Raw genomic sequence first — 115343 nt, 5'->3', positions numbered from 1 at the left:
AGGACGGCCAGGACGTCAAGGGTCCCGGCGGCGACCCGGACGCCGGGAGCGGCGGAGCCGGCCGGCCGCGCCGCCGTCAGGCCCGCGGGGAGGCCCGCATCGCCCAGCTGCTCGAAGCCGCCGCGGGCGTCTTCTGCGCCAGCGGGTACAACGGCGCCAGCACCAACGCCATCGCCCGCGAGGCGGGCGTCTCGCCGGGCACGCTCTACCAGTTCTTCCCCAACAAGGAAGCCATCGCCATCGAGCTCGGCGAGCAGCTCATGCACCGCTGGCGGGAGACGTACGGCGCCGCGTTCGTCGTCAGCCACATCGAACTGCCGCTGGACCGGATGCTGGACACGGTCCTCGACCCGCTCATCGCCTTCAACTGCGAGAACCCGGCCTTCGCCGTCCTCACCCACGGCTCAGAGATCCCGGGCGTGATCACCCGGGAGCACGACATCCTGCACGCCTCCATGCTCAGCAGGACCGAGCAGCTCCTCGGCGCCTACCTGCCGGACCTGCCCGCGGACCAGGTCGCCCGCACCGCCGCGATGTCGTTCGTCCTCTTCAAGGCCGGCCTCGACCTGGTCATGGAGCACGAGGGTGCCGAACGGGAGGCGTACGTAAGGGAGTTGAAGAGCGTCATGTACCGCTACCTGGAGCCCCTGGTGTGCGACACGCCCGATGGAGTGACACCCAGACGGATTGATACCCCCTAGGGGTATAGTTGAGCGGGCGGGCAGGCGCACCGGGTTCCCCGGCGCCCTCCCGTGCCCCGAATGTCACACCATCAGTGCCTGCGAAGAGGAGAACGCCATGACCGCCGAGACCGACACGCCCCAGGCCGCCGGCTCCTGCTGCTCGTCCACCGGTTCCTGCCACGACGGGGCCGCCGACGTGCAGGTGGGCGGCGTCACCGCGGTGTACGAGGTGAAGGGCATGACCTGCGGCCACTGCGAAGGAGCGGTGTCCGAGGAGATCTCCGGGATCGAGGGGGTCACCTCGGTGAAGGCGGAGGCCGCCACCGGCCGCGTCACCGTCGCCTCCGCGAAGCCGCTGACCGACGACGCCGTACGGGCGGCCGTCGACGAGGCGGGCTACGAGCTCGTCGGCCGCGCCTGAGACCCGCCCGCGCCACGGCACCGCACCACCCGCACCACGGCAGCGCGCGCCCCGCACCACAGGCCGGCGCACCACCTGCACCACCGGCCGCCGCACCACGGCAACGCACGCCCCCTCCACCGGCGCCGCCCGGCACCCGGGCTGCGCGCCGCAAGCACCTTCCGTCGGGCCGGTTCCGTCACCAGGGAGCAGATACTGGTGGGGAACGGCCCGACTGCTCGACCCAGGAGTCCGCACACATGGCCAGCACCACGGCAGCCGGGGCTCCGGCGGCGGCGACCGCCGATGCCGAGCTCACGATCGGCGGGATGACCTGCGCCTCGTGCGCCGCCCGTGTCGAGAAGAAGCTCAACCGGATGGACGGGGTCACCGCCACCGTCAACTACGCGACCGAGAAGGCCCGCGTCTCCTACGGCGCCGGGACCACGCTCGACGACCTCGTCGCCACCGTCGTCAAGACCGGTTACACGGCCCGGCCCGCCAGCCGCCCCGAACCTGCGACCAGCCCAGGCGCACCCGAGAACGAACCCCGCACCGCCCCGGCCGCCCAGGACCCCGAGAACGGCACGGGCAGCCGCGTCGGCCAGGACGACGACACCAGCGGCCGGTACGGCACGGAGAGCGCGAAGAACCGCGCGGACGCGGCGCACGAGGACGCGGCCGAGCGCACCGCAGACGAGGCCCTCGCCGCGCTCCGGCAGCGGCTCCAGGTCTCGGCCGTGCTCGCCGTGCCGGTCGTCCTGATGGCCATGATTCCCGCCCTCCAGTTCGACAACTGGCAGTGGCTCTCCCTCGCCCTCGCCGCCCCCGTCGTCATCTGGGGCGGACTGCCCTTCCACCGCGCCGCAGGGGCGAACCTGCGGCACGGCGCGGCGACGATGGACACCCTGGTGTCCCTCGGCACGCTCGCGGCCTTCGGCTGGTCGCTGTGGGCCCTGTTCCTCGGCACCGCGGGGATGCCCGGGATGCGGCACGGGTTCGATGTCACCGGCTCCGGGTCCGACCCCTCGTCCACCATCTATCTGGAGGTGGCGGCCGGAGTCGTGACCTTCATCCTGCTCGGCCGCTACCTGGAGGCGCGGTCCAAGCGGAAGGCGGGTGCCGCCCTGCGCGCGCTGCTCCACCTGGGCGCGAAGGACGTCACGGTCCTCCGAGGGACCACGGAGGTGCGCCTCCCCGTCGGGCGGCTGCTCGTGGGTGACCGGTTCGTCGTGCGGCCCGGCGAGAAGATCGCCACCGACGGCACCGTCGTCGAGGGTTTCTCGGCCGTCGACGCCTCCATGCTCACCGGGGAGTCCCTTCCGGTGGACGCCGCCCCGGGTGACTCCGTCACCGGTGCCACCCTCAACGTGTCCGGACGGCTGGTCGTCGAGGCCACCCGCGTCGGCGCCGGCACCCAGCTGGCCCGGATCACCGCGCTCGTCGAGGACGCGCAGAGCGGCAAGGCGGCCGCGCAGCGCCTCGCGGACCGGATCTCCGCGGTCTTCGTCCCCGTGGTCCTGCTGATCGCCCTGGGGACGCTGGTCGGCCGGCTGCTCGCCACCGATGACGTCACGGCCTCGTTCACCGCCGCCGTCGCCGTACTCATCATCGCCTGCCCCTGCGCCCTGGGGCTCGCCACTCCCACCGCCCTCCTGGCCGGCACCGGGCGCGGCGCGCAGCTCGGCATCCTGATCAAGGGCCCCGAGGTCCTGGAGACGGCCCGGAGGGTCGACACGGTCGTCCTCGACAAGACGGGCACGGTCACCACCGGCCGCATGGTGCTCGGACGCGTCCACACCGCGCCCGGGACGGCCGAGGCCGATGTGCTCCGGCTCGCGGGGGCCGTCGAACACGCCTCGGCGCATCCGGTGGCCCGCGCCGTCGCCACGGGGGCGGCGGCCCGTACGGGTTCGGCGCTGCCCGTGCCGGTGGACTTCACCGACGTACCCGGCCTCGGGGTACGCGGCACGGTCGAGGGGCACCACGTGCTGGCCGGCCGCGCGCGGTTCCTCGCCGATGCCGGGGTCGCCCTGCCGCCGCCCCTGGCCGACGCCCTGACCCGTGCGGCGGCTCAGGGCCGTACGACGGTCGCGGTGGCCTGGGACGGGCTGGCGAAGGGCGTGCTGGAGGTGTCGGACTCGGTGAAGGAGAGCAGTGCGGAGGCCGTCGCGGAGCTTCGCGCACTGGGCCTCGACCCGGTCCTGCTGACCGGTGACAACCGGGCCGCGGCGGATGCCGTGGCCCGCGAGGTCGGGATCGACACGGTGTTCGCGGAGGTCCTTCCGGAGGAGAAGGCCCAGGTCGTACGGCGTCTCCAGGCCGAGGGCAGGTCCGTGGCGATGGTCGGCGACGGGGTCAACGACGCGGCGGCGCTCGCCGTGGCCGATCTCGGCCTGTCGATGGGCACCGGGACGGACGCCGCGATCGAGGCCGGCGACCTCACGCTGGTTCGTGGAGATCTCAAGGTGGCCCCTGCCGCCATCCGCCTGTCGAGGCGTACTCTGTCCACCATCAGAAGCAACCTCTTCTGGGCGTTCGGCTACAACGTGGCCGCACTGCCTCTCGCCGCGTTCGGGCTGCTCAGCCCCATGATCGCGGGGGCGGCAATGGCGTTCTCGTCGGTCTTCGTCGTGACGAACAGCCTGAGGTTGCGCTCCTTCACATAATTTCTACAAAGAGACTTAGATCACACCGATTTGAGGGTAACCATCTGATGGGTTGGTGAGTCTAAGAGTGCGATGCCAAGGATGTCTTGGGGGACGTCCGATGGAGTGTCTTGGGGGACGCTCCTGGCAAGCAATGGCCGGGGCACGTGCACCGGGGAGCTTTGAGCGGCCCTCCCGTGCGTACGTACCCCGGCAGTCGCACCGCAGGACCAACTGAATACGCACCACCGAGGAACAAGGGAGTTCAGGCTCCCGCGCAGACGCCCGGCCGGATCCCGTGGGGGGAATCCGCTCCGGGATATGGGAAGCGCCCTGTCCGTCGACCCGTGGGGGGATCGACAGGCGGGGCGCTTCTCGCGTTGCCCCTGAGCGCCGAATCGCCCCGCACACCGCGACGCACTGAACGCCGAATCGCCCCGTACACCGCGCTCGATCGAGCGAGCACGGTACGCGGGGCGAAGGCAGTGGGCCGCGAAGGCCCGTCATGCGTGCGGCTCCGTGGAGCGGAACCGGCGGGTGGTCGAGCCTCAGCGGCCTTCGACCGGGACGAAGTCGCGCAGGACCTCGCCGGTGTAGATCTGGCGCGGGCGGCCGATGCGGGATCCCGGCTCCTTGATCATCTCGTGCCACTGGGCGATCCAGCCGGGGAGCCGGCCGAGCGCGAACAGCACGGTGAACATCTCGGTCGGGAAGCCCATGGCGCGGTAGATCAGGCCCGTGTAGAAGTCCACGTTGGGGTAGAGGTTGCGCGAGACGAAGTACTCGTCGGAGAGCGCGTGCTCCTCCAGCTTGAGCGCGATGTCCAGCAGCTCGTCGGACTTGCCGAGCGAGGAGAGCACATCGTGGGCCGCGGCCTTGATGATCTTGGCGCGCGGGTCGAAGGACTTGTACACCCGGTGGCCGAAGCCCATCAGGCGGACGCCGTCCTCCTTGTTCTTCACCTTCTGGATGAAGGAGTCGACGTCGCCGCCGTTGGCCTGGATGCCTTCCAGCATCTCCAGCACCGACTGGTTGGCGCCACCGTGCAGCGGGCCCCACAGGGCCGAGATGCCGGCGGAGATCGAGGCGAACATGTTCGCCTGCGAGGAGCCGACCAGACGCACGGTGGAGGTCGAACAGTTCTGCTCGTGGTCCGCGTGCAGGATGAGCAGCTTCTCGAGCGCGGAGACGACGACCGGGTCCGGCACGTACTCCTGGGCCGGGACCGAGAAGGTCATGCGCAGGAAGTTCTCGACGTAACCGAGGTCGTTGCGCGGGTAGACGAACGGGTGACCGATCGACTTCTTGTACGCGTACGCCGCGATCGTCGGGAGCTTGGCCAGCAGCCGGATCGTCGAGAGGTGACGCTGCTCCTCGTCGAACGGGTTGTGGCTGTCCTGGTAGAAGGTGGACAGCGCGCTGACGACCGAGGACAGCATGGCCATCGGGTGGGCGTCGCGCGGGAAGCCGTCGAAGAAGCGCTTGACGTCCTCGTGCAGCAGGGTGTGCTGGGTGATCTCGTTCTTGAAGGTCGACAGCTCGTCGTCCTTGGGAAGGTCACCGTTGATCAGCGTGTAGGCGACCTCGAGGAACGTCGAGCTCTCGGCGAGCTGCTCGATCGGGTAGCCGCGGTAGCGCAGGATGCCCTGTTCACCGTCGAGGTAGGTGATGGCGGATTTATAGGCGGCTGTGTTGCCGTATCCGCTGTCCAGCGTGACCAGGCCCGTATTGGCCCGGAGCTTCCCGATATCGAAGCCCTTGTCGCCGACGGTGCTGTCGATCACCGGGTAGGTGTACTCGTCATCGCCGTACCGCAGTACTACAGCGTTGTTGATGTGCTCGCTCACGTCATCCCTCACCGACGTAGTGCCTCTTCTTCGAGGTGCCCTGACTGTCTCCACCCTCCCCCATTTGGCTCAGGAGAGTGCACTCGGGGTCGTCCATTGGACCTACCGACGGCACTGAGTGCCGTCAACTTTCTCATCCTGCCCCCTCCCCTCCGGTTCCGGAAGGGCTCAGTGATGTTTCCCACCGTTTTGATCGATCATTTTTCCGGGAAGTCTTCGGGAGCCCCGCCACGGAGCCGGAAATCCAGCGCCGTGCAGCGCCTGCCTGCGGAAACCGTGCGGACGGCCTGGCCGATGGCCTTACGTGAACCGACCAGTACGACCAGCTTCTTGGCCCGGGTCACCGCCGTGTACAGCAGGTTCCGTTGCAGCATCATCCAGGCGCTGGTGGTCACCGGGATGACGACCGCCGGATACTCGCTGCCCTGCGAGCGGTGGATGGTCATCGCGTAGGCGTGGGCGAGTTCGTCCAGTTCGTCGAAGTCGTACGCGATCTCCTCGTCCTCGTCCGTGAGAACCGTCAGCCGCTGCTCGTCCGCGTCGAGACCGGTGACGACACCGACCGTACCGTTGAAGACCCCGTTCTCCCCTTTGTCGTAGTTGTTACGGATCTGCGTCACCTTGTCGCCGACCCGGAAGACCCGGCCGCCGAACCGCTTCTCGGGCAGGCCGGGGCGGCCCGGCGTGATGGCCTGCTGGAGCAGTCCGTTGAGATGGCCCGCACCCGCCGGACCACGGTGCATCGGGGCGAGGACCTGCACGTCACGGCGGGGGTTCAGGCCGAACTTGGCGGGAATGCGACGGGCCGCGACGTCGACGGCGAGCACCCCGGCGTCCTCCGTCTCGTCCTCCACGAAGAGGAAGAAGTCGTCCAGGCCCCGGGTCAGCGGCGGCACCCCGGAGTTGATCCGGTGGGCGTTGGTGACGACGCCCGACTTCTGGGCCTGCCGGAAGATGGTGGTCAGCCGCACCGCCGGGACCGGGCCGCCCTCGGCGAGCAGGTCCCGCAGCACCTCCCCCGCGCCGACCGACGGCAGCTGGTCCACATCGCCGACCAGCAGGAGGTGGGCACCGGGTGCCACCGCCTTGACGAGCTTGTTGGCGAGCAGCAGATCGAGCATCGACGCCTCGTCGACGACGACCAGATCGGCGTCCAGCGGACGGTCACGGTCGTACGCCGAATCGCCGCCGGGCTTCAGCTCCAGCAGCCGGTGCACGGTGGACGCCTCCGCGCCCGTCAGCTCCGAGAGCCGCTTCGCGGCCCGTCCGGTGGGGGCGGCCAGCACCACCTTCGCGTTCTTGGCGCGGGCCAGCTCGACGACGGAGCGGACGGTGAACGACTTCCCGCAGCCGGGGCCGCCCGTCAGCACGGCGACCTTCTCGGTGAGGGCGAGCCGGACGGCCGCCTCCTGCTCGGGTGCCAGGGTCGCGCCCGTACGACCGGCGAGCCAGGTCAGCGCCTTGCCCCAGTCGACGTCGCCGAAGGCCGGCATCCGGTCCTCGGGCGTCCGCAGCAGGCGCCGGACCTGGGCGGCTAGGGAGAGCTCGGCACGGTGGAAGGGGACCAGGTACACGGCGGTGACCGGCTGCCCGTCCTCGGGGCCCGGCACCTTCTCCCGTACGACGCCCTCCGGGTCCTCCGCGAGCTCGGCCAGGCAGTCGATGACCAGCCCGGTGTCGACCTGGAGCAGCTTCACCCCGTCGGCGATCAGCCGCTCCTCGGGGAGGAAGCAGTTGCCCTGGTCGGTGGACTGCGACAGCGCGTACTGGAGTCCGGCCTTGACCCGCTCGGGGCTGTCGTGGGGGATGCCGACGGCCTGGGCGATGCGGTCGGCGGTGAGGAAGCCGATGCCCCAGACGTCTGCGGCCAGCCGGTAGGGCTGGTTCTTCACGACGGAGATCGAGGCGTCCTCGTACTTCTTGTAGATGCGGACGGCGATGGAGGTGGAGACCCCGACGCTCTGGAGGAAGACCATGACCTCCTTGATGGCCTTCTGCTCCTCCCAGGCCGCGGCGATCATCTTCGTCCGCTTCGGCCCGAGCCCCGGCACCTCGACGAGCCGCTTCGGCTGCTGCTCGATGATGTCGAGGGTGTCCACGCCGAAGTGGGTGGTGATGCGGTCGGCCATGACGGGGCCGATGCCCTTGATCAGGCCGGAGCCGAGGTAGCGGCGGATGCCCTGGATCGTGGCAGGAAGGATCGTGGTGTAGTTCTCGACGGTGAACTGCTTGCCGTACTGCGGGTGGGAGCCCCAACGCCCCTCCATCCGAAGGGACTCACCGGGCTGCGCCCCGAGCAGCGAACCGACGACGGTGAGCAGATCGCCCGCTCCCCGCCCGGTGTCGACGCGGGCGACGGTGTACCCGTTCTCCTCGTTGGCGTAGGTGATCCGCTCCAGGACGCCTTCGAGGACAGCCATGTTCGGCATGGTGGACATGCACCGACGGTATCGGGCGGGTACGACAGCGTTGAGGCGCACCCGAGCCCATGCCGGACGGGCGACGACGCGATGTCCGACCCCGAGGTCACAGGTCGACGGAACGGGCGAGAGCGTGCCGGACGGCGGCGAGGGCGTCCTCGTCGCCGGCACCGAGCTGCCTCACGGCAGCTGCGTAACTCTGCGCGTATTCCGCCAGTTTCGCCTTGACGTCGGTGGCCGCCGGCGGAGCGATGACCTGGGTGCCGGAGCCCCGGCGGCTCCGGACGAGGCCTGCGGTCTCCAGTTCGCGGTAGGCCCGTACCACCGTGTTGTTGGCCAGCCCGAGGTCGGAGGCCAGTTGACGTACGGACGGCAGCCTGGCCCCCTGCCCCAGCCGGCCGACCGAGATCAGATCGGCCAGCTGCGCCCGGATCTGTTCGTACGGCGGTACGGGGGACGCGTGACTGACGCTGATACTGAGGCCGTCGGCCGTCATGACTGCTCCTCGACGTAGGCCTGCGGCAGCAGGAGGACACCGAGGCAGTGCCCCGCGGTCAGCACGGAGACGAGGGCGGCGGTGCCCAGCCCCCAGAGCGCCAGGACCGTCGTCGTCCCTCCGCAGGGCGTGCTCAGCATCACGAAACCCGCCGTCACGGACACGGCGAAGAGCGGGGCGCTCACCAGCACTCCCCACGCGCCGACAGCCGCCCTGGCGTTGATGCGGCGTTGATCGTCGTTGCCGGAGTGTGTGGTGACACGGCGCAGCAGCAGTGCGCAGGCGACCGTGCCGAGGGTGAGCCCGCCGAGCACCGGCCAGGCGTAGTAGGGGCCGGGCCAAGGTGAGAGCACGTGGGTTCCCCCGGCGCACGTGACGGACAGAGCGCGCCCCTGACGGCCGTCGGAGTCCGCCGAGGCCGTCGTGGCTGCGACGATCAGGAGGGCCGGCAGGACGACGGCCTGCGCGGCCAGCACCACCGTGAGGGATCGGGGCACGTAGTCCCGGATCCTGCGTGGAGTCACCTCGGCCGCTCGGAGCCAGCCACCGCTCGGCCGTGCCACGACGTCCGCCGCGAACACACCGGCCATGACGCACAGTCCGAACACCGGGATTCCGTAGAGCAGATCCACATCGGGCTCGGAGCTGAAGGTGACGAGCGCGTTGACGGCCAGACCGGTCACCACGCCGGCCCATCGCACGGGGATGACCAGCCCCGCCCTCCAGGCGCCTTCCGTTCTTGCGGCAGCAGACATGCCGGTCCCCTTCCCCCACGAGGTGTATCAACTACTTGACACACTTACGGATGGACCAAAGTGTGTCAAGGAGTTGACACACTTGCGCGCCCTGACGCCACGCCCGCGCACAGCGGTCCGAGGTCCGACGCCCCACCGCGATATCGGCTCGAACCGGTCAGGACGTACGCCTCCACCATGACCGGCGGGCCACGGAGCAAGCGGGTGGATCCGTCGCGACGCACCGCGCCCACCACCCCGCCTCTGGCGCGATCCCGGCCATCTCCTTAAGCTGCACCCCGACCGACGCCGTCGCCCAACCCCCGTCCGGCCCGGCATTCACACAGTGCCGTAAAGGATTCGCCCATGCTTGTCCGCCGGATGGCCGCCCTGACCGCCGTACCCGTCGCCGTACTCCTCCTGGCCGCCTGCGGCAATGACGAGGCCCACGGCACGATCACGGAGAAGGAACACAAGGCGGCCCACACCACGTGGAGCAACAAGCCGGTCACCAAGAGGCAGTGCACCACGAGCCGGAAGGACGGCAAGTCCAAGAAGTCCTGCCGCACGGTGAAGACGGGCAGCAAGCGCGTTTCGCACCGTGAGCCGGAGTGCTGGCAGATCGAACTCAACGACGACGAGCACGAGTTGTGCATATCGAAGGACCGGTGGAACAAGGTCCGCGTCGGCGACACGTGGTGACGACGCCCCGTGACCCCGGCGTCGACGATCCGGCGTCCCGATGCGACGGCCGGTGCGGCGAGCACGCGACCGGGTGGAGATGACCCGTGGACACCTCAAGAGAGTCCTGGCGCAACACGACACACGACTGGGCCGGCACCGTGGATCTCGCTCATCTGGCGGGCATCCGGCGGGATCCCGCCGTGTTCGCTCCCGGTGGCGGCCGGCACCTGGTCCTCGAAGTCGTCGCCTATGCGGCCGACGAGGCGGAGTACGGCGACGGGGGGCGCTGCCGTGTCACCCTCCACTCCGACGGTTCCGTGTCCGTGGCGGATGACGGACGGGGCACCGACACCCGGTTCGACGAGCACGGCCACGTCGTCAAGAAGCCCGTCATGGCCACGAAGGACCTGCGGTTCTTCGACCTCCCCGAGGCCCAGACCCTCCCGGACGGCCATCCGCGCCGGGGTATGTCGGTGGTGGCCGCGCTCAGCGAGTGGCTCGTCCACACCAACCGCCGGCGCAACGGGTCCTGGACCCAGCGGTACGAACACGGCTCCCCCGTGACCGGTCTGGAGGCCGTGCCCGACGACGGGACGACCGGGACCGTCGTCCACTTCCTCCCCGGGGAACATCTGCGGGTGGAGGGCTGGTCGCAGGGGGACGTCGCCGCCCTGGCCGCCGCCTGGCCCCAGCTGTCCGTGGAGGTACGGCGCTGACTACAGTCCCCCTCCATGGGAACACCTGTGGTGCGGGCGATCGAGTGGGACGGGACGCGGTGGGACGACCCGTCCGAGGAGAAGCTGCACGACCTGCTGGCCGACATGAATCTGACCTGGCGATTCGTCATCGTCGAACGGCCGGGCCTCGAACCCGCCGGTCAGCACTACATGCAGGTCCATCTCAACGACGACCTGAGCTACCAGGTCGAATACCGCGAGGGCGGCCCGGACCGGCATTTCCAGGCTCATGTGCCGACCGACCACAGCCCGTTCTGCGTGGAACCCGTGGCCGATGTCCTCACCGCCTGGGCCTTCGGGCGGCCGGGATGGCGGGACGCGCTCGTCTGGTCCCCCTGGCCGCCCTCCACGGAACCGTCGCGCTGAACCTCCCGCGCCCGGCGCGGGTACGGGCAGGAGGTGACAGGGGCGGGCCGTTCAGGCAGGCTCGTCCTCATGGTCTCGGTAGTGCAGAACGTGGCGATCGACTGTGCGGATGCCTTTGAACTGGCCCGGTTCTGGAGTGAGGTGACCGGTCATCCGTTGGACCCGGAGGACGGGCCGGGAGCCACCGAGACGCAGGTGACGCTGCCGGAGGGGCCGGTGCTGTACTTCAGTCAGGTGCCCGAACCGAAGACGTCCAAGAACCGGGTTCACCTGTGTCTGCGCCCGGAGACCTCGCGCGAGGAGGAGGTCGAACGGCTCCTGGGTCTCGGCGCCACCCTGGTCGTCGACCGGCGGAACCCCGACGGCTCGGGGTGGGCCGTTCTCGCGGACCCCGAGGGCAACGAGTTCTGTGTCCTGCGCAGTGAGTCGGACCGGGCCGCGACCCCGTCCTGACTCCGCCCCTCCCCCGGGCGGACCTCGCGCGGCGACCGCGGTGGACTCTTCGTGGCGAGGTCGTCCGCCCCGGCCGGGGCGCCGTCGGCGTCCGGCGCGACCCGTCCGGCGACGAGGGCCAGCCGGAGCCCCCCGGTGACGACCGGGGGGCTCCACCTCGCGGGCCGGAGCCCGGTGGGTCACACCGTGAGCTTCACGGCCTCGAACCAGCCCTTGTTGTCGGTGGTCCCGACGAACATGTACTCGGGCCGGCTGCCCTTGCAGTACTGCCCGCCCCAACCGCCGTTGCCCATCTTGGCCGTGTGGCAGACGCCGCCCTTACCGACGTTCATGGCGAAGCCCGTCAGGAACGGGGCACCCTGCTTCGAGCTCCCTATGTAGTTGTTCTTGCCGTCCGCGATCACGGCCGTCCAGCTCGGGGCCCACTTGGCGTTACCGTTCGTCGCACCCTCGTCGTGCAACAGGGCGTTGGCGGAGGACCCGCCGACGTTCCACACCGCGATGTTGAGGGCGGTGATCCGCTTGCCCTGGCCCGTCGTCCCCGCCATCGTCCCGTCGCACACCGGGGCCTGCCAGCCGCTCCCGCCCACGAAGGCGCGGTAGCAGATGTGCCGTCCTCCGGGGTCGGCCTTGGCAAGGCCGCTCAACGCGCTGGCCGCCGTGTTCGGGGGCGCCTTCGCCGTCACCGTGGCCGTGGGCTTGCGCTCGGGCGTGACCGGCGGCGGTACGATCACCGGCTTGACGGACGGCGACTCGGACGGCTTGTCGCTCGGCTTCTCCTTGGTGGGAGTCACGGAGGGGCTCGGCGACGTGCTGGTGTACGTCTCCGGGACCGCCGAGCGTTCGGTGTCCAGGACCGTGCCTGCCGCGTTCTGCGTGCGGTCCTTCTCGGGCTTGCGGTCGTCGTCCTGGCCCGCCAGAAGGAACGGCACGGATACCAGGATCGCGCCGATGATCGCCGCCGCGGCCAGCATCGGCTTCTTCGGCCGGCTGCCGGGCGGTTCGCCGTCCGCCTGCGTACCCGCGCCGGCGCCGCCACTGCCCGCAGCCGCGGCCATGGCGTCCGGGGACCCGCCGACCGTACTGGTCGCCGCGTGCGCCGCGGCCGGGTCGGAGTCGGCCCCCGAGGACGCCGACGACACCGAGGACACCGTGTTCTCGCCGGAGTCGGCCGACGCCGTTTCGGGCGCCTCCTCCGTCGACGGCTCCGGAACGCCGGCACCTCGCGCGGCACCGGTGCCGGAAGCAGGAGCGGCGGCGCCCGCTCGCTCGGCGGTCTGCGCCCGGCCGTCCGCACCCTCGGGAGCCTCGTCCCCCGAGCCCCCGCTCTCCGGGCTCCCGCTCGTCCGGCCCTGCGCGACGACGTCCGGGTCGGCCGCCGTGGACGACGGGCCCTTGCGGCCGCGCAGGCCGCCCGGCGTCAGGGCGTCACCCGGGTCCCCGGCCGCTCCCTGCATCGGCACCGCACGGCGGACCGACACCGGCGAGCTCCCGGACGCACCGGAGGCCCCGGAGGACGTGCTCGGACTCGGCGGTATGTGATTGGAAGGATCATGCTCACGTGCCATGCAATTTCCTTACTCATATCTGGGTTCGGCGTCCGTGTCGCGCTCCGCGCCCACGAATGACCGAACCTCGCCCGCCCGGGCCGTCGGATGGGCCAAGTCCGGGGAAACACAGCCGCGTTGACGGGAAGTGAGGGGTGGCATTCCTGAAGGGTCCGGGCCCGGGACGACGGTACAGGAACTCCGTTGACCATGGTCGGCCGACGGAGCCCTCCAACGGCGGTACGACGCCCCTCCGATGGCCCCGGACGGCGGCAGCGGCCGGCCCCCTCAGTCGATGACCGCCGTGACCTCCACCTCGACCAGGTGCTCGGGGACGTCCAGTGCGGCGACGCCCAGCAGCGTGGCCGGGGGCGCCGGGGTGGTCCCCAGCCGGGCCGACGCCCGGGAGATCCCCTCCAGGAGCAGGGGCATCTTGTCGGGGGTCCAGTCGACGACGTGGACGTTCAGCTTCGCCACGTCGTCGAAGGAGGCGCCGACGCCCGCCAGCGCGGTGGCGACGTTGACGTAGCACTGCTCGACCTGGGCCGCCAGGTCGCCTTCGCCGACCGTGACGCCGTCGGCGCCCCAGGCGACCTGGCCGGCGACGAACACCAGCTTCGAACCGGTCGCGACCGACACCTGCCGGTAGACGTCGATCTCCGGCAGTCCTGCGGGGTTCGTCAGGGTGATGGCCATGCCGTCCGCCTCCTTGCCGCGCAGCCCCGACGGGCCGACGCGTGCTCTCTTGTGGTTACTCAGGGACCATAGGAGAGTGAGCGTTGACGTGGAAGAACGCACTTTTCAGTGACAGGGGAACCTGATGGTTACCAAGCAGTTCAACTCCTCCCCCGAGGAACAGGCCGACCTGCGGCGCGCGGATTCGCTGGCACGGGAGATCTTCTCGGACGTCGCCAACAAGTGGGCCCTCCTGATCATCGAGGCCCTGGGCGACGGCACCCTGCGCTTCAGTGAGCTGCGGGGCGCGGTCGAGGGGATCAGCCACAAGATGCTCACCCAGAACCTGCGCATGCTGGAGCGCAACGGGCTGGTCGGGCGGACCGTGTATCCGACGGTCCCGCCGAAGGTCGAGTACACGCTCACCGAGCCGGGTCAGGGGCTGCGGAAGACGGTCGACGTGATGTGCGAGTGGACCCACCGGAACCTCGGGCACATCGAGGCGGCCCGGAGCGGCTTCGACGGCGGCTGACGTCACGTCCGTGCGGAACGCCGACGGCAGTCCGCTTCGGCCGCACCCCGGCTCAGAACGCCGACGGCAGCCCTCTCCGGCCGGACCCGGCTCAAAACGCGGAATGGGGCCCGGCCCACAGGCCGGACCCCCCTCGCTTTCCCCCTCCGTCGGGCTTCCCGATCCCCCCGGACCCCTCCCCGGAAGTCCCGACGCAGAGTACGACCGGGGAGGGTACGCAAAGGTTGCACGCCTTGGCGATCTCTTTACCTTCGCGTACCCGACCGGTCCTCAGCAGGCATGTTCCAGGTAGCGGGCGGCCACTTCGCCGATGACTTCGGCACCGTCACGGGCCCAGAGCTCCTCGTTGAAGATCTCCACCTCGATCGGCCCGTCGAAGCCGGTCGCCTCCACCTGACGGCGGATCGCGCGGAAGTCCACGCAGCCGTCGCCCAGTTGCCCCCGGCCCACCAGAACGCCCGCCGGCAGCGGAGTGATCCAGTCGGCCAGCTGGAACGAGTGGATACGGCCGCCCGCGCCCGCCCGCGCGATCTGCTCGGGCAACCGGTCGTCCCACCACAGGTGGTAGGAGTCCACGACCACCCCGACCTGCTCGGCCGGGAAGCGCTCGGCGAGGTCCAGGGCCTGCGAGAGGGTCGAGACGACGCAGCGGTCCGAGGCGAACATCGGGTGCAGCGGCTCGATCGCCAGCCGGACGCCCCGCTCGTAGGCGTACGGGGCCAACTCGGCCAGCGCGTCGGCGATCCGCTCCCGCGCGGCACCCAAGTCCTTGTCCCCGTCCGGGAGTCCGCCGGAGACCAGGACCAGGGTGTCGGTGTTCACGCCCGCGGCCTCGTCGACCGCCGCCCGGTTGTCGGCCAGGGCGCGGGCCCGGCCGGCGGGGTCGGACGCGGTCAGGAAGCCGCCGCGGCAGAGGCTGGTGACCGTGAGGCCCGCGTCCTTCATCAGCCGCCCGGCGCGCTCGACGCCGTACTCCTGCACCGGGGCGCGCCACAGGCCCACGTTGCCGATGCCCGCCTTGGCGCAGCCCTCGACGAGCTCCGGAAGGGACAGCTGCCGGACCGTCTCCTGGTTGATGGAGAGGCGGGAGAGTTCGGCGGTCATCGGCTTCCTCCGTGGACGGTGAGCAGGGCGCGCATCCGGGCCTCGGCCAGCCCGGGGTCCGGGAACAGGCCCAGCCGGTCGGCCAGTTCGTACGCCTTCGCCAGGTGCGGCAGCGAACGGGCGGACTGGAGGCCGCCGACCATCGTGAAGTGGTCCTGGTGGCCCGCCAGCCAGGCGAGGAACACCACGCCGGTCTTGTAGAAGCGGGTCGGGGCCTGGAAGAGGTGGCGGGACAGCTCGACCGTGGGGTCCAGGACGGCCCGGAAGCCCTCGACGTCGCCGGTGTCCAGGACCCGTACGGCGTGGGCGGCCAGCGGGCCCAGCGGGTCGAAGATGCCGAGCAGGGCGTGGCTGAAGCCCCGCTCGTCGCCCGCGATCAGCTCGGGGTAGTTGAAGTCGTCGCCGGTGTAGCAGCGCACCCCGCCCGGGAGCCGGCGCCGTACGTCGATCTCGCGCTCGGCGTCCAGGAGCGAGATCTTGATGCCGTCGACCTTGTCCGGGTGTTCCGCGATGACCTTCAGGAAGGTGTCCGTGGCGGCGTCGAGGTCCGCGCTGCCCCAGTAGCCCTCCAGCGCGGGGTCGAACATCGGGCCGAGCCAGTGCAGGACGACGGGCTCGGTGGCCTGGCGCAGGAGATGGGCGTACGTCTCCAGGTAGTCCTCGGGGCCCTTCGCGGCGGCGGCCAGCGCGCGGGAGGCCATCAGGATGGCCTGGGCGCCGCTCTCCTCGACCAGGGCGAGCTGCTCCTCGTACGCGGCGCGCACCTCGGCCAGGGTGGCGGGGCCGGTGAGCTGGTCGGTGCCCACACCGCAGGCGATCCGGCCGCCCACGGACCTCGCCTCGGCGGCGGAGCGGCGGATCAGCTCGGCCGCTCCGGCCCAGTCCAGGCCCATGCCGCGCTGCGCGGTGTCCATGGCCTCGGCGACGCCCAGGCCGTGCGACCAGAGGTGGCGGCGGAAGGCGAGGGTGGCGTCCCAGTCGATGGCGGCGGGGTCGTCGGGGCTGATGTCGGCGCCCGGGTCGGCGACGACGTGGGCGGCGGAGAAGACCGTACGGGAGGCGAGCGGCGCCCCGGAGTGGGCCAGGTCGAGCGGGGTGGTCCGGGGCTCGTAGGGCCCCTGCGGGAGGTGGATGGTCACAGGCTCAGCTCCGGTACGTCGAAGCGGCGGCCCTCGGCCGACGACTTGAGGCCGAGCTCGGCGAGCTGGACGCCCCGGGCGCCGGCCATCAGGTCCCAGGTGTAGGGCTCGTCGAGGACGATGTGGCGGAGGAACAGCTCCCACTGGGCCTTGAAGCCGTTGTCGAACACGGCGTTGTCGGGGACCTCCTGCCACTGGTCGCGGAAGGACTCGGTGACCGGGAGGTCCGGGTTCCAGACCGGCTTGGGGGTGGCCGAGCGGTGCTGGACGCGGCAGTTGCGCAGGCCCGCGACGGCGGAGCCGTGGGTGCCGTCGACCTGGAACTCGACGAGCTCGTCGCGGTTGACGCGGACCGCCCAGGAGGAGTTGATCTGGGCGACGGCGCCGCCGGCCAGCTGGAAGGTGCCGTACGCGGCGTCGTCGGCGGTGGCGGCGTAGGGCTTGCCCTGTTCGTCCCAGCGCTGCGGGATGTGGGTCTGCACGTGCGCCGAGACGCTGGTGACCTGGCCGAAGAGCTCGTGCAGGACGTACTCCCAGTGCGGGAACATGTCGACGACGATGCCGCCGCCGTCCTCCGCGCGGTAGTTCCAGGAGGGGCGCTGGGCCTCCTGCCAGTCGCCCTCGAAGACCCAGTAGCCGAACTCGCCGCGCACGGAGAGGATCTCGCCGAAGAACCCGCCGTCGATGAGGCGCTTCAGCTTGAGCAGGCCCGGGAGGAAGATCTTGTCCTGGACGACGCCGTGCTTGATGCCGGCGTCACGGGCGAGGCGGGCCAGTTCGAGCGCGCCCTCGACGTCGGTGGCGGTGGGCTTCTCGGTGTAGACGTGCTTGCCGGCGGCGATGGCCTTCTTGATCGCGTCGACGCGGGCCGAGGTGACCTGGGCGTCGAAGTAGATGTCGATCGTCTCGTCGGCGAGCACCGCGTCCAGGTCCGTCGACCACTCGGTCAGCCCGTGCTGCTCGGCGAGGGCCTCCAGGGCGTGGGCGCGGCGGCCGACGAGGACGGGTTCGGGCCACAGCACGTCGCCGTCGCCGAGGTCGAGGCCGCCCTGCTCGCGGATCGCGAGGATCGAGCGCACCAGGTGCTGCCGGTACCCCATGCGTCCCGTGACGCCGTTCATGGCGATGCGCACTGTCCTGCGTGTCACGAAAGTTCCTCCATACAGCCGTAGCAAGCGCTTTCTATGCGGTATGACGCTAGCCTGCCGACAGTGGCCCGGACAAGGGGGGCCGCTCCAGAACTCCTCGGAGGAGAGCGATGACAGTCACCCTGGCGGACGTGGCGGCCCGCGCCCGGGTGTCCCCGGCCACCGTGTCCCGCGTGCTGAACGGCAACTACCCGGTGGCCTCGTCCACCCGGGAGCGGGTCCTGCGCGCGGTGGACGATCTGGACTACGTACTGAACGGCCCGGCCAGCTCGCTCGCCGCCGCCACGTCCGACCTGGTGGGCATCCTGGTCAACGACATCGCCGACCCGTTCTTCGGCATCATGGCCGGGGCGGCGCAGAGCGAGATCGGCGGCCCGGGCGACGGATCCGGCCGTGCGGGCGGCGAGAAGCTCGCGGTCGTCTGCAACACCGGCGGCTCCCCCGAGCGCGAACTCACCTATCTCACCCTGCTGCAGCGTCAGCGCGCCGCGGCCGTCGTCCTGACCGGCGGCGCCCTGGAGGACCCGGCCCACCAGGCCGCGATGGGGGTGAAGCTGGCCAAGCTGGCGGACGCGGGCACCCGGATCGTGTTCTGCGGGCGCCCTCCGCTGGCGGGCACCGACGCGGTGGCCGCCGCACTGGCCTTCGACAACCGGGGCGGCGCCCGGCGCCTCACCGAGCATCTGATCACCCTGGGACACCGCCGGATCGGTTACGTCGCCGGGCCCGTGGAGCGCACCACGACCCGGCACCGGCTGGAGGGCCACCGCGAGGCCATGAAGGCGGCGGGGCTGTACGGCGACGAGGAGAGCGTCACCGTGCACGGCCCGTACGACCGGAGTTCCGGTTACGACGCCACGCTCGAACTCCTGCGCCGCGAACCGGACCTGACGGCCGTCGTCGCCGCCAACGACACCGTGGCACTCGGTGCCTGCGCGGCGGTACGGGACCGGGGGCTCCGCATCCCCGAGGACATCTCGGTGGCCGGCTTCGACGATCTGCCGTTCTCGGTGGACGCCGTGCCCGCCCTGACGACCGTACGGCTGCCGCTGTTCGAGGCGGGGGCGCGGGCGGGCCGGCTGGCGATGGGCAAGGAGACGCCTCCGCCGGGCGGGATCGCGACCATCGAGGCGGAACTCATGGAGCGGGGGTCGACGGCGCCGCCTTCCCGCTGACCTCACCGCCCCGCCGGGCGCCGTACCCCGGCCGTACCCCGAAAGATGGGGGCGACTCCCCCATGTGCGGGACCCGGGGGCCCTCCAGGATGGGGCACGGGAGAGCCGCCGGGGCCTCCCTGGACCACCGGGGAGGTGAACGCGGTGAGGGAGAAGGAAGCGACCGGCGGTACGGCGACGTCGGACGGCGCGGGCGGCGAGGACCACGCCCCCGTGCCCGACACCGCCGGCCTCTTCGGCCTTCGGGAGCACGGCGAACCGTGGTGGGCCGCCGGCACGGTCGGACCGCGTCCGGCGGCCGAGCCCGAGTGGGCCGGCTTCGCCCGGGAGGCCGTCGGCCTGGCGCCGCGCTCGGCGCGGATCGAGGAACGCGCCTACCCGGACCTGACCGGATTCGTCCTGGTGATCGCCCCGTTCGCCGCCCGGGCGGCCGACCGGATGGTGTCCGCGGTGTCCGACGGCGGCTCGCGGCCGGGATCGACCGCCTGCTCCACCGGTGTGCTGGACGGCTTCCGGCGTGACGTGGAACGGCGCCTGGCCGTGCTGGCCGCCCGGACCCTCGTGTCGGAACTGCACGACGCGCGGGTCGGCGGCAGGCTGACGGGCCCGGGGCCGGGTGAGCGCTTCCGGGACTTCCTGCGGCTGACCGCGAGCCGGCCCGGCCTCGCCTCGCTGGTCACCACCTATCCGGTCCTCGCCAGGGTCCTCGCGCAGGCGGCCATGAACGCGGCGGACGCGTTCGCCGAGATGCTCGGCAGGCTCGCCGCGGACCAGGGCTCCCTCGCCTCCTCGACGGTCCTCGGGGAGCGGAGCGCGGGACGCCTCACCGACTACGGGCCGCACACGCTGACCGAGGTCGGGACGGGTACGGGCGACAGTCACCGCGGAGGCCGGTCGGTGATGCTGCTGCGGTTCGCCGACGGCACCCGGCTGGTCTACAAGCCGCGCCCGCTCGCCGCGCACCGGCACTTCGACGCCCTGGTGCGATGGTTCAACTCCCTGGAGGGGACGCCCGGTCTGCGGGTGCCCCGGGTCCTGGACCGGGGCGCGTACGGCTGGGCCGAGTTCGTCGAGGACGCCCCCTGCCGATCGGCGGCCGGGACCGAGCTCTTCTACCGCCGCCTGGGTGCGCTGCTGGCCCTGCTGCACGTCCTGGACGGCACGGACCTGCACCACGAGAACCTCGTCGCGTGCGGGGCACATCCCGTCCTGGTCGACGTGGAGACGCTGTTCCATCCGCCCCTGACACAGGTTCCGCCCGCCGACCCGGCCGCGCGTGCCCTGTACAGCTCGGTGCACCGTGTCGGACTGCTCCCGCAGCTCCTGGTCGGGGACACCACCGCGCTGGACATGTCCGCGGTCGGCGGTGGCCGGGCGGCCTCCTCGCCGCTGGAGACGGCCTCCTGGGCGGCGGCGGGCACCGACACCATGCGTCTGGTGCGGACCACCGGGCGGTTCGGCGCGTCGGCCAACCGCCCGACCCTGGACGGGACTCCGGCCGATCCGTTCCGGTTCACCGACGCCCTGTGCGACGGCTTCCGCGCCGCGTACACCGCTGTCAGCGGGTCGCGCGCCGAACTTCTCGGCCCCGGCGGCCTGCTGAGGCTCTTCGCGGACGACGAGACCCGCTTCGTGCCCAGGCCCACCTGGACGTACGCCACGCTGCTGCACGAGTCCACCCATCCGGATCTGATGCGCGACGCCGCCGAGCGCCAGCAGGTCTTCGCGCTCCTGCGCACCGGCGCCCTCGGCACCCCCGCGCTGGCCGGCCCGGAGGACGAGGAGATCGCGGAGCTGTGGCAGGGCGACGTCCCGGTGTTCACCACGCGTCCGGACTCCACCGAGGTGTGGAGCGGCTCCGGGCGCGGGATGCGGGGACCCGCCGGGCCCACCGGGCTGGAGCGGGTGGAGGCGAAGATCCGGGCCCTGGACACGGTGGACCGGCTGGACCAGGAACGGATCATCCGTGCGGCCATGGTGAGCACCTCCACCGAGCCCCCGCACGGCGCCACCGGGTCCGTGCGGCCCAGGACCGAGGCAACCGCGCCGGAGCCCGAGCGGCTGCTGTCCGCCGCCCGTTCGGTGGGTGACCAGCTCGTCTCGCTCGCGTATCACAGCGGCAGCCGGACCAACTGGATCGGCCTGGAGCTGCTCGGCGAGCGCTACTGGCGTCTCACGCCGCTGGCGGCCGACCTGGCGGGCGGCTACACCGGCCCCGCGCTGTTCCTCGCGCAGCTGGCGTCCCTGACCGGCGCCGCCCGGTACGCGGACGCGGCGCGGGCCGCGCTGGCACCCCTGCCGGGCCTGCTGGACGCGCTGCACCTGCGCGGGGACGACCTCGGGATGCTCGGTTCCGGCGCCTTCTCCGGCCTCGGGGGCATCGCCTACGCGTTGACCGAGGTCGGGACGCTGCTGGACGACAGCCGGGTACTGGACTGGGCGGGGCCCGCCACGCGGCTCGCCCGCGCGGCGAGTTCGGCCGAGGAGGGGCTCGGGGTGCGCGGCGGTGCGGCCGGGGGGCTGGTGTCACTGCTCGCCGTGCACCGCGCCACCGGACGGACCGAGGCCTGGCACGGCGCCGAGCGGTGCGCCGAACGTCTCGTGGCGACGGCACCGCCCACGTCCGGGGGCTTCGCGGACGGGGCGGCGGGCGTCGGCTGGGCACTGCTGCGGTTCGCCGGGGCGGGGGGCGGCCCGCGCCACCGGAACGCCGGGCTGGAGGCCCTGCGGGCTGCCGTACGGGGCGCCGGGAGCGGCCGCGCCTGGTGCGAGGGGACGTCGGGGGTCGCGCTCGCGGTCGCCGACAGCCCCGAGGCACTGGCCGATCCGGAGCTGCGCGACTGGCTCGCGGAGCACGCCGGTGACGTGGCCCGGGCCGCGCCCCAGACGGACGACAGTCTGTGCCACGGGGAGCTGGGCGTACTGGAACTGCTCGGTCATGCCTCCCTGCCCGGCCTGCGCCCCCACTGGCTGCGCCGGACCGGCACGCTGCTGGCCGCCGCCGACCGGGCGCAGTCGCACTGCGGGACGCCCGGACACGTACCTCACCCCGGGCTGCTCACCGGCCTGTCGGGCATCGGACACGGGCTGCTGCGGGCGGGGTTCCCCGACCGCGTCGGGCCGGTACTGCTCGTGCGCCACTCAACGGGGGCCGACCTGACCCACGTACCCATGACGTTCTCGACCAACGACCAGAAGACGAGGCAGAGATGACGCAGATCAGCGAGTCGGCCGGATACGTGGACACCACCGCGGCGCACGAGGGCGCCTTCGAGCACCCGGCGGGCCGGATATCGCTGGGGGACAACGGCGGCCTGGGTCTGAGAAGCAGACTCCTGAGCGCCTCGGACGGGGACGTCGTCAACGGCCCCGACCTGCCCTGGACGACGTTCACCGTCCCGATGTGACCGTTTCCCGCCACCGTGCACGTCATGAGGCGAATGTGCCTACTGCCGCACTCTGTACGGCTCCAGTAGCCTGCGGCCATGCGTGCGAATTCGCCGGTCGTCGTCGGACGTGACGAGGAGATCGGTCTGCTGAGCAGCGCCCTGGACGCCGCACGACGGCGTTCGGGGCGCGCGCTGTTCCTCGTCGGGGAAGCGGGGATCGGCAAGTCCCGGCTGGTGGGCGAATGCGCCTACCGGGCCTACGGACTGGGCATGCCGGTGCTGCGCGGGCGGGCGGGCTCCACCGGCCTGATCGTGCCGTTCCGGCCCCTGGTGGAGGCCCTGTCGTCCCACTTCCGTGCGGCGGGCACGCCGAAGGATGCGGAACTCGCGCCGTACCACCCCGCGTTGGCCAGGCTGGTCCCGGAGTGGCGGAGCGGGGCCTCGGCCGGTTACACGGAGACCGTGGTCGAGCTGGCGGAGGCGCTGCTGCGACTGCTGTCGGTCCTCGGCCGGGACACCGGCTGCGTGGTGCTGCTGGAGGATCTGCACGACTGCGACACGGAGACCGTCGCGGTGGTGGAGTACGTCGTCGACAACCTGGCGGACCTCCCGGTCCTGCTGCTGGGCACCCTGCGCCCGGAGCAGGGGGCCGCCCTGGACCTCGTACGCTCCGCCGAGCAGCGCCACACCGCGACCGTGGTGGAGTTACGCGGGCTCGGCGACGCGCACGTACGGACCCTGACCGGGGCGTGTCTGGAGACGCCGCCCGAGCTGATACCCGACGCGGTCCTGCGACGTCTGGTCGAACGCGCGGCGGGCAACCCCTACCTGGTCGAGGTGCTGCTCGACGACCTCCTCGACACCGGCAGGCTGCGGCGCACGGAGTCCGGATGGGAGGCGGCGGACCAGCCGGACGGAGGTCTCCCGTCGCGCATCCTGCGGAGCTGGGCGCACCGGCTTGACCGGATGGACGAGCCGGTGCGGGACCTGCTGCTGACGGCGGCGACCCTGGGCGGCCAGTTCTCCGTGGCCGTGCTCCAGACCGTCACCGGGCTGGAGGACCGGGCCCTCTTCACCCACCTGCGGTCCGCGGTCGAGACCGGTGTGATCGCCCCCGACGGGGCGGCCCCCGACCGCTACACCTTCCGGCACACCCTCACCGCCGAGGCGCTGGTCTCCTCGCTCGCTCCGGCCGAGCGCGCCGCGCTCGCCCGCCGTGCCGCCGCGGCGATCGAGCAGTCGGGGGAGCCGCTCGACGAGGACCGCCGGCAGCTCGTGGCCTCGCTGGAGCTCGCCGCGGGCAACCGCGCGCGGGCCGCGCTCCGGTTCGCCGAGGCGGGCCGGCGGATGCTCGCGTCGGGTTCGCACGGTTCGGCCGTGGTGCTGCTGGAGCGTTCCCTCTCCCTGGCGGCGGACACCGATCTCGCGGCCGTCACGGAATCCCTGGCGGTGGCCCGGGCCGAGGGCGGCGACCTCGACGGGGCCCTGGCCCTGGCCGACGGACTGCCGCCGCTGCCCGCGGGCTCGGAGGCGGCCGCCCGGCGCGGGGACGCCCACCTCCAGATCGCCTGGGTGGCGGTCATGGCGGAGCGCGCCGAGGACACGGCACGTCAGATCGCCGCCGCGCGGGTCCTGTTCGGCCCCATGCCGTCCCCTGCCCGTCGCGCCTCGCTCGCCGTCGTGGACGGTCATCTGTCCCTGCTCCCCGGGGAGGACCGGCGGGAGCAGGAGGCAGCCGAACGGACCGCGCTCGATGCCGCGGGGACGGCCGAGGCGGAGGGGCTCCCGGTCGTGGCCTGCCAGGCCTGGCAGTTGCTCGCGCTGCTCCACCGGGAGCGGGGCTTCGACGCCGCCGACGCGTGCCTGGAGCGGATGCTGGCCCTGGCCACCGAGCACTCCCTGCCGCTCTGGAGGGTGGAGGCGCTGGTGCGCCTGGGGGTGAACGGCTTCATGCGGACCGGTGACGCGGCCCGCCTGCACTCGGCTCGGGCGGCCGCGGCGGAGCTGGGTTCCCTGCTGCTGGCACAGACGGTCGACGGGCTGCTCGCGATGAACGCGGTGATGTGCGCTCGGTGGGACGAGGCGGAGGCGATCACCGCACGGTCGGTCGAGGCGAGCGCCAGGATCGGCAACCACGGCGCGCACCGCTATCTGCTGCTGGCCGGAGCGGCGGCCGCGGCGCACCGGGGCCGCCGGCGGGAGACGGACCGGGCCCTCGTCGCGTTCCGCAGGGCGGGTGGGGAGCAGTCCGCGCTCGTGCCCCTGCGGCTGGGGTTCTGCGGGGCGATCGGGGCGCTGCTCGAGGAGGACCGCCCGGCCGCCGCGGCGGCGCTGGACGCCGCCCTGGACTGGGAGCGCGACCATCCCAGCTACTACTACCTGAGCGGCCGCTACGGACTGCGCCCGCTGCTGCGGGTGCTGGCGGGCGACGCGGCGCGCGGGGAGTACGAGGAGGCGGCCGGGGCGCCCGGCGCCGCTCTGGCCTGGAACCGGCAGTTCCTCGAACTGACGGAGGCGGTGCTGCTCGGCAGGGAGGGCGACCCCGCGGGTGCCGCGCGGCGGATGGGGTTCTTCCACGCCCGGTCGGAGGCCTTCCCGGTGGCACGTCATCTCGGTCTGCGGCTGGTCGCGGACGCGGCGCTCGCCGACGGGTGGGGCGAGCCGGTCGTGTGGCTGCGCACCGCCGAGGAGTTCTTCCACTCGGCCGGGGTGCAGCCGGCGGCTGCGGCGTGCCGGGCGGCGCTGCGGCAGGCGGGGGTGAGCGTGACCCAGCACCGCGACGGACGGGACCGGATCCCTCCGCCGCTGCGGACCAACGGGGTGACCCCGCGCGAGTACGAGGTGTTCGTGCTGCTGGCGGACCGGCCGGGCAACCAGCAGATCGCCCGGCGGCTGTCCATCTCGCCCCGCACGGTGGAGAAGCACCTGGCCAGCCTGCTGAGCAAGACGGGCCGGGCGGACCGTACGGCCCTGTGCGAGTTCGCCGCGGAGTGCGTGGTCGACCTGCCCTGAGCGGGCGTTCCCCCCGTCCGGAGGGCCGGGGCGGGCGCTCCCCTCCCTCCGGATGGGGGGGGGACGGGCCGTCAACATGGGGGCATCGGACGGCGGGGGTCGGGTGCGCCACCGGGAAGATGCGGGGCGGTCACCGATGCGGCCCGTTCCGCGTCGCGGCAGCATCGGCAGGGTACGGCAGCTCGTCGCCCCTCCCCCGGCCAGGAGGCCCGCTGATGCCCCTTCCCTCCGCCCGCACCGGCTCCCCCGGCGCGGTGTACTTCTCGCTGCTCGGGCCGCTCTCGGCGGTGATCGACGGCAGGCCGCTGCCGCTCGGACCACGCAAGCAGCGGCTGGTCCTGGCCACCCTGCTGTCGCGGCCCAACACCCCCGTTCCGGTGGACGTGCTCACCGACGTGGTGTGGCCGGAGGGCCCGCCGCGTACCGCGCGCAAGAACCTCCAGGTCTATGTCAGCGCCGCCCGGGCACTCTTCGGGGCCGTGGACGGCGACGACCGGGGCAGGGTGGTGCACGACTGCGGCGGCTACCGGCTGCGGGTGGAGGAGGGGGAGCTGGACACCCTGCGCTTCCGGACGCTGGCCCGGGCGGGCCGGGCGGCGAGCGAGCGGGGCGACCTGCGCACCGCCGCCCGGCTGCTGCGGGAGGCGCTCGACCTGTGGGGGGAGCGTCCGCCGCTGCACGACCTCCGTGATTCCGCCGGGGTCGCGGAGGAGGCCGAACGCCTGGAGGCCCGCTGCCTCACGGTCTACGAGGACTGGGCCGAGGCCGAGATCGAGACGGGCCGCGCGGGCGTCGCGGTGGACGGCCTGAGGGACCTGGTCGAACGCCACCCGTTCCGGGAGCGGTTGCGGGCCGCGTGGATGAACTCCCTGCACCAGACGGGCCGTCAGGCGGAGGCACTGGCGGTGTACGACGACTACCGGCAGCTGCTCGCCCGGGAGCTGGGCCTGGAACCCAGTCCGGCGATGGCGGGCCTGTACCGGGCGATGCTCGGCGAGGGCCGGGCCTCGCGGGCCTCCGCTCCCCGGAGCGCGGCGGGCGGTGCGTCACTGCCGGCGGACAGCAGGCACTTCACCGGCCGCGAGGACGAACTGGCGCGGCTGCTCGATGTGTCGGGGAGCCCGGAAGGCGCCGTGCTGGTCGTCTCCGGCCCGGCCGGTGTGGGGAAGTCGGCCCTGGCCGTCCGGGCGGCCCACCTGCTCGCCGACAGCTTCCCCGACGGGCGGGTCCACGTGAGGGCGCGCCGGGAGGACGGCGTGCCCCGTTCCCGCAACGACATGCTCGACGAGCTGGGGCGGCTGTGCGGGGTGGGCGTTCCCGGCCGGCCGGACCCCGCGCAGGCCGGGAACGCCTGGCAGGACTGGCTGTCGCGGCACCGGGCGCTGATCGTGCTGGACGACGTGGCGGACGAGGCGTCGGTGCGCGGGCTGCTGCCCCGGGCCGGGCGGAGTTCGGTGCTGCTGACCGCCCGCGGTCAGCTCGCCGGTCTGGAGGCCGTGCACCGGACGGCGCTCGCCGCCCCCGGCGAGGACGAGGCGCTGGAGCTGCTGGGGACGCTGATCGGAGGGGACAGGCTGCGGACGGACCGGGCCTCCGCGATGCGCATCGTGCGGGCGTGCGGGGCCCTGCCGTTGGCGGTGGCGGTGAGCGGGATGCGGCTCGCGGTGCTGCGGCACCTTCCGCTGGCGGAGTACGCGGACCGGCTCGACGACCCGGCGGCGGCCCTGGACGAGCTGGTGGCCGGGGACGTGTCCGTACGCGCCCGGCTCGCCGCGGGCTGGCGGGACCTGGGGGCCCGTGACCGGGGGGCGCTGGCCCGGGTCGCGGGGCTCGCGGAGGACGGCGGCTTCACGCTGGAGCGGGCGATGTCGGCGCTGGACCGCGACGAGCGGGGCACGATCCGCGCGGTCGAGTCGCTCATCGACGCCGGTGCGGTGACCTCCCCCGCGGGCGAGGTCACCGCGCACGCGGCGCTGTACGAGGTGCCCCGGCTCCTCTGTCTGTACGTCCGTGAGGAGACGGGCCCCGAGGGAGCCGGCGCACGGGAACCGGCGCTCTCCCCCGGGAGCGGTGCTTCCCGTCCCCTCAGCCGAGGGTGAGCAGGTCCAGCAGGCCGGGGAGGCTCCCGCCGGCCCGCCGGTCCCCGGGCCCGCGTCCCCCGGCGCCCCCGTCGCGCCCTCCGGACAGGAAGTGCAGGGCGAGCAGCAGGCCCGCCGCCCCCGTGCCGAGGTCGGCGGAGAAGCGCCGCAGCGTCGAACCGGGGACGAGCAGCCGGTCCCCGTCGGCGACGAGGTGCCAGGCGAGGTTGCGCACGGAGGCCAGGACTCCCGGGCCGGTCCGGGTCACGGGGTCGAGCTGGCCGGCCGCGGCCGCGAGGCCGGCGCGCCCGGTGAACAGCCCCGGCTCACGGACGAATTCCATCGCGCAGCCCTGGGCCACGCCCGGGATCAGAGCGCTCAGTTCCTCGTCCTCGTACCGGGCGGTGTACAGCTGGGAGACCAGTGCGACACCTGAACTGCCCTGTCCGAGATAGAGCAGATGGCGCTGCCCGTCCTTCACCTGGAGCGAGCCGTCGTCCATCGTGACGAGGTGTGCGGCCTCGCGCCCCAGGGCGGTGCGGGCGGCCCGGCGCAGCCAGTCCTCGCCGGTCAGCGCGTGCAGTTCGAGGAGGAGCAGGGCGGCTCCGCTCAGTCCGCGCAGCAGTCCGGCCGACTCGGGCAGCCGCATGCCGTCCACCTGTTCGCCCCGTACCAGCCGGTCCAGGTCCCGGGCGGTGCGCAGGGCGTCGTCGACCAGCCGGGGGTCGGGGGCCGCACCGTCCGCCCGGGCCATGCGCAGGGCGGCGAGCGCGGTTCCGGCCCGCCCGGTGAGCAGATCCGCCGAGGTGTTCGCCGGTGCGAGGCACGTCGCGCGCTCCCACACCTCGCGTCCCTGTCCGGCACGGCCCAGGAGGGAGAGCACCAACGCGGCACCGGGCAGCCCGTCGTAGAGTCCGCCGGCCCCTGCGGGGTCCCGGCGCAGCGCGGCCGCCGCGAGCCAGTCGGTCCACTCCGCGGGGACGGGGGCGCCGGTCCGGTGCAGGGCGTACAGGACGCCCGCCGCACCGTTCACGAGGTCGGTGCCGCCGGTGGCGAAGAGGTCGGGGCCGCCCGGGAAGAGGCGGTCCGCCCGTCCGGGTGTGGCTCCGGCGTGGATCCCGGCCAGCAGGCGGGTGCGGAGGCCGGCCCAGTCCACCTCCGGCCCCTCGAACAGGGCGGCCACCTCGTCCTCACGCCGTCGCGAGGCGTCCGGACCGGGGAGGAGTGCCGGCCTGCGGGGGCCCGCCCCGGCCGGGAGCGCGTACCTCCGCCGGGCCCAGCGCTCCAGGGTGAGGGCCTTCGCCCGCTCCAGTCCGGCCATCTCCATGACCGGCATCAGCATGCTGAGCCAGGTCGCCCAGAGGGCGTAGGCGTCGGCCTCCGCCCCGGGGGTGCCCTGCGGCGCCTGGAGGCCCTGGGCGCCGGCCAGCGGGGTGTCCGTGTCGTCGAGCGAGGTGGCGTACTCGAAGTCGACGAGGGCGATCCGCCCGTCGGGCCGGACGATGATGTTGGAGGGGTGCAGATCGCCGAAGCGCAGGCCACGCGCGTGGATCGCCTCCAGGGCCCGCGAGAGCTCACCGGTCACCGACTCGGTCCAGGCGACGTAGGGGGCGAGTTCGTCCGCCGAGTCCGCCCCGCGTACGAGGGCGAAGCGGGCGACGATCTCCTCCAGCAGGGTGTTCCCCTCGATGTGCTCCTCGATCAGGAAGTGGTGCTCCCACACGGTCCGCACCCCGTACACCCGGGGTACGCAGTCGAGTCCGGCCAGCGCCGTCAGCGCCCGGTGCTCGCGGTGCAGGCGGGTGACGGCGTCGTCGCCCGCGCCGTCGAGTCCGCAGTGCGGACGTGCCTCGCGCAGCACCACGCGCCGCCCCGTCCCGGTGTCCTCGGCGAGGTAGATCCCGCCGGCGTTGGAGAACTGGAGGGCTTCGGTGACCTTGTACGGGAAGGTGTCGTCGCGGGCGGCGGCGCGCGCCGCGAGATGGGGCCGCAGGGCGGCGGGGACCTCGACCCAGGGGGGTGTCCGGAAGACCACCCCGCGTTCGTCCGGGACCAGTTCTCCGGAGGGATTCCGCAGCGCGAGGACCTGCCGCCCGTCGGCGTCGGCGCACCAGCGGGGGACGAAGGCCCCGTAGCGTGTGTAGACCGGTGCGTCGCCGATCCGCAGGTCGCTGAGGACGTAGGGGCCGCTGCGTCCCGCCAGCGCCCGGGAGAGTTCCCCGGCGAGCGCGAGGAACACGGTCTCGTCGGGCGGGTACGCGGCGATGAACTTGCCCGCGCCGCTGCGGTGCATGTACTTGTCCGCCATCAGCAGCAACGCCTTCTCGCTGCGCAGGAATTTGAAGGGCACCCCGTGGCGGAGGCAGATCCGGGCGGTGTCCCGCAGGGTGGCCTCGGCCTCGCCGGGGACGGTGGACACATGGATCTTCCAGCCCTGCTCGGCCGGCTCCACCCCCTCGGGCACCAGCGAGGTCCACAGCCCCACGGCCTCGCGGCGCCAGCCCTCCGGGGGCGGATCGGTGTCGAGCCGGTAGCGGGACTCCTCGTCGGGCAGCCGGGCCGGGGTGTCGAAGTACGTACGGTCGGCGAGGCAGTACAGCTGGGTCTCCTGGGTGCCTGGCACGCTCGGCCCTCTCTTCTCGAAGCCCGCGGGACGCACGGACGGTGGCGGTGGGGCGGCTGGGTCCTCTCCCGCGGATCAGTCACCGGGGGCGGCGCGTCTCGCGACGGCCGGTGTGTGGTCGGGTCCCGCCGGGGCCACGGGACCGTCCGCCGCCCGCGCGGGCCCGGTGGCCGGCTCCGGCGCGTCGGCGGGCCCGGCCTCGCGGGGCGGGGCGGGCTCCGCGCGTGCCGAGGGGGCGAGCGTGACCACGAGGGCGGACAGGGCCAGCACGCAGCCGGTGAGCGCGAACGCCCAGCGGGCGCCGAAGGCGGTCAGCAGCGCTCCCCCGGCCAGCGGTCCGAACGGCTGGACCATCGAGGACAGGAATCCCGCCGCGCTCTGGACCCGGCCCACCCGGTCCTCGGGGGTCACGACGAGGAGCTTCGAGAGGAAGCCGATGCTGGCGACGGTCGAGAGGCACATGCAGAGCGCGCACATCAGCCCCGCGACCAGGGGCCGGCCGACCCAGGCCATCACCCCGGCGGCGGCGACGCACGTCCAGCAGGTGGCGACGATCAGGAGCCTGGAGTGCCGTTCGGGGCTGATGCGCGGGGCGATCAGCGCCCCGGCCAGGGCCCCCGCGGAGACACAGGTGATGACGAAGCCGCCGCCGATCCCCGACGTGCCCCCGTCGGAGAAGGCGGTCAGGGCGGTGAAGGTCAGCGCCCCGAAGGCGAAGTTCATGCCCAGGCCGAACACGAGCAGGACCGTACGCAGATAGGGCAGTCCCCACAGGAACGTGAGGCCCGCGAGGAGTTCACGCCGGCTGAACACCGCACCCGCCTTCGCCCTGGCCCGGGAGCGGGTGCGGACGAGGGCCACGCAGACGGTCGACAGGAGCAGCCCCAGTGCCTCGGCCGCGAACGGCAGGGCCGGGTGGAGGCCGAACAGCGCGCCCCCGACGAGGGGTCCGACGAGCCGGGCCGTCTGGCTGCGGGCCTGGAGCCGTGCGGTGGCGGTGCCCATCTGGTCGGCCGGGACGACCGCGCGCATCAGGCCGAAGACGGCGGGTGCGTAGACGCTGCTGATCACCGCGCCCGCGGCCGCGACGAGCAGGACGAGGGGCATGGGGGCGTGCCCGAACCACACGGCCGTCGCGAGGGCGGTGACGACGGTCAGGCTGCCGACGTCGCAGAGCCTCATCAGCCGGCGGCGTTCGACGCGGTCCGCCATGACCCCGCCGGGCAGCATGGTGATCAGCACGGCTCCTACGGACACCGTCCCGACGGCCCCGGCCTGCACGGCGGAACCGGTCTCCTTCAGCACCAGCAGGGGAAGGGCGAGGGCGGTCATCTGCCCGCCCAGAACGGCGAAGAGGCCGCTCAGCCAGAGCAGCCTGAAATCCCTGTTGCCGCGCAGCGGCGTGGTCATCGTGAACTCCCGTGGGTGGTCGGGGCCGTGGCGAGGGGGAAGCGGCCCGGGGCGGTACGGGCCGGAAGCGACGGCGGGGCGGCTCCGTCACGACGGAACCGCCCCACATCACCGGCCGGCCGGGCGCCACGGCGGGAGGACCTGCCCCGGCCTCCGTGGCGCCGCCCCGGTGCGTCCGGTCAGTTCTCGAGGACGACGCTGATCACGCTGACGCAGCTGCCCGGAGCCACGACCTTGTCGACGGCCGTCTCCTGGAGGTCCAGTACGGAGTGCGCCTCGACCTCGGGGGTCTCGTCGTTGTTGTCGTCGGCGGCGGGCTTGGTGTTCTCGGCCATGGTGGTCTCCGTCCACTCGTGACTGCACTGGTTCCGGGGGCCCTGAGGTGCCGGGTTTCCGGTGCGGCGGGCCGTTGCCCGCCGTTGCCGAGAAAATTAGGAGGGCCCGCCTGGCGATCGCTTCGGCGGCGGTATGGCTCCGGTATCGGCCCAGTTCAGGGCCGTTCCGTGCGCCGCACCCGGCTTCCGTGGCGGTCCCGGGATCCTGCCTGAGCTGCGCCCATACCGTTCCTGAAGCATCGGTGGACCGTCGTCGAACCGCCGCCCCGCAGCCTGGGTGCACTTCGCGTACGCCGGTGGGTCCACGGGAAACGGTCCCTCCGCGCGCACGCTCCGGCCCCGAGAAGGAGGCGGCCCCGCATGGAACTCGGCGAACTCGTCGGCCGGCGGCCCTTCCCCGCCGCCGGCCTGCTGATCGGCCTCACCCGGCGCTGCCCGCTGAGCTGCGCCCACTGCTCGACCGGCTCGTCCCTGACGACGCGGGAGGAACCGGAGGCCGGCAGCCTGGTGCGCTTCGTCGGCTCGTTCACCCGGGAGAACCGTCCCGACGTGGTGATGCTGACCGGTGGCGAACCGCTGCTGCTGCCCGCGCTCGTCGAGGAGCTGAGCGCCCGGGCCCGCGCGGCCGGATCGCGTACGGCGCTGCTCAGCGGCATGTTCTTCGCCCGGTCCCGGGGGATCCCGCCGCCGGTCCTGCGCGCGATCAGGGGTGTGGACCACTTCTCCGCCAGCCTCGACGCCCACCACGAGCGGGAGGTCCCCCGGGCGGACGTGTTCCGCGCGGTGCACCGGATCCGGGAGACGGGTGTGGCGGTGAGCTTCCACCTCACCGGCCGGGGGGCGGACGACCCCTATCTCGCGGACATCACCCGCGCCGTCGACACGGAGTTCGGCGGGCAGGTCCCCTCGCTGGTCAACGAGGTGCGGGCGTTCGGGCGGGCCTCCTCCTGGGCCGCCCCCGCCCGCACCGGTCCGGAGGCCGGCACGGTGTCACCGTGCGCCATGGCCGCCTGGCCGGTGGTCGCCTTCGACGGCGCGGTACTCGCCTGCTGCAACCAGGACACCGTGGACCTGCGGCCGGCCCCCGCCCACCTGTACCTCGGGCACGTCGGCACCGACGACTGGGCGACCGTACGCGGCCGGGCCCTGGAGTCACCGGTGCTGCGCATGATCCGCACGGTCGGCCCCGCCCATCTGGCCGCGCGTGCGGCGGCCTCCCCCGGCGGCGCGTCGTACTGCCAGGGCTGCCGTGCCCTGGGGTCGGACGACAGGGTGGCGGAGGAGGCCCGTTCGGTGGCGGCGGGGGCCGCCGGGGCGCTGCTGGACCTGGCCGCGGCGCGCCGCGGGGCGGCGGAGGGGCCGGTGGGCGTCGTACGGCACCACGGCTGCGCCGCCTACGCCCCGCTGGTCCTGGCCCGCGTTCCCGCCGGGGGCGGTGCCCGGTGAGCGCCCCCGGGCCGAGCTCCTCGGCGCGGCTGCGGGTCACCCTGCGCCTGCTGGACGCGGAACTGCTGGACGCGACGGAGCACATGTGGCGCCCCGAGGAGCTGCTGCCGCGCTACCGGCGCTACCTGTGCACCATGCACGCCGTGGTGCGGGCCTCGGTCCCGCTGATGCGACGCGCCCTGGAGCGGGCCACGCTGCTGGACGTCCGCGGCGACCCGCTGGCCGGGCCGCTCGTGGCGTACCTGCGCGAGCACATCCTGGAGGAGGAGGGCCACGACGCCTGGCTGCTGGAGGACATCCTCGCGGCGGGCTCGCTGCCGGGGCACGCGCTCGGTCCGATGCCCTCGCCGGTCGTCGCCTCGCTCGCCGGCTCCCAGTACTACTGGGTCGAGCACCACCACCCGGTGGCCCTGCTCGGCTACATCGCGGTGCTGGAGGGTTACGCGCCCGCCCCGGACCTGACGTCCCGGATCGCGGCGGCGACCGGCCTGCCGGACGCGGCCCTGCGGACGGTGCGGGAGCACGCGGCACTGGACACGGGTCACCTGGACGAGTTGTACGCGCTGCTGGACCGGCTGCCGCTGACCCGTGGTCAGGAGTCCGACGTGACGGTCAGCGCCATGCACTCCCTCGACGCGCTCACCCGGCTGTTCGTCCGGCTCGGGCGCTCCGCGGCGGCACCGCCGCCCCGGGGGGCCGGACCCTCCACACCGACGGGAGTCACCCCATGACCCGACCATCCGAAGGCAACGGCACCCCCCGGGCGCCCGGGGACGGTGGACGTCCGCCGCTGCCCGACGCGTTGTACGAGGCCGGCCTGCCGGTGGACATGCTCACCGACGAACAGCGCCTCGTGCTCAGCGAACTCACGGAGGAGGAGCTCGCCGTGCTGCTCGACATCAAGAGCCGGCTGGACGCGGTGGAACCCGAGGTCCAGGCGCACGGCGAGATCGCCGGCGGCGCCCTGTTCTGAGTGGTTCCCGGGCGGGGGCGGGGCCGGTGCGCCGGCCCCGCCCTCCCGTCAGCAGCGCGGCCCCGTCCCCGGAGAGAAGGGAACGTCATGAACTGCACCACGTGCCGCCAGGACCTGCCCCAGGACGCCAGGTTCTGCTCGTCCTGCGGGACGCCGTGCGCCGTCGCGGCCGCGCCCGGGGAGGACGAACGCAAGCCGGTGACGGTGCTGTTCTGCGATCTCGTCGGCTCCACCGCGCTGTCGGGAGTGCTGGACCCCGAGACCCTGCGCACCGTGACGCTGCGGTACTTCGAGGCGATGAGCGCACAGATCGTGGCCCGGGGCGGTACTCCGGAGAAGTTCATCGGAGACGCCGTGATGGCGGTGTTCGGTGTGCCCGTGGTGCGGGAGGACGACGCCCGCCGGGCGCTGGCCGCCGCTCTGGGCATGCGGGACGCGCTGGCCGAGCTCAACGAGGAACTGCGCGCCACCCTCGGTATCACGCTCGCCACCCGGGTCGGTGTCAACACCGGCCAGGTGGTGGCCGGCGGCGACGCGTCGGCCCGTCAGGCGCTGGTGTCCGGGGAGACCGTGAACATCGCGGCGCGGCTGGAGCAGCACGCCGGGGCGGGTGAGATCCTCCTCGGCCCCGACACCCTGCTGGCCGCCGGGCCCACGGTCTCCGCCGAGCCCACCGGGCCGCTCCGGCTGAAGGGCAAGCAGGACAGTGTGGAGGCCTACCGGCTGCTGGCCCTGGGAGCGGACGATCCGGAGCTGCTGCGCCGCTTCGACGTGCCCTTCGTCGGGCGCCGCGCCGAGCGGGACGCACTGGACGCGGCCCTGTCGGACACCGTGCGCGCGGGGCGGGCCGGTCTGCTGCGCGTCATCGGCGAGCCCGGCATCGGCAAGACCCGGCTCGTACGGGAGTGGCTGGCCCGGCGGTCCGCCTCGGGGGCCCTCTCCTACGGCGCCGGCCGGTGCCGCGGAAACGGGGACCGAGGCACGCTCACCCCGCTCGCCGACGCCCTGCGCGGCCTGCCGGCCCTCTCCGTCCGCCAGGAGGCCCGTGCGGCCGACGACGCGACGGCGCTGCTGTCGGCCGGGCTGCTGCGCGACGGCACGCCGAACGCGCCGTTCGAGGACATGTGCGCCGCGCTGGCGACGGCGCTGGGCCGTGCGGCCCGGGACAGGCCCTTCGTGCTGGTGCTCGACGACACGCACGAGGCGGCGCCCCTGCTGACGCGCACCCTGGAACGGCTGGCCGACGGCTCGGGGCCCGCCGGTGTGCTGATCGTCTGTGTGGGCCGGCCGGACGGGACGGCCGGCTCCGGGGACTGCCTCCAGCTCGCGGGACTGCCCCGTGAGGAGAGTGCCCGGCTCGCCGGCCTGCTGACGCGGCTCGACGGCGGCGCGGGGCCGGTGGACGAGCATCTCCTGTCCCGGGCCGAGGGCAATCCGCTTCATCTGGAACAACTCCTGGTCGGCAGCCGGACGGACGGCGCCGGGTCGGCGCTTCCTCCTACGCTCCAGGCCCTGCTGGGCGCCCGGATCGGGGCACTCGCCCGGACCGAGAGGACCATGGTCGGCCTCGCCGCCGTGATCGGCCGGGAGTTCACCTCGGCGGAGCTCCTGCTGCTGGAGACGTCCGCGCGGCTGGCGGAACTGCGGGGGCCCGCCGCGGTGAACGTCCCGGCCGCCGACCGGGCGCACCGGCTGGGGCTCATCGAGGAGATGCTGGTGGCGCTGGCCGGGCGACGGCTCGTGGAGCCGGGGGCGGGCCCGGAGCCGGCGTCGTACCGGTTCAGCAGCGGTCTGGTGCACGAGGTGACGTACGCCTCCTTGTCCAAGCGCGCCAAGGCGGACCGTCATGCCTGGGCGGCCGAACTGCCCGGGGTGCTGCGGGCCGGGGACGGCGCCGTCGGCGGCCATCTCGAACGGGCCTGGCGCTACCGGACCGAGCTCGGGCTGCTCGACGACCGGACCGGGCGGCTGCGCGGCCGTGCCGCCGCCGCACTGGGCCGCGCCGGCGCCCAGGCGGTGTCCCGGTCCGACCTCGCCTGGGCGGACGACCTGCTGGAGCGGGCGGTCGAGCTGGACCCGGACGACGCGGGCTCGGTGCGCAGGCTCGGCGAGGTCCGGGTGGCGCTGGGGCGGACCGCGAGCGGGGCGCGGCTGCTGCGCCGCGTGGCGGGGCTGGACCCGGAGTCCGTGGAGTCCGCACACGCCAGGCTCGCCCTCGCGGTGCTGGACCCCTCGGGCCCCGGCCCCGGGCTCACGGCGACGGCGCGGGCGGTGCTGCCGGTCTTCGAGGCGGCGGGCGACGCGGTCGGCCGGGCCAGGTCCCATCTGCGGCTCGCCCAGCACCTCCAGCAGGCCGGCCGGCACGAGGAGGCGGAACGTGACCAGGCGTGCGCCCTGGAGCAGGCGGTGCTGGCCGGAGCCGAACCGGAACGGGCGGCCGCGCTCGGGGCCATCGGCATCTCCCTGTGGCGCGGCCCGGTGCCCGCACCCGAGGCGGTGGCCCGCTGCCTGGGCCTGCTGGCCGCGCACGGGGAGGGCCGCCCGACGGTCAGACTCACCCTGAACTGCCCCCTGGCGGTGCTGTACGCGCTCCAGGACCGGCCCCGCGAGGCGTACGCCTGCCTCTCGGAGGCCCAGGAGCTGGCGGGGACGCTGCGGTTCGCCGAGGCCGAGGTGTTCCTGCCCGTGTTCCGGGCCGCCGTCGAGGCACTGCTCGGACGCGGCGGCACGGCGCTGGAGCTGCTGGCCGGGGCCGACGAGGCGGCCCGGCGCGCCGACGCGGCGGGGCTGCGGACCGCCGTGGCGCTGGACGCGGCCCGGATCGAGCTGGACGAGGGCCGGACCGGGCGGGCGGTGGCCTGGATCTCGGGCATCGGTGAGGCATCGGAGCTGAGCCCCGCGGACGCCGTCGACCTGAACGGGCTCCGGGGCCGGCTGGCCGCCGCGGACGGGCGTCCGGCGGAGGCGGCGGGGCACGCGGACCGGGCCGTGCGGGCGTCGCTGCTCACGGACTCCCCGCTGGTCCGGGCGACGGCCGAACTGGACCGGGCGCGCACGCTGTTCGCGCTGGGGCGGCGGGCCCCGGCACTGGTCTCGGCACGCGCGGCGCGGGAGCACTTCATGAGCAAGGGACATCTGCCGGGAGCCCGCCGGGCCGCCGGCTGTGTGCCCGACGAGGCCATGGTCACCACGACGGAGAGGAGCTGACCGATGGGAACCGTCGGAACAGGCACGGTCCCGGGGCAGGGACTCACCTGGAGCCTGCGCGGACGCGGCCCCGACGACGTACCGGTCCCCGCGGACGAGGGGCCGCCGGGCGGTCTGCCCGCGCGGCAGGCGACCGGGCGCGGGGTGCGGGTGTGCGTGGTGGACTCCGGTGTGGAGCTCGACCACCCGCTGGTCGGCCCGGTGGAGAGTTCCTGGGTGGTGGTCAAGGACCCGGAGAGCGGGGCGGTCACGGTCGAGCCGACCGGCACCGGCGACACCTGCGGACACGGCACGGCGTGCGCGGGGATCATCCGCCGCACCGCGCCCGACTGCGAGATCCACAGCGTACGGGTGCTGGGCGAGCGGTTCTCCGGCACCGGCGAGGTGCTGATGGCCGGGCTCCGCTGGGCCGTGGAGCAGCGCTTCGACGTGGTGAACCTGAGCCTGTCGACGACCCGCACCCGGTTCGCCCCCGAGCTGCACGGTCTCGCCGACCGCGCGTACTTCGGCCGCACGGTGATCGTCGCCTCGGCGCACAACACCCCTGTGGAGAGCTTCCCCTGGCGGTTCGCCTCGGTGATCTCCGTGGGCAGCCACCAGGAGGACGACGAGCTGCACCTCTACAACCCGGAGCCTCCGGTGGAGTTCTTCGGGCCGGGACAGAACGTGTCCGTGCCGTGGCTGGGCGGCCGGACGATCCGCACGACGGGGAACAGCTTCGCCACCCCGTACGTCGCGGGGCTCTGCGCCCGCGTCCTCTCCGGGCACCCCAGGATGACGGCCTTCCAGCTCAAGAACGCCCTCTACCTCTCCGCGGCCAACGTGCACGCGGACCCGCGTCCTTCCACAGCGGCAGGAGACACCCGTGACGACTCCGAGAACTGACGCCATGCCCACCTCCCCGTCCTTCCACGCCCCGGGCGACGCCGCCCGGCACGAGCTGCTCCAGTCGGTCGTCGACGTGGCGCGGGCGATCTTCGGGGCGGCGGCCAGCTCCGTCTGCCTGCTGGACGAGGAGGCGGACGAGCTGGTCTTCCAGGCGGTGTCCGGCGAGGGCGAGGCGTTCCTGGTGGGGCGCAGGTTCCCCGCCGGGCGCGGAATCGCCGGCTGGGTGGCGACCTCGGGTGAGCCCATGGTGGTGGACGACCTGAGCCGGAACGCGTCGTTCGACCGCTCGCTGGCGGAGTCCACCGAGTACGTCCCGGACGCCCTGATGGCCGCCCCGCTGATCAGCGAGTCACGCGTCCTGGGGGTCCTGGAGGTGCTGGATCCCTCTCCCCAGGCACGGTCGGGCGTCCGTGAGCTGGACCTGCTGGCGATGTTCGCCCGGCAGGCGGCGGCGGCGCTGCGGGTGCTCGCCCCGCACGCGGCGGCCACCGGCGGACGGGGCCTGGAGGGCGAACGCCGCGAGGACGCGCTGGAGTTGCTCGGCAGCCTGGAGCGACTGCTGCGGGGCACGGGCTGAGGGACCGTACGCTGGGCGTCGCGCGGGAGTGACGGCCGGTTCCGGAGGGCAGGAGCCGGGTGAGTGCCGGGCCGTTCCCGCACCGGCCCCCAGCGGAAGGACACAGATCGTGAAGCTCGCTTTCTCGACCCTCGGAGTTCCGGGCATGCCCGTCGCGGACGTGGTGCGGCTCGCCGCCGGGCAGGGCTACCAGGGGGTCGAACTGCGCGCCCACCCGGAGGAGCCGGTGCACCCCGGCCTCGGACCCCTGGAGCGGGCCGCCGTGGTGGAGGAGTTCAAGCGGGGCGGGGTGGAGATACTCACCGTCGCCGGTTACGCGAAGGTGGCCGCCGAGGGCGACGACGAGCCGGTGCTCGCCGAGCTCGCCGGGCTGGTGGACCTGGCCCACGACCTGGGCGCCCCGTACGTCCGGGTGTTCCCCGGCGGCGGCGGCCAGGACCCGGCGGACGCCGACGCGGCGGCGGCACGGCGGCTGGGGGCCGCCGCCCCGCACGCCGCCGACCGGGGCGTACGGATCCTGCTGGAGACGCATGACTCGCACCGCGCCGGAGCCGATGTGGCGCGGGTGGTGGGCACGGTCGGGCACGGGCAGATCGGCGCGATCTGGGACGTCATGCACACCTGGCTGGCCGGCGAGGAACCGGCGGCCAGCCATGCGGTGCTGGCCCCGCACCTGGGATACGTACAGGTGAAGGACATCGCCTCCGCCGAGGACACCACGCCGCTGCCCCTCGGCGCCGGGACGCTGCCGCTGAGGGAGTGCCTGGACACCGTGGACGCGGACGGCTGGGTCTGCTGGGAGTACGAGAAGCGGTGGTACGCCGGTGCGGCCGACCTGCCGGAACTGCTGGCGGCGGGCCGGGAGCACATCCTGCGGCTCGGAGCGCCGAAGCAGTAGGTCAGACCGGCAGCCGTTCGGCCCCCGGCAGCGGTGCGGCGGCGACGGCGGGGCGGGGCCTGGCCAGCGAGGTCAGGGCCACCCCGCCGACCAGCAGCGCCGCCGCGCACCACCGCAGGGGGCTGACCGGTTCGCCGAGGAACAGCGCGGCCGACGACATCCCGAAGACGGGCACCAGCAGGGTGAACGGGGCGACGGACGAGGCCGGGTGGTGGCGGAGCAGGAAGCCCCAGGCGGCGAAGCCGAAGACCGTGGAGATCCAGGCGACGTAGACGACGGTGCCGGCGCCGGTCCAGTCGAGCGCCTTCAGGGCCTCGGTGTCGCGGTCCCAGCCCTCGAGGAGCAGGGACAGGCCGAGGAGCGGCACGACCGGGACGGTCGACACCCACACCATGAAGTTGAGGGAGTCCCGTGGAGCCGCCTTGCGGGTGATCACGTTGGACACCCCCCAGCACGCCGCCGCCACGACCACCAGGACGAAGGCGAGCACCGGCCCGCCCGCCCCCTCGTCCACGGCGGCCACACCGATGCCCGCGAGCGCGATCCCCATGCCCAGGACGCGGGTCCTGCCGGGCCGTTCGGACAGCACCAGGGCCGCGAACAGGGCGGTGAAGACGGCCTGGACCTGGAGGACCAGGGAGGAGAGGCCGGCGGGCATCCCCCGGTCCATCCCGATGAAGAGCAGCCCGAACTTGGCCACGCCCAGCGCGAGCCCCACCCCGATGACGTACTTCCACGCCACCGTGGGCCTGCCGACGAGGAACACGGCGGGCAGGGCGGCGACGAGGAAGCGCAGGGCGGAGAAGAGCAGGGGCGGGAAGTGGGCGAGACCCAGCTCGATGACGACGAAGTTCACGCCCCAGACGGCGGCGACCAGCGCGGCCAGGGCGATGTGGAGAGGACGCATGGACCGAGCATCCGGTGCCGGGACCATGTAGCACCAGCGCGGATTTCTTCATGGTTGGATTGAGAGCTGCTGAAGCTTCCCGCTCGTCGGAGGTCCCGGTGCTCGATCTGTCCCGGCTGCGCGCCCTGCACGCCGTCTCCGTCCACGGCTCCGTCGCGGGCGCCGCCGCCGCGCTCGGCTACACCGCATCCGCCGTCTCCCAGCAGATCACCAAGCTGGAGCGGGAGACCCGCACCACCCTGCTCGAACGGCGCGGACGCGGGGTGGCGCTCACCGAGGAGGCGCTCCATCTCGCCTCCACCGCCCAGCAGTTGCTGGCGATCGTGGAGCAGGCCGAGACGACGCTGGAGCAGCGCAGGGGGCAGCCGACGGGCCGGCTGTCCATCGCCGCGTTCGCCTCGGCCGCGCGCGGGCTGCTGCCGGGGGTGCTGGCGGAGCTGGAGCGGGAGCACCCGGCGCTGGACGCACGGCTCGCGGAGGTCGATCCGCACCTCTCGGTCGACCTGGTGGCGAAGGGCGTGGTCGACATCGCGGTGGCCCACGACTGGGACATCAGCCCGCTGCCCGCACCGGAGGGCCTCGCCCAGGCGGTGCTGGGGGACGACCGGTGCGATCTGCTGGTGTCGGAGGGCCATCCGCTCGCCGGCCGGGACGCGGTGCGGCGCGAGGAGCTGGCGAAGGAGCGGTGGGTGTGCCAGCCGCCCGGCACGGTGTGCCACGACTGGCTCGTACGGACGCTCCGGGCGGCGGGTTACGAGCCGGACATCCGGCATCGCGCGGAGGAGAACCACACCCAGCTGGCCCTGGTCGCGGCCGGGCTGGGCGTGGCGATGATCCCCCGGCTGGGGCGCGGGCCGCTGCCGCCGGGTGTGGTCGCGGTGCGGCTCGACCCCGTACCGGTGAGGCGGCTGTACGCGCTGTGGCGCACGGAGGCGGCGCGCCGGCCCGCGATCACCGCGGCGGTGTCGGTGCTCCAGGCGGCGTCGGAGACGTTGCGGGAAGCCGGCTGAGACCGGGCGGGCGGGCAGCACCCCCTTGACGCACCCCAGGGAATGCGCAACACATCTTGCGCAATTTTTATTGCGCATATTTTCCTTTCTGCCTACGCTCCATGCCATGGCCAAGGAGAAGCAGACGCCGACCATCACCGATCTCGACACGCTGAAGGTCTTCGCCCATCCCCTGCGGATCGCCCTCTACCGGCATCTGAGGACGGCGGAGGCGGCCACGGCCTCCCAGCTCGCGGAGCAGGTGGACGAGGCGGTCGCCCTGGTCAGCTACCACCTGCGCAAGATGGCGGCCCACGGTTTCCTCGTCGAGGCGCCGGAGCTGAGCACCGACGGTCGCGAACGCTGGTGGAGGCTCGCGTCGGACCGGGGGTGGAGCTTCCGCAGCTCCGACTTCACAGGGGACCCGGAGGGCGCCGCGGTGGTCGGGCAGGTGACGCGCCATCTGATCGCGGCCCGCGCGGAGCGCTACTCCGCCTATCTCGACCAGCAGACGGCCTGGCCCGAGGAGTGGACCGACGCCTCGTTCAGCTCCGAGTACACCCCGCGGCTGACGGCGGTCGAACTGGCCGGCCTGGGCGAGGAGATCGCCGCGCTCGTGCGGCGTTACGACGAACGCGGGCGGGCGGCGGAAGCCGCCGGCGACACCACCGGCCGCGAGCACGTCGCCCTGCATCTGTACGGGTTCCCCTACCGCTCCCCCGGCGGCACGGCATGACGGAACCGGGCGCGATATCGGCGCCGGCCGGATCGCCGCCCGCCCACCGGGACGCGAACGTGCTGCGCTGGCTCGGCGCACTCACCCTCTCGCTCCTGGGTGACAACGTGTACTTCCTGGCTCTCTCCTGGGCGGCGATCCACGTCGGCGGCCCCGCCGAGGCGGGGCTGGTCCTGGCCGCCGGGTCCCTGCCGCGCGTCGTGCTCATGCTGGGCGGAGGCGTGCTGGCCGACCGGTTCGGGCCGCGCAGAGTGATGATCGGCAGCGATGTGACGCGCTGCGCGGTGATCCTGGCCATGGCGGGCACCGTGGCCGTCTCGACGCCGGGCGTGTGGCTGCTGGTGCTGCTGGGCCTGGTCTTCGGGGCGGTGGACGCCTTGTTCCTGCCGTCGGTCGGCGCCCTGCCGCCCCGGATCACCGGCCCGGACCAACTGGCCCGTGTGCAGGGGCTCCGGGGGCTCGCCACCCGTGCGGCCACCATCGGGGGTTCACCCCTGGGCGGCCTGGCGCTGGCGCTGGGCGGTCCGGCCTCGGCGTTCGCGGTCGCCGGCGCCCTGTTCGCGGTGTCCGTGCCCCTCCTGGTGGCCCTGAAGGTCGCACCCCTCCCCCGGGCCGACGGCGGGGAGGCCGGGGGGCGCGCCACCGCGTGGCACGACCTCGCCGACGGACTCCGGCACATCCGGCGCCACCGGGTCCTGGCTCCGCTGGTGCTCGTCATCGCGACGGGCGACCTCGGCTTCGCCGGCCCGCTCAACATCGGCCTGGCCCTGCTGGCGGACGAGCACGGCTGGGGCGCCGCCGGGCTCGGCTGGATCGTGGGCGGCTTCGGCCTGGGGGCGGCCGGCGCCTCGCTCCTTCTCGCCGCCCGCGGCCGCCTCCCGCGCGCGGGGCTCGTGCAGCAGGGGTGCCTGGCCCTCGGGGCGGTGGCCATCGGCGCACTCGCCTTCGCCCCTTCCCTGGGCGTCGCGGTCGCGGTCGGCGTCGCCATCGGTCTGACCGCCGGGCTCAGCGGCGCCCTGTGCGCGGCCCTGTTGCAGACGGCCGCCGACCCCGCGTACCTGGGCCGGGTCACCTCGGTGGCGGCTCTGTCCTCGCTCGGCATCGCCCCGCTGACGTATCCCCTCAGCGGGGCGGCCATCGCCGCCTGGGGGACGCAGCCGGTGTTCACCGGCAGCGCCGCGTTCGTGGCACTCGGGGCTCTCGTCGGGCTCGGCACCCGGTCGTTGCGGCGCGCGGAACTGCCGGGGGCGGGAGCCGTCCCGGCCGGGTCGTCCGGTCCGGCCGGGGACTGAGGGCCCTGCGGGCCGCACCCATGTCCGGGCATGTCCGCCCTCCCCCGCCTGCGTCACGCCCGTTCTCGGGCCGCCCCCTTGACTGGTAGTTACTTTCCATATATCCGTACCTTCTTGGAAGTTTCTTTCAGCACCGGAAGGGGCTCACGTGCACCACCGCACCTCCAGACGCACCCTCCTCACCGCCACCGCGGCGACGGCCGCCGCCGCGGCGACCGGCGTCGCGGCTCTTCCCGGCGCCGCGCAGGCAGCCACCGCCGGAACCTCCACGGACAGCCGCCTCAAACGGCTCATCGCCCGGATGAGCCTGGAGGAGAAGGTCGGCCAGCTCTTCGTGATGCGGGTGTACGGGCACTCCGCCACCGAGCCCGACCAGGCGGACATCGACGCCAACCTCGCCGAGATCGGGGTCCGTGACGCCGCCGAGCTGATCTCCACGTACCACGTCGGCGGCATCATCTACTTCGCCTGGGCGCACAACACCCGCGACCCGCACCAGATCGCCGACCTCTCCAACGGCATCCAGCGCGCCGGGCTCGCGGGCCGCACCCCGCTGCCGCTCCTGGTCTCCACCGACCAGGAGCACGGCATCGTCTGCCGCGTCGGGGAGCCCGCGACCCTGCTGCCGGGCGCGATGGCGCTGGGCGCGGGCGGTTCGCGTGCCGACACCCGGGAGGCGGCCCGGATCGCCGGTGCCGAGCTGGCCGCCCTGGGCATCAACCAGAACTACGCCCCGGACGCCGACGTCAACGTCAACCCGGCCAACCCGGTCATCGGCGTACGCTCCTTCGGCTCCGACCCGCAGTCCGTGGCCGGTCTGGTCGCCGCGCAGGTGAAGGGCTATCAGGGCGCCGGGATCGCCTCCACCGCCAAGCACTTCCCGGGGCACGGCGACACCAGCACCGACAGCCACACCGGGCTCCCCGTCATCACGCACACCCGCGCGCAGTGGGCCGAACTGGACGCCCCGCCGTTCCGGGCGGCCATCGCCGCGGGCATCGACTCGATCATGACCGCGCACATCGTGGTGCCCGCCCTGGACGCCTCCGAGGACCCGGCGACCCTGTCCCGCCCGATCCTCACCGGCATCCTGCGCGAGGAGCTCGGCTACGACGGTGTCGTGGTCACCGACGCCCTGGGGATGGAGGGCGTCCGCACGAAGTACGGCGACGAGCGCGTCCCCGTCCTCGCGCTGCTGGCGGGCGTGGACCAGCTGCTCAACCCGCCGGATCTCAAGGTCGCCTGGAACGCCGTCCTGGAGGCCGTGAGGGGCGGCGAGATCAGCGAGGCCCGCATCGAGGAATCGATCCTGCGCATCCTGCGGCTGAAGAACCGGCTGGGGCTGTTCCGCGACCCGTACGTCACCCACCGGGGCGTCGACCGCACGGTCGGCATCCGGTCGCACCTCGCCGCCGCCGACCGGATCGCGGAGCGGACGACGACGCTGCTGGCGAACAACGGATCGCTGCTGCCGCTCTCCCGCCGGTCCCACAAGAAGCTCCTGGTGGTCGGCGCCGACCCGGCGTCCCCCTCCGGCACGACGGGTCCGCCGACGACGACGCTCGCCGGGGCCTTCGGGGAGCTGGGATTCGCGGCGACCGCGCTGTCCACCGGCACGGCCCCCACCCAGGCGAAGATCGCCGAGGCGGTGGCCGCGGCGAAGGGCAAGGACGCGGTGGTCGTCGGCACGTACAACGTCACGGCGACCAGCACGCAGCGCACCCTGGTCAGCGCCCTGGCGGCGACCGGGGTCCCGGTGATCACGCTGGCGATCCGCAATCCGTACGACGTCGCCCATCTGGCGGGGACGGGCCACGCGGCGAGCCTCGCCGCGTACTCCTGGACGGACGTCGAACTGCGGGCGGCCGCCCGCGTGATCGCGGGGCGCGCGCGGCCGGAGGGCAGGCTGCCGGTCCCGGTGCAGCGGGCGGACGCCCCCGCGCAGGCGCTGTACCCCGTCGGCTACGGGCTGTCGTACCGGCGCCACGTCACGCCCTCGCCGTAACCACCCAATTGAGCGAAAAACACCCCGTGCACCTGGCGTGCCCCCGCTCCGGCGGGTCACGCTGGGTGCACGTCCTCGTGGGCGTACGGGGGGTCGTCATCCATGGAAGAGCACCGTGCCGCAGGGGTGTCACGCACGCTTCTGCCCGCCCTCCTGGCCTTGGTCGCGGCGCTCTGTGCGGGCGCCTGCCGCCCGTCGCCCGGCGGCGCCCGGGGCGCACCCGCCGACGGATCACGGAGCGGTGCGGCGCCCTCGGGGTACGGGGCGGAGTTCCTGGGGCCGGCGGACTGCAGCTCGCGCGGTGCGGCGTTCCGTGAGGTGTCGTGCCGCAGCGAGAAGGCGGCGGCGAAGGTGCTGGCCCGCCACACCGGTGCGCCGTCGGACGGACCGGCGTGCCCGCCACCGACCGACTTCGTCCTGCACATCTCCCCGGGCGGCCCCACCGCCTCGGACGGCGCCGCCGCCACGCCCCGCGGGTACGCCTGCATGCGCAACCTGGAGTCCCCGCACCCGGGCGACCCCGGACAGGGCGGCGGCCCGCTGACGGTCGTCGGGGACTGTGTCCACGGCTTCCGCGAGGGCGAGGTGAAGGAGACCGCCTGCGACGGATCGGGCGAGCGCCCCCCGGAGTTCGTCATCGCCTCGGCGGTGGCGCGGCGCGCGCTCTGCCCCGGCGGCACGGATCTCTATGTGCGGCTGGGCGGGGACAGACCGGTGGGCTGCGCCCGCCGGGTGTGAACCACCCGGCGCGCACAGCCCACTCGGGGCGTCCTTCCTTACGGACGCAGCGTCCCCCGGTCCCGCTCCAGTTCGGCGTCGCGCACGTCCAGGCGCGAGTCGAACGTCGCGAGGGGCTTCGCCTTCGCCGGGTCGGCCTCGACGGCCGCGGGCGCGACCCCGGCCCAGCGCAGGATGGCCGCGGTGGCCTTGGCCTTCTCCTCGGCGACGAGTCCGGCGACCTTGGAACCGTGGTTGCCGCCCGGCACCGTGTAGACGTAGCTGTCACGGGCGCCGCGGCCCAGGTGGAAGGGCTCGGCACCCCACGGGTCGTTCTCGCCGTAGACGTACAGCATGTTCCTGGCGTTGTTCCGGACCCAGTTGTCCACGTCACGCATGGCCGAGGGCTGGAACTTCATCGGGATCGAGCGCGGCACGAAGCTGCGCGGCGGCTGGTAGCCGTAGCGGCTCAGCTTCCCGAGCCAGGGCTGCTTGATGTCGGGCGATCCCAGCTGGGTGCCGGCCTGGTAGTAGTACGGCGTGTACGTCTCCAGACCCTGGTCGGCGTAGGCCGAGAAGCCCGAGATGCCGTCGACGGAGTCCCAGATCTCCTGGTCGGTGGCGTTCGGCGCGTCGGCCGGGATGGTGTCGCAGTCGGCGAGCAGGCTGTACTGCCAGTACGCCCACACGTAGTCCATGACCGTGGCCTCGTAGGCCTTGTCGAGGGTGCCGACGGTGTTGAACGTGAGGCCGTTCCCGTCGGCGTACTCCTTGAACTTCTTCTCCAGCGGCTCCCGGCGGACGAGGGCCTCGCGCTGGACGCCGTTGAGGCGGTCGCGGCACTCCTTGGTGCCGACCTTCGCGAAGAACCGGTCGTACGCCGAGTCCTCCTTGTTGTTCACGTCGTTGGGCGCGACGTAGGCGACGACGCCGTCCATGTCCTTCGGGTAGAAGCGCTCGAAGTAGGTGGCGGTCATGCCGCCCTTGGAGCCGCCGGTGGTCAGCCAGTTCTTCGAGTAGATCTTCTTCAGCGCCTTGAAGACCCGGTGCTGGTCGCTGGCGGCCTGCCAGATGTCCAGCTTCGACCAGTCGGCGGGCGCCGGGCGGGAGGGCGTGAAGAACCGGTACTCCAGGGAGACCTGGTTGCCGTCGACGATCTGCGTGGGCTCGCTGCGGCTGGGGTTGGTCGAGACGTTGTAGCCGCTGGTGAAGAAGACCGTGGGCCGGGTGGTGTCCTTGTGCAGCAGGGTGATCCGCTGCTGGAAGGTGCCCTTGGACGGGTGCTTGTGGTCGACCGGCTGGGTGTAGTTCAGGACGAAGAAGCGGTAGCCGGGGTAGGGCTTCTCCTCGATCAGGCTCATTCCCGGGATGGCCAGGATGCGGTCCTTGATGTCCTCGCTGCTGCTCTCGCTGCTGCTGGTGTGACCGCTGCCCTGCTTCGCGGCCGGTTCTGCGGCGGTGGCCGCTCCGGCCGAGGCTCCGGTCGCACTCACTGTGCCTATGAGCACGGCGAGCGACAGAACACCTCTGAGCGCCTTGCGCATGCACCCTCCCCTTGATTCACGACAGTCGCCGTGAACCTAGCGGGGGCACCACCTGCCACGCCAGACCCACTCGCACCTCAGCACAAGATCCACCCGGTCGAGCCGGAGGAACCCCCGACGGAGCCGGAGGCGCGGACGCAGCGGTTCAGCGCGTGCACCGTGACCGGGCCGGCCAGCTTGGTGAAGCTGCCGCTGTCGACGACGGCCCGGCCGCCGCGCGGCTGGAGCGACACTCGCATCGCCCGGCGGGCGCCCGGCTTCTTGGCGACGGCGACGGCGCACGCGTAGGCCCGGCTCTTGTAGACGCGCAGCGAACCGGTGGAGAACGTCACCGTCTTGACCAGCCGCCCGGAGCAGGCCGACGCGGCCTGTGCGGTGGCCGGCCCGGTGGGGCCCAGCACCAGCACCAGGGCCCCGAGCAGCGGCAGGACGAGGAGCGACACCGCCGTGCGTCCGGGCCGGGCCGCCCTTGCTGAGCGCGCCTCCGGCCCCTTCGGCCCCCGTGATCTCAGCCGTCTCGTCACACCGTCACCGTTCACGCCGTCCATCTCGTCCGCCCCGTCCACCTCGTCGAACATACTGACCTTCATCAGACACATGTGCGCTCGGGTGTACGACGCGGGAGGGCGGCCTTCAGTTGCGGAGCGGCGTCACACGCCCGCCGGCGTGTCCTCCCCTATGCCCTCCCCTATGAAGGTGCGCCACAGCCGGGCGTACGTACCCTCCCTGGCCAGCAGCTCGTCGTGCGTGCCGTCCTCGGCGACCCTGCCCCGGTCCATCACCACGACCCGGTCGGCCCGGGCCGCCGTCGTCAGCCGGTGGGCGACCACCAGGGTGGTACGCCGTCCCGCCAGCCGGTCCGTGGCCTGGTTGACCTGGGCCTCACTGGCGAGGTCCAGGGAGGCGGTCGCCTCGTCGAGCAGCAGGATGTCGGGGTCGACCAGCTCGGCCCGGGCGAGCGCGATCAGCTGGCGCTGGCCGGCCGAGAGGTTGCGGCCCCGCTCGGCGACCTCGTGCAGATAGCCGCCCTCCAGGGTGGCGATCATCTCGTGCGCGCCGGCCGCCCGCGCCGCCGCCTCCACCTGGGCGTCGGTGGCCTCCGGAAGCCCGTACGCGATGGCGTCGCGGACCGTGCCCTCGAAGAGGTACGCCTCCTGCGGGACCACTCCGAGCCGGTGCCGGTACGCCGTCCTGTCCAGCAGCCGCAGGTCCGTGCCGTCCGCCGTGATCCGCCCGCCCGTCGGGTCGTAGAAGCGGGCGACGAGCTTGACCAGGGTGGACTTGCCCGCGCCCGTCTCGCCGACGAAGGCGACGGTCTGGCCGGCGGGGATCCGCAGATCGATCCCGGTGAGGGCCTCCTCCTCGTCGCCGTACGCGAAGGAGACGTCCTCGAAGGCGATGTCGCCGCGCAGCGACGTCACGTCCAGCGGTTCGTCGTGGTCGGCCGTGGAGGTCGGCTCCCGCAGGAGCTCCTGGATCCGGCCGAGGGAGACGGTGGCCTGCTGGTAGCCGTCGAAGACCTGGGAGAGCTGCTGCACGGGCGCGAAGAACAGGTCGATGTAGAGCAGGTAGGCGACCAGGGCGCCCGTGGTCAGCGTGCCGTTGTCGACCCGCCCCGCACCGACGATCAGCACGGCGGCGGCCGCGACCGAGGCCAGCAGCTGCACGAACGGGAAGTAGACCGAGATCAGCCACTGGCCGCGCACCCTGGCCTGGCGGTAGTGGTCGCTGCGCGCCGCGAACCGCTCGGCGCCGTCGCGCTCGCGCCGGAACGCCTGGACGATCCGCAGCCCGGCGACGGACTCCTGGAGGTCGGCGTTGACGACGCTGATGCGCTCACGGGCCAGCTCGTACGCCCTGACGCTCTTTCGGCGGAAGAAGAACGTGCCGACGATCAGCAGCGGCAGCGTCGCGAAGACGACCAGGGCCAGCTGGATGTCGAGGACGAGCAGCACCACCGTGATGCCGAGGAAGGTGACGACGGAGACGAAGGCGGTCACCAGGCCGGTCTGGAGGAACGTCGACAGCGCGTCGACGTCCGTGGTCATCCGGGTCATGATCCGGCCGGTCAGCTCACGCTCGTAGTAGTCGAGGCCGAGCCGCTGGAGCTGCGCGAAGATCTTGAGGCGCAGGGAGTACAGCACGCGTTCCCCGGTGCGGCCCGTCATCCGGGTCTCGCCGATCTGGGCCGCCCACTGCACGAGCACCGCGAGCAGCCCGAATCCGGCCGCCGCCCAGACGGCGCCGAGCGCCATCTTCGTGACGCCGTCGTCGATGCCGTGGCGGATCAGCACGGGCAGGAGCAGTCCCATGCCCGCGTCGACGGCGACCAGCCCCAGGCTCACCAGCAGCGCGGCCCCGAAGCCGTGCAGCAGCCTGCGCAGGCCGTACGACTTCTCGGGGCGCACCGCGCTCGCCTCGTCGATGGCGGGGGTGTCGGTGGCGGGGGGCAGCGCCTCGACCTGGGCGAGCAGCTCGGGGGTGGCGGGCATTCCGGCGGCCGCCGCGTCGCGCTGTTCGTCCTTGCGGATCCACAGCCCGGGGGTGACACCGCGTTCGGCGTCGAACTCGGCGTCGAGCTCCTCCTGGAGCGCGCGGTCGTCCTCGGGCGCCGTGGAGGCCGTGGGGCGGTGTCCGGGTGAGGTGCCGCCCAGCTCGTCGGGGTCGGTGAGCAGCCTGCGGTAGAGGGCGGAGCGGCGCTCCAGCTCCTCGTGCGTGCCGATGTCGGCGAGCCGCCCCTGGTCCAGGACGGCGATGCGGTCGGCGAGGCCCAGGGTGGAGCGGCGGTGGGCGATCAGCAGGGTGGTGCGGCCCTCCATGACCTGCGCCAGGACCTCGTGGATCTCGTGCTCGACCCGGGCGTCGACGGCCGAGGTCGCGTCGTCGAGGAGCAGGAGCCGGGGGTCGGTGAGGATCGCGCGGGCGAGCGCGACACGCTGGCGCTGGCCTCCGGAGAGGGTGAGCCCGTGCTCCCCGACCTTGGTGTCGTAGCCCTCGGGCAGCTCGGAGATGAAGCCGTGCGCCTGGGCGGCGCGGGCGGCCCCTTCGATCTGCTCCTGGGTGGCGCCGGGGTATCCGTACGCGATGTTGGCGCCGACGGACTCGGAGAAGAGGAAGCTGTCCTCCGGTACGAGCCCGATCGCGGCCCGCAGCGACTCCTGGGTCAGCTCACGGACGTCGTGGCCGCCGACCAGGACGGCGCCGTGCGACACGTCGTAGAAGCGGGGCAGCAGGAGCGAGACGGTGGACTTGCCGCTGCCCGAGGCGCCGACGACGGCGACGGTCTCGCCCGGCTCGATGGTGAGGGAGAAGCCGTCCAGGACGGGGCGGTCCTCCTCGTAGCCGAAGCGGACGTCGTCGAACTCGACGCTCGCGGGGGCGTCCGCCGGGAGGTGCTTGGTGCCGTCCGCCATGGACGGTTCGGTGTCGATCAGCTCCAGGACGCGCTCCACGCCGGCGCGTGCCTGCTGGCCGACGGTGAGGACCATGGCGAGCATCCGGACCGGGCCGACGAGCTGGGCGAGGTAGGTGGAGAAGGCGACGAACGTGCCGAGCGTGATCTCGCCCCGGGTGGCGAGCCAGCCGCCGAGGGCCAGCATGGCGACCTGGCCGAGCGCGGGGACGGCCTGGAGCGCCGGGGTGTAGCGGGAGTTCAGCCGGATGGTGCGCAGCCGGCCCGCGAAGAGCCTGCGGCTGACCTCGCGGAGCTTGCCGGTCTCCTGTTCCTCCTGGCCGAAGCCCTTGACGACCCGGACCCCGGAGACCGCCCCGTCGACCACTCCGGCGACGGCGGCGGCCTGGCTCTGGGCGTACCAGGTGGCGGGGAAGAGGCGGACCCTGGAGCGGCGGGCGATGAACCACAGGGCGGGGGCGACGGCCAGCGCGATGAGGGTCAGGGGCAGCGAGAGCCACGCCATGATCCCCAGGGAGATCAGGAAGAGCAGGATGTTCCCGATGGTCATCGGGAGCATGAAGAGGAGGCTCTGGATGAGCTGGAGGTCGCTGGTGGCCCGTCCGACGACCTGCCCGGTGGAGAGCTCGTCCTGCCGCCTCCCGTCGAGCCGGGTGATGGTGTCGTACATCTCGGTACGCAGGTCGTACTGGACGTCCAGAGCGAGCCGGCCGCCGTAGTAGCGGCGGACGAAGGTGGCGGCGTAGACGAGGACGGCCGCCCCGATGAGCAGGCCGGTCCACACCGCGAGGGAGCGGGTGTGGCTGCCGACGACGTCGTCGATGATGACCTTGGTGATGAGGGGGACGAGCGCCATCACGGCCATGCCGGCCACGGAGGAACCCAGCGCCAGCACGACGTTGCGCCGGTAGCGCCACGCGTACGCGGTCAGCCGCCGGCCCCACCCGGGCCCGCTCCCCTGCTCGGCGCCCTGCCGTTCCGTGCCGGGCCGCTCCGCGCCGGGTTTGCCCGCGCTCCGTTTCTCCGCGTCCTGCTTCTCCGCGTTCTCCGCGCCCACCCGTGCCTCCTGCTTCGCCCCGTTGCCGCGCCTGGTCCTGCCGCATGTCTCCAACGCGGCCAGCTGCGGATTTCATCCTCCCGCAACAATTCTCGGCCGATGGGCGGAACCGGAGGACCGGTGGTCCTAGGACCATGGCGGGGCACGGGGAGGGCGGGGCAGGACGGACGGCGGCGGCGGACGGGGCCGGCCGCCGCCGCGCGGGGGCCCGTCTACAGGTGCGTCGGCTCGAACATCTTCAGCAGGGCCGGGAGCACCACCACCGACGGGCCCGGCGCCGCCAGGGCCTTGCCGAGGTCGGCGGCGAGGGTCTCCGGGCTCGTACGGACCGCGGGGACACCGAAGGACTCGGCGAGGGCGACGAAGTCCGGGCGGGACAGCTCGGTCGCGGTGGCCTCGCCGAAGGCGCCGGTCATGTACTCCCGCAGGATGCCGTAGCCCCCGTCGTCGACGATCAGCCAGGTCACGGGCAGGTCGTACTGGCGCACGGTGGCGAGCTCGGCGATCGAGTACATCGCGCCGCCGTCGCCGGAGACCGCGAGCACCGGCTTCGTCGGGTCGGCCGCGGCCGCGCCGATCGCGGCGGGGAAGCCGTAGCCGAGCCCGCCGGCGCCCTGCGCCGAGTGCATCGTGTTCGGGTGGCGGGCGTCGAAGGCGGACCAGGCCCAGTAGGCGAGGATCGTCATGTCCCAGAAGCTGGGCGAGGTGTCGGGCAGCGCCTCGCGGACGGAGGCCAGCACCTGCTGCTCCAGGGTGAGGTCCTGTGCCGCGATGCGCTCGTGGACCCGCTCCAGCAGCTCCCGGACGCGCTCGGCCGCTGTGGCGTCCTCGCGGCGCTCCACCGTCTCCAGCAGGTCGGCGAGGGCCTCGCGGGCGTCGGAGTGGATGCCGAGGGCGGGGTGGTTGGACTCCAGCTTCCCGGCGTCGGCCTCGATCTGGACGACCCGGCCGCGCGGGGCGAACGTGTGGTAGTTCGAGGAGAGTTCGCCCAGCCCCGAGCCGACGACCAGCAGCACGTCGGCGGACTCCAGGAAGTCCGTGGTGTGCCGGTCCTCCAGCCAGGACCTGAGCGAGAGCGGGTGCTCCCAGGGGAAGGCACCCTTGCCGCCGAAGGTGGTGACGACCGGGGCGTCGAGCTTCTCGGCGAGCGCGCGCAGCTTGCCGGAGGCGTCGGAGCGTACGACTCCGCCGCCCGCGATGATCGCCGGACGCTCGGCGTGGGAGAGCAGGTGGGCCGCGGCGATGGTCAGCTCGGGTCGCGGGTACAGCTCGCGCGGGGTGGCGTCGAGCGCGCTGACCACGGGCAGGACGGTCTCGGCGAGCAGCACGTCCTGCGGGACCTCCACCCAGACCGGGCCGTGCGGGGCGGTCAGCGCGGACTCCCAGGCGGCGGCGATCGCGGACGGGATCTGCGAGGCGGTGCGCACGGTGTGCACGGACTTCACGATGTCGCGGAAGGATGCCTTCTGGTCGCGGAGTTCGTGGAGATAGCCGTGGCGTCCGCCGCCGAGCCCGGCGGTGGGGATCTGGCTGGAGATCGCCAGCACGGGCGCGGACGCGGCGGCCGCCTCCTGGAGCGCGGCCAGGGAGGTCAGGGCGCCGGGCCCGGTGGAGAGGAGCAGGGGCGCCACCTCGCCGGTGATCCGGCCGTAGGCGTCGGCGGCGAAGCCCGCGTTGTTCTCGACGCGCAGTCCGACGTACGAGAGGGAGGAGCGGCGCAGCGCGTCGAACATGCCGAGCGCGTGCTGTCCCGGCAGCCCGAAGACGGTGGTGGCGCCGAGCCCTTGGAGGGTCTCGACGACCAGGTCGCCGCCGTTGCGTCCGGGCGGCGGGTTCAGGGCCGCCTCGGCCTGCGCGGCGGTGAGCTGCGGCCGGTCGTCGTGGTCGTGACTCACTGGGTGCGGCCCTCCGCGATCTGGCGGGACATGATCGTCGTCAGCTCGTACGCCGTGTGCGAGGCGGCGACGGAGGTGATCTCCGCGTGATCGTACGCCGGGGCGACCTCGACCAGGTCGGCCGAAACGAGGTGGCAGGAGGAGAGCCCGCGCAGGATCTCCAGGAGCTCGCGCGAGGTGAGGCCGCCGGCCTCGGGGGTGCCGGTGCCGGGGGCGTGCGCCGGGTCGAGGACGTCGATGTCGATGGAGATGTAGAGCGGGCGGTCGCCGATGCGCTGCCGCAGCTGGTCGGCGATCTCATCGACGCCGCGCCGCATGACGTCGGCGGAGGTGACGATGCCGAAGCCCATCTTGGCGTCGTCGGTGAGGTCCTGCTTGCCGTACAGCGGGCCCCGGGTGCCGACGTGGGAGAGCGCCTCGGTGTCGAGGATGCCCTCCTCGACGGCCCGGCGGAACGGCGTGCCGTGGGTGTACTCGGCGCCGAAGTAGGTGTCCCAGGTGTCGAGGTGGGCGTCGAAGTGGAGCAGGGCGACGGGGCCGTGCTTCTTGGCGACGGACCGCAGCAGGGGCAGCGCGATGGTGTGGTCGCCGCCGAGCGTCATCAGCCGGGCGCCGGTGGAGAGCAGGTCGTCGGCGGCGGCCTCGACGGTCTCGACGGCCTCGTTGATGTTGAAGGGGTTGGCGGCGATGTCACCCGCGTCGGCGACCTGGGCGAGGGCGAACGGGGAGGCGTCCTGCGCCGGGTTGTAGGGGCGCAGGAGGCGCGAGGCCTCCCGGATCGCGTTGCCGCCGAAGCGGGCGCCCGGCCGGTAGGAGACCCCGCTGTCGAAGGGCACGCCGACGACGGCGACATCGGCGGAGCCGACCTCGTCGAGCCGCGGCAGCCGGGCGAACGTCGCGGGTCCGGCGTACCGCGGGACGCGGGAGGAGTCGACGGGGCCGCGCGGCGCTTCGTTGCTGCTCATGGGTCCGGGTGCCTTTCGTTGTGCCATGCACGCCTTGTGGGCGTTCATACGGTATTCAGTCTGCCAGGGCCGGTTCGGGCCCCCGCGTCGGTGACGGGTGGGACGTGGCCGGTCGGTCTCCGGCCGGGTGGTGGTGGTCAGACGCTGACCGGGTCCGGGGTGGCCGGCTCCTCGGTCCCGCGCCCGGCCAGGCGCTCGCGCCAGGCGGTCAGCACCACCGGGTCGGTCGGCTTCGTGGCCAGCGAGACGACGACGTACACCGCGAGGGAAGCGAGCAGGCCGTAGTAGACGGGCTGGTTGGCGAGGATCCCGTAGGCGCCCATCAGCCCGATGACCGCGACGCCACCGACGGCCACGGCCGCGAGGGCCCCCGCCGCGGTGCCCCGGCGCCAGAGCAGTCCGCCGAGGATCGGCACCAGCAGCCCGCCGACCAGCAGGTTGTAGGCGACGGTCAGCGCCTCGACGACGTCGTTGAGCGCGATGGCGATCACGATGACGGCGACGCCCATGATGAGGATGAAGGCACGGTTCCCCTTCACCTCGTCGCGTTCCCCTCCGCCCTCCTTGGCGACCACGCCCCGCAGCCGCGACCAGATGTCGTTGTTGGCGACGGTCGCGCAGGCGATCAGGGCTCCGGAGGAGGTGGACATCACCGCGGCGAGCGCGGCGGCCAGCACCAGTCCCCGTACGCCGACCGGCAGTTCGTCCTTGACGATCGTGGCGAAGGCGGCGTCGGCGCTGGGCAGCTTCGGGTACATCACCTTGGCGGCCGTGCCGATGACGGCTCCGGCGACGGCGTAGACCAGACAGTACGTACCGGCGACGGTGCCGCCCCAGCGTGCCGTGCTGTCGCTGCGGGCGGTGAACACGCGCTGCCAGATGTCCTGGCCGATCAGCATGCCGAAGGTGTAGATCAGGACGTACGTGAAGATCGTCTCGCCGCCGATGCCCAGCGGGTCGAAGTACTCCGTGGGCAGCTTCGCCTTCATCTCGCCGAAGCCGCCGGCCTTGATCACGGCGATCGGCAGGAGCAGCAGCAGGACGCCGATGGTCTTGACGACGAACTGCACCATGTCGGTGATCGTGATCGACCACATCCCGCCGAGCGTCGAGTACGCGACGACGATGGTGCCGCCCAGGATGATCGCCACGGTCCGGTTCACGTCGAACAGGACGTCGAAGATGGTGGCGTACGCGATGGTCGAGGTGACCGCGAGCATCAGCGTGTACGCCCACATGACGACGCCGGAGATGACCCCGGCCCGGCCGCCGTAGCGCAGGTCGAGCATCTCGGAGACGGTGTAGACCTTCAGCCGGGCGATGCGCGCGGAGAAGAAGACGGACAGGGCGAGCAGCCCGAGGCCGATCGTGAAGACCATCCAGGCGCCGGAGAGCCCGTACTGGTAGCCGAGGCCCACGCCGCCGATCGTCGAGGCGCCGCCGAGGACGATCGCGGCCATGGTGCCGGAGTACATCCAGGGGCCGAGCCGCCGGCCGGCGACCAGGAACTCGCTCTTGGACCTGGCGCGGCGCATGCCCCACCAGCCCATGGCGAGCATGCCGGCCAGATAGACGACGATCACGGCGTAGTCGACAGCCATGGGCTTCCCTCCGTTCCACGCGTTCAACAGGTTCGTGAAGACGGTAGGTGGCCGGAAGCCGACGCTGAAGTGTACGTTTCCTCCATCATCACCCCGTCGAATGGATGGATCATCCATGCCGGACTCCCCCGCCGGGCCTCCCTCCCCGCCCGTCCCGCTGGCCGAGCTGCTGGCCCGGGAGGAGCTCGGGCTGCACCGGATCGCCGGTCCCGAGCAGGCGGATCTGCTGTGGGTGCACACCTCGGAGATGGCCGACCCGTATCCGTATCTGCTCGGCGGTGAGCTGCTGCTGACCGCCGGGGTGCAGCTCACGGACCCGGACACCTATGTGGCCCGGCTGGTGCAGGCGGGGGCGGCGGCGCTCGGCTTCGGGGTGGCACCGGTGTACGACACGGTTCCGGCCGCCCTGGTCGAGGCGTGCGACCGGCACGGGCTGCCGCTGCTGGAGGTGCCGCCCGAGACCCGCTTCACCGCGGTCGCCCGGGCGGTGTGGCGGCTCATGGCCGAGGCGCGCCACCGCGAGCTGCGCCGGGTGACCCGCGCGCAGCAGGCCCTGGCGACGGCGGCCGCCCGCCCGGACCCGGTGCCCGCGGTGCTGCGGCAGCTCGCCGTCCAGCTGGAGGGGCGGGTCGCGCTCCTCACGGCGGACGGCGGGGTGCTGCACGCGGCGGGCGGGCGTCCGGCGCCGGACGTGCAGACGGCACTGGCCCGGCTGGCCCGGGTGGTGGCCCCCGGGGCACCGGCCTCCCCCGGGCGTCAGCCGAGCCCCGCCTCGGCGACCGACACCCGGGGCGGCGCCCATCTCTTCGCGTACGCGCTGGGCGGCGGGCAGGGGCTGGCCCTCGTCCTGGCGACACCCCGGCGCGACTTCGGCGACCACACCGTCGCGGGCATCGCCGTCGTCCTGCTCTCCCTGCTGACCGCCCCGCACCAGGGCGCCGACGCCGCTGGCCGCTCGGCGGCGCTCGTACGCCTGCTGCTGGGCGCGGCCCCTCAGGACGTGGCCCCGCTGCTGGGCGACGACGCCCCCTGGACGGTGGTCCAGGCCCGCCGCGCCGACGGCACCCCGGCCGGTCCGCTGAACGCCGGGGCGCTCGGTGCCGCCCTGGGCTCCGCCCTCTCGGACGTGGACCGCGAGACCGTACGGGTCCTGCTCCCCGGCCCCCACGAGGCGGTCACCCCGCAGCCCGGCTGGACCCTCGGCGTCTCCGGGCCCGCCCCGGTCTCCGCCCTGCCCGACGCCGACACCCAGGCGTCCCGCGCCCTGGGCCACGCGGAGGCGACCCGCGCCCCGCTGTCCACCCACCGCCCCGGCACCGGAGGCCTGGCCGCCCTGATCCCGCCCGACCGCGCCGAGGCCCACGCCCGCACCCTGCTGGCCCCCCTCACCGCACCCCTGGCCGAGACGCTGCGCTGCTGGCTGAGCCTCCACGGCAGCTGGGACCGCACGGCGGTCGCCCTCAAGGTCCACCGCAACACGGTCCGCCAGCGCATCGCCCGGTGCGCGGCGCTGCTGGACGCGGACCTGGACGACATGGACGTACGGACGGAGCTGTGGTTCGCGCTGCGGGCGGGCGGCTCCGCCCCCGAGTGAGGCCCGCCCCGGAAGCGGCGGAAAACGGGGAGCCACCGAGGCGCGGCCCCTGTGAGGATGGGGCGTCCGCCCCGCCCTCCCCGCCCCGAAGAAGGACGTGAAGCCCATGCCCCGCGCCGTCACGCTCATCCGTTCCACCGCCCTGTCCGACGTGGCCGAGTACGCCTACGCCGCCACCGCACCCGCCGACGCACGGCTGATCTTCCTCGCGGGGGCGTGCCCGCTGGAGGAGGACGGGTCGACGGCGGCGGTCGGCGACTACGCGGGGCAGGCGGCGAAGGCCCTCGACAACATGAGGACCGCGCTCGCCGCGGCGGGGGCCGGTCTGGAGGACGTCATCAGTACGCGCGTGCTGGTGGCCTCCACGCGGCAGGAAGACCTGGTGACCGCCTGGCAGGTGGTCCGGGACGCGTTCGGCGACCACGACGTCCCGAGCACGCTGCTCGGCGTCACCGTCCTCGGCTACGCCGACCAGCTCGTCGAGATCGAAGGCGTCGCCGCCGTACTCGACTCCTGATCCGGGTCACGGCCCCGGCGGGTCAGCGCACCGCCTGCGGCCCGAGCACCGCCAGCAGGCGCAGCCTGTCGTGGCTCTCGCTCCCCGGGACCGCGGTGTAGACGAGCAGGCGGTGCGACCGGTCCGGGTCGAGGAGCGTCTGGCAGGTGAGTTCGAGGGCGCCGACCTCCGGGTGGAGGAAGCGCTTGACGTGCTGGGGGCGGACGCCGACCTCGTGCGTGTCCCACAGGGCGCGGAACTCGTCGCTCCGCGTGAGCAGCAGCTCGGCGTAGTGCGCGGCCCGGGAACCGGGGCCCCGGAGAGCGGTCGCCTCACGCAGGCCGGACGCGAACATCCGGGAGAGGAACGCGTGGTCCGCCGGGGCGTGGAGCTCGCGCGTGGCCGGGTCGGTGAACCAGCGGTAGCCGATGCTGCGCGCCGGGCCCGTGTACCGGGTCGTGTCGCCCGTGAGGGCTGCGCCGAGGGACGTCTGCCGCAGGGTCTCCCCGAGCTCGGTGACGACCTCCGCGGGGGTGTCGTCCAGCCGGTCGAGGATGCGCAGCAGGCCGGGGCTGATGTGCTCGTCGGCGGCGCCCGTGCCCCGTACGGGCGGGGCGTGGCCGGCGAGGCGGAACAGATGGTCCCGCTCGTCGAGGGAGAGGTGCAGCCCTTGCGCCATCGAGGCGATCATCGGCTCGGAGGGCTGCGGGCCGCGCTCCCGCTCCAGCCTGGCGTAGTAGTCGGTCGACATGTGGCAGAGCTCGGCGACCTCCTCGCGGCGCAGCCCGCTGGTGCGTCGCCGCTGTCCGCGCGGCAGGCCGACGTCCTCGGGTTGCAGCAGCTCCCGGCGGCGGCGCAGGAACGCCGCGAGCCCGGCCCGGTCGATCTCCATGCGCGCTCTCCCTCCCGTACGGATCCTTTCTAACGCGCGCACCGGTGCTTATCCACGGATCGCCGATCCCCCGGTACGGCGGCGTCGCGGGTCGAGGCGCAGCCGCGCCGTATCAGTGGATCGGGAGTCCCTGGATAGGTCCGGTCGTCGGAGTCACGGTGGAGGGAAGGACATCGTCAGGGAGTGCAGGGAGTACGCACATGTCACGCCAGGACATCGACATCACCGTTCCCGACCTGACCGGTCGGCGCGCCGTCGTCACCGGGGCGAGCGACGGGATCGGCCTCGGCATCGCCATGCGCCTGGCCGCCGCCGGCGCGGAGGTCGTCATGCCGGTCCGCAATCCGCGTAAGGGCGAGGAGGCGGCCGCCAGGATCCGGGAGCGGACCCCCGGCGCGGACGTCTCGCTGCGGGCGCTCGACCTCTCCTCGCTCGCCTCCGTCGCGGAGCTCGGCCGGAGTCTGCTGGAGGAGGACCGCCCCGTCCACCTGCTCGTCAACAACGCCGGCGTCATGACCCCGCCCGACCGGCAGACGACGGCCGACGGCTTCGAGCTGCAGTTCGGCACCAACCATCTGGGCCACTTCGCCCTGGTCAACCACCTGCTGCCCCTGCTGCGCGCCGGCCGGGCCCGGGTGACGTCCCAGATCAGCGTCGCGGCGAACCGTCACGCCATCAACTGGGACGACCTGAACTGGGAGCGTTCCTACAACGGCATGCGCGCCTACAGCCAGTCGAAGATCGCCTTCGGTCTCTTCGGCCTCGAACTCGACCGGCGCAGCGAGGCGGCGGGCTGGGGCATCACGAGCAACCTCGCGCACCCGGGGGTGGCGCCCACGAGCCTGCTCGCCGCCCGCCCCGAGGTCGGCCGCGCCGACGACACCCTGGGCGTGCGCGTGATCCGCGCCCTGTCCGCCCGGGGCCTCGTCGTCGGGACGGTGCGCACGGCCCAGCTGCCCGCCCTCCACGCCGCCACGTCACCCGACGCCGTGGGCGGCGGGTTCTACGGGCCGAGCGGGCCCGGGCACCTGGGCGGCCCTCCGGCTGAGCAGGCGCTGTACGGCCGTCTGCGCGGCACCGAGGACGCGCGGCGTGTCTGGGAGATCTCCGAGGAGCTCGTGGGCGTCCGCTCCTGGGCCTAGGGCGTGTCCTGAACGCCCCGCCTGCCCGGCGGGGCGTTCGGCGCAGGCCGGATCCCCGGGCCGTCGGTTCAGTTCCCCGCCAGGCTCGCGAGCACCTCCGCGGCGGCCTTCGGGTGGACCAGCCAGTGCAGGTGGCTTCCCTCCAGCGTCCGTACGTCGAAAGGGTTGTCGGGGGTCAGCGCGTCGGCCTCGCGGATCATGCGGTCCTGCACGGCGGGCGGCACGCTGGTGTCGGCTGCCAGGCGCACATAGGTCCGGGGGATCCGGCCCCAGGTCGCGGCCTGTGCCCGGTCGTCGGGCGTACCACCGTCGAGGCTCTCGTCGGGCTGGAAGGTGTTCAGGAAGGTCCGGAACTCGTCGTCGGTGAGGTCGGCGGCGAACGCCTGCTTGAACGCGTCGAGCGTCGCGGGGTCGGCGGTGCGGAAGTTGGTGCGGAGCAGGCCCAGTTCGGCCGGGTTCCCGACGAGTGCGGCGGCGAAGCCTCCCGGGTCGACGTCCGCCATCTCGGGCTCGGCGTAGTAGCCGGCCACGTCCAGATCGACCGGGCACCAGGCCGAGACGTAGACGATGCGGTCGATCAGCTCGGGCCGGGTGTTGGCGACGACGGTGGCCGTGAGGCCGCCCCTGCTGTGGGCGACGAGGACGGTGGGTCCGTTCCGCTTGGCGCGTTCGAGGACTTCGGTCACGCGGGCCACGTTGTCCGCGAGCGTGACGCCCTTGATGCTCCCCGGTGCGGCGGCGAGGGCGTCGAGGTCCTGCGGGGCCTGGTAGGCCGCCGGGAAGGTCGCCCCGAAACCGTGGCCGGGGAGGTCGAGGGCGGCCGACCGGTGTCCCAGCAGGGCGAGTTCGGCTTGCAGCGGTGCGAACGAGAACGAGTTCGCGAAGGCCCCGTGGACCAGGACGAAGGTCGGCAGATTCTGCATGCCTCACCCTCCAACAGAACGATCTTCGGATCAATACCTTTGTCGCGGCCACCCCTTCACCCCCGCCCGAAATGTCGGGCCTTCCAGCATGTGCAACCGGGGGTTGACCGTTCCGCCGCGCGCCCCTAAGTTTCTCGCAACCTGCTGGTACATCGATTAACCACCCTGGTTCCCGTCCTGGTTGGAGACATCCCGCTGTGCGCTCACCCCTGAGTCGGCGCGGTTTCCTGGCCGCTGGTTCCGGCCTCGCCGCCGCTACCGCGCTCCCCGCAATGTCCGGCTGTTCCACGCTCGCCTCGGCCGATTCCGACCCCGGCACGCTGCTCGTCCACACCCAGCTCGGGACCACCGCGCCGGGCTCCGCCACGTACACCGCCGTCGTGAAGGCGTTCGAGAAGGAGAACCCGGGGATCCGGGTCAAGAACCTCGTCAACGGCGACGACCTCCCCCAGGTGTACGAGACCTCACGGCTGGCCCGTAAGGAGCCGGACGTCGTCATGGTCAACCTGTACGACAAGACGCTGGCCTGGACCGATGTCGGCGCCACCCTCGATGTGAAGGGCTATCTCGACGACTGGGGGCTGCGCGACCGCGTCCTGCCCGCCGCCCTCATGGAGTGGACCGACGGCAAGGGCAGGCTCCGCGCCTTCCCGTACTTCGCCACCAACTGGCCCGTCGCCTACAACACCCATCTGCTCGACCGGGCCGGCGTCGGCTCCGTCCCCACCACCGGGGACCAGCTCATCGGCGCCGCGCGGAAGCTGCGGGCCAAGGGGATCGCGCCGGTCACCGTCGGCGGCAACGACTGGACGGGGCAGAAGCTGCTCGCCCAGATCATCCAGACCTTCCTCACCCCCGAGGAGGCCCGGCAGGTCTACACGACCGGGGACTTCAGCGGTAGCCGGGGAGCGCGGGCCGGCATCGACTACTTCGTGACGCTGCGGGACGCCGGTGTCTTCGCCGACAAGGCGCAGGGGCTGACCTCCGACACGATGACCACGCAGTACAACACGGAGGCGGCGGCCATCCAGTCCGCGATGTCCTCCGCGCTGGCCAAGGTCCCCGCGAAGGCGGCCGGGCACACCGAGATCGGCGGCTGGCCGCTGGCGCCGGGCGCCGCCCACGAGAAGCCGACCATCCTGCGCTCGTACACCCTGATCGGCTTCTGGGTCAGTCCCAACGGTGCCAGGAAGATCTCCCACGTCGAGAAGTTCCTCCGGTTCATGTACCGCCCCGACGTGGTGTCGCGCTTCATCACCGAGAGCGGCCGGGACATGGCGCTCGTGACGGACACGGTCAGCAAGGACTTCCCCCTGGTGGCCGAGGCCCAGCAGCTCGGCGACCGGGTCGGCCAGGCGCTCCTGCCCGACCTGTACGTCCCCCCGACGGCCACCCAGCCGCTGATCACCGCGACCAGCACCGCCTTCACCCGGGGCACGAGCGCGGCCTCCGTCCGCTCCGCCCTGGAATCCGCCTACCGCACGGCCTGATCCGCGCGCCCGAGTCCTTGCGAGTCCTCCTATGACGATGCTCTCGTCCGCCCCGGGCGGGGCCTCGGTCCACGGGCCGGCCCCCGTCCCGCCGTCCGCCTCCACCACCAGGCGCCGTACGCAGGGCGGCACCGTCCTCGCCGTGCCCGCGCTGGTCTGGTACCTCGTCTTCATGGTCGGCCCGCTGGTCGCCATCTTCGTCATCGCGGCCCTGCACTGGCCCGGGATGCTCCAGCCGGTCTCCTTCGCCGGGACCGGCAACGTCCGCGCCGTGCTGGCCGACCCGGTCTTCCTGGACGCGGTGCGCAACACGGCCGTACAGCTCGCCGTGGCGCTGCCGCTGATGATCATCGGCGCGTACATGCTCGGCTACTACGTCGCCCAGAAGCCGCCGGGCCACCGTGTGCTGCGGTATCTGCTCTTCATCCCCGGGCTGATCTCCACCCCGGCCAAGGCGATGGTGTTCTACGCGGTCCTCTCCCCGGACGGCCTGCTCAACGGGGCGCTGGACACGGTGGGGCTGGGCTCGATGACCGACGCCTGGCTCGCCTCGCCGTCCACCGCGCTGGCCTCCCTCATCGTCCTCGACGTGTGGAGCGGCATCGGGTTCACCGCCGTCCTGTTCGCCGCCCGGCTCGGCAGCGTCCCGGACGAGATCGGCGAGGCGGCGCAGCTCGACGGCGCCGGGCACTGGCGGGCCATGTGGCGCATCCACTTCCCCGTCATCCGGGACTTCGTGGGTGTCGTGACGATGCTCCAGTTCCTCTGGACGCTGTTCGGCTCCGCGCAGAACGTCCTGCTGCTGACCCAGGGCGGCCCCGGCAGCTCGTCGACGACGCTGTCCTTCCTCGTCTACCAGAAGGCGTTCATCGCGGCCGACCTCGGCTACAGCCAGACCGTCGGCGTGGTCCTCTTCCTGGTCGGCCTGGCCGGGCTGCTGACCATCCGTCGCGTCTTCCGCCAGAACTACTGATCGGAGCGGTCCCATGAAGTTCGGAAGGTCCTGGCTGCCGGCGCACATCTTCGCCTGGCTGTACATGGTGCTGCTGGTCGTCCCCCTCTACTACCTGCTGGTCTCGGCGTTCAAGACGAACGACCAGATCTTCGGCAGCCCGTTCTCCCTGCCCACCTCGCTGTCCACGGCCAACTTCACCGAGTCGTTCTCCTCCGCGCACCTCGGCCCGGCGATCCTCAACTCGATGCTGGTGACCGCGCTGGCGCTGGTGCTCACGCTGGCCCTCGCGATACCGGCCGCCTTCGCCATCGCCCGTACGGAGGGACGCGTCGGGGCCCTGGTGGAGCGGGTGTTCTCGCTCGGCTTCCTGATCCCCACGTTCGCCGCGCTGTTCCCCACGTTCCTGCTGGCCGCCGCCACCGGGCTGTTCCACACCCGCGCCTTCATGGTGCTGTTCCTGCCGGCCACGGCGATGCCGCTGTCCGTCGTCATCCTGGTGCAGTTCATGCGGACGATCCCGCGCGAGATGGAGGAGGCGGCGCGCATGGACGGGGCGTCCACCTTCGCCGTGCTGCGGCACGTCTACACCCCGATGTGCATGCCGGGCATCGCGACGATCCTGCTGCTGAACTTCCTGACGTTCTGGAACGAGTACCTCTACTCCCTCGTCATCATCGGCCCCGACCCGGACCTGCGGACCGTGCAGGTCGCCCTGCCCACGCTCAAGTCCCTCACCGGTACGGACTACGGCATCCTTACGGCGGGCACGGTGCTGACCCTGGTCCCGGTCTGGGCCGTCTACACCGTGCTCCAGAAGCGGATGCAGCAGGCTCTCGTGAGCGGGGCGGTGAAGATGTGAACAAGCGTCTGGAGGGTCGTACGGCTGTACGGCCCACGATCAAGGCGGTGGCCGCCGCCGCGGGGGTCTCGACCGCGGCGGTCTCGCAGGCCGTCAACGGCACCGGCCGGATCTCGGAGGCCACCCGCCGCCGGGTCCTGGACGCGGCGAGCGAACTGGGCTGGTCCCCCAGCGCCTCCGCGACGGCACTGCGCCGGGCCCGTACCCGTACGATCGCGCTCGTCGTCCGGCGGCCCACCGATGTGCTGGGCTCCGACCCGCACTTCAGCGAGCTGATCACCGGTCTGGAGGGCGAGCTCGCGCCGCGTGGTTACGGTCTGCTGCTCCACCTGGTCGCGGACATCGGCCAGGAGAGCGCGCTGTACGAGCGGCTGGTCGCGGAGGGCCGGATCGACGGTGCCGTGCTGACCGACGCCCGCGCCGACGACCCGCGCCCGGAGCTGCTGCGGGGCCTCGGACTGCCCGCCGTCCTGCTGGGCTCCCCCGACGCCGGGTCGCCCGTGCCCAGGGTGGGGCTCGGGCAGCAGGGGGCGGGCATACGGGAGGCGGTCGCCCATCTGCTGGAGCTCGGCCACCGGCGGGTCGCCTACATCGCGGGCCCGTCCGAACTGCTGCACACCCGGCTGCGGCTGGCCGCCTTCGAGGAGTCGCTCGCCGAGGCGGGGCTGCGGCCCGTCGCCGTACGGCACAGCGACTTCACCGAGCGGGCCGCCGTCGAGGTCACCGAGGAGCTGCTCTCGCTGCCCGACCGGCCGACGGCTCTGGTCTTCCCCAACGACTCCATGGCCGTCTGCGGCATCGGCACGGCGCAGCGCGCCGGACTCCGGGTGCCCGGCGACCTGTCGGTGGTCGGTTACGACAACCTCCCGCTCGGCCGCTGGGTCCACCCCCGGCTCACCACCGTCGACCAGCAGGTGCAGCGCGTCGGTGCCGCCGCCGCCCGCACCCTGCTCGCCGGCTGCGGGGAGGACGTGCCCCCACCGGTGCTCGACGGCCGCCCCCGCCTGGTCGTACGGGAATCGACCGGCCCGCTGACCTCCCCGACCTGAACCCGCCGCATCCCCGGCACCCCCCGCACAGCGAAGAGGACCCAGAAACACCATGCGACGCCACAGCGCCCAGCTCACCCACGACTCCGCCGTCCTCCCGTGGCTCGGCGCCAACTTCTGGTCCCGCACCGGCGGTCCGCTGATGTGGCGGAACTACGAGCCGAAGACGGTGCGCGAGGAGCTGGCCGTGCTCCGGGAGCACGGTCTGAACATGACCCGGTCCTTCTTCTACTGGCCCGACTTCCACCCGGAGCCGGGACGGATCGACGAGGAACTCTGCGACCGCTTCCGTGACTTCCTGGACGCCCACCACGAGCTGGGCATGGGCACGGTCCCCACCTTCATCGTCGGCCACATGTCGGGTGAGAACTGGGACCCGGCGTGGCGCGGGGACCGCGATCTCTACGAGGACGTGTGGCTCGTCGGCCGGCAGGCGTGGTTCGTCTCCCAGATGACCCGCCGCTTCAAGGACCACCCGGCCGTCACGGGCTGGCTGATCACCAACGAGATGCCCGGCTACGGCCGGATCTACCAGGTCGACCCCCCGTCGAGCGATGTCGTCACCGCCTGGGCGCAGTTCATGTGCGACGCGGTGCGCGCGGCCGGCGGCACCCAGCCGGTGTCGCTCGGCGACGGCGCGTGGGGCATCGAGGTGACCGGCCGCGACAACGGCTTCTCGCTGCGGGAGACCGCCGAGTACGTCGACTTCGTCGGCCCGCACGTCTACCGCTCCGACACGGACCGGCCGCGCCAGCACTACCGGGCCGCCTTCGAGTGCGAGCTGGCCGCCGTCACCGGCCAGCCGGTCGTCCTGGAGGAGTTCGGGCTCTCCACCGACGTCGTCTCCGCCGCGAACGCCGGGATCTTCTACCGGCAGACCCTGCACAACTCGCTGCTCGGCGGGGCCACCGGCTGGATGGCCTGGAACAACACGGACTACGACGACCTGTGGGACCAGTCGCCGTACGACCACCACCCCTTCGAGATGCACTTCGGGATCACCGACGGCGCCGGGCGCCCGAAGGAGCCGCTGCGTGAGCTGGCCGCCTTCGCGAAGGTCCTGGAGCGGGTCGACTTCCCGCGCTGCCGCCGCACCGACGCCGACGCGGCCCTCGTGGTGCCGGCCTTCCTGGAGCGCGGCTACCCGTACAGCCGGCCCGCCGACCGCCCGCTGATCTTCACCTCGCTGCACCAGGGCTATGTGGCGGCGCGCGGCGCCGACCTGCCGGTGGCGTTCGCCCGGGAGGCCGACGGGCTGCCGGACGACGCCTCGCTGTACCTGCTGCCGTCGACCCGCCAGCTGACCACCCGCACCCGGCGCGCACTGGAGCGCCGGGCGAGGGAGGGCGCCACGGTGTACCTGTCGTTCTGCTCGGGCGAGTACCCGACGACCCGGGGGCCCTGGTTCCACGACCTCGACGGGCTGTTCGGGGTGGAGCTCCAGCTGTCGTACGGGGTCGCCGAACCGATCGAGGACGACGTCCTGGAGATGACGTTCACCGAGGACTTCGGCTCGATAGCCGCCGGTGAGGTGCTGACCTTCCCGGTCGCGGGCAACGAGGACAGCCGCGCCTACCTGCCCGTCGTCCCCGAGGGCGCACGGGTCGTCGCCACCGACGCCCACGGCCGCCCGGCGCTCCTGCGGTACGAGACGGGCGCGGGCCGCACGGTCCTGGCCACGTATCCGCTGGAGCACATGGCGGCCCGTACGGCGCGTGCCAACCCGGAGCAGACCCACCGGCTGTACGAGGCGCTCGCCGAACTGGCCGGTGCCGCGCGCCCGGTGACCGTCCCCACCCCGTACGTCAGCGCCGACACCCTGGTCCGCGAGGACGGCACGCGGTTCGTGTGGCTGGTGAGCCAGTCCGGCGAGGAGCTGACCGTACGCCCGTCGGCGGACGGGGAGCTGCGCGAGCTGACCGGCGGTGACCCGGTGCGGGACGTGACCCTCGCCCCGTACGGCGTGCGCGTCCTCGAACTGCGCTGACCGCCCGACCCCTTGAGGAGCCGACCGATGTCCGAGCCCCTGTTCCGCGATGCGGAGGCGCCCGTCGACGACCGGGTGCGCGATCTGCTGTCGCGCATGACGCTCACCGAGAAGGTGGGCCAGGTCAACCAGCGGATGTACGGCTGGGACGCGTACGAGCGCACCCCGTCCGGCCACCGGCTGACCGACGCGTTCCGCGCGGAGGTGGCGGCCTGTGACGGCATGGGCGCGCTGTACGGGCTCCAGCGCGCCGACCCGTGGTCCGGGGTGACGGCGGAGACCGGCATCGGCGCGGCGGACGGGGCGCGGGTCTCGGACGAGGTGCAGCGGTACGTCGTCGAGAACACCCGGCTCGGTATCCCCGTCCTGCTGGTCGAGGAGATGCCGCACGGTCTCCAGGCCCTGGACGGGACGGTGCTGCCGGTGAACCTGGCGGTCGGCGCCACCTGGAACCCGGAGCTGTACGAGGAGGCCGCGGCGGCCGCCGCCGGGCAGCTCCGGGCGCGCGGCGGCCATGTGGCGCTGGTGTCCGCGCTCGACCTGGTGCGGGATCCGCGCTGGGGCCGCGCGGAGGAGTGCTTCGGGGAGGACCCGTATCTGGCGGCGCGGTTCACCGAGGCGCTGGTGCGGGGTGTGCAGGGGCCGGCCGGGGACCGCATCGGGCCGGACCGTGCGGCCGTCGTGCTCAAGCACTTCGCCGGGCAGGGAGCCACGGTCGGCGGACGCAACAGCGCGGCCACCGAGCTGGGCGCGCGGGAGCTGCACGAGATCCATCTCGTGGCGGCGCTGGCGGGCGTACGGGCCGGAGCCGCGGGCGTCATGGCCGCGTACAACGAGTTCGACGGCGTGCCGTGCGCGGGCAACCACCACCTGCTGACCGGGATCCTGCGGGACCGGTGGGGCTTCGACGGCCTGGTGATGGCCGACGGGCTCGCGATCGACCGGCTGGTGCGGCTGGCGGGCGATCCGGTGGCGGCCGGGGCGATGGCGCTGCGGGCCGGCACCGATCTGAGCCTGTGGGACGACTGCTACCCCAGGCTGGCGGAGGCGGTCCGGCGGGGGCTGGTCGAGGAGTCCACGCTCGACAGGGCGGTCGGACGCGTCCTCGCGCTGAAGTTCCGCCTCGGCCTCTTCGAGCGCCCGTACACCGGCGTCCGGGAGGCGGACCCCGCGCGCGTGGAGCGGATCGGCGAGCGTGTCGCCCGTGAGTCGGTCACCCTCCTCGCGCACGACGGGGTGACGTTGCCGCTGGCCGGCCGCCGCATCGGGAGGGTCGCGGTCATCGGGCCGAACGCCGACTCCGTGCCGCAGCAGATCGGCGACTACACCGCGCCGCAGCGGCCCGGCACGGGCAGCAGTGTGCTCGCCGGTCTCCGGGCCGCGGCGCCCGAGGGCACCGAGGTCACGTACGCCCGGGGCTGCGGCCTCGTCGGCGGCGACCGGTCGGAGGTGCCCGGGGCGGTGGCGCTGGCGGCGGACGCCGATGTGGCGGTGCTGGTCCTCGGCGGGTCGAGCGCACGGGAGTCCGGTGCGCGTTTCGACGCCAACGGCGCGGCCGTCGTCACCTCCGGGAACCCGGTGGAGATGACGTGCGGCGAGGGCGTCGACCTGGCCGGACTCGCCCTGCCGGAAGGGCAGTCGGCCCTGCTGGACGCGGTCGCCGCGACCGGGACCCCGGTGGTCGTGGTCCTGGTCCAGGGCCGGCCGCACGCCCTGGAGGACCTCACGGGCAGGGCGGCGGCGGTGCTGAGCGCCTGGTACCCCGGCCCGTGGGGAGGCGGGGCGGTCGCGGACGTGCTGTTCGGCGCGGCGGAACCCCAGGGCCGGCTGCCCGTCTCCGTGCCCCGCTCGGCGGCCCAGCTCCCGGTGTTCTACAACGGCAAGGACCACGGCTACCGGGGTTACGTCGACCAGCCCGCCACGCCCCGCCATCCGTTCGGCCACGGACTGTCGTACACGACGGTCGACTACGGCACGCCCCGGCTGTCCCTGCCGTCCGTGGCGGTGGACCGCTTCGACGGCGGGGCGCGCCCGCTGAGCTGCACGGTCCGCCTCACCAACACGGGCGGCAGGCCGGTGCGGGAGACCGTCCAGCTCTACGTACGCCGGGTGCTGGGCGGGACCTCCTGGCCCCGGGTGCGCGAACTGCGCGGCTTCGTCCGGGTGGAGCTGGCGCCGGGCGGGAGCACCGAGGTCACCTTCCCGCTGGAGGCGCGGACCCTCGCCTCGTTCACGTACGCGGGTGAATGGGCCGTGGAGCCGGGCGAGTTCGCGGTGGAGACGGGGCCGTCCTCCCTGGGCACCCGCGCGGCCCGGCTCACGGTGACGACGTAGACCGCCGTCACCCCGCCCCTCAGGCCGCCCCCGGCTCCACCCGCACGGTCCGGGCCGTGCCGGGGGGCGCCTCCTCCGGCGCGGGTGCCGCGAGCCCCTTCGACGTACGGACGCGGACACGGTCGTTACGGCCGCCGCCCCGCACCAGCAGCACGCTCAGGGCGGCCAGGAAGCCGACGACGGTGAGGCCGACGAGCCCGCCCTTCGTGGAGCCGGTGGTGTCCTCGATGATCCCGAAGGCGGTGGGCGCGACGAACCCCCCGAGGTTTCCTATGGAGTTGATCAGCGCGATGCCGGGGGCGGCCGCCCGGGCGTCGAGGTAGCTCTGCGGGATCGTCCAGAAGACGGGCGAGGCGGGCTTGAAGCCCACGGCGGCCAGACAGAGCGCGCCCAGACCGACCCAGGGCGAGACGAAGACCGCGAGCAGGGTGCCGCAGCCGCCGATGAGGAGCAGGGCCACCAGGACCGGCCGCCGTTTGCCGATGCGGTCCGAGATCCGCCCGCTGACGTACACGGCGGCGATGGCACAGATCCACGGCACGGATGTCAGGAAGCCGACCTGGAGGTCGCTCAGGCCGCCGATGTCGTCGACGATCGAGGGCAGCCAGAACGTCACCGCGTACAGGGCGACGTTGATCGCGAAGTAGATCCACAGGAAGAGCAGCATCTGGGGGTCGGCGAGCAGCTTCCAGCGGGAGACGCGGGCCTTGGTGCCGCGCAGGGCGTCCCGGGCGTCCTGTTCGGCGTCGATGGCGGTGACGAGGCCGGCCTTCTCCTCGTCGGTCAGCCAGGTCGCCTGCTCGATGCCTGAGTCGAGGTAGCGGTAGACGACGAAGCCGAGGACGACGGAGAAGACGCCCTCGACGAAGAACATCCACTGCCAGCCGGAGTGGCCCCAGAGTCCGTGCATCTCCAGCAGCGCCCCGGAGACGGGGCCCACGACGACGGTCGCGGTGCCGGATCCCATCAGGAAGACCGAGGTGGCCCGTCCGCGGTGGGAGTCGGGCAGCCAGCGGCTGAAGTAGTAGATGACGGCCGGGAAGAAGCCGGCCTCGGCGACGCCGAGCAGGAAGCGCAGCGCGTAGAACATGCCGGGGCTGTTGACGAAGGCCATCGCGGTGGCGACGACGCCCCAGCTGATCATGATGCGGGTGAGCCACACCTTGGCCCCGAACCGCTCCATCAGCATGTTGGAGGGGACCTCGAAGATGGCGTACGCGATGAAGAAGATGCCCGCGCCGAGCCCGAACGCGGCGGCGGACAGCCCCACGTCCGCGCGGAGCTGGTCCTGGGCGAAGCCGAGGTTGACGCGGTCCATGTAGTTCGCGACGAACATCACGAAGAAGAGGGGCACCACACGGCGGAAGATCTTGCGGATCGCCGACCGGACGGCCGGCGGGTGCTGGACTTCGGGGGTGGGGGGAGCTGCGGGCACGAGCGGCACTCCTTTGTGCGGCCGGACCGCCGACGCTCGCGCGGCGGCGGCTGCCCACCGACGGACGCGGTGGGAGCGAGGGGGGACGGTTACCAGCGCGGCACGGACGGGGTCGTCCACCGCGGGTCGGTGACGCGCATCGCGGCCGCGTCGTCGCGGTCCTTGTACGTGCCGTCGTCGTCGAGCCACCGCTGGTGGAGGTGTGCGAGCCGGTCGCGGTCGAGTTCGACCCCGAGGCCGGGGGCGTCGGAGACGGCGACCCTGCCGCCGTCGAAGGTGAGCCGCTCGGTGAGGACGTCCTCCGACTGCCAGGGGTAGTGGGAGTCGCAGGCGTGGTGGAGGTTGGGGACGGTCGCGGCCACCTGGGTCATGGCGGCGAGGCTGATGCCGAGGTGGGTGTTGGAGTGCATCGACACCCCGACACCGAACGCACGGCAGATGGCGGCCAGTTGCTGGGTGTTGCGGAGGCCGCCCCAGTAGTGGTGGTCGGAGAGGACGACCTGCACGGCGCCCTGGGTGAAGGCGTCCTCGATCTCGTCGAACGTCGTCACGCACATGTTGGTGGCGAGCGGTACGCCGGACTTCGCGGCGACCTCGGCCATGGCGGGGACACCGGTCGCCGGGTCCTCCAGGTACTCCAGGACGTCCCGGAGCTCCTCGGCCACCCGGAGGGAGGTCTCCACGGACCACGCGCCGTTGGGGTCGAGCCGCAGCGGGTGGCCGGGGAAGGCGGTGGCGAGCGCCTTGACCGCGGCGATCTCCTCGTCCGGGGGGAAGACGCCGCCCTTGAGCTTGAAGGAGGTGAAGCCGTAGCGCTCGGTGAAGGTGCGGGCCTGCTCGACGATCCCGGCGGGGTCGAGGGCGGCGCCCCACGGGTCGTCGTCGCCCCCGGACCGCTTGTAGAAGAGGTAGGCGCTGTACTCGACGGCGTCGCGCACCTTGCCGCCGAGCAGCGCGTGCACGGGCAGGCCGAGCGCCTTGCCGAGGGCGTCGAGGCAGGCGACCTCGAAGGCGGAGACCACGGAGAGGCGCAGCTTGTCGGCGGTCTGGACGCCGCGCAGCCCGCCCACGTCGACCTGGCCGGTGACACGGGAGGCGTCGACGGCGACCTCGTCGGCCGCGCCGAACAGGCCGTTGAGGTCGCTGACCTGGCGGCCGACGAGCCGCTCGGCGAGGGGCCGGGCCAGCTCCAGGTACTTGGTGTCGCCGTAGGTCTCGCCGAGGCCGGTGGTCCCGTCGGCGGTGACCACCTCCACGATCAGGCGCGGGGTGTAGGGCTGGTGGATGCCCGCGGTGTTCAGGAGCGGCGGGTCCGCGACCAGGATCGGGGTCAGGGTCACGTCCGTGATGGTGAGGTCGCGGGTCACAGGGAGGCTCCTACGAGGTCGAGTCCGGTGCTGAGCAGGGTCGTGAGATCGGCCAGATCGGCGGCCGAGGGGTCGGTGAGCGGGGCGCGCACCGGGCCCACGGGGAGTCCGCGCAGCCGGGCCGCGGCCTTGACCAGCGAGACGGCGTATCCGGGGACGCGGTCACGGAGTTCGACGAGGGGCACGTAGAAGTCGCGCAGCAGCGTGTCGACCGTGCCGGCGTCCCCGCCGCGCAGGGCGGTGAAGAAGGCGTCGGCGATCTCGGGGGCGAAGGCGTGGACGGCGGAGGAGTAGGCCGGGACGCCGACGGTGGCGTAGGCCCTGGCCTGGATCTCCGCGGTGGCGGCGCCGTTGAAGAACAGGAAGCCGTCGGGGGCGGCGAGGGTGAGGCGCTGGAGGCGGTCGAGGTCGCTGTGGCCGTCCTTGACGCCGATGACGCCGGGGATGCGGGCGATGCGGCGGAGCGAGTCGGCGGTGTAGGCGACCTGGCCGCGCTGGTAGGCGATGAGCGGGAGCCGGGTGCGGCCGGCGATGTGCTGGAGCTGGGCGACCAGCCCGTCCTGCGGGGCCGCGGTGAGGTAGTGCGGCAGGACGAGAAGGGCGTCGGCCCCCGCCTCCTCGGCGATACGGGCGAACCGGGCGGCCTGCGCCCAGCCGTAACCGGTGCCCGCCACGACCGGGAGGCGGCCGGCGGCCTCCTCGACGGTGATGGAGACGACCTGCCGGTACTCGTCCTCGTCCAGGGAGAAGAACTCACCGGTGCCGCAGGCCGGGAAGACGGCGCCGGGGGCGGCGGCGAGGCGCTCCGCCACATAGCCGCGGAAGCCCTCCGGGTCGAAGGATCCGTCCGGGTGGAAGCTGGTCAGCGGGAAGGACAGCACACCGTCCGCCATCCCGCTCCGCAGCCGTCGCGCCACGTCCGCGGCGGCCTCCGTGCCGGTGTCGAGACTCACGTCATCTCCCTATGTAGACGTTATCCATGTATGAGGATGGAGGTTAGGGAGGTGGACCTCGGGGCGTCAATGGGTGCGCACCACCGTTCTCCAGGCGGCGCCGTTCCCGGGAGCGGGGCCCGATTACGATCGGCGCATGCCAGACACAACGGAGGCGGGCGGCGTCCGCGAGGTGAAGTCCGCTGCGCGCACGGTCGAGCTGCTGGAGGTGCTGGCCGCACGCGGCGACCGCCCGGCACGGCTCCAGGAGCTGGCGGAGGAGCTGGGCGTGCCGCGCAGTTCGATGTACGCGCTGCTCCAGACCCTGATCTCGCGCGGCTGGGTCCGCACGGATCTGACCGGCTCGCTGTACGGCATCGGCATCCACGCCCTGCTCACCGGGACCAGCTATCTGGACTCCGACCCCCGGCTGCGCGTGGTGCGGCCGTTCCTCGACGAGGCGTCCGAGGCACTGGGCGAGACGATCCACATGGGCCGGCTGGACGGCCGGGACGTGGCGTATCTGGCGACACGGGAGTCCCACGAGTACCTGCGGACGATCAGCCGGGTCGGGCGGCGCCTCCCGGCGCACGTGGGGGCGCTGGGCAAGGCGCTGCTGGCCGAACGGCCCGACGAGGAGCTGCCCGAGGGGCCGTACGAGGCGCTGACGCCCCGCACCCACACGCACCGGGACGCCCTGCTCGCCGACCTCGCCGAGGTCCGGGAGCGCGGTTACGCGGTGGACCGGGAGGAGGGCGTGACCGGGATCGTCGGCTTCGGGTTCGCCCTGCGGTACGACGATCCGGCGCAGGACGCGGTCAGTTGCTCGGTGCCGGTGGCCCGGCTGACACCGGAGCACGAGGAGCGGATCGTGGCGGTGATGCGGGAGATCAGGGCGAAGACGGAATCGACCGTCCCGACGGGCAGCGGGGCCGCGCACTGGCGCTGAGACCCGCCGCGCCGGGGTCCGCCCGTGCCGGACCCGGCACCGGTAACCCGCACCCGCCGTGCCCCTCTCACCACTCCCGGGGTGCGATGAGCTCCTCGATGTCCGCCTCCGCGAAGCCGTACGCCATCGCGACGGCCCAGAAGTCCTCGACTATCTCCTCGCGGGCGACGGTCTCGATCTCGCACCCCGCCGCCTCGAGCTCACCTTCCAGGGCGTTGAATTCCTCGGTCGCCGCATGGGTCAGCACATACAGCGCGGCCAGGCCGGCCGGCTGCTCCTCCTCGATGCGTTCACAGAGCCGGACCAGGACCTCGCGGCCCCGGTCGACGACGCGGTCGGGGAAGTACGCGTCCCGGTACAACCCCCGCAGGAACCCGTACTCCGCCATCCGCCGATTCCCGATCGCCATACCGTCCCCCGTCCGCTCGGTGCTCCGTCGTCACCGATGGTGCACCACGCCACTGACAGTGACGCGCCGGACGGCCGCGACGAAGGGCGGCGGAGGACCGTGACGAAGGCCGGGCGGCGCGGCGGCCGCCCGCGCTCACTGCACGCGCGCGGACGAACGGCCGCTGTCCTCGTCGTCGTCCTCGTCGTCGTCCGGGACATGGACGTCGAAGACGTTGATGTTGATCTCGACGACCTCCAGACCGGTCATCGTCTCGACCGCGTCCGTCACATTGCTCCTGACCCGGTCCGCGAGCTCATGGATCGGTATGCCGTACTCCACCTCGATGTCGACGTCGACCGCGGTCTGCTTCTCGCCCACCTCCACCTTCACTCCACGGCCCCCGCCGGAGGAGGATCCGGGCACCCGGCCCGCGACGGCGCCCAGCGCCTTGGAGGCGCCGCGTCCCACCGAGTACACGCCCTCGGTCTCGCGGATGGCGATTCCGGCGATCGTGGCCACCACACCGTCGGCGATGGTGGTCCTGCCGCGTCCGGACCGCTCCCCGTTCCTGCCTGTCGTTGAGCTCCCGCCCAGGGATTCGACATCAGCCATGACTAGCCTCACAGAGGGTTCGTTGCGACGAGGCGACTCGTCCCTCGTCGGCTCCTCGTTTCACTGTGCGCCTGCCCGTCACCTACCGCCATCGGAGTGACGCAGCGCTCGCCGCGGCCACGCTCCGCGACCGGGTCCGGGCCGCGACACGTGCCGTCACGCCGCGCCTCCCGCGCGGTGCCGGGCGTGCGCAGCATCACCCTGGACAGCCACCGTGACCGCCGGGTAACTTTTGACCAGGACTGAGCAAGCGCTTAGCCACTGCGACCGACGCTGAAGCTGACACCAGGAGGCATCCCGTGCGCCGTACGGTTTACAACGAGGACCACGAGGCGTTCCGGGAGACCATCCGCGCCTTCATCGAGTCCGAGGTCGTCCCCGTCTACGACGAGTGGTTCGCCGCGGGCCAGGCGCCGCGCGACTTCTACTACAAGCTCGCCGAGCTGGGCATCTTCGGCATCGAGGTGCCCGAGGAGTACGGCGGCGCCGGCGTCGAGTCCTTCAAGTTCGAAGCGATCCTGTACGAGGAGACCGCCCGCGCGGGCATCTCCTTCGGCGGCTCCGGCGTGCACGTCCTGCTCTGCCTGCCGTACCTCAAGGCGTACGCCACCGAGGAGCAGAAGAAGCGCTGGCTGCCGGACTTCGTCTCCGGCAAGTCGATGTACGCGATAGCCATGACCGAGCCGGGCACCGGTTCGGACCTGGCCGGCATGAAGACCACCGCCAAGCTCTCCGAGGACGGCACGCACTACGTCCTCAACGGCGCCAAGACCTTCATCACCGGTGGTGTGCACGCCGACAAGGTCATCGTCTGCGCCCGTACGGACTCCCCCAAGGCCGACGACCGCCGCCACGGCATCTCGCTCCTCGTGGTCGACACCAAGTCCGAGGGCTACTCGGTCGGCCGCAAGCTCGACAAGCTGGGCCTGAAGGTCTCCGACACCGCCGAACTGGCCTTCGTGGACGTCAAGGTGCCCGTCGAGGACCTGCTGGGCGAGGAGAACAAGGGCTTCTCGTACCTCGGCCAGAACCTCCCGCAGGAGCGCCTGGGCATCGCCGTCGGCGCGTACGCGCAGGCCGCCGCCGCCGTGCGGTTCGCCCAGCAGTACACGCAGGACCGCACCGTCTTCGGCAAGACCGTCGCGTCCTTCCAGAACACCAAGTTCGAGCTGGCCGCCTGCAAGGCCGAGGTCGACGCGGCCGAGGCCGTCTGCGACCGGGCCATCGAGGCGCTGGACGCCGGCGAGCTCACCCCCGCCGAGGCCGCCTCGGCGAAGCTGTTCTGCACCGAGGTCGCGCACCGCGTGATCGACCGCTGCCTCCAGCTGCACGGCGGCTACGGCTTCATGAACGAGTACCCGATCGCCCGCCTCTACACGGACAACCGGGTCAACCGCATCTACGGCGGCACCAGCGAGGTCATGAAGTCGATCATCGCCAAGTCCATGGGGCTCTGAGAGCGGCTACGTTTCCCTCCCATGAGCGCAGCACTTGACTCCCTGCTCGATCTGCTCGACCTGGAGCGGATCGAGCAGGACATCTTCCGGGGCACGAGCCGTTCCGCGGTCGTGCCCCGCGTCTTCGGCGGCCAGGTCGCGGCCCAGGCCCTGGTCGCCGCCGGGCGTACGGTCCCCGAGGACCGGGGTGCCCACTCCCTGCACGCGTACTTCCTGCGCCCCGGGGACCCGGGCGCGCCGATCGTCTACAGCGTGGACCGGATCCGCGACGGGCGGTCCTTCACCACCCGCCGGGTCGTCGCGGTCCAGCACGGCAAGCCGATCTTCCACCTCTCGGCGTCGTTCCAGGTGCACGAGGACGGCATGGACCACCAGGCGGTCATGCCGCGGTCCCCCGACCCGGAGACCCTGCCGACGGCCGCGGAGATGCTGCCCCGGTACGCGGACCGCTTCACGGACCCGCGCATGGTGGACCGGCTGCTGGAGGCCCGGGCAGCGGTCGACCTGCGGTATGTCGACGCCCCGCCGTTCGCCACGGCCGGCGAGCCGCGCGAGCCGCGCTCCCAGGTCTGGTTCAGGACGCGCGGCAAGCTGGCCGACGACCCGCTGCTGCACGTCTGCATGGCGACGTACGTCTCGGACATGACCCTGCTGGACTCGGTGCTGCTGGCCCACGGGCGGGGCGGCTGGGCGGTCGGTGACGTGGTGGGCGCCAGCCTGGACCACGCGATGTGGTTCCACCGCCCCTTCCGGGCCGACGAGTGGCTGCTGTACGACCAGGAGTCGCCCTCCGCGTCCGGCGGCCGGGGTCTCGGCCAGGCCAGGATCTGGACGGCGGACGGGAAGCTGGCCATCACGGTCATCCAGGAGGGCCTGGTCCGCGTCCCGAGGGACTGAAGCCGAACCTTCGGGACATACTGCCCGTCATGAGTGACGCCACGAGTGACACCAGCAGTGCCGGGCAGGGCGGCGGCGGGTCCACGCTCACCGTCGTCGTCGCGGCGGCCGCCAACCTCGGTATCGCGCTGGCGAAGCTGGTGGCGGGACTGATCAGCGGGTCGAGCGCGATGCTGTCGGAGGCCGCGCACTCGGTCGCCGACACGGTCACCGAAATCATGCTGCTCACCGCGCTCAAGCGCAGCGAGAAGCCCGCCGACGAGGACCATCCGCTGGGCTACGGCCCCGAGCGGTACATCTGGGCGATGCTCGCCGCCGTCGCGACGTTCGTCGGCGGCGCGGTGTTCTCCCTGTACGACGGCATCCACACCCTGCTGCGGGGCGAGGAGCTGGGCGATCCGCTCATCTCGTACCTCGTGCTCGCGGTCGCCTTCCTGCTGGAGGGCTTCTCGCTGCGCACCGGCGTCCGGCAGGTGCGCGGTGAGGCCGCGCGGCTGCGGATGCCCGCGCCGCGCTATCTGCGCCGCACCCCCGACACGGCGGTCAAGGCCGTGGTGATGGAGGACTCCGCCGCCCTGGCCGGGCTGCTGCTGGCGGCGGGCGGCCTCCTCGGCGGGCAGCTCACGGGCTCCGGGCTCTGGGACGGCATCGCCTCGATCCTCATCGGCGTCCTGCTGGTGTACGTGGCGTGGGTGCTGTGCCGGTCCAACGCCCAGCTGCTGATCGGCCGTCCGCTCCCCGCCGACATGCGGGCCGGGGTGCGCGAGGAGCTGCTGTCCGTGCCGCACATCGTCGAGGTCATGGAGCTGACCACCCTCATCCAGGGCCCCTCGGAGCTGCTGGTCGCCGCGAAGATCGACTTCCGGGACGCGGCGACGGCCGCCCAGATCGAGTGGGCGTGCGAGGAGGCGGAGCAGCAGCTCCGGGAGCGCTATCCGTCGATCCAGCGGGTGTACCTGGACCCGACCCCGGGGCGCGCGCAGCGGCTCGCGGCGCGCGCCGGCGGCTGAGACGGGGTGCGGGCGCACCCGCTCGCGCCGTCGCGCACCGGATCGCGGGAGTGCGGCGGGAGGTGGGGTCCGCGCTCTCCCGGAGGGGTAGGACCCTGCCGATCTTTTCCCTCACCGAGGAGTACCGGCCTTGTCCCAGCCTCCCGCCCCCCTCGTCCTCGATCCCGCCGCCCACGACGCGGACGCCGAGCACGAGCTGTTACGTGCCCAGGGCCCCGCGACCCGTATCGACATCCTCGGTGTGGAGGCCTGGTCGGTCTCCGACCCCGCCCTCCTGAAGGAGCTTCTGACCAGCCCGGACGTCTCCAAGGACGGCCGGCGGCACTGGCCCGGCTTCGAGGAGGCGGTCCGCTCCTGGCCGCTGGCCCTGTGGGTCGCCGCCACGAACATGTTCACCGCCTACGGAGGCGAGCACCGCCGGCTGCGCCGCATCGTCGCCCCGGCGTTCAGCGCCCGGCGCATCGCCGCGCTGAGGCCGACCGTCGAGGGCATCGTGGAGCAGCTGCTCGACGGCCTGGAGAGCGCCACGCCCCGGGGTGCGGTGGCGGACCTGCGCGACCGGCTGGCGTACCCGCTGCCCATCACGGTCATCGGGCGCCTCCTGGGCGTCCCCGACGAGCGGGCCAACGAGTTCCGCGCGGTCGTCAACGACGTGTTCTCCACGACGCTGACCCCCGAGGAGGCCGCCGCCAACACGACGCAGCTGTACGGGATGCTCGACGCCCTCATCGCCGCCAAGCGGGCCGATCCGGGCGACGACGTGGCGTCCGTGCTGATCTCCCTGGGCGAGGCGGGCGCCGACGGGGAGGGGCTGACCGAGGAGGAGCTGCGCGACACCCTGCTCCTGATGATCAACGCCGGCTACGAGACGACGGTCAACCTGATCGACCAGGCCGTCACGCTCCTGCTGACCGACCCCGCCCAGCTCGCCCACGTCCGTGCGGGCCGTGCGTCGTGGACGGACGTCGTGGAGGAGACGCTGCGCCACTCGCCCCCGGTCAAGCACCTGCCCCTGCGGTACGCCGTCACCGACGTCCCGCTGCCGGACGGGCGGGTCATCGCCAAGGGCGAGGCGATCCTGGCCTCCTACGCCGCGGCCAACCGCCACCCGGGCTGGCACGACGATCCGGACGTCTTCGACGTCACCCGGATCACCAAGGAGCACCTCGCCTTCGGGCACGGGATCCACTTCTGCCTGGGCGCGGCGCTGGCCCGGATGGAGGCGGAGATCGTGCTGAGCGCCTTCTTCGACCGCTTCCCCGACGCCGAGATCGTCCCCGGGGCGGGGGACATGGGCCCGGTGGCCTCGCTGATCAGCAACGGCCACCGGTCACTGCCCGTACGCCTGCGCCCCTGAGCCCCCGGCCGGGCGTGGCCCACCCGCCGGAGCGGGCGGCGCGTTACGCCCGGTCGGCGGAGGGGAGCAGCCCCGCCGCGTCCAGCAGGTAGTCGGTCATCGGGTCGTAGTAGCGGGGGTCGGCGACATGGTCGTCCAGCGGCACGGTGACCTGGAGGGTTCCCTCCGCCTCGCCCAGGAACAGCGCGGGGTCGTTGCAGTCCGCGTAACCGATCGAGTCGATCCCGCGCTGCCCCGCGCATCCGGCCCAGCCGTGGTCGGCCACGACGAGGTCGGGCTGCGGCCGGCCCTCGCGCTCCAGGCCGTCCAGGATGGCGGCCATGGGGACCGGTGAGTGGGTGTGCCAGAGGGTCGCGCCGCGCTCCAGCACGGCGACGTCGGCGAACTGGAAGACCATGCCCTCGTCGGCCATCAGTCCGCCGGGGATCCTGACGATCTCGCATCCGGCGGTCCGCAGGGCGTCCGCCGTCCGCCGGTGCACGTCGAGCAGCCCGCCGGGGTGCCCGGTGGCGAGCAGCACCCGCTCCCCGTCGGCCGCCGCCTTGCGCAGCCGTGCGGCCATCCGGTCGAGGGCGTCGACCGTCAGCTCCGGGTCGATGGTGTCCTGGCCCTGCCGGTGCTCCGGGTCGTCGTTGACCCCGCATCTCTCGGCCATCACGGCCAGCACGTCCTGCTCGTCCACCCAGCGGTCGCCGAGCTCCAGCCCCAGCCAGAAGTGGCGGTTGCCGTTGGCGAGCTGGCGGTAGTGGGAGAGGTTGTTGTCGCGTGGGGTGGCGACGTCACCCGCGATACGGGTGCGGACGAGGTGCTCGACGAGGGCGGCGCGGCTGGGTATCGGCATGCACCCATTGTGCCGTCGGCGACGCGCTGTGTGCCTGGTGTCTTGCACGGCGGACGGCGAGAGGCGGCCCGCCCAGGTGTACCGCCCGTTACGAGGCCGCCGCCGCGAAGGCCCCCCGCGCCAGCCGGTGCAGCAGGGCGGCGGTGGCCGCCCGGTCCGGGAGCGCCTCCGGGCGGGTCAGGTGGGGGGTGGAGTTCAGCAGGCCGAACACCGCGTGGACGGTGACCCGGGCCTCGTTCTCCGGGAGGGACGGGTAGAGGGCGCGGACGGCCTCCACCCAGACCTCGACGTACTGCCGCTGGAGCTGGCGCACGCGCTTGCGGTCGGTGTCCCGGAGGCGGTCCAGCTCGCGGTCGTGGAGAGTGATCAGGGGCCGGTCGTCCAGGGCGAAGTCGATGTGGCCCTCGATGAGGGCGTCCAGGAGCGCGTCCGGGGAGCCGCCCCGGGAGGCGCCGCCCTCGGTGACCCGCAGCTTCCCGCCGGCCAGCAGACGCTCGCTGATGCCGACGAGCAGCTCGGCGAGCATCGCGTCCTTGCCGGGGAAGTGACGGTAGAGGCCGGGGCCGCTGATCCCGACCGCCGCCCCTATCTCGTCGACCCCGACACCGTGGAAGCCGCGCTCGGCGAAGAGGCGGGCGGCCTCCCGGAGGATCTGCTCGCGGCGGGTGGGAGCCGCGACGCGGGCGGCGGCATGAGTGCTCATGGGGATTCATTCTAGACAGGCGGGTTAGCGCTCGTTAACCTGAGCGCAACGCGTTAACGCTCATTAACTCTGATCGACTACTGCGGTACGGGCAAGGGGGCTCGACAGGATGCAGCAGGCACCGGTCCTGGTGAGCGCGGCCGATCCCGCCTCGGAGGCCTGGCAGGCCAACGAGGCGGCGCATCACGCGCTCGCCGAGGAGCTGCGCACGCGGCTCGCCACGGCACGGCTCGGCGGGGGTGAGAAGGCCCGCGCCCGGCATGTGGCGCGCGGCAAGCTGCTGCCCCGGGAGCGGGTGGACACGCTGCTCGACCCGGGCTCCCCCTTCCTGGAGCTGGCCCCGCTCGCCGCCGAGGGGCTGTACGGGGGCGCGGCACCGGCCGCCGGGGTGATCGCCGGGATCGGCCGGGTCAGCGGCCGGGAGTGCGTGATCGTCGCCAACGACGCCACCGTCAAGGGCGGCACGTACTACCCGATGACGGTGAAGAAGCACCTCCGCGCCCAGGAGGTGGCCCTGGAGAACCGGCTGCCGTGTCTGTACCTGGTGGACTCGGGCGGCGCGTTCCTCCCGATGCAGGACGAGGTCTTCCCCGACCGGGACCACTTCGGGCGGATCTTCTACAACCAGGCCCGGATGTCCGGCGCCGGCATCCCGCAGATCGCGGCGGTGCTGGGTTCCTGCACGGCGGGCGGGGCGTACGTCCCGGCGATGAGCGACGAGGCCGTCATCGTCAGGAACCAGGGCACGATCTTCCTGGGCGGCCCCCCGCTGGTGAAGGCGGCCACGGGCGAGGTCGTGACGGCGGAGGAGCTGGGCGGCGGCGAGGTCCACTCCCGTACGTCCGGGGTCACCGACCACCTCGCCGAGGACGACGCGCACGCGCTGCGGATCGTACGGAACATCGTCGCGACGCTCCCGGAGCGCGGCCCGCTCCCCTGGACCGTGGAGCCCGCCGAGGAGCCGAAGGCGGACCCCGCCGGGCTCTACGGCGCGGTCCCCGTCGACTCGCGTACGCCCTACGACGTGCGGGAGGTCATCGCCCGCGTGGCCGACGGCTCGCGCTTCCAGGAGTTCAAGGCGGAGTACGGCCAGACGCTGATCACCGGCTTCGCCCGGATCCACGGCCACCCCGTCGGCATCGTCGCCAACAACGGGATCCTGTTCTCGGAGTCCGCCCAGAAGGGCGCCCACTTCATCGAGCTGTGCGACCAGCGCGGCATCCCGCTGGTGTTCCTCCAGAACATCTCCGGCTTCATGGTCGGCCGGGACTACGAGGCCGGGGGCATCGCCAAGCACGGCGCCAAGATGGTCACGGCCGTGGCCTGCACCAGGGTCCCGAAGCTGACGGTCGTCGTCGGCGGGTCGTACGGCGCGGGGAACTACTCCATGTGCGGCCGGGCGTACGGGCCGCGCTTCCTGTGGATGTGGCCCAACGCCAAGATCTCGGTCATGGGCGGCGAGCAGGCCGCCTCCGTGCTGGCCACCGTCAAGCGCGACCAGATCGAGGGGCGCGGCGAACAGTGGCCCGCCGAGGACGAGGAGGCCTTCAAGGATCCGGTCCGCGCGCAGTACGAGCAGCAGGGCAACGCCTACTACGCCACCGCCCGGCTCTGGGACGACGGTGTGATCGACCCCATGGAGACCCGGCAGGTGCTGGGGCTCGCCCTGACCGCGTGTGCCAACGCCCCGCTGGGCGAACCCCAGTTCGGCGTCTTCCGGATGTGATGTGAGGACTTCCATGTTCAGCACTGTTCTGGTCGCCAACCGTGGCGAGATCGCGGTCCGGGTCATCCGGACGCTGCGCGAGCTCGGCGTGCGGTCGGTCGCCGTCTTCAGCGACGCCGACGCGGACGCCCGGCACGTACGGGAGGCGGATACGGCGGTCCGGATCGGGCCGGCGCCCGCCGCCGAGAGCTATCTGTCGGTGGAGCGGCTGCTGGACGCCGCCCGCCGTACGGGCGCGGAGGCGGTCCACCCGGGCTACGGCTTCCTCGCGGAGAACGCCGGCTTCGCCCAGGCGTGCGCGGAGGCGGGACTGGTCTTCATCGGCCCGCCCGCCCCGGCGATCTCGCTGATGGGCGACAAGATCCGCGCCAAGGAGACCGTGGCGGCCGCCGGGGTGCCGGTGGTGCCCGGTTCCTCGGGGAGCGGGCTCACCGACGCCCAACTGGGCGAGGCGGCGCGGGAGATCGGGATGCCGGTGCTGCTGAAGCCCTCGGCGGGCGGCGGCGGCAAGGGCATGCGGCTGGTGCGCGAGGAGGCGCTGCTCGCCGACGAGATCGCGGCGGCCCGGCGTGAGGCGCGCGCCTCCTTCGGCGACGACACGCTCCTGGTGGAGCGGTGGATCGACCGGCCGCGCCACATCGAGATCCAGGTGCTGGCCGACGCCCACGGCAACGTGGTGCACCTCGGCGAGCGCGAGTGCTCGCTCCAGCGCCGCCACCAGAAGATCATCGAGGAGGCGCCCTCGGTCCTGCTCGACGAGGCGACCCGGGCGGCGATGGGCGAGGCGGCCGTGCAGGCGGCGCGGTCCTGCGGATACGTCGGCGCGGGCACGGTCGAGTTCATCGTCCCGGGCAGCGACCCGTCCTCGTACTACTTCATGGAGATGAACACCCGCCTCCAGGTGGAACACCCGGTCACCGAGCTGATCACCGGGCTCGACCTGGTGGAGTGGCAGCTGCGGGTCGCCTCCGGCGAACAACTCCCGTACGGCCAGGCCGACATCACCCTCACCGGGCATGCCGTGGAGGCCCGGGTCTGCGCGGAGGACCCGGCGCGCGGCTTCCTGCCGTCCGGCGGCACGGTCCTCGCGCTGCACGAGCCGCAGGGCGGCGGTGTGCGCACCGACTCGGGGCTCAGCGAGGGCGTGCCGGTCGGCAGCACGTACGACCCGATGCTGTCGAAGGTCATCGCGTACGGGCCCGACCGGGCGACGGCGCTGCGCCGGCTGCGGGCGGCGCTGGCCGGGACGGTGGTGCTGGGCGTGCCGACGAACGCCGGCTTCCTGCGGCGACTGCTGGCCCATCCGGCGGTGGCCGCGGGCGACCTGGACACCGGGCTCGTCGAGCGGGAGGCGGACGGCCTGGTGCCGGACGGGGTGCCGGAGGAGGTGTACGCGGCGGCGGCGCTGCTGCGGCAGCCGTCCCCCGCGCCCACGTCCGGCTGGGTCGACCCGTTCTCGGTGCCCAGCGGCTGGCGCCTCGGCGGCACCCCCGCGGAAACCTTCCACCACTTCCGCGTCCCCGGCCACGACCCGGTGCGCGTGGGTCTGCGTACGGGCGCGGGGGGCACGGCCGCGCTGACCTTCGGCCACGCCGGGGACCGGGAGGAGACGGCGGACGCGTGCGGTCCGGTGCCGTCGCTGCCGGGCGCGGAGAGGTCGCGGCTGGTCGAGGCGGACGGGCGGCGCGTCGTCGTCGAACTCGACGGCCTGACACACACGTTCAGCCGGGCCGTCTCGGCCGACGGGGTCTGGCTCGGCCGCGACGGCGACGCCTGGCACGTCCAGGACCACGACCCGGTGGAGGCGTCCCTCAGCGGCGCCGCCCGCTCGGGCGCGGACACCCTCGCCGCGCCCATGCCCGGGACCGTCACGGTGGTGAAGGTGGCGGTCGGCGACGAGGTCGCGGCCGGGCAGAGCCTGCTGGTCGTCGAGGCGATGAAGATGGAGCACGTCATCTCCGCCCCGCACGCCGGGACCGTCACCGAGCTGGACGTCACCGCCGGTGCCACGGTCGCCATGGACCAGATCCTGGCCGTGGTGGCCCCGAAGGAGGAGTCGTGACCGCTGCCGGACTGCCCATGACGGTGCCGGCCCCCGGGCTGCCCGCCCGGGTCCGTATCCATGAGGTCGGCGCACGCGACGGGCTGCAGAACGAGAAGTCCGTCGTACCGACCGAGGTGAAGGCGGAGTTCGTCCGCAGGCTCGCGGCGGCCGGGCTGACCACGATCGAGGCGACCAGCTTCGTGCACCCGAAGTGGGTGCCCCAACTGGCCGACGCCGAGCAGCTGTTCCCCCTGCTGGACGGACTCGGGGCGGAGATCGCCCTGCCCGTCCTCGTGCCGAACGAGCGCGGCCTGGACCGGGCGCTCGCGCTCGGCGCCCGCCGGATCGCCGTGTTCGGTTCGGCGACCGAGACGTTCGCCGCCCGCAACCTCAACCGCACGGTGGACGAGTCGCTCGCCATGTTCGAGCCGGTGGTGGCCCGGGCGAAGGCGGCGGGCGTCCATGTGCGCGGCTATCTGTCGATGTGCTTCGGCGACCCGTGGGAGGGCGCGGTGCCCGTGGCGCAGGTCGTCCGGGTCGCGAAGGCGCTGGAGGACCTCGGCTGCGACGAGCTGTCCCTCGGCGACACGATCGGCGTGGCCACCCCGGGCCATGTGACGGCGCTGCTCTCCGCGCTGAACGGGGCGGGGGTGCCCACCGGCACGATCGGGGTGCACTTCCACGACACGTACGGCCAGGCGCTCTCCAACACCCTGGCCGCGCTCCAGCACGGGGTGACGACGGTGGACGCCTCGGCGGGCGGTCTCGGCGGCTGCCCGTACGCGAAGAGCGCCACCGGAAATCTCGCCACCGAGGACCTCGTGTGGATGCTCGACGGCCTCGGCGTGGAAACCGGGGTCGACCTCGGCGCACTCACCGCCACCAGCGTGTGGATGGCCGAACAACTGGGCCGCCCGAGCCCGTCCCGTACCGTCCGCGCGCTGTCCCACAAGGAGTGAAGCACCGATGTCCCTTGACCACCGGCTGACCGCCGAGCACGAGGAACTGCGCCGCACCGTCGAGGAGTTCGCACACGATGTGATCGCCCCGAAGATCGGCGACTTCTACGAACGCCACGAGTTCCCGTACGAGATCGTGCGGGAGATGGGGCGGATGGGCCTGTTCGGCCTGCCCTTCCCCGAGGAGTACGGCGGCATGGGCGGCGACTACCTCGCCCTCGGGATCGCCCTGGAGGAGCTGGCCCGGGTCGACTCGTCCGTGGCGATCACCCTGGAGGCCGGGGTCTCGCTGGGCGCCATGCCGGTGTACCGCTTCGGGACCGAGGAGCAGAAGCAGCGGTGGCTGCCGAGGCTCTGCGCGGGCGAGGCGCTCGGCGCGTTCGGGCTGACGGAGCCGGACGGCGGCTCGGACGCGGGCGGCACCCGGACGACGGCCGTGCTGGACGAGGCCACCGGCGAGTGGGTGATCAACGGCTCCAAGTGCTTCATCACCAACTCCGGTACGGACATCACGGAGCTGGTCACGGTCACGGCCGTCACGGGCCGCAAGGAGAACGGCGCCCCGCGCATCTCCGCGATCATCGTCCCGTCCGGCACCCCCGGCTTCACGGTGGCCGCCCCGTACTCCAAGGTCGGGTGGAACGCCTCGGACACCCGCGAGCTGTCCTTCTCCGACGTCCGCGTCCCGGCGGCGAACCTGCTGGGCGAGGAGGGCCGCGGGTACGCGCAGTTCCTGCGGATCCTGGACGAGGGCCGGATCGCCATCTCGGCCCTGTCGACGGGCCTGGCGCAGGGCTGTGTGGACGAGTCGCTGAAGTACGCGAAGGAGCGGCACGCCTTCGGGAAGCCGATCGGCGCCAACCAGGCCATCCAGTTCAAGATCGCGGACATGGAGACCCGGGCGCACATGGCCCGCGTCGGCTGGCGGGACGCCGCCTCGCGACTGGTGGCGGGCGAACCGTTCAAGAAGGAGGCGGCCATCGCGAAGCTGTACTCCTCGACGGTGGCGGTGGACAACGCCCGCGACGCGACCCAGATCCACGGCGGCTACGGCTTCATGAACGAGTACCCGGTGGCCCGCATGTGGCGCGACTCCAAGATCCTGGAGATCGGCGAGGGCACGAGCGAGGTCCAGCGGATGCTGATCGCCCGCGAGCTGGGCATGGACGCCTGAGGGCACACACCGGACCCGCGCCTCCGGCCGAGCGACAGCCGCCTTCCCCTGGTCAAAGGGGGAGGCGGCTTTTCGTACGGGCCGGTAACGGAACGGCCGCTCCCCCTTGCCCTCCCTGTCCACGATATGTGAGGTTAGGCTAGCCTTCCCTCGAATCGTCAGCGGGCGCCCTGAGGCGCGTACGAAAGCAGACCCACTCATGTCCAACCTCCGGACCAGCCCACTCTCCCGTCGCGGCCTGCTGGCCGTCGGCGGTGCCGTCGGTCTCGGTGCCGTCCTCGCCGCCTGCGGTGACGGTGACGAGAAGAGCTCGACCTCGGGTTCGGGCGCGGAGAAATCCGGCCCCTGGTCCTTCAAGGACGACCGCGGACAGACGGCGAAGGCCGAGTCCGTACCGAAGAACATCGTCGCGTTCATCGGTGTCGCCGCCGCGCTCCACGACTACGGCGTCGAGGTCAAGGGCGTCTTCGGCCCGACGAAGGCCGCCGACGGCAAGGCCGACGTCCAGGCCGGTGACATCGACATCGACAAGGTCGAGGTGCTCGGCAACGTCTGGGGCGAGTTCAACGTCGAGAAGTACGCCGGCCTCGCGCCGGAGCTCCTCGTCACCGCCATGTGGGAGAAGGACGCCCTCTGGTACGTGCCGGACCAGTCCAAGGACAAGATCCTCAAGCTGGCCCCGAGCGTCGCCCTGTGGGCCGCGCAGACCACGATGCCGAAGGCGATCCAGCGCCACGAGGACCTCGCCGCCTCCCTGGGCGCCGACGTCAAGGCCAAGAAGGTCACCGACGCCAAGGCCGCGTTCGAGAAGGCCGCGGCCCGGCTGCGCGCCGCCGCGAAGTCCCAGCCGAACATCAAGGTCATGATCGGCTCGGCCAGCCAGGACCTGTTCTACGTCTCGCTCGCCAAGACGTCCGCGGACACCCTGTACTTCCAGGAGCTCGGCGTGCAGTTCGTCGAGCCGAAGGTCAACGCGGCCGGCTTCTTCGAGGAGCTGAGCTGGGAGAACGTCGACAAGTACGACGCCGACATCATCATGATGGACAACCGCTCCTCGGCCCTGCAGCCCGACGCCCTGACCTCCAAGCCGACCTGGGCCCAGCTGCCCGCGGTCAAGGCCGGCCAGGTCGTTCCGCGGACGACCGAGCCCATCTACTCCTACGACAAGTGCGCGCCGATCCTCGACGCCCTCGCCGAGGCCATCGAGAAGGCCAAGAAGGTCAGCTGACCCGGAGGGCCCTGCCGGGAGCGACTCCCGGCAGAGCCCTCGCCGTTCAGGTTCCCGGGAGGACCCCTCGCATGACGACCGCCACCGCACCCGCCGTCGCCCCGTTCCGGTTCTTCGACCTGACGGTCCTGAGGACCAGCAGGCTGAGCCCGTCCATGCGGAGAGTCACGCTCGGCGGCCCCGGGAGCGACGGCTTCGTCGCCGGGGGCCGCGACCAGAGCCTCTCCATCTTCCTGCCGCACCCCGGCCAGACCGAGGCCGTCGTCCCGGTCGACGAGAACGGCGAGTGGTTCCCCGCCTGGCGGGCCCTGTCCCCCGACGTCCGGGCGGTCATGCGGTCGTACACCGTGCGCGCCCAGCGGTACGCCGAGGACGGCTCGACCGAGATCGACATCGACTTCGCCCTGCACGAGGACGGCGGGCCCGCCTGCCGCTGGGCGGAGGCGGCCGCCCCCGGGCAGCGCCTCACCGTGCTGGGCCCCACCGGTGAGAACAACAACGGGATCCGCTTCCAGCCGCCGCAGGACGCCACGTCCGTGGTGATCTGCGCCGACGAGACCGCGCTGCCCGCGGCGTCGGCCGCGCTGGAGTGGCTGCCCGCCGGGGTCACGGCCAGGGTCTGGCTGGAGGTCCCGCACAGCCAGGACCGGCTGGAGCTCCGCACCGACGCCGACGCGCACCTCACCTGGCTCGTACGGGACGAGGGCGCGCCCTCCGCCGTGGAGGCCGTGCGCGCAGCCGAACTGCCCGGGGGCGACCCGTACGTCTGGATCGCGGGCGAGTCGTCCGGAGTACGGGCGCTGCGCCGCCACTTCGTCCAGGAGAGGCGCTTCGACCGCCGCCGGGTCACCTTCGTCGGCTACTGGCGGCGCGGACTGAGCGAGGAGCAGCTGAGGGAGGAGGCGACGCGGGTGGCCGCGTAACGCACCCGCGTCTCTTGTGGGGTTCCTGTGACGGGCCCCAGGGGGGCGAGGACCGCGAATATTGTTAGGTTAGGCTTGCCTAACTTAACCGTCGCGGCCCTCGTCCCCCCTTTTCTCTGCCCGGAGGGCCGCGATGACGTCCCTACCCGGGAGGCCCCCCATGCGTTCCCACCTGCTCAACCGCACGACGGCGGAGGACTACCGTCGCTCCGTCACCGCGGGAGTCGACCAGGTCGCGGCCAGACTCGCCTCCACCGAGCAGCCGTTCAGCGGCATCGGCGTCGACGGGCTCACTCCCGTCATCGACGCCATCGACCTCGACCGGCCGCTCGGCGACACCGCCGCCGCCCTGGACGAGCTCGGCGAGGTCTACCTCCGCGACGCCGTGTACTTCCACCACCCCCGCTACCTCGCCCATCTCAACTGCCCCGTGGTCATCCCCGCCGTGGTCGGCGAGGCCGTGCTCTCCGCCGTCAACTCCTCCCTGGACACCTGGGACCAGAGCGCGGGCGGCACCCTGATCGAGCGCCGGCTGATCGACTGGACGGCCGCCCGCATCGGCCTCGGCCCGGCGGCCGACGGCGTCTTCACCAGCGGCGGCACACAGTCCAACCTCCAGGCGCTGCTGCTGGCCCGCGAGGAGGCCAAGGTCCGCCCCGAGGAGTACTCCCGGCTGCGGATCCTGACCTCCGAGTGCAGCCACTTCAGCGTCCAGAAGTCCGCCAAACTCCTCGGCCTGGGACCCGACGCCGTGGTGTCCGTCCCCGTCGACCGCGAGAAGCGCATGCAGACCGTCGCACTGGCCGCGGCCCTCGAACGCTGCGAGGCCGAGGGGTCCGTACCGATGGCGGTCGTCGCCACCGCGGGCACCACCGACTTCGGCTCCATCGACCCGCTGCCCGGGATCGCCGCGCTCTGCGAGCGGTACGCCACCTGGATGCACGTCGACGCCGCCTACGGCTGCGGCCTGCTGGCCTCACCCACCCGGCGCGGGCTCGTCGACGGCATCGAGCACGCCGACTCGGTCACCGTGGACTACCACAAGTCCTTCTTCCAGCCCGTGAGTTCCTCCGCCGTGCTGGTCCGCGACCGGGCCACCCTGCGCCATGCGACGTACCACGCGGAGTACCTCAACCCGGAGCGGACCGTCGAGGAGCGCATCCCCAACCAGGTGGACAAGTCCCTCCAGACCACGCGCAGGTTCGACGCGCTCAAGCTGTGGATGACGCTGCGCACCATGGGCGCGGACGGTGTCGGCGAGCTGTTCGACGAGGTGTGCGACCTGGCCGCCGAGGGCTGGCGGATGCTGGCCGCCGACCCGCGCTTCGACGTCGTCGTGGAACCCAGCCTCTCCACCCTGGTGTTCCGCTACGTCCCGGCCCGCGTCAGGACGCCCGGCGACATCGACCGGGCCAACCTCCACGCCCGTAAGGCCCTCTTCGCCTCCGGCGAGGCCGTGGTCGCGGGCACCAAGGTCGGCAGCAGCCAGTACCTGAAATTCACCCTGCTCAACCCCGAGACGACCGCGGCCGACATCTCCGCCGTCCTCGACCTGATCGCCGGCCACGCCGAGCAGTACCTGGGAGAGTCCCTTGACCGCGCTTCCTGAGCCCCGCACCGCCCCGTACGACTTCATCGGGATCGGGCTCGGTCCGTTCAACCTCGGACTCGCCTGCCTGACCGAGCCCGTCGAGGAGCTGAACGGGGTGTTCCTGGAGTCCAAGCCGGACTTCGAGTGGCACTCCGGGATGTTCCTCGAAGGCGCCCACCTCCAGACGCCGTTCATGTCGGACCTCGTCACGATGGCCGACCCGACCAGCCCCTACTCCTTCCTCAACTACCTGAAGGACCGGGGCAGGCTGTACTCGTTCTACATCCGGGAGAACTTCTACCCGCTGCGCACCGAGTACAACGACTACTGCCGGTGGGCGGCCGCCAAGCTGAGCAGCATCAGGTTCAACCAGACCGTGCAGTCGGTTACGTACAGCGACGCCGACGGGCTGTACACGGTCCGCACCGCCGGCAGCGCCTTCCGTGCCCGTCACCTCGTCCTGGGCACCGGCACCCCGCCGCACATCCCGGCGGCCTGCGAGGGCCTGGGCGGCGACTTCCTGCACAACTCGCGCTACCTCCAGGAGAAGGCCGCGCTCCAGGCCAAGAAGTCCATCACGCTGGTGGGCAGCGGGCAGAGCGCGGCGGAGATCTACTACGACCTGCTCTCCGAGATCGATGCGCACGGCTACCGGCTGAACTGGGTGACGCGCTCCCCGCGCTTCTTCCCCCTGGAGTACACCAAGCTCACGCTGGAGATGACCTCCCCGGACTACGTGGACTACTTCCACGCCCTGCCCGAGGACACCCGCTACCGGCTGGAGGCAGGCCAGAAGGGCCTCTTCAAGGGCATCGACGGCGAGCTGGTCGACGCGATCTTCGACCTGCTCTACCGGAAGAACCTGCCGGGCCCGGTCCCCACCCGTCTGCTCACCAACTCCTCGCTGGAAAGCGCCCGTTACGAGGAGTCCACGGGGACGTACACCCTGGGGCTACGCCAGGAGGAGCAGGGCAGGGAGTACGAACTCGACAGCGAGGGCCTGATCCTCGCCACCGGCTACCGGTACACCGCGCCCGCCTTCCTGGAGCCCGTCACCGACCGGATCCGGCACGACTCCCGGGGCCGTTTCGACGTGGCCCGCAACTACAGCATCGACACGACCGGGCGCGGGATCTTCCTGCAGAACGCGGCGGTGCACACCCATTCGGTCACCTCACCCGACCTGGGCATGGGCGCCTACCGCAACGCGTACATCATCGGCGAACTGCTCGGCCGCGCGTACTACCCGGTCGAGAAGTCCGTCGCCTTCCAGGAGTTCGCAGCATGACCAGCACGAAAACGACGGGGACGTTCACCGTCCGGCCCCTGGACCCCTCCCCCGGCCGGCCAGGCCACCGCTCCGACGCGGAAGTGGTGCACGCCTGGGTCACCCACCCCAGGGCGGCCTTCTGGATGATGGGCGACGCCCGGCTGGAGGACGTCGAGCGGGAGTACATGGCGATAGCCGCGCACCCGCACCACGACGCCTTCATCGGGCTGCACGACGGGCGGCCCGCCTTCCTGATGGAGCGCTACGACCCCACCGAGGTCGAGCTCAAGGGGCTGTACGAGGCGGAGCCCGGCGACGTCGGGATGCACTTCCTGGTCGCCCCTCCCGAGACCCCGGTGCACGGCTTCACCCGGGCCGTGATCACCGCCGTCATGGAGACGCTGTTCGCCGATCCGCGGGTGCGCAGGGTCGTCGTCGAACCCGACGTCACCAACACCGCGGTGCAGGCGCTGAACGAGGCGGTCGGCTTCGAGGTGGTCCGCGAGATCACCAAGCCGGAGAAACAAGCCCTGCTCAGCACCTGCACCCGCGAGCAGTTCGAGGCCGCGACCACTGGAGCCCACCGATGACCATCCACCCCACCGCCGCTGCCGCCGGGCATCTGACCCCCGAGCGCTGGGCCGTCGCCGAACGGCTGCTGATCCGCAAGGCGCTGGCCGAGTTCTCCCACGAGCGGCTCCTGGACCCCACCCCGCTCGACGACGGCCACTGGAGCGTGCGCGGTGACGACGGGGCGGTCGAGTACCGCTTCGCCGCCCGCCGCTTCGCACTGGACCACTGGCAGGTCGACGCGGCGTCGATCACCCGGCACCGGCACGGCTCGGACCTTCCGCTGGACGCGCTGGAATTCTTCATCGAGCTGCGCGCCACACTGGGCCTGTCGCCGAAGGTCCTCCCCGTGTACCTGGAGGAGATCTCCTCCACGCTGGCCGGAACCGCGTACAAACTGACCAAGGAACCGACCACCGCCGCCGAGCTCGCCGTGGCCGGTTTCCAGGACGTCGAGACGGGCATGACCGAGGGGCACCCCTGCTTTGTCGCCAACAACGGGCGGCTGGGCTTCGGGGTCGACGAGTACCGCGCGTACGCCCCGGAGGCGGCGACCGGAATCAGCCTGGTCTGGCTGGCCGCCCGACGCGATCGCGCCACCTTCACCGCGGGCGCCGGGCTCGACTACTCCACCCTGATCGCCGGGGAGCTCGGCGAGGAGACCCTGGCCAGGTTCGCCGCGCGGATGGAGGACCTCGGGCTCGACCTCGACGACTACCTGCTGATCCCGGTCCACCCCTGGCAGTGGTGGAACAAGCTCGCCGTCACCTTCGCCGGCGAGGTGGCGCGGCGGCATCTGGTCTGCCTGGGCGAGGGCGAGGACTCCTACCTGGCCCAGCAGTCGATCCGTACGTTCTTCAACGCCTCCCACCCGGAGAAGCACTACGTCAAGACGGCGCTGTCGGTGCTGAACATGGGCTTCATGCGGGGCCTGTCCGCCGCGTACATGGAGGCGACGCCCGCGATCAACGACTGGCTGGCCGGTCTCGTCGAGCGGGACGAGCTGCTGCGCGGGACGGGGTTCTCGATCATCCGGGAGCGGGCCGCCGTGGGCTACCACCACCGGGCGTACGAGGCGGCGACCGCGAAGGGCTCGCCGTACCTGAAGATGCTCGCCGCGCTCTGGCGGGAGAGCCCCGTCCCGTCCCTGGCCGGCGGTGAGCGGCTCGCGACGATGGCCTCGCTGCTGCACACCGACGCCGAGGGCCGCTCGGTGGCGGGCGCCCTGATCGCGGAGTCGGGTCTCGGCCCGGCGGACTGGCTGCGGCGGTACCTGGACGCCTACCTGGTGCCGGTGCTGCACAGCTTCTACGCGTACGACCTGGTGTTCATGCCGCACGGCGAGAACGTGATCCTGGTGATCGAGGACGGTGTCGTGCGCCGGACGGTCTTCAAGGACATCGCCGAGGAGATCGCGGTGATGGACCCGGACGCGGTGCTGCCGCCCCAGGTCGAGCGGATCCGCGCCGACGTCCCGGAGGACATGAAGCTGCTGTCGGTGCTCACCGACGTCTTCGACTGCTTCCTGCGCTTCCTGGGGGCGGACCTGGCCACGGAGGGGGTCCTCGACGAGGAGACCTTCTGGCGGACGGTCGCGGCGTGCGTCAGGGGCTACCAGGAGTCCGTGCCGTACCTCGCGGACAAGTTCGAGCAGTACGACATGTTCACGAAGGACTTCGCGCTCTCCTGCCTGAACCGGCTGCAGCTGCGTGACAACCAGCAGATGGTCGACCTGGAGGACCCGGCGGGCGCGCTCCAGCTGACCGGCCGGCTGCGGAACCCGATCGCGGAGTACTGAGCCCGGCGTCCGGCCCCGCCCCTCGCGGGCGAGGCCGGACGAGAACGTAAGGGACATTTACGCCATACGGCCGCCACTAAATGAGATTCCTGCCCGATATCGGGCAGATTTCTTGCGTAGCGACCCCGATCCACGCAATATCGACGAGTGCTCGAACGCCGCCCTCCGCATGACGACCTCATCGACCACCTCGTACGCTCCACCGCGCTCCAGCGCGGCGAGGCCGCCCGGGTGATCCTCGACGTGCTGGCGTACTTCGACGAGACGACCGAGGCCTTCGTCCGGCGCCGCCACCGCGAGATGCAGGCGGGCGGCCTGGTGAACACGGAGATCTTCGAGCGGATCGCGGCCGAGCTGCCGCACCGCGCGGTGGCGCCGCAGGAGCTCTCGCTCCGCCAGCTGCGCCGCATCGTCTACGGCTGAGCGGGACGGGCCGGGCACCGGAACTTTTGTACGTCGATGGAGGGGCAGAGACTCTATGTGCGGGATCGTCGGTTACATCGGGAAGCGTGACGTGGCTCCGCTGCTGCTGGAAGGGCTGCAGCGGCTGGAGTACCGGGGGTACGACTCCGCGGGCATCGTCATCACGGGCAAGGCCCCGGCGGGCAAGCCCGGCGCCCTGAAGATGGTCAAGGCCAAGGGCCGGGTCCGCGAGCTGGAGGCGCGTGTGCCCAAGCGGTTCGCGGGCACCACGGGCATCGCCCACACCCGCTGGGCCACCCACGGCGCCCCGAGCGACGAGAACGCGCACCCGCACCTGGACGCCGAGAACAAGGTCGCCGTCGTCCACAACGGCATCATCGACAACGCCTCCGAGATCCGCGCGAAGCTCGTCGCCGACGGCGTCGTCTTCCTCTCCGAGACCGACACCGAGGTGCTGGTCCACCTGATCTCCCGCTCGCAGGCGCTCACCCTGGAGGAGAAGGTCCGCGAGGCGCTGAAGTCCGTCGAGGGCACGTACGGCGTCGCCGTCCTGCACGCCGACTTCAACGACCGCATCGTCGTCGCCCGCAACGGCTCCCCGGTCGTGCTCGGGATCGGCGAGAAGGAGATGTTCGTCGCCTCCGACGTCGCCGCCCTGGTCGCGCACACCCGCCAGATCGTCACCCTGGACGACGGCGAGATGGCCACCCTCAAGGCCGACGACTTCCGTACGTACACCACGGAGGGCTCGACCACGACGGCCACGCCGACCACCGTGGAGTGGGAGGCCGAGTCGTACGACATGGGCGGCCACGACACGTACATGCACAAGGAGATCTCCGAGCAGGCCGACGCCGTGGACCGCGTGCTGCGCGGCCGCATCGACGACCGCTTCTCCACCGTGCACCTGGGCGGGCTGAACCTGGACGCCCGCGAGGCGCGCGGCGTCCGCCGGATCAAGATCCTGGGCTGCGGCACCTCGTACCACGCCGGTCTGATCGGCGCCGGCCTCATCGAGGAGCTGGCCCGCATCCCCGCGGACGCGGAGCCCGCGTCCGAGTTCCGCTACCGCAACCCGGTCGTGGACCCCGACACCCTGTACGTCGCCGTCTCGCAGTCCGGTGAGACCTACGACGTGCTGGCGGCCGTGCAGGAGCTCAAGCGCAAGGGCGCCCGGGTCCTGGGCGTCGTGAACGTCGTCGGCTCGGCGATCGCCCGCGAGGCGGACGGCGGCATGTACGTGCACGCCGGCCCCGAGGTCTGCGTCGTCTCCACCAAGTGCTTCACGAACACCGTCGTGGCCTTCGCGCTGCTCGCCCTGCACCTGGGCCGCATCCGCGACCTGTCGGTCTCCGACGGCAAGCGGATCATCGAGGGCCTGCGCAGGCTGCCGGAGCAGATCGGCCAGATCCTGGAGGCCGAGGACGAGATCAAGAAGCTCGCCGAGGAGTACGCGGGCGCGCAGTCGATGATGTTCATCGGCCGCGTCCGGGGCTACCCCGTCGCGCTGGAGGCCTCCCTGAAGCTCAAGGAGATCTCGTACATCCACGCCGAGGCCTACCCCGCCTCGGAGCTCAAGCACGGCCCGCTCGCGCTCATCGAGCCGGCGCTCCCCACCGTCGCGATCGTCCCGGACGACGACCTGCTGGAGAAGAACCGCGCCGCGCTGGAGGAGATCAAGGCCCGCAGCGGGCGCATCCTCGCCGTCGCCCACCGCGAGCAGGAGAAGGCCGACCACACGATCGTCGTCCCGAAGAACGAGAACGAGCTGGACCCGATCCTGATGGGCATCCCGCTCCAGCTGCTCGCCTACCACACGGCCCTGGCCATGGGCCGTGACATCGACAAGCCGCGCAACCTGGCGAAGTCGGTCACCGTCGAGTAGCCGACCGGGACGCGAGGACCGCCCGCCCGGCCACGGGCGGACACACGGAAGGCCCCTGACGGCGCGTCAGGGGCCTTCCGGCGTACTCAGGGGATGACGATGACCGGGCGCTGGGCCCGGCGCGCGAGACGGCCGGCCACGGATCCGAAGATCCGGCCCACGAGGCCGTGCGTCGAGCCGACGACGATCGCGTCGGCCGAGTACTCCCGGCCGACCTCCTCCAGCTCGTGGCAGATGTCGCCGCCGCGCTCCACCAGGACCCAGGGCACCTCGGCGAGATAGTCGGCGCACGCCAGCTCCAGGCCGAGGACCTCGGTGCGGTGGTCGGGCACGTCGACGAAGACGGGCGGCTCGCAGCCGGCCCAGACCGTGGTCGGCAGCCGGTTGGCCACATGGACGATGATCAGCCCGGAGCCGTGCCGGTGCGCCATGCCGATGGCGTACGCGAGGGCTCGCTCGCTGGACATGGAGCCGTCGAAGCCGACCACGACGCCATGCCGGAAGGCGGGATCGCAGGAAGGGCGCGACTCTCCGACCGTCAGCGGTTCCGACCCGGGGTCGGCTACCTGCTTGCGGTCTGCGGGTTCAGGGATTTCGTGACCGGCCATCGGTGTCTCGGCGAAGAGAGTCCTCGTGAGGAGGGAGCGGTTTGGAGGTGTACCTGCGAGCGGTGAAGCTGTGTCCGGGAAACATCTTCCCAACCCCCTACCCCCAAGGGTACGGCGCCACTCCTTCACTGCCCAGCCCTCGCACATCGCAGGCGGCGATGGAGGGAGCATGCCGGACACAACCCCCGTATGGCAATGCCGGTTGCGTCGTACATCCAGCTCGTGGACGCTGCTACCGGTTCCGGTCACCGCGTCCGGCCGGCCCGCGCACCGGACCCGCCGGGGCGGCCGAATGTGCCACCCGCCCCTCCGGACCGGACCGTCACACGCCGCCATCGGACAACTGCGCATCGTCCACATCCGGAGTCGGGACGGCCCCGAGAGGCTTCAGAGGCGTACGGAGGCTCCTGAGGTCAGGGGGCGTACGCCGGTCGCATGACTGGAATACGCGCACGCAACCATCGGTTTTCAGCCAACTTGGCCACCACCCTGTTCCCTTGCCCTCAGAGGCACCCGACCTGTGTGCCACCAGGCAGGAATAGACCGCGCGGTACGCTTTGACCCTACGGCGCCCGGCCATGATCGCGATGCGCACTTCCCTGTGGGGCTCACGGGTGAAACGCTTCGTGATCGAACGCTTCGCGCCAAGTTGCCTTGTCGACATAGTGCCGGTGGGGGAACGTGTCACGTCGGCACCACGGGACGCAGTAGATTCGATCATGAGTGTCGAGGACTGGGGACGCGTGCGAGACCGAGGGGAAACGTGCAGGAGCGACAGGCCCGTAGGGACCAGGAAGACGCGAACACCGAGGGGGGCTTAGCGTCATGAGCCAGGACTCCGCCACCGCAACGGAGGCCGCACGGAAACTGACCGGGCGGCGACGCCGGGAAGTCGTAGCCGTACTGCTGTTCAGTGGCGGCCCTATCTTCGAGAGCTCCATTCCGCTCTCAGTTTTCGGAATCGACCGGCAGGACGCGGGAGTTCCGCGATACCGCCTGCTGGTCTGCGGGGGCGAGGAAGGACCGCTGCGCACCACCGGCGGCCTCGAACTCAGCGCGCCGTACGGCCTGGAGGCGATCAGCAGGGCAGGCACCGTGGTGGTGCCCGCCTGGCGGTCCATCACCTCCCCGCCGCCCGCCGAGGCCCTGGACGCGCTGCGCCGCGCCCATGAGGAGGGTGCCCGCATCGTCGGACTCTGCACGGGGGCCTTCGTCCTCGCCGCGGCCGGCCTGCTGGACGGCCGCCCGGCCACCACGCACTGGATGTACGCGCCGACGCTGGCCAAGCGCTATCCGTCGGTGCACGTCGATCCGCGTGAGCTGTTCGTCGACGACGGCGATGTGCTCACCTCGGCCGGAACGGCGGCCGGAATCGATCTGTGCCTCCATATAGTCCGTACCGACCACGGCACGGAGGCGGCAGGGGCCCTGGCCCGCCGGCTCGTCGTACCGCCGCGGCGCAGTGGCGGCCAGGAGCGCTACCTCGACAGGTCTTTACCCGAGGAGATCGGCTCCGACCCGCTCGCCGAGGTCGTGGCCTGGGCGCTGGAGCACCTCCACGAGCAGTTCGACGTGGAGACGCTGGCCGCGCGCGCCTACATGAGCAGGCGGACCTTCGACCGCAGGTTCCGTTCGCTCACGGGCAGCGCACCGCTCCAGTGGCTCATCACCCAGCGCGTGCTGCAGGCGCAGCGGCTCCTGGAGACCTCCGACTACTCCGTCGACGAGGTCGCGGGCCGTTGCGGCTTCCGCTCGCCGGTCGCGCTGCGCGGGCACTTCCGCCGCCAGCTGGGCTCCTCCCCCGCCGCGTACCGGGCCGCCTACCGGGCCCGTCGTCCGCAGGGCGGGGCACTGGAGAGCGTCTCGACGGTGCTGGAGACGTCCGTGCCCGCCCAGGGCACGGCGTCGAGCCGGCGGGCCGCCGCGGCGTCCTCGGCCGGCCCGTCCCCGGTCACCGCGACGGCCCCTCCCGGCGGTCCCGCGGAGCGTGTCGGACCGGGTCCCGAGGCGTATGCTCCGGGCCGCCCGGCCCTGCCGGGGCCCCGCAGCGCCCCGTAGGGTGGGGCCCATGAACGACCGTATGGTGTGGATCGACTGCGAGATGACCGGGCTCTCGCTGACGGACGACGCACTCGTCGAGGTGGCCGCGCTGGTCACCGACTCGGAACTGAACGTGCTCGGCGACGGGGTGGACATCGTGATCCGCCCGCCGGACGCGGCCCTGGAGACCATGCCCGAGGTGGTGCGGCAGATGCACACCGCCTCGGGCCTCCTCGACGAGCTGGCCGGGGGCACGACCCTGGCCGACGCGGAGGAGCGGGTCATGGCCTACATCCGCGAGCACGTGAAGGAGCCGGGCAAGGCCCCGCTCTGCGGGAACTCGGTCGGCACCGACCGGGGCTTCCTGGCGCGTGACATGCCGTCGCTGGAGGGTTACCTCCACTACCGGATCGTCGATGTGTCCTCGGTCAAGGAGCTGGCACGCCGCTGGTACCCGAGGGCGTACTTCAACAGTCCGGACAAGAACGGCAACCACCGGGCGCTGGCCGACATCCGTGACTCCATCACGGAGCTGCGTTACTACCGGGACGCGGTCTTCGTGCCGCAGCCCGGCCCGGACTCGGCCCGCGCCAAGGAGATCGCGGCGCGCCACACGCCGGCCGCCGGCCAGTAACGGCACAACCGCTGGTCACGGGCCCTCCGGGGCCCGTGTACCGCCGGTACGCCGCTCCGGAGGAACTGGGGCGCGAGCACCCGCTCGGACCCTGTACACTTTTTCTCGGCCGGTCAGGAAAGCGACCGGGCGACATGGTGGGTATAGCTCAGCTGGCAGAGCACCTGGTTGTGGTCCAGGATGTCGCGGGTTCAAGTCCCGTTACTCACCCTCTCAGGGAAAGCCCCTGACCTGTGAAAACACAGGTCAGGGGCTTTCTTCGTCGTGGGGCCCGCCTTCCGCGGCACGACGAGCGTCATGATCGCGCTGACGGCGAGGGAGCAGCCCGGCGACAGGCCGGCCCGGCAGGCTCGTGATCATCTTCCACGCCGGATGTCCCGCGGCCGTCGCCTGCGGACGCGGTGACACGCGCCACACACCCCCTCGTGCCGCATGGCCGGGCCGGCTGCCGGGCACCCGGTTCGACGGGCCCTGCCGCGCTGTCCCCCGACGCGGCAGGGCCTTCTTGCGTCGGCGGTGTGAAGGCGTGCGGAAGGCGTGCGGAGGGTTCATGCATACGTTCGGGTCTCATGGGCACGCGCACTGCATCCCGAACGAATGGCTGACCGAACGAAGCCGACAGGAAGCCACGATGACGCGCGGCAGGTGAACACATGGCGACGACCGAAAACACCAAGAGCGATCACGGCGGCGGTGGCGGAAAGGACCGGATCGATGTCTCCACGGCAATGCGGAGCGCGGCCGAACAACTCGCCCAGCTCCTCCAGCGTGCACCCGATTCGGTCTCCTCGCTGAATGCGACGGAAGAAGGCTGGACGGCGCACGTGGAAGTCGTCGAGATCGAGAAGATCCCGGACACCATGAGCGTGATGGCCTCCTATCAGGTGAGGCTCGACGGTCAGGGCCAACTCGTGGGCTACGAACGAATTCGACGGTACTCGCGAGGGCAGGTCGACCGCTGAGTCGGCCACTTCACCGAGAATCCGTACCGCGCACCACCACTCATTGGAAGGAAGACCGACCATGAGTCTCGTACAGCAGAGCAATGCCTCCAACAGCAGCGGAGGCGGTTCCGGAAATCTCTACGACGTTCTCGAGCTCATTCTCGACAGGGGGCTCGTCATCGATGCCTTCATTCGTGTCTCGCTCGTCGGAATCGAGATCCTCAAGATCGACGTACGTGTCGTCGTGGCCAGCGTGGACACGTATCTGCGCTTCGCCGAGGCGTGCAACCGACTGGACCTGGAGTCGGGCCGCAAGGCTCCGGCCCAGCTCACCGACATCGTCGGGGACACGATGGAGAGCGGCGCCAAGGGCAAGTCGAAAGGGGCGCTGACCGGCGCCGTCGAGGCCTTCACGGACTCCTTCCAGAGCGGCCGTGACGACTCCGACGACGACAAGGAGAAGGAGAAGCGGCCGGCACGCAAGACCTCCGCTTCGAGCAGCAGCCGCCGGTCCACCCAGCGGCGGGAGGAGTAACCCATGCCGACCTACATCTACGCCATCACCTCGGCCGATCACCCACTGCGGCTGGACGGCCTGTCCGGTGTCGGTGAGCCCGCGGCCGACCTGCGGACCGTGAAGACGCGGGAGCTGGGAGCGGTGGTCAGCGACACACCGGCCGATCTGCGGGCGAAGCGACGGGATCTCGTCGCCCACCAGAGCGTGCTGGAGCGGCTGATGGCCGACGGCGCGGCGCTGCCGATGCGGTTCGGTCTCGTGGGCCCCGACGACGAGCAGGTACGTGCCGCGCTCGACCAGGGCAAGGACAGCTACACGGCCCGCCTGACCGAGCTGGACGGCCGGCTCGAGTACAACCTGAAGGTCTCGCGCGAGGAGGAGAGCCTGCTGCGGGAGATCCTCACGGAGTCGGCGGAGGCCAGGCGGCTCAGCGAGTACACCCGGGAGAACCCGGGGGCGCAGAACGAGAAGATGGCCCTAGGCGAACTCGTGTCGCAGGAGGTCCAGGCACGCCAGGGAGCGGCGGCGAAGGACGTGGCGCAGTCGCTGGCGTCCGCCGCGGAAAAGGTCTCCGAGGGCGAGCCCACGAAGACGCACTTCCTGAATGTGTCCTTTCTCGTCCGGCGCGACGAGGCGGCCGCTTTTTCCCAGGCGGTCCACGAGGAGGCCGAGCGCAGGGGTGACGACTACACGTTCTCCCTGAACGGCCCTCTTCCGCCCTACAGCTTCGTCTGACGTAAATCGTCCGACGAACGTTCCGTCGAGGAGTGGAGGCACCTTTCATGGGCCTCGTCACGCAACTGCTCACCTTTCCGCTGGCCCCGGTACGCGGCACGGCATGGGTCCTCGATCAAGTGGTGCTGGCCGCAGAGCGCGAGCACTACGACCCTGGGCCCGTCCGTACGCAACTGGCCGAGCTGGAACGTGAACTGCTGAACGGGAATATCGACGAGGAAGAATTCGACCGTCGCGAGGACGAATTGCTGGACTGGCTCGAAGAATGCGAGGCCTACCAGCGACGTCTCAACGAAAATTCTTGATCGCAGGAGATTGAGGTGCTCGACAGATGACCGGCAACGCGAAGATAGGTGCGGCCCTGGTGGGTGGATACCTACTGGGACGTACCAAGAAGGCCAAACTCGCCATCGGCTTCGGAATGTTCCTGGCAGGCAAGAAGCTGAGCCTGGACCCGAAGCAGCTCGGCAGGATGCTGGCCGAATCCCCGCTCCTCGGCGGTGTCAGCGATCAGGTCCGCAAGGAGCTGGTGGGCGCCACGAAGACGGCCGCCACCAACGCCCTCACCCAGCGGGCGACCGGCCTCGCCGACTCCCTGCACCAGCGCACCCTCGAACTCGAGGACCCGTCCGCCGCGCAGGCCAAGGACGACCGGCCCGATGACGACGCCGAGGCAGAGGACGACGACGCCCCGGCCGCGCGGGACGACGAGCGCGACGACGCCGAGGACGACGACGAGGGTACGGAGGAGAAGCCGGCCCCGCGCCGTACGGCGGCCAAGAAGACGGCGGCCAGGAAGACGGCCAAGTCCACCGGTGGCGCCCGGAAGAAGGCCGCTCCGGCCACCCGTAAGGCCGCCTCCGGGGCCCGCAGGTCGGCCTCGTCGAACGCGCGCCGGGACCGGGGTGGCAGCAATGGCTGACTCCGCGTTCAGCAAGCTCAAGGACGACGTGGCGAACAACCCCGCCACCGACCGTCTCAAGGAAGAGCTCCAGAACTACCTCAAGGCCCGGACGCAGCACGCGGTGACCAGCCTCGGCCACAAGCTGGGCGAGGGGGTCGGCAAGCTCGCGGACGGCAAGGACGCCCCCGGCGGTGCGGTGAAGACGCTCGCCAAGGGCGGCCAGGCCCTCAGCGAGGGCAAGTCGCCGGCCCAGGCCGCTCTCAGCGCCGGTGCCTCCCATGTGAAGGACGCCCTCAAGGACAAGGTCAAGGGCCTGTTCGGCAAGGGCCGCAAGGGCGGCGGAGGAAAGTCGAAGAGCGTCACGATCTCCGAGGACATCGACGTCGGTGTGCCGGTGCGCGAGGCCTACGACCAGTGGACGCAGTTCCAGGAGTTCAGCACCTTCGCCAAGGGCGTCGTGAGTGTCGAGAAGTCCGACGACACCAGCAGCAACTGGAAGGTGAAGGTCGCCAAGTCCACGCGTAGCTGGAAGGCGAACGTCACCGAGCAGGTGCCGGACGAGCGCATCACCTGGACCACCGAGGGTGCCAAGGGAACCGTCAAGGGAGTGGTGACGTTCCACGCGATCACCGACGACCTGACACGGGTCCTGCTCGTCATCGAGTACTTCCCCAAGGGGCTGTTCGAGAAGACGGGGAACATCTGGCGTGCCCAGGGCCGTCGGGCCCGCCTCGATCTGAAGCTCTACCGCAAGTTCATCATGATGCGCGGTGAGGCGACGGACGGCTGGCGCGGTGAGATCCGCGACGGGGAGGTCGTGGTGGACCACGACGAGGCCGTCGAGGAGGAAGAGGCCCGCGCCGAGGAGGAGAACGGCTCCGAGGAGGCGGAGGAGTCCGAGTCGGGGAACGACGAGGACGCCGCCGCGGAGTACGACGCCGAGGACGCCGACGAGGCTGACGAGGACGGCGAACTCCCCCCGGAGGACGAGGCGTACGAGGAGGACGACGAGGACGGGGAGGAGGAAGCCCCCGCCGACGAGTCCCCCGCCGAGGACGCCTACGAGGACGAGGACGCGGAGGAGGAGCCTCTTGAGGACGAGGACGAGGACGAGGTCGAGGAAGAAGAAGCGGAGGAGCCGGCCCCGCGCGCCCGGCGCCGCCGTACCGCCTCCGCCCGCAGCTGACCCGCTCCGCCTACAGCACCGATGGGACTGATCCGACGTGTCCGACTCACTGGCCGGCCGCATGGGGGCCTCTTCGGCCGCGTCCCCGTACGGCCAGCAGCAGTCCTCCGCGAATCTTGCCGACATCCTCGAACGTGTCCTGGACAAGGGCATCGTCATCGCGGGTGACATCAAGATCAATCTGCTCGACATCGAACTCCTGACGATCAAGCTGCGCCTGCTGGTCGCGTCCGTGGACAAGGCCAAGGAGATGGGCATCGACTGGTGGGAGCACGACCCGTCGCTCTCCTCCAAGGCCCGCCCGCAGCAGACGTCCCAGGTGGTCGGCGGGTCGCAGGACGCGTCGGCGGTGGAGGCGGAGAACGCGCGGCTGCGGGCCGAGATAGCCGAGCTGAGGGCGGCCGTGGGGCTGCCGGCCGCGTCGGCCGCCGGGGCGGGCCAGGAGGCGCTGCCCGGGCGGGCGGAGCCGGAGACGGAGACCGAGGAAGGCGGGAAGTCGAAGTGACTGCGGAAGCGGCCCCGGGGACGGGCCCGGAGATGTCCTACGTCTACGCCGTCTGCCGGGCCGGAACCCCGGTGGAGACGGCACTCGCCGGCCGGCCCGGCCTGGAGGGAGCCCCTCTGCGGACGGTCCGGGCCGGGGAGCTCGCCGCCCTGGTCTCCTCGGTGCCCTCCGCCTCGTACGGCACCGAGGGCGTGAAGGCGCAGATGGAGGATCTCGCCCGGCTCGAAGTGCTGGCCCGTACCCACCACGCGGTCGTCGAGGCGGCGTACGAGCACGCGGCCGTCCTGCCCATGCGCCTGGTGACGGTCTACCTGGACGACGGACGGGTCGGCGAGATGCTGGGCGCACGCGAGCCGGAGTTCTCCGCGCTGCTCGCCCGCCTCGAAGGGCACGTCGAACTCGGCGTGAAGATCTACGCCGACCCGCGTGAGGCGGTCGCCGCGGGCGGCCGGGCACCGGAGACGGACACGGCGGCGAGCCCGGGCCGGGCCTATCTGCAGAGGCGCCGCAGCCAGCAGCGCAACCACCGGGAGACGTACCGGGCGGCGGGTTCGGTGGCCGCCGAGGTGCCCGCCCGGGTGGACGGCATCGCCAGGGCGCACGTCACGCACCGCCCGCAACAGGGCGACCTCGCCCGGGCGGCGGGCGAGAACATCCTGAACGACGCCTACCTCGTCCAGGACGCCCAGGCCGACGCGTTCCGCGCCGCCCTCTCGGGGCTCGCCGACGACGTACCGGGCGTACGCGTCGAGATCACCGGCCCGTGGGCGCCGTACTCCTTCGCGACCCCGCCCGCGGCGGCCGAGGGTGAGCCGCGATGAGCGAGGACTCGGTCGAGTCGCTGGCCGGGCGCCAGGTGGCGCTCATCGACCTGCTGGACCGGCTGCTGAACGGAGGGGCGGTGCTCACGGGCGACCTCGTCCTCTCCGTCGCCGACGTCGACCTGGTGCACATCAATCTGAGAGCCGTGATCCGGTCGGTCACGTCGGACGAACCGGCGCCGTGGTGAGCGCTCCGCGACCGACCGGCACAGCAACGGCGAGAGAGGAAGGAGCAGTCGATGGCCGGGCAACCCGGTGAGACACCGCCGCCCGAACGGGCGACGAGCCTCCAGGAGGTCGCACAGGCCGCGGCCCACGCCTTCGATCTCGTACCCGCGGGACCCGATGAGCCGGGCACGCGCGACGGAGTGGCACAGCGCCTGAAGACGGACCCCGAGACGGTCGAACGCGACCTCATCAAGCTGGTGCTGACCATCGTCGAACTGCTGCGTCAGCTCATGGAGCGCACCGCTCTGCACCGGGTGGACGTGGGCGATCTCCGTGAGGACCAGGAGGAGCGGATCGGCATGACCCTGATGATCCTCCAGGACCGTATGGCGGAGCTCTGCGAGCGCTACGACCTCACCATGGAGGACCTCAACTTGGACCTGGGGCCGCTGGGTTCACTGCTTCCACGTGATTCCGGCTGAATTCCACCGCTCCGTTTCGACCCGAATCGAGAGGTAACACGAACACCATGACTGCAGAGAGCGAAGAGACCAAGAAGGCAAACGGTTCTGCGGCTAAGGCCGGTACGGGTGCCAGGACGGCCGCCGCCAAGGGGCGACGGACCACGGCGGCAGCCGGCAACCAGGCCAAGTCCGGCTCGGCGGTCGCAGCCACGAAGGCCAAGTCGTCCGCCCAGGACGCCGCCACGTCGGCGGAGTCCGGAGTACGGTCGGCCGGCCTGGCCACGAAGCGGGCCGCCGCGGCCGGCTGGGACACGGGACGCCAGACCGTCCTCGACACCGCCGGCAAGGTGACCTCGACGGCGACCACCGCGTGGACCGTCGTCAAGCACCGCAAGGCCATAGCGGTGGGCGCAGCGGCAGGACTCGGCGGCCTGGTGGGCGGCGCGTTCGCCCTGGGCCGCCAGACGGCCAGGACCCACGCCGGCCCGATCACCCGCCTCACCGGCGGCCGGATCTGACCGGACCGCGGGACACATCCCCCAGGAGGGCCGACAGACCACTGTCGGCCCTCCTTTCTCACGCGCGGTCGGCCCGGATGGCGGCCTACGGCACGCCTCAGGACGACTCGCGTACCACCAGTTCCGTGGGGAGCACGATCCTCGGGCGTTCCTGGGCGCCGTCGCCGGACGCGCGGTTCGCGATCTCCTGGAGCAGGACGCGGGTCATCGTGCGGCCCATCTCCTCGATCGGCTGGCGCACGCTCGTCAGGGGCGGGTCCATGTGGCGGGCCACCGCCGAGTCGTCGAAGCCGATCAGGGCCACGTCGTCCGGGATGCGGCGGCCGGACTCGCGCAGGACCTGGCGGGCGCCCGCGGCCATCACGTCGGAGGCGGCGAAGACCGCGTCGACGTCGGGGCGTCGCTCCAGCAGCTCCCGCATGGCGCGGGCGCCGCCCTCCTCGCTGAAGTCGGCGGGGGCGATCAGTCGTTCGTCGGGGTCGAGGCCGGCCGTGGCGATGGCCTTGCGGTAACCGTCGAGGCGGCGCTGCGCGCCGTAGACGTCCAGGCGTCCGGTGATCGTGGCGATGCTGCGGCGGCCTCGCGATATGAAGTGGTCGACGGCGGCGCGGGCGCCCTCGAAGTTGTCGGAGTCGACGGAGGGCAGCGTCTCTGCCGCGTGCCTGCGACCGCTGATCACTGAGGGCATGCCGAGCTGCTCCAGGAGGTCGGGCAGCGGGTCGTCGGCGTGGACGGAGACCAGCAGCACCCCGTCGACGCGGTGCGCGGTGAGGTACTGGGCCAGCCGGCGGCGCTCACGGTCGTTGCCCGCGAGGGTCAGCAGCAACTGCATCTCCGTGTCGGCGAGGGCCGCCCCGACGCCCCGCACGATGTCCGAGAAGTACGGCTCGGCGAAGAACCGCGTCTCGGACTCGGGCACGACGAGCGCGATGGCGTCCGTCCGGTTGCCGGCGAGGGCACGGGCCGCCCGGTTGGGTACGTAACCCAGTTCGGCGACCGCCGCCTCGACGGCCTCCCTGGTCTGTGCGCTGACCCGCGGCGAACCGTTGATGACGCGTGAGGCCGTGCCCCGCCCCACTCCGGCCCGGGCCGCTACCTCTTCGAGCGTGGGCCGCCCGCCACTCCGTACTCGCGCTGCCGCCATGGCTGCCTCCCGTTCGCGGTCAATTTCTCACAGCGGGTTGGCCAAACCAAGTCCCACCGGCCGATCCCTTGACACGTGGCCGGACCTAGGGCCTTTCGTTTGGATCAGGCCGGGCTCGCGGGGTCTGGCACGCACATCTGCGGCGTTGTCGTCGGTCGGCAACGCTCCGCGTTGATTCCCTCCTCCGCCTTGCAGCTGCACGCACCAGACCCCGCTCCCTGATCCAGCCTGATCCAAACGAAAGGCCCCAGCGGTCCGCTGCGGCGCCACATTCCTGGGAGCGCTCCCAAGCGTACGTCGTCCGGATGACGAACAGGTAAGGCGGGCCGGACGCGGGCAACGAGAAGCGGGGCCCGGCGGTGTGCCGGGCCCCGCTTCTCGTCCTGGTGGCTCAGACGGTGCCGGCCGGAGGCAGCGCGTGCCGGCGGATCACGTCGGAGTACCAGTGGGCGCTCGTCTTGGGGATCCGGCGCTGGGAGGCGTAGTCGACGTACACCGCGCCGAAGCGCTTCGAGTAGCCGTACGCCCACTCGAAGTTGTCCATCAGCGACCAGAGGAAGTAGCCGCGGACGTCCGCGCCGTCGGCCACGGCCCGCTGTACGGCGTCGAGGTGGCCGTGGAGGTACGCGACCCGCTCGGGGTCCTCGACCTTGCCCTCGGGCGAGACGTAGTCGTCGAAGGCGGCGCCGTTCTCCGTGACCATGAGCGGGAGGCCCGGGTGGTCGCGGTGGGTGTCCATGAGGAGGTTGTAGAGCCCGTCGGGGTCGATCGACCAGTCCATCGCGGTGCGCTCCTTCCCCTCGGCGAGGTGGAAGGCCACGTGCTCGGATCCGGGCCACGGGGAGTGCGCGCTGGTGCCGTGGGCGTCGCTGCGCGCATAACTGGCGCCTTCCACCGGGGTGGAGACCAGTGTCGGGGTGTAGTAGTTGATCCCGAGGGCGTCGACCGGGCGCGAGATGGTGGCGAGGTCGCCGTCCCTGACCAGCTTCGACCAGTCCACCAGGTGCGAGGTGTCGGTGATCAGGTCCTCGGGGTACTCCCCCCGCAGCATCGGGCCGGTGAAGACCCGGTTGCCGACCGCGTCGATGCGGCGCGCGGCGTCCGCGTCGGCCTCGCTGCCGGTGAGCGGGCGGACCTGGTGGAGATTGAGGGTGACCGAGGTCTGCGCGGAAGCGGGGAGTTGGGTGCGCAGAACCTCGATCGCCCGGCCATGGGCGAGGTTGAGGTGATGGGCCGCCTGCAGCGCCGCTGCGGGCTCGGTGCGGCCGGGCGCGTGCACGCCGGAGCCGTAGCCGAGGTAGGCCGAGCACCACGGCTCGTTGAGGGTGGTCCACATGCCGACGCGGTCGCCGAGAGCGCCCGAGACGATCGCGGCGTAGTCGGCGAAGCGGTCGGCGGTCACGCGCTCGGGCCAGCCACCGGCGTCCTCCAGCTCCTGGGGAAGGTCCCAGTGGTAGAGGGTGGCGACGGGCATGATGCCGGCGTCCAACAGCTCGTCGACGAGCTTGCGGTAGAAGTCCAGGCCGCGCTCGACGGCGGGGCCGCGTCCGGTGGGCTGGACCCGGGACCAGGAGACGGAGAAGCGGTACGCCTTCAGCCCGAGCTGCTTCATGAGCGCGACGTCGTCGCGGTAGCGGTGGTAGTGGTCGGCGGCGATGTCACCGGTGTCGCCGTTGCGGACCTTGCCGGGGGTACGGCTGAAGGTGTCCCAGATGGACGGCGTGCGGCCGTCCTCGGCGGCGGCGCCCTCGACCTGGTACGAGGCGGTCGCCGCGCCCCAGATGAAGCCCGTGGGGAACTGTGTCCCGGGCGCCTGCTTCGGGGTGGTGTCGGGTCGTACGGCTGTCATGCGGGAGCGCTCCCATGGGGGTGGAGGGACGAGGACGGGGAAGTGCGGGACCCGGCAACCGTACGGCCTGTGGTCAGGTACAGGCCGTACGGAGCGGCCGGGCTCGCACCGCGAGGGACCGGCGGGTCAGCCCTTGACGGCGCCGGACATGATGCCCCCGACGATCTGCTTGCCGAAGATCACGAAGACGACGAGCAGCGGCAGGGTGCTGATCAGCGCGCCGGCCATCACGATGCTCTGGTCGGGCACGTAGGACGCGCTCAGCTGACCGAGGGCGACCTGGATGGTGGGGTTGTCCTGGCTCAGCGCGAGGTAGGGCCAGAAGAAGTCGTTCCACGCCTGGACGAAGGTGAGCATGCCGAGGACCATCATGGCCGGTCGGGCGACCGGAAGCACGATGCTCCACACGATGCGGAGGTTGTTCGCCCCGTCCACCCGGCCCGCCTCGATGAGTTCGTACGGCAGCGCCTCCAGGAGGTACTGGCGCATGAAGAACACACCGAACGCGCTCACCAGGGTCGGGAAGATCACCGACTCCAGCTGACCGCCCCAGCCGATGTCCGACATCATCATGAACAGCGGTACGACGCTGAGCTGCGGCGGGATCGTCAGCGTGGCGATGACCGCTGTCATCAGTGCCCCACGGCCCTTGAAGCGCATCTTGGCGAAGGCGTAACCGGCCAGGGTGCAGAAGAACAGGGTCGCCAGCGTGATGCTGGCGGACACGATCACCGTGTTGACGATGGCCTTGCCGAGGTGGGCCTGCTCCCAGGCCGCCTGGAGATTGTGGAACAGGTTCCCGCCCGGGAAGAGCGGCGGGGTGGGGTCCAGGATCTCGTCCTGGGTGCGGGACGCGGCCACGAGCGTCCAGTACAGCGGGAACAGCGAGCCGATGCCGACCACGGCGAGCGCGAAGTAGGCGAAGGGGCCGGCGTGGTGCTGACGGCCGGCGCCGGGCTTGAAGCGGCGGCGCGGGGGCTCCTTGCCGACGGTGGCCCTGGAGACGCGGCGGTGGTCCGGCGCGGTGACGGTGCTGGTGGTGGTCATGTGTATCGCTCCCCGTCAGGCCTCGGACTTGCGCACGAAGCGCCCGACGAGCCAGTTGATCGCGGCAATGAGCAGCAGCAGGACGAGCATGGCCCAGGCGACCGCGGCGGACATACCGAGGTGCCCGAGGTTCCAGCCGTAGTTGTAGAGGTAGATGCTGAGCGTCTCGTACTGGTGCTCGGTACCGCCCGTCGCGCCGTTGATGCCCCCCTCCAGCAGGAGCGGCTCCCCGAAGAGCTGCATCGAGCCGATGGTCGAGATGACGATCGTGAAGAGGATCGTCGGCCGCAGCGCCGGGATCGTCACGTTGCGGAACTGCTGCCAGCGCGAGGCGCCGTCGAGCGACGCGGCTTCGTACAGATCGGACGGGACGGCCTGCATGGCGGCGAGGTAGATCAGCGTGTTGTAGCCCGTCCAGCGCCAGATCACGATGACGGCGATGGCGATGTTGGACGTCCAGTGGCCGTTGACCCAGTTCGTCTCACCGGCGCCGAAGAATCCGAGGACCCAGTTCAGCAGGCCGCCGTCCGCCCGGAACACCAGGGCGAAGACGAGGGCCGCGGAGGCCACCGAGGTCGCGTACGGGGTGAGGATCACCGTGCGCCAGAAGGTGCTGGCGCGCAGCTTGTAGTTCAGCAGGTGGGCCAGGCCGAGCGCGATCATCAGCTGCGGGACGGTCGAGATGACGCCGATGACGAAGGTGTTGGTGACCGCGGTCCAGAACTCGGAGTCCTGGAGGATGGTGCTGAAGTTGCCCCAGCCGACCCATTCCATCTGGTCGAGGCCGGTCATCTCCACCTTGTGCAGGGCGATCCAGCCGGTATAGACCAGCGGATACAGCCCGAAGGCGCCGAAGACCAGGAAGAACGGGGCGATATAGGCGTACGGCGATGCCTTGTCGTCGAAGCGCCAGAGCCGGCTACGCCACGCCTGGCGGCCGGCGGTCATGGGCTTCGGAGCGCGTCGGCCGCCCTGGGGGCCGTGCGCGCTCCGGGTGGGGGTCGTGGTTGCCACGGGTGGGAGTCCTTCCCTGGGTGTACCGACACCGCAGGGGCAGGCCGGGCCTGTGCCAGGTCGGATGCGTGTGTCGGAGGGTGCTCGTGCCGGCGGGTGGACCGGCACCGGCGCGGGCGGCGGGGACGCGTGGAAGACGTCCCCGCCGCCCGCACCGGCGGAGGATCAGCCGGTGATCTTGCCGATGGCTTCGATGGCGGCGTCCCAGGCGGCGTCAGGCTTGGTGCCCCGCTGCTCCATGTTGTTGATCTGCTTGCCGAACTCGTCCTTGATGTTGCCGTCCTTCGGGCCGAGGACCGCGGCGGGGATGGCGTTGGCCTCGTCGGCGTAGATCGCGCCGATGGGGGCGTTGTTGAAGTACTCCAGCTCGGCGGTCTTCACGTCCTCCAGCTGGAAGGCGCCCTTGTTCGACGGGAAGAGGCCGGCGGCCTTGAACACGGCGGCCTGCTGCTCCGGCGCGGTCAGCCACTTGACGAGCTCGCCCGCTTCCTTGACGTGCTTGCCCTTGGCGGGCACGGAGAGGAACGAACCGCCCCAGTTCGCCGCCGTGTCACCCGGGGCGCGGGTGATGTCCCACTTGCCCTTGTACTCGTCACCGGAGTACTCGGCGATCTGGGCGGCCATCCACGCGGGGCAGGCGACGGTGGCCATGGTGCCCTGGCGCAGAGCGGCCTTCCACGGGTCCTGGAACTGGGCCAGGCCCTGGGTCAGCTTCTTGTCGACGGCCTCGGAGGCGAGCTTCCAGCCCGCCTTGACGCCGGCGCTCTCCTTGTAGATCGGGTCGCCGTTCTTCGCGTAGTACTGCTCCGAGTTGGAGCTGACCACGCCGTTGTACATGGCGCTGGCGGAGTCCATGAAGTAGGTGCCCTTGGGGGCCTTCTTCTTGTACTCCTCACCGAGCTTGAGGTAGTCCTCCCAGCCGCCGGTGAGCTTGGCGGCGACTTCCTCGCGGTCGGTGGGCAGTCCGGCCTTCTCGAACAGGTCACGGCGGTAGCAGATGGACATCGGGCCGATGTCGGTGCCGGCGCCTATGACCTTGCCGTCGTCGGTGGTCGCCTGAAGCGCCTTCCAGTTCACCCACTGGCTGGTGTCGACGACCTTGGACAGGTCGGCGAAGGCGTCCGCCTTGGTGTCGACGAGCTCCTTGACGCGGCCGACCTCGATGCCCTGGATGTCGGCCAGGCCGCTGCCCGTGTTGAGCTGCTGGAGGAACTTGGTGTAGTAGACCGGCTCCTCGGAGGCGGTGTTCGCCTTGACGGTGATGTTCGGGTGGAGCTCGTGGTACTTCTCGAAGAGCTTCGCCTCCTTGTACCCGAACTGTCCGAAGTCGGCGATCGTCAGGGTGATGTTCCCGTCCGCGTCGGCCTCGTCGGAATCCGAGCCGGAATCGCCGCAGCCGGTCAGCAGCAGGGCGGCGGCCGTGAGGCCCGTGGTGGCCATGATGGCGGTTCTGCGGCTTCGACCTGCGACGGTGCGGGTGATGCGCATTCCACTACTCCTTGTTCCAGGGTGGGACTGGCGGTTCCAAAGTGGGACTGGCGTGCGATCTGCTCGGCATTCGCGCTGGTGGGTGCGGGTGCCGGTGGTACGGAGAGGACATGGGCGGTGCCGTCCCCGTACGAGCGAAAAACGTCGTTCGATATGGGAGCGCTCCCATGCGCTGATGCCGGAAGATTGCTGCCTCAAGGGGGTGGGTGTCAAGAGTTGAAGACGCTTCCGTTGCCCGAGTGTGTCCTGCAAGTCACGCGACCGTGTCCGGCAGAGGGCTTGCGCCGATCGGCGCGTCCTGCATGGGCCCTCGGCCGCGCATGGAATCACCGCAGGTCAGGGCCTGTTGGGCGAGGGCCGGGCCCTCTGCGGACCGGATCGGCCGGGCCATGGCGCCACTGCGCGCGCGTGGCGTCGGGACGGTGCCGGACTCCCCGGCGGAGCGGAGGACGCCCACCGGAAGATGAACGGGGCGAGCCCGTGTGGGGGCGCACAAGGGGTCCACCGGGTGTTTCCGCGTTCTTTCCCCGAACTCCACGGTGTCACGGGCCGGTTGCGCTCGCACCGGCCCGCACACCGCGAGGGGGCACAAAAGGGGGCGCGGGGCCCGGGGGGGGGGGGGGGGGGGGGGGGGGGGCGGGGGGCGCGGGGGGGGGGGGGGGGGGGGGGGGGGGGGGGGGGGGGGCGGGGGGGCGGCGGGGGGGGGCGGGGGGGGGGGGGGGGGGGGGGGGGGGGGCGGGGGGGGTGGGG

The 115343-nt window shown here is 72.2% G+C and carries 98 protein-coding genes and 1 tRNA gene (1 of these 99 running past the window's edge); 65 read left to right on the top strand and 34 right to left on the bottom strand.

Annotated elements, in window-relative coordinates; genetic code table 11:
• From ACZ607_RS00495 to ACZ607_RS00485, 3 genes are all read left to right on the top strand, one after another.
• Positions 1-701 carry the 3' portion of a TetR/AcrR family transcriptional regulator gene (locus ACZ607_RS00495; protein WP_469730292.1) on the top strand. It extends 58 nt beyond the left edge of the window, so 701 of the gene's 759 nt are visible here — the last part of the coding sequence; its start codon lies beyond the left edge, outside the window; it ends in the stop codon at positions 699-701.
• Positions 702-798: 97 nt separating this feature from the next.
• Positions 799-1104, top strand: a complete 306-nt coding sequence (locus tag ACZ607_RS00490; RefSeq protein WP_469730291.1) for a heavy-metal-associated domain-containing protein — start codon at positions 799-801, stop codon at positions 1102-1104.
• A gap of 239 nt (positions 1105-1343) precedes the next feature.
• Positions 1344-3752, top strand: coding sequence for a heavy metal translocating P-type ATPase (locus ACZ607_RS00485; protein ID WP_469730289.1), 2409 nt, complete (start codon positions 1344-1346; stop codon positions 3750-3752).
• 527 nt (positions 3753-4279) lie between these two features.
• Here ACZ607_RS00485 and ACZ607_RS00480 read toward each other — a convergent pair.
• The 4 genes from ACZ607_RS00480 to ACZ607_RS00465 form a co-directional block, all read right to left on the bottom strand.
• Complete coding sequence (locus tag ACZ607_RS00480) at positions 4280-5578, bottom strand: citrate synthase (protein WP_469730287.1); 1299 nt, start codon at positions 5576-5578, stop codon at positions 4280-4282.
• A gap of 197 nt (positions 5579-5775) precedes the next feature.
• Positions 5776-8007 (bottom strand): SF1B family DNA helicase RecD2, encoded by a 2232-nt coding sequence (gene recD2 / locus ACZ607_RS00475; RefSeq protein WP_469731808.1) that lies wholly within the window; start codon positions 8005-8007, stop codon positions 5776-5778.
• Between the two features lie 97 nt (positions 8008-8104).
• Positions 8105-8494, bottom strand: a complete 390-nt coding sequence (locus ACZ607_RS00470; RefSeq protein ID WP_469730286.1) for a GntR family transcriptional regulator — start codon at positions 8492-8494, stop codon at positions 8105-8107.
• Positions 8491-9249: a hypothetical protein gene (locus tag ACZ607_RS00465; RefSeq protein WP_469730284.1), complete on the bottom strand. Its 759-nt coding sequence runs from the start codon at positions 9247-9249 to the stop codon at positions 8491-8493. Before ACZ607_RS00465 ends, ACZ607_RS00470 begins: the two co-directional genes overlap by 4 nt.
• A 345-nt stretch (positions 9250-9594) precedes the next feature.
• Between ACZ607_RS00465 and ACZ607_RS00460 the strand changes: the two genes are divergently transcribed.
• The 4 genes from ACZ607_RS00460 to ACZ607_RS00445 all read left to right on the top strand — a co-directional run bounded on the left by ACZ607_RS00460 (position 9595) and on the right by ACZ607_RS00445 (position 11468).
• Positions 9595-9930: a hypothetical protein gene (locus ACZ607_RS00460; RefSeq protein ID WP_469730282.1), complete on the top strand. Its 336-nt coding sequence runs from the start codon at positions 9595-9597 to the stop codon at positions 9928-9930.
• 86 nt (positions 9931-10016) lie between these two features.
• A complete protein-coding gene (locus ACZ607_RS00455) occupies positions 10017-10628 on the top strand; it encodes an ATP-binding protein (RefSeq protein WP_469730280.1) in 612 nt (203 codons plus the stop codon).
• A 15-nt stretch (positions 10629-10643) separates the two neighbouring features.
• On the top strand, positions 10644-11015 hold the full coding sequence (locus tag ACZ607_RS00450) for a hypothetical protein (RefSeq protein WP_469730278.1): 372 nt from the start codon (positions 10644-10646) through the stop codon (positions 11013-11015).
• 69 nt (positions 11016-11084) lie between these two features.
• The gene (locus tag ACZ607_RS00445; RefSeq protein ID WP_469730276.1) at positions 11085-11468 is read left to right on the top strand and encodes a VOC family protein; all 384 of its coding nucleotides are present in this window, start codon (positions 11085-11087) and stop codon (positions 11466-11468) included.
• 179 nt (positions 11469-11647) lie between these two features.
• On the opposite strand, the gene ACZ607_RS00440 is transcribed toward ACZ607_RS00445, so the two are convergent.
• Entirely contained in the window at positions 11648-12949 is a 1302-nt protein-coding gene (locus ACZ607_RS00440; protein WP_469730274.1) for a hydrogenase expression protein HypA, read from the bottom strand.
• Between the two features lie 354 nt (positions 12950-13303).
• Positions 13304-13711 (bottom strand): RidA family protein, encoded by a 408-nt coding sequence (locus tag ACZ607_RS00435; protein ID WP_469730272.1) that lies wholly within the window; start codon positions 13709-13711, stop codon positions 13304-13306.
• 124 nt (positions 13712-13835) lie between these two features.
• Between ACZ607_RS00435 and ACZ607_RS00430 the strand changes: the two genes are divergently transcribed.
• On the top strand, positions 13836-14222 hold the full coding sequence (locus ACZ607_RS00430; RefSeq protein WP_469730270.1) for a winged helix-turn-helix transcriptional regulator: 387 nt from the start codon (positions 13836-13838) through the stop codon (positions 14220-14222).
• Between the two features lie 270 nt (positions 14223-14492).
• On the opposite strand, the gene ACZ607_RS00425 is transcribed toward ACZ607_RS00430, so the two are convergent.
• Genes ACZ607_RS00425 through ACZ607_RS00415 form a run of 3 tightly spaced genes read right to left on the bottom strand, consistent with a single transcriptional unit; the run spans position 14493 to position 17613 of the window.
• Positions 14493-15326, bottom strand: coding sequence for a sugar phosphate isomerase/epimerase family protein (locus ACZ607_RS00425; RefSeq protein WP_469730268.1), 834 nt, complete (start codon positions 15324-15326; stop codon positions 14493-14495).
• Complete coding sequence (locus ACZ607_RS00420; RefSeq protein WP_469730267.1) at positions 15323-16465, bottom strand: dihydrodipicolinate synthase family protein; 1143 nt, start codon at positions 16463-16465, stop codon at positions 15323-15325. The genes ACZ607_RS00425 and ACZ607_RS00420 overlap by 4 nt, the downstream gene beginning before the upstream one ends.
• Positions 16462-17613: a Gfo/Idh/MocA family protein gene (locus ACZ607_RS00415; protein WP_469730265.1), complete on the bottom strand. Its 1152-nt coding sequence runs from the start codon at positions 17611-17613 to the stop codon at positions 16462-16464. Before ACZ607_RS00415 ends, ACZ607_RS00420 begins: the two co-directional genes overlap by 4 nt.
• Before the next feature lie 110 nt (positions 17614-17723).
• Here ACZ607_RS00415 and ACZ607_RS00410 point away from each other — a divergent pair, with 110 nt between their 5' ends.
• The 5 genes from ACZ607_RS00410 (at position 17724) to ACZ607_RS00390 (ending at position 27288) form a co-directional block, all read left to right on the top strand.
• Entirely contained in the window at positions 17724-18788 is a 1065-nt protein-coding gene (locus ACZ607_RS00410; RefSeq protein ID WP_469730263.1) for a LacI family DNA-binding transcriptional regulator, read from the top strand.
• Positions 18789-18923: 135 nt separating this feature from the next.
• Positions 18924-22001, top strand: a complete 3078-nt coding sequence (locus tag ACZ607_RS00405) for a type 2 lanthipeptide synthetase LanM family protein (protein WP_469730261.1) — start codon at positions 18924-18926, stop codon at positions 21999-22001.
• Positions 21998-22195 carry a hypothetical protein gene (locus ACZ607_RS00400; RefSeq protein WP_469730259.1) on the top strand — a complete coding sequence of 66 codons (198 nt, stop codon included), beginning with the start codon at positions 21998-22000 and terminating at the stop codon, positions 22193-22195. Before ACZ607_RS00405 ends, ACZ607_RS00400 begins: the two co-directional genes overlap by 4 nt.
• A 78-nt stretch (positions 22196-22273) precedes the next feature.
• On the top strand, positions 22274-25189 hold the full coding sequence (locus ACZ607_RS00395; protein ID WP_469730257.1) for a helix-turn-helix transcriptional regulator: 2916 nt from the start codon (positions 22274-22276) through the stop codon (positions 25187-25189).
• Positions 25190-25404: 215 nt separating this feature from the next.
• Positions 25405-27288, top strand: a complete 1884-nt coding sequence (locus tag ACZ607_RS00390) for an AfsR/SARP family transcriptional regulator (RefSeq protein ID WP_469730255.1) — start codon at positions 25405-25407, stop codon at positions 27286-27288.
• On the opposite strand, the gene lanKC is transcribed toward ACZ607_RS00390, so the two are convergent.
• The 3 genes from lanKC to ACZ607_RS00375 form a co-directional block, all read right to left on the bottom strand.
• Positions 27275-29890: a class III lanthionine synthetase LanKC gene (gene lanKC / locus ACZ607_RS00385; RefSeq protein WP_469730254.1), complete on the bottom strand. Its 2616-nt coding sequence runs from the start codon at positions 29888-29890 to the stop codon at positions 27275-27277. The genes ACZ607_RS00390 and lanKC overlap by 14 nt on opposite strands.
• 75 nt (positions 29891-29965) lie before the next feature.
• A complete protein-coding gene (locus ACZ607_RS00380; RefSeq protein WP_469730252.1) occupies positions 29966-31300 on the bottom strand; it encodes an MFS transporter in 1335 nt (444 codons plus the stop codon).
• 179 nt (positions 31301-31479) lie between these two features.
• Positions 31480-31635, bottom strand: a complete 156-nt coding sequence (locus tag ACZ607_RS00375) for a hypothetical protein (RefSeq protein ID WP_164992679.1) — start codon at positions 31633-31635, stop codon at positions 31480-31482.
• Positions 31636-31995: 360 nt separating this feature from the next.
• On the opposite strand from ACZ607_RS00375, the gene ACZ607_RS00370 reads away from it, so the two are divergent.
• The 7 genes from ACZ607_RS00370 (at position 31996) to ACZ607_RS00340 (ending at position 39624) form a co-directional block, all read left to right on the top strand.
• Complete coding sequence (locus ACZ607_RS00370) at positions 31996-33081, top strand: radical SAM protein (RefSeq protein WP_469730250.1); 1086 nt, start codon at positions 31996-31998, stop codon at positions 33079-33081.
• Positions 33078-33812: an iron-containing redox enzyme family protein gene (locus ACZ607_RS00365; protein ID WP_469730248.1), complete on the top strand. Its 735-nt coding sequence runs from the start codon at positions 33078-33080 to the stop codon at positions 33810-33812. Before ACZ607_RS00370 ends, ACZ607_RS00365 begins: the two co-directional genes overlap by 4 nt.
• Positions 33809-34054, top strand: coding sequence for an aroma-sacti cluster domain-containing protein (locus ACZ607_RS00360; protein ID WP_469730246.1), 246 nt, complete (start codon positions 33809-33811; stop codon positions 34052-34054). Before ACZ607_RS00365 ends, ACZ607_RS00360 begins: the two co-directional genes overlap by 4 nt.
• An 87-nt stretch (positions 34055-34141) precedes the next feature.
• Entirely contained in the window at positions 34142-37261 is a 3120-nt protein-coding gene (locus tag ACZ607_RS00355; RefSeq protein ID WP_469730244.1) for an adenylate/guanylate cyclase domain-containing protein, read from the top strand.
• A gap of 3 nt (positions 37262-37264) precedes the next feature.
• The gene (locus ACZ607_RS00350) at positions 37265-38146 is read left to right on the top strand and encodes a S8 family peptidase (protein ID WP_469730242.1); all 882 of its coding nucleotides are present in this window, start codon (positions 37265-37267) and stop codon (positions 38144-38146) included.
• A 4-nt stretch (positions 38147-38150) separates the two neighbouring features.
• A complete protein-coding gene (locus ACZ607_RS00345) occupies positions 38151-38726 on the top strand; it encodes a GAF domain-containing protein (RefSeq protein ID WP_469731807.1) in 576 nt (191 codons plus the stop codon).
• Between the two features lie 109 nt (positions 38727-38835).
• The gene (locus ACZ607_RS00340; RefSeq protein ID WP_469730240.1) at positions 38836-39624 is read left to right on the top strand and encodes a sugar phosphate isomerase/epimerase family protein; all 789 of its coding nucleotides are present in this window, start codon (positions 38836-38838) and stop codon (positions 39622-39624) included.
• Between the two features lies 1 nt (position 39625).
• Here ACZ607_RS00340 and ACZ607_RS00335 read toward each other — a convergent pair whose 3' ends face one another.
• Positions 39626-40531 carry an EamA family transporter gene (locus ACZ607_RS00335; protein ID WP_469730238.1) on the bottom strand — a complete coding sequence of 302 codons (906 nt, stop codon included), beginning with the start codon at positions 40529-40531 and terminating at the stop codon, positions 39626-39628.
• A gap of 98 nt (positions 40532-40629) precedes the next feature.
• On the opposite strand from ACZ607_RS00335, the gene ACZ607_RS00330 reads away from it, so the two are divergent.
• The 5 genes from ACZ607_RS00330 to ACZ607_RS00310 all read left to right on the top strand — a co-directional run bounded on the left by ACZ607_RS00330 (position 40630) and on the right by ACZ607_RS00310 (position 46291).
• On the top strand, positions 40630-41541 hold the full coding sequence (locus ACZ607_RS00330) for a LysR family transcriptional regulator (protein WP_469730237.1): 912 nt from the start codon (positions 40630-40632) through the stop codon (positions 41539-41541).
• Positions 41542-41647: 106 nt separating this feature from the next.
• Positions 41648-42256: an ArsR/SmtB family transcription factor gene (locus ACZ607_RS00325; RefSeq protein WP_469730236.1), complete on the top strand. Its 609-nt coding sequence runs from the start codon at positions 41648-41650 to the stop codon at positions 42254-42256.
• Positions 42253-43548 carry an MFS transporter gene (locus tag ACZ607_RS00320; RefSeq protein WP_469730234.1) on the top strand — a complete coding sequence of 432 codons (1296 nt, stop codon included), beginning with the start codon at positions 42253-42255 and terminating at the stop codon, positions 43546-43548. Before ACZ607_RS00325 ends, ACZ607_RS00320 begins: the two co-directional genes overlap by 4 nt.
• Positions 43549-43696: 148 nt before the next feature.
• Complete coding sequence (locus tag ACZ607_RS00315; RefSeq protein WP_469730232.1) at positions 43697-45553, top strand: glycoside hydrolase family 3 protein; 1857 nt, start codon at positions 43697-43699, stop codon at positions 45551-45553.
• Between the two features lie 102 nt (positions 45554-45655).
• The gene (locus tag ACZ607_RS00310; RefSeq protein WP_469730230.1) at positions 45656-46291 is read left to right on the top strand and encodes a hypothetical protein; all 636 of its coding nucleotides are present in this window, start codon (positions 45656-45658) and stop codon (positions 46289-46291) included.
• 38 nt (positions 46292-46329) lie between these two features.
• On the opposite strand, the gene ACZ607_RS00305 is transcribed toward ACZ607_RS00310, so the two are convergent.
• The 6 genes from ACZ607_RS00305 to ACZ607_RS00280 all read right to left on the bottom strand — a co-directional run bounded on the left by ACZ607_RS00305 (position 46330) and on the right by ACZ607_RS00280 (position 56744).
• On the bottom strand, positions 46330-47814 hold the full coding sequence (locus tag ACZ607_RS00305) for a S28 family serine protease (protein WP_469730228.1): 1485 nt from the start codon (positions 47812-47814) through the stop codon (positions 46330-46332).
• Between the two features lie 77 nt (positions 47815-47891).
• Complete coding sequence (locus ACZ607_RS00300; protein ID WP_469731805.1) at positions 47892-48362, bottom strand: hypothetical protein; 471 nt, start codon at positions 48360-48362, stop codon at positions 47892-47894.
• 102 nt (positions 48363-48464) lie between these two features.
• Positions 48465-52157, bottom strand: coding sequence for an ABC transporter ATP-binding protein (locus ACZ607_RS00295; protein ID WP_469731803.1), 3693 nt, complete (start codon positions 52155-52157; stop codon positions 48465-48467).
• A 338-nt stretch (positions 52158-52495) separates the two neighbouring features.
• Positions 52496-54178, bottom strand: a complete 1683-nt coding sequence (locus ACZ607_RS00290; protein ID WP_469730226.1) for a thiamine pyrophosphate-binding protein — start codon at positions 54176-54178, stop codon at positions 52496-52498.
• Positions 54175-55143 (bottom strand): agmatinase, encoded by a 969-nt coding sequence (gene speB, locus ACZ607_RS00285; RefSeq protein ID WP_099172695.1) that lies wholly within the window; start codon positions 55141-55143, stop codon positions 54175-54177. The genes ACZ607_RS00290 and speB overlap by 4 nt, the downstream gene beginning before the upstream one ends.
• 137 nt (positions 55144-55280) lie before the next feature.
• Positions 55281-56744, bottom strand: a complete 1464-nt coding sequence (locus ACZ607_RS00280) for a sodium:solute symporter family protein (protein ID WP_469730224.1) — start codon at positions 56742-56744, stop codon at positions 55281-55283.
• Between the two features lie 115 nt (positions 56745-56859).
• Between ACZ607_RS00280 and ACZ607_RS00275 the strand changes: the two genes are divergently transcribed.
• Complete coding sequence (locus ACZ607_RS00275) at positions 56860-58338, top strand: PucR family transcriptional regulator ligand-binding domain-containing protein (protein ID WP_469730222.1); 1479 nt, start codon at positions 56860-56862, stop codon at positions 58336-58338.
• Positions 58339-58444: 106 nt separating this feature from the next.
• Positions 58445-58855: a RidA family protein gene (locus ACZ607_RS00270; protein ID WP_469730220.1), complete on the top strand. Its 411-nt coding sequence runs from the start codon at positions 58445-58447 to the stop codon at positions 58853-58855.
• Positions 58856-58877: 22 nt separating this feature from the next.
• Here the strand turns inward: ACZ607_RS00270 and ACZ607_RS00265 are convergent, their stop codons facing one another.
• Entirely contained in the window at positions 58878-59726 is an 849-nt protein-coding gene (locus ACZ607_RS00265; RefSeq protein ID WP_469730219.1) for a helix-turn-helix transcriptional regulator, read from the bottom strand.
• 200 nt (positions 59727-59926) lie between these two features.
• On the opposite strand from ACZ607_RS00265, the gene ACZ607_RS00260 reads away from it, so the two are divergent.
• On the top strand, positions 59927-60868 hold the full coding sequence (locus ACZ607_RS00260) for an SDR family oxidoreductase (protein WP_469730217.1): 942 nt from the start codon (positions 59927-59929) through the stop codon (positions 60866-60868).
• Positions 60869-60936: 68 nt separating this feature from the next.
• Here ACZ607_RS00260 and ACZ607_RS00255 read toward each other — a convergent pair whose 3' ends face one another.
• Complete coding sequence (locus ACZ607_RS00255) at positions 60937-61791, bottom strand: alpha/beta fold hydrolase (RefSeq protein ID WP_469730215.1); 855 nt, start codon at positions 61789-61791, stop codon at positions 60937-60939.
• Positions 61792-61988: 197 nt separating this feature from the next.
• On the opposite strand from ACZ607_RS00255, the gene ACZ607_RS00250 reads away from it, so the two are divergent.
• From ACZ607_RS00250 to ACZ607_RS00225, 6 genes are read left to right on the top strand one after another with little or no spacing between them, the layout of a single operon-like run.
• The gene (locus tag ACZ607_RS00250) at positions 61989-63281 is read left to right on the top strand and encodes an ABC transporter substrate-binding protein (protein WP_469730213.1); all 1293 of its coding nucleotides are present in this window, start codon (positions 61989-61991) and stop codon (positions 63279-63281) included.
• Between the two features lie 31 nt (positions 63282-63312).
• Entirely contained in the window at positions 63313-64254 is a 942-nt protein-coding gene (locus tag ACZ607_RS00245; protein WP_469730211.1) for a carbohydrate ABC transporter permease, read from the top strand.
• A 13-nt stretch (positions 64255-64267) separates the two neighbouring features.
• Positions 64268-65095, top strand: coding sequence for a carbohydrate ABC transporter permease (locus ACZ607_RS00240; RefSeq protein WP_469730209.1), 828 nt, complete (start codon positions 64268-64270; stop codon positions 65093-65095).
• Entirely contained in the window at positions 65092-66144 is a 1053-nt protein-coding gene (locus ACZ607_RS00235; RefSeq protein WP_469730207.1) for a LacI family DNA-binding transcriptional regulator, read from the top strand. Before ACZ607_RS00240 ends, ACZ607_RS00235 begins: the two co-directional genes overlap by 4 nt.
• A gap of 52 nt (positions 66145-66196) precedes the next feature.
• The gene (locus tag ACZ607_RS00230; protein ID WP_469730205.1) at positions 66197-68131 is read left to right on the top strand and encodes a cellulase family glycosylhydrolase; all 1935 of its coding nucleotides are present in this window, start codon (positions 66197-66199) and stop codon (positions 68129-68131) included.
• Between the two features lie 27 nt (positions 68132-68158).
• Positions 68159-70465, top strand: coding sequence for a glycoside hydrolase family 3 N-terminal domain-containing protein (locus ACZ607_RS00225; protein ID WP_469730203.1), 2307 nt, complete (start codon positions 68159-68161; stop codon positions 70463-70465).
• A 19-nt stretch (positions 70466-70484) separates the two neighbouring features.
• Here the strand turns inward: ACZ607_RS00225 and ACZ607_RS00220 are convergent, their stop codons facing one another.
• From ACZ607_RS00220 to ACZ607_RS00210, 3 genes are all read right to left on the bottom strand, one after another.
• Positions 70485-71822 (bottom strand): MFS transporter, encoded by a 1338-nt coding sequence (locus ACZ607_RS00220; RefSeq protein ID WP_469731801.1) that lies wholly within the window; start codon positions 71820-71822, stop codon positions 70485-70487.
• Positions 71823-71989: 167 nt separating this feature from the next.
• Positions 71990-73267, bottom strand: coding sequence for a glucarate dehydratase family protein (locus ACZ607_RS00215; protein WP_469730201.1), 1278 nt, complete (start codon positions 73265-73267; stop codon positions 71990-71992).
• Positions 73264-74160, bottom strand: a complete 897-nt coding sequence (locus ACZ607_RS00210) for a 5-dehydro-4-deoxyglucarate dehydratase (RefSeq protein ID WP_469731799.1) — start codon at positions 74158-74160, stop codon at positions 73264-73266. Before ACZ607_RS00210 ends, ACZ607_RS00215 begins: the two co-directional genes overlap by 4 nt.
• A gap of 196 nt (positions 74161-74356) precedes the next feature.
• Between ACZ607_RS00210 and ACZ607_RS00205 the strand changes: the two genes are divergently transcribed.
• Positions 74357-75148 carry an IclR family transcriptional regulator gene (locus ACZ607_RS00205; protein ID WP_469730199.1) on the top strand — a complete coding sequence of 264 codons (792 nt, stop codon included), beginning with the start codon at positions 74357-74359 and terminating at the stop codon, positions 75146-75148.
• Positions 75149-75215: 67 nt separating this feature from the next.
• On the opposite strand, the gene ACZ607_RS00200 is transcribed toward ACZ607_RS00205, so the two are convergent.
• Together ACZ607_RS00200 and ACZ607_RS00195 are read right to left on the bottom strand one after the other, a co-directional pair.
• Positions 75216-75557, bottom strand: a complete 342-nt coding sequence (locus ACZ607_RS00200) for a DUF5713 family protein (RefSeq protein ID WP_469730196.1) — start codon at positions 75555-75557, stop codon at positions 75216-75218.
• A gap of 135 nt (positions 75558-75692) precedes the next feature.
• Entirely contained in the window at positions 75693-76151 is a 459-nt protein-coding gene (locus tag ACZ607_RS00195) for an Asp23/Gls24 family envelope stress response protein (protein WP_469730194.1), read from the bottom strand.
• A gap of 299 nt (positions 76152-76450) precedes the next feature.
• Between ACZ607_RS00195 and ACZ607_RS00190 the strand changes: the two genes are divergently transcribed.
• The 4 genes from ACZ607_RS00190 (at position 76451) to ACZ607_RS00175 (ending at position 80872) form a co-directional block, all read left to right on the top strand.
• The gene (locus ACZ607_RS00190) at positions 76451-77608 is read left to right on the top strand and encodes an acyl-CoA dehydrogenase family protein (protein ID WP_469730192.1); all 1158 of its coding nucleotides are present in this window, start codon (positions 76451-76453) and stop codon (positions 77606-77608) included.
• Positions 77609-77629: 21 nt separating this feature from the next.
• A complete protein-coding gene (tesB, locus tag ACZ607_RS00185; RefSeq protein WP_469730190.1) occupies positions 77630-78505 on the top strand; it encodes an acyl-CoA thioesterase II in 876 nt (291 codons plus the stop codon).
• Between the two features lie 29 nt (positions 78506-78534).
• Positions 78535-79515 carry a cation diffusion facilitator family transporter gene (locus ACZ607_RS00180; protein WP_469730188.1) on the top strand — a complete coding sequence of 327 codons (981 nt, stop codon included), beginning with the start codon at positions 78535-78537 and terminating at the stop codon, positions 79513-79515.
• 130 nt (positions 79516-79645) lie between these two features.
• Positions 79646-80872, top strand: coding sequence for a cytochrome P450 family protein (locus tag ACZ607_RS00175; RefSeq protein ID WP_469730186.1), 1227 nt, complete (start codon positions 79646-79648; stop codon positions 80870-80872).
• A 43-nt stretch (positions 80873-80915) separates the two neighbouring features.
• On the opposite strand, the gene ACZ607_RS00170 is transcribed toward ACZ607_RS00175, so the two are convergent.
• On the bottom strand, positions 80916-81713 hold the full coding sequence (locus ACZ607_RS00170) for a phosphatase (RefSeq protein ID WP_469730185.1): 798 nt from the start codon (positions 81711-81713) through the stop codon (positions 80916-80918).
• Positions 81714-81801: 88 nt separating this feature from the next.
• Positions 81802-82416, bottom strand: coding sequence for an SACE_7040 family transcriptional regulator (locus tag ACZ607_RS00165; RefSeq protein ID WP_469730183.1), 615 nt, complete (start codon positions 82414-82416; stop codon positions 81802-81804).
• A gap of 109 nt (positions 82417-82525) precedes the next feature.
• On the opposite strand from ACZ607_RS00165, the gene ACZ607_RS00160 reads away from it, so the two are divergent.
• From ACZ607_RS00160 to glmS, 12 genes are all read left to right on the top strand, one after another.
• Entirely contained in the window at positions 82526-84142 is a 1617-nt protein-coding gene (locus tag ACZ607_RS00160; protein WP_469730181.1) for a carboxyl transferase domain-containing protein, read from the top strand.
• A gap of 13 nt (positions 84143-84155) precedes the next feature.
• Positions 84156-86204, top strand: coding sequence for an acetyl/propionyl/methylcrotonyl-CoA carboxylase subunit alpha (locus ACZ607_RS00155; protein ID WP_469730179.1), 2049 nt, complete (start codon positions 84156-84158; stop codon positions 86202-86204).
• Positions 86201-87145 carry a hydroxymethylglutaryl-CoA lyase gene (locus tag ACZ607_RS00150; protein ID WP_469730177.1) on the top strand — a complete coding sequence of 315 codons (945 nt, stop codon included), beginning with the start codon at positions 86201-86203 and terminating at the stop codon, positions 87143-87145. The genes ACZ607_RS00155 and ACZ607_RS00150 overlap by 4 nt, the downstream gene beginning before the upstream one ends.
• A 7-nt stretch (positions 87146-87152) precedes the next feature.
• Complete coding sequence (locus ACZ607_RS00145) at positions 87153-88319, top strand: acyl-CoA dehydrogenase family protein (RefSeq protein WP_469730175.1); 1167 nt, start codon at positions 87153-87155, stop codon at positions 88317-88319.
• 199 nt (positions 88320-88518) lie between these two features.
• Positions 88519-89547, top strand: a complete 1029-nt coding sequence (locus tag ACZ607_RS00140) for an ABC transporter substrate-binding protein (protein WP_469730173.1) — start codon at positions 88519-88521, stop codon at positions 89545-89547.
• A gap of 71 nt (positions 89548-89618) precedes the next feature.
• Positions 89619-90470 carry a siderophore-interacting protein gene (locus ACZ607_RS00135; RefSeq protein ID WP_469730172.1) on the top strand — a complete coding sequence of 284 codons (852 nt, stop codon included), beginning with the start codon at positions 89619-89621 and terminating at the stop codon, positions 90468-90470.
• Positions 90471-90630: 160 nt separating this feature from the next.
• The gene (locus tag ACZ607_RS00130) at positions 90631-92079 is read left to right on the top strand and encodes a pyridoxal phosphate-dependent decarboxylase family protein (RefSeq protein ID WP_469730170.1); all 1449 of its coding nucleotides are present in this window, start codon (positions 90631-90633) and stop codon (positions 92077-92079) included.
• Positions 92063-93349, top strand: coding sequence for a lysine N(6)-hydroxylase/L-ornithine N(5)-oxygenase family protein (locus tag ACZ607_RS00125; RefSeq protein ID WP_469730169.1), 1287 nt, complete (start codon positions 92063-92065; stop codon positions 93347-93349). Before ACZ607_RS00130 ends, ACZ607_RS00125 begins: the two co-directional genes overlap by 17 nt.
• Positions 93346-93921, top strand: a complete 576-nt coding sequence (locus tag ACZ607_RS00120) for a GNAT family N-acetyltransferase (RefSeq protein ID WP_469730167.1) — start codon at positions 93346-93348, stop codon at positions 93919-93921. Before ACZ607_RS00125 ends, ACZ607_RS00120 begins: the two co-directional genes overlap by 4 nt.
• Complete coding sequence (locus tag ACZ607_RS00115) at positions 93918-95699, top strand: IucA/IucC family protein (protein WP_469730166.1); 1782 nt, start codon at positions 93918-93920, stop codon at positions 95697-95699. Before ACZ607_RS00120 ends, ACZ607_RS00115 begins: the two co-directional genes overlap by 4 nt.
• 147 nt (positions 95700-95846) lie before the next feature.
• A complete protein-coding gene (locus tag ACZ607_RS00110) occupies positions 95847-96122 on the top strand; it encodes a hypothetical protein (RefSeq protein ID WP_469730164.1) in 276 nt (91 codons plus the stop codon).
• A gap of 55 nt (positions 96123-96177) precedes the next feature.
• Positions 96178-98007, top strand: coding sequence for a glutamine--fructose-6-phosphate transaminase (isomerizing) (glmS, locus tag ACZ607_RS00105; protein WP_469730162.1), 1830 nt, complete (start codon positions 96178-96180; stop codon positions 98005-98007).
• 86 nt (positions 98008-98093) lie between these two features.
• Here glmS and ACZ607_RS00100 read toward each other — a convergent pair whose 3' ends face one another.
• Positions 98094-98615: a universal stress protein gene (locus tag ACZ607_RS00100; protein ID WP_469730160.1), complete on the bottom strand. Its 522-nt coding sequence runs from the start codon at positions 98613-98615 to the stop codon at positions 98094-98096.
• Positions 98616-99440: 825 nt separating this feature from the next.
• Here ACZ607_RS00100 and ACZ607_RS00095 point away from each other — a divergent pair.
• The 14 genes from ACZ607_RS00095 to ACZ607_RS00030 all read left to right on the top strand — a co-directional run bounded on the left by ACZ607_RS00095 (position 99441) and on the right by ACZ607_RS00030 (position 108051).
• Complete coding sequence (locus ACZ607_RS00095; RefSeq protein ID WP_469730158.1) at positions 99441-100673, top strand: helix-turn-helix domain-containing protein; 1233 nt, start codon at positions 99441-99443, stop codon at positions 100671-100673.
• A gap of 10 nt (positions 100674-100683) precedes the next feature.
• Positions 100684-101289, top strand: coding sequence for an oligoribonuclease (orn, locus tag ACZ607_RS00090; protein WP_099172745.1), 606 nt, complete (start codon positions 100684-100686; stop codon positions 101287-101289).
• Positions 101290-101426: 137 nt separating this feature from the next.
• Positions 101427-101499, top strand: a tRNA-His gene (locus ACZ607_RS00085).
• 443 nt (positions 101500-101942) lie between these two features.
• Positions 101943-102251, top strand: a complete 309-nt coding sequence (locus ACZ607_RS00080) for a gas vesicle protein GvpO (RefSeq protein WP_469730156.1) — start codon at positions 101943-101945, stop codon at positions 102249-102251.
• Positions 102252-102312: 61 nt separating this feature from the next.
• Positions 102313-102768 carry a gas vesicle structural protein GvpA gene (locus ACZ607_RS00075; protein ID WP_469730154.1) on the top strand — a complete coding sequence of 152 codons (456 nt, stop codon included), beginning with the start codon at positions 102313-102315 and terminating at the stop codon, positions 102766-102768.
• A gap of 3 nt (positions 102769-102771) precedes the next feature.
• Positions 102772-103485 carry a GvpL/GvpF family gas vesicle protein gene (locus ACZ607_RS00070; RefSeq protein WP_469730152.1) on the top strand — a complete coding sequence of 238 codons (714 nt, stop codon included), beginning with the start codon at positions 102772-102774 and terminating at the stop codon, positions 103483-103485.
• 47 nt (positions 103486-103532) lie between these two features.
• Entirely contained in the window at positions 103533-103790 is a 258-nt protein-coding gene (locus tag ACZ607_RS00065; protein ID WP_469730150.1) for a gas vesicle protein GvpG, read from the top strand.
• A 26-nt stretch (positions 103791-103816) separates the two neighbouring features.
• Entirely contained in the window at positions 103817-104407 is a 591-nt protein-coding gene (locus tag ACZ607_RS00060; protein ID WP_469730148.1) for a hypothetical protein, read from the top strand.
• Positions 104400-105575 (top strand): SRPBCC family protein, encoded by a 1176-nt coding sequence (locus ACZ607_RS00055; RefSeq protein WP_469730146.1) that lies wholly within the window; start codon positions 104400-104402, stop codon positions 105573-105575. The genes ACZ607_RS00060 and ACZ607_RS00055 overlap by 8 nt, the downstream gene beginning before the upstream one ends.
• A 37-nt stretch (positions 105576-105612) precedes the next feature.
• On the top strand, positions 105613-106080 hold the full coding sequence (locus tag ACZ607_RS00050; RefSeq protein ID WP_469730144.1) for a gas vesicle protein: 468 nt from the start codon (positions 105613-105615) through the stop codon (positions 106078-106080).
• Complete coding sequence (locus tag ACZ607_RS00045; RefSeq protein ID WP_469730142.1) at positions 106077-106901, top strand: GvpL/GvpF family gas vesicle protein; 825 nt, start codon at positions 106077-106079, stop codon at positions 106899-106901. The genes ACZ607_RS00050 and ACZ607_RS00045 overlap by 4 nt, the downstream gene beginning before the upstream one ends.
• Positions 106898-107089, top strand: coding sequence for a gas vesicle protein (locus tag ACZ607_RS00040; protein WP_124276337.1), 192 nt, complete (start codon positions 106898-106900; stop codon positions 107087-107089). Before ACZ607_RS00045 ends, ACZ607_RS00040 begins: the two co-directional genes overlap by 4 nt.
• A 51-nt stretch (positions 107090-107140) precedes the next feature.
• A complete protein-coding gene (locus tag ACZ607_RS00035; protein ID WP_469730140.1) occupies positions 107141-107551 on the top strand; it encodes a gas vesicle protein K in 411 nt (136 codons plus the stop codon).
• Between the two features lie 47 nt (positions 107552-107598).
• A complete protein-coding gene (locus ACZ607_RS00030; protein WP_469730138.1) occupies positions 107599-108051 on the top strand; it encodes a hypothetical protein in 453 nt (150 codons plus the stop codon).
• Between the two features lie 97 nt (positions 108052-108148).
• On the opposite strand, the gene ACZ607_RS00025 is transcribed toward ACZ607_RS00030, so the two are convergent.
• The 5 genes from ACZ607_RS00025 to ACZ607_RS00005 form a co-directional block, all read right to left on the bottom strand.
• Positions 108149-109195 carry a LacI family DNA-binding transcriptional regulator gene (locus ACZ607_RS00025; protein ID WP_469730136.1) on the bottom strand — a complete coding sequence of 349 codons (1047 nt, stop codon included), beginning with the start codon at positions 109193-109195 and terminating at the stop codon, positions 108149-108151.
• Between the two features lie 391 nt (positions 109196-109586).
• Positions 109587-111044 carry a GH1 family beta-glucosidase gene (locus tag ACZ607_RS00020; RefSeq protein WP_469730134.1) on the bottom strand — a complete coding sequence of 486 codons (1458 nt, stop codon included), beginning with the start codon at positions 111042-111044 and terminating at the stop codon, positions 109587-109589.
• Between the two features lie 126 nt (positions 111045-111170).
• Positions 111171-112091: a carbohydrate ABC transporter permease gene (locus ACZ607_RS00015; RefSeq protein WP_469730133.1), complete on the bottom strand. Its 921-nt coding sequence runs from the start codon at positions 112089-112091 to the stop codon at positions 111171-111173.
• 15 nt (positions 112092-112106) lie between these two features.
• Positions 112107-113105 (bottom strand): carbohydrate ABC transporter permease, encoded by a 999-nt coding sequence (locus ACZ607_RS00010; protein ID WP_469730131.1) that lies wholly within the window; start codon positions 113103-113105, stop codon positions 112107-112109.
• Positions 113106-113270: 165 nt separating this feature from the next.
• Positions 113271-114593 carry an ABC transporter substrate-binding protein gene (locus ACZ607_RS00005; protein ID WP_469730129.1) on the bottom strand — a complete coding sequence of 441 codons (1323 nt, stop codon included), beginning with the start codon at positions 114591-114593 and terminating at the stop codon, positions 113271-113273.
• Positions 114594-115343 lie beyond the last annotated feature (750 nt).

Source organism: Streptomyces sp. NPDC104381, from assembly GCF_055583745.1.
Note: the sequence above shows the minus strand (reverse complement) of the source record. Positions and strands in the feature narration are given on the sequence as shown.

Bases quoted from the DNA above. Each gene is read 5' to 3' on its own strand.
- ACZ607_RS00230 (WP_469730205.1), top strand. From the start codon at position 66,197: ATGCGACGCCACAGCGCCCAGCTCACCCACGACTCCGCCGTCCTCCCG.
- ACZ607_RS00345 (WP_469731807.1), top strand. From the start codon at position 38,151: ATGCCCACCTCCCCGTCCTTCCACGCCCCGGGCGACGCCGCCCGGCAC.
- ACZ607_RS00205 (WP_469730199.1), top strand. From the start codon at position 74,357: ATGCCAGACACAACGGAGGCGGGCGGCGTCCGCGAGGTGAAGTCCGCT.
- ACZ607_RS00005 (WP_469730129.1), bottom strand. From the start codon at position 114,593: ATGCGCATCACCCGCACCGTCGCAGGTCGAAGCCGCAGAACCGCCATC.
- ACZ607_RS00490 (WP_469730291.1), top strand. From the start codon at position 799: ATGACCGCCGAGACCGACACGCCCCAGGCCGCCGGCTCCTGCTGCTCG.
- ACZ607_RS00390 (WP_469730255.1), top strand. From the start codon at position 25,405: ATGCCCCTTCCCTCCGCCCGCACCGGCTCCCCCGGCGCGGTGTACTTC.
- ACZ607_RS00070 (WP_469730152.1), top strand. From the start codon at position 102,772: ATGCCGACCTACATCTACGCCATCACCTCGGCCGATCACCCACTGCGG.
- speB (WP_099172695.1), bottom strand. From the start codon at position 55,143: ATGAGCAGCAACGAAGCGCCGCGCGGCCCCGTCGACTCCTCCCGCGTC.
- ACZ607_RS00210 (WP_469731799.1), bottom strand. From the start codon at position 74,160: ATGGCGGACGGTGTGCTGTCCTTCCCGCTGACCAGCTTCCACCCGGAC.
- ACZ607_RS00410 (WP_469730263.1), top strand. From the start codon at position 17,724: ATGACAGTCACCCTGGCGGACGTGGCGGCCCGCGCCCGGGTGTCCCCG.
- ACZ607_RS00180 (WP_469730188.1), top strand. From the start codon at position 78,535: ATGAGTGACGCCACGAGTGACACCAGCAGTGCCGGGCAGGGCGGCGGC.
- ACZ607_RS00115 (WP_469730166.1), top strand. From the start codon at position 93,918: ATGACCATCCACCCCACCGCCGCTGCCGCCGGGCATCTGACCCCCGAG.
- ACZ607_RS00020 (WP_469730134.1), bottom strand. From the start codon at position 111,044: ATGACAGCCGTACGACCCGACACCACCCCGAAGCAGGCGCCCGGGACA.
- ACZ607_RS00015 (WP_469730133.1), bottom strand. From the start codon at position 112,091: ATGACCACCACCAGCACCGTCACCGCGCCGGACCACCGCCGCGTCTCC.
- ACZ607_RS00380 (WP_469730252.1), bottom strand. From the start codon at position 31,300: ATGACCACGCCGCTGCGCGGCAACAGGGATTTCAGGCTGCTCTGGCTG.
- ACZ607_RS00080 (WP_469730156.1), top strand. From the start codon at position 101,943: ATGGCGACGACCGAAAACACCAAGAGCGATCACGGCGGCGGTGGCGGA.
- ACZ607_RS00040 (WP_124276337.1), top strand. From the start codon at position 106,898: ATGAGCGAGGACTCGGTCGAGTCGCTGGCCGGGCGCCAGGTGGCGCTC.
- ACZ607_RS00055 (WP_469730146.1), top strand. From the start codon at position 104,400: ATGGCTGACTCCGCGTTCAGCAAGCTCAAGGACGACGTGGCGAACAAC.
- ACZ607_RS00435 (WP_469730272.1), bottom strand. From the start codon at position 13,711: ATGGCCATCACCCTGACGAACCCCGCAGGACTGCCGGAGATCGACGTC.
- ACZ607_RS00065 (WP_469730150.1), top strand. From the start codon at position 103,533: ATGGGCCTCGTCACGCAACTGCTCACCTTTCCGCTGGCCCCGGTACGC.
- ACZ607_RS00450 (WP_469730278.1), top strand. From the start codon at position 10,644: ATGGGAACACCTGTGGTGCGGGCGATCGAGTGGGACGGGACGCGGTGG.
- ACZ607_RS00145 (WP_469730175.1), top strand. From the start codon at position 87,153: ATGTCCCTTGACCACCGGCTGACCGCCGAGCACGAGGAACTGCGCCGC.
- ACZ607_RS00200 (WP_469730196.1), bottom strand. From the start codon at position 75,557: ATGGCGATCGGGAATCGGCGGATGGCGGAGTACGGGTTCCTGCGGGGG.
- orn (WP_099172745.1), top strand. From the start codon at position 100,684: ATGAACGACCGTATGGTGTGGATCGACTGCGAGATGACCGGGCTCTCG.
- ACZ607_RS00350 (WP_469730242.1), top strand. From the start codon at position 37,265: ATGGGAACCGTCGGAACAGGCACGGTCCCGGGGCAGGGACTCACCTGG.
- ACZ607_RS00035 (WP_469730140.1), top strand. From the start codon at position 107,141: ATGGCCGGGCAACCCGGTGAGACACCGCCGCCCGAACGGGCGACGAGC.
- ACZ607_RS00245 (WP_469730211.1), top strand. From the start codon at position 63,313: ATGACGATGCTCTCGTCCGCCCCGGGCGGGGCCTCGGTCCACGGGCCG.
- ACZ607_RS00400 (WP_469730259.1), top strand. From the start codon at position 21,998: ATGACGCAGATCAGCGAGTCGGCCGGATACGTGGACACCACCGCGGCG.
- ACZ607_RS00130 (WP_469730170.1), top strand. From the start codon at position 90,631: ATGCGTTCCCACCTGCTCAACCGCACGACGGCGGAGGACTACCGTCGC.
- ACZ607_RS00100 (WP_469730160.1), bottom strand. From the start codon at position 98,615: ATGGCCGGTCACGAAATCCCTGAACCCGCAGACCGCAAGCAGGTAGCC.
- ACZ607_RS00225 (WP_469730203.1), top strand. From the start codon at position 68,159: ATGTCCGAGCCCCTGTTCCGCGATGCGGAGGCGCCCGTCGACGACCGG.
- ACZ607_RS00260 (WP_469730217.1), top strand. From the start codon at position 59,927: ATGTCACGCCAGGACATCGACATCACCGTTCCCGACCTGACCGGTCGG.
- ACZ607_RS00305 (WP_469730228.1), bottom strand. From the start codon at position 47,814: ATGCGCAAGGCGCTCAGAGGTGTTCTGTCGCTCGCCGTGCTCATAGGC.
- ACZ607_RS00355 (WP_469730244.1), top strand. From the start codon at position 34,142: ATGAACTGCACCACGTGCCGCCAGGACCTGCCCCAGGACGCCAGGTTC.
- ACZ607_RS00120 (WP_469730167.1), top strand. From the start codon at position 93,346: ATGACCAGCACGAAAACGACGGGGACGTTCACCGTCCGGCCCCTGGAC.
- ACZ607_RS00160 (WP_469730181.1), top strand. From the start codon at position 82,526: ATGCAGCAGGCACCGGTCCTGGTGAGCGCGGCCGATCCCGCCTCGGAG.
- ACZ607_RS00425 (WP_469730268.1), bottom strand. From the start codon at position 15,326: ATGACCGCCGAACTCTCCCGCCTCTCCATCAACCAGGAGACGGTCCGG.
- tesB (WP_469730190.1), top strand. From the start codon at position 77,630: ATGAGCGCAGCACTTGACTCCCTGCTCGATCTGCTCGACCTGGAGCGG.
- ACZ607_RS00095 (WP_469730158.1), top strand. From the start codon at position 99,441: ATGAGCCAGGACTCCGCCACCGCAACGGAGGCCGCACGGAAACTGACC.
- ACZ607_RS00465 (WP_469730284.1), bottom strand. From the start codon at position 9,249: ATGTCTGCTGCCGCAAGAACGGAAGGCGCCTGGAGGGCGGGGCTGGTC.
- glmS (WP_469730162.1), top strand. From the start codon at position 96,178: ATGTGCGGGATCGTCGGTTACATCGGGAAGCGTGACGTGGCTCCGCTG.
- ACZ607_RS00165 (WP_469730183.1), bottom strand. From the start codon at position 82,416: ATGAGCACTCATGCCGCCGCCCGCGTCGCGGCTCCCACCCGCCGCGAG.
- recD2 (WP_469731808.1), bottom strand. From the start codon at position 8,007: ATGCCGAACATGGCTGTCCTCGAAGGCGTCCTGGAGCGGATCACCTAC.
- ACZ607_RS00060 (WP_469730148.1), top strand. From the start codon at position 103,817: ATGACCGGCAACGCGAAGATAGGTGCGGCCCTGGTGGGTGGATACCTA.
- ACZ607_RS00460 (WP_469730282.1), top strand. From the start codon at position 9,595: ATGCTTGTCCGCCGGATGGCCGCCCTGACCGCCGTACCCGTCGCCGTA.
- ACZ607_RS00240 (WP_469730209.1), top strand. From the start codon at position 64,268: ATGAAGTTCGGAAGGTCCTGGCTGCCGGCGCACATCTTCGCCTGGCTG.
- ACZ607_RS00195 (WP_469730194.1), bottom strand. From the start codon at position 76,151: ATGGCTGATGTCGAATCCCTGGGCGGGAGCTCAACGACAGGCAGGAAC.
- ACZ607_RS00375 (WP_164992679.1), bottom strand. From the start codon at position 31,635: ATGGCCGAGAACACCAAGCCCGCCGCCGACGACAACAACGACGAGACC.
- ACZ607_RS00170 (WP_469730185.1), bottom strand. From the start codon at position 81,713: ATGCCGATACCCAGCCGCGCCGCCCTCGTCGAGCACCTCGTCCGCACC.
- ACZ607_RS00075 (WP_469730154.1), top strand. From the start codon at position 102,313: ATGAGTCTCGTACAGCAGAGCAATGCCTCCAACAGCAGCGGAGGCGGT.
- ACZ607_RS00300 (WP_469731805.1), bottom strand. From the start codon at position 48,362: ATGGACGGCGTGAACGGTGACGGTGTGACGAGACGGCTGAGATCACGG.
- ACZ607_RS00135 (WP_469730172.1), top strand. From the start codon at position 89,619: ATGACGACCGCCACCGCACCCGCCGTCGCCCCGTTCCGGTTCTTCGAC.
- ACZ607_RS00155 (WP_469730179.1), top strand. From the start codon at position 84,156: ATGTTCAGCACTGTTCTGGTCGCCAACCGTGGCGAGATCGCGGTCCGG.
- ACZ607_RS00140 (WP_469730173.1), top strand. From the start codon at position 88,519: ATGTCCAACCTCCGGACCAGCCCACTCTCCCGTCGCGGCCTGCTGGCC.
- ACZ607_RS00335 (WP_469730238.1), bottom strand. From the start codon at position 40,531: ATGCGTCCTCTCCACATCGCCCTGGCCGCGCTGGTCGCCGCCGTCTGG.
- ACZ607_RS00280 (WP_469730224.1), bottom strand. From the start codon at position 56,744: ATGGCTGTCGACTACGCCGTGATCGTCGTCTATCTGGCCGGCATGCTC.
- ACZ607_RS00485 (WP_469730289.1), top strand. From the start codon at position 1,344: ATGGCCAGCACCACGGCAGCCGGGGCTCCGGCGGCGGCGACCGCCGAT.
- ACZ607_RS00310 (WP_469730230.1), top strand. From the start codon at position 45,656: ATGGAAGAGCACCGTGCCGCAGGGGTGTCACGCACGCTTCTGCCCGCC.
- ACZ607_RS00325 (WP_469730236.1), top strand. From the start codon at position 41,648: ATGGCCAAGGAGAAGCAGACGCCGACCATCACCGATCTCGACACGCTG.
- ACZ607_RS00030 (WP_469730138.1), top strand. From the start codon at position 107,599: ATGACTGCAGAGAGCGAAGAGACCAAGAAGGCAAACGGTTCTGCGGCT.
- ACZ607_RS00395 (WP_469730257.1), top strand. From the start codon at position 22,274: ATGCGTGCGAATTCGCCGGTCGTCGTCGGACGTGACGAGGAGATCGGT.
- ACZ607_RS00255 (WP_469730215.1), bottom strand. From the start codon at position 61,791: ATGCAGAATCTGCCGACCTTCGTCCTGGTCCACGGGGCCTTCGCGAAC.
- ACZ607_RS00470 (WP_469730286.1), bottom strand. From the start codon at position 8,494: ATGACGGCCGACGGCCTCAGTATCAGCGTCAGTCACGCGTCCCCCGTA.
- ACZ607_RS00445 (WP_469730276.1), top strand. From the start codon at position 11,085: ATGGTCTCGGTAGTGCAGAACGTGGCGATCGACTGTGCGGATGCCTTT.
- ACZ607_RS00320 (WP_469730234.1), top strand. From the start codon at position 42,253: ATGACGGAACCGGGCGCGATATCGGCGCCGGCCGGATCGCCGCCCGCC.
- ACZ607_RS00270 (WP_469730220.1), top strand. From the start codon at position 58,445: ATGCCCCGCGCCGTCACGCTCATCCGTTCCACCGCCCTGTCCGACGTG.
- ACZ607_RS00265 (WP_469730219.1), bottom strand. From the start codon at position 59,726: ATGGAGATCGACCGGGCCGGGCTCGCGGCGTTCCTGCGCCGCCGCCGG.
- ACZ607_RS00370 (WP_469730250.1), top strand. From the start codon at position 31,996: ATGGAACTCGGCGAACTCGTCGGCCGGCGGCCCTTCCCCGCCGCCGGC.
- ACZ607_RS00025 (WP_469730136.1), bottom strand. From the start codon at position 109,195: ATGGCGGCAGCGCGAGTACGGAGTGGCGGGCGGCCCACGCTCGAAGAG.
- ACZ607_RS00360 (WP_469730246.1), top strand. From the start codon at position 33,809: ATGACCCGACCATCCGAAGGCAACGGCACCCCCCGGGCGCCCGGGGAC.
- ACZ607_RS00275 (WP_469730222.1), top strand. From the start codon at position 56,860: ATGCCGGACTCCCCCGCCGGGCCTCCCTCCCCGCCCGTCCCGCTGGCC.
- ACZ607_RS00430 (WP_469730270.1), top strand. From the start codon at position 13,836: ATGGTTACCAAGCAGTTCAACTCCTCCCCCGAGGAACAGGCCGACCTG.